This is a genomic window from Pseudidiomarina gelatinasegens (genome assembly GCF_004025325.1).
Classification (GTDB): domain Bacteria; phylum Pseudomonadota; class Gammaproteobacteria; order Enterobacterales; family Alteromonadaceae; genus Pseudidiomarina; species Pseudidiomarina gelatinasegens.
This window is the reverse complement of the sequence record NZ_RSFE01000003.1, coordinates 287,336-378,411: the sequence shown is the minus strand read 5'-3', so window position 1 is coordinate 378,411 and position 91,076 is coordinate 287,336. Positions and strand designations below refer to the sequence as shown.

The window sequence follows — 91,076 nt, the reverse complement described above, 5'->3', positions numbered from 1 at the left end:
TTTTGCCTGGCGGCCATAGCGAAGTGGAACCACCTGATCCATTCCGAACTCAGTAGTGAAACGCTTCAGCGCCGATGGTAGTGTGGGGCTTCCCCATGTGAGAGTAGGACACCGCCAGGCTTTAAATCGAGAACCCCGAGCTAACGCTCGGGGTTTTTTTATGTCTGAAAAACAAAAGCGTTATTGGTTATTCGTTATTGGTTACTCGAAAAAAGAAAGACCACTTCCAGCAACGATTAACCAATAACGATTAACGAATAACTACCAACGCTCTCGCCTTTCCATATTCATCGCCGTATAATTGCGCAATGAACGACGTAATCGAATCAACTAACCTATCTTGCTTGCACAGCTTTCGCCTGCCCTCAGAAGCGGCGCGAATTATTGTGCTTGACGATCTATCTCAGCTTAGCGGCATACCGAGTAACGCATATATATTAGGTGCGGGTTCTAATACTCTGTTTCTTGAAGATATTGAATTTCCAATTTTACACGTGCGGTTGATGGGTATCGAAATCCATGAAAGTTTGGATTTTTGGCAGGTGCATGTTGCAGCGGGCGAGAACTGGCATGAACTTGTTTGCAAACTTCACGCGCAAGGAATTTTCGGCTTCGAAAATCTTGCTTTGATCCCAGGTACTGTTGGTGCTGCTCCGGTACAAAATATTGGAGCATATGGCCGTGAAGTGAGCGAGTTTATTGAGAGCGTCGAAGTATGGGATCGTCAGTCGCAATCCCGTTATATGCTAGCGAACGATGCGTGCCACTTTGCCTACCGCGATAGCATTTTTAAGCAAAATCCTGCGCGTTGGTTAATAACAAGTGTGCGGTTTAAGATTCCCAAGAACTGGCAAGCGGAAGTCAGTTATGGAGAACTAAAAAGTTTAAGCTTGCCGGTTACACCGGCAGACATATTTGAAAAAGTTATCGCGATTCGAACAGCCAAACTTCCTGATCCTAAGCGGATTCCAAATGCTGGAAGTTTCTTTAAAAACCCATTAGTTGAGCCTTCTCAACTCAAAGAATTAATTTCCCGTTATCCTGAGATGCCATATTTTACGAGCCCCTCAGGTAAGATTAAGTTAGCTGCGGGCTGGATGATTGATTATCTGCGATTGAAGGGGTATTCAATAGGCGGTGCGGCGGTGCATGATAAACAAGCACTGGTACTAATTAATATCGGTTCGGCGACTGGGGAAGATGTATTGAATCTCGCACGGTATATTCAGGAAAAAGTTAACCTTGAGTTCGGTGTTAACCTTGAAGCTGAAGTTCGTCTGATAGGTGGGCAAGGAATGATGTCACTATGAAACCACAGCGATGCGACAGAGTAGTTCAGGTAATAGAGCGACTAAGTGATGGTCATTTTCATTCAGGTGAAGCTCTTGGCGCTCTGTTGGGCGTTAGTCGTACAGCCGTAAGCCAGTATATTAAGGACATCCAAGCTCTTGGCGTGGATGTATTTCGTATCACAGGTAAAGGTTATCGGCTGGCAGCGCCGCTAGCGCTCATTAATATGGAGCAAATTCATGCTCATATTGAAGCTGAAGGGGAGCGCGTTGATAATATCTATCTTGAGCGTATTTTAGCTTCAACAAATGATTATATTAAGCAGCAAATTAGTCTCGGAATTGATCCGGGTCTTACGGTCTTTTCAGAAGCTCAAACACAAGGGCGTGGTCGCCGCGGTAAGCGCTGGGTATCACCCTTTGGCAGCAACTTATACATGAGTATGTACTGGCGGCTTGATCAAGGCATGAGCGCCGCTATGGGGCTTAGTATTGCCTTGGGCACGGTCATAGCCGAGCTGCTATCTGAGCTGGGCGTGTTTGATGTGGAAGTGAAATGGCCGAACGATGTCCTAGTTAACGGAAAGAAAGTTGCAGGTATATTAATTGAACTCGAGGGACAAGCGCTTGGTGTTGCTCATTCGATTATTGGCATTGGATTGAACTTAACAATGCCGCCTTGGATGGCCGATCAGATTGACCAACCCTGGACTGATCTTTCTACCCTATTAAACGGTAAGTTTAATCGCAATGAAGTAGCGGCAGCGCTGGTCATAAAATGCCGCAAAGCGTTGCAGGCTTATAATGAGTCCGGACTAAATCATTTTCTCCCCAGCTGGCAAAAATACGATCGGTTAGCCAAGCAGCCAGTTCGTATTTTGATGGGTGATAAAGAACTGCATGGTATTGCCGAAGGTATAGACGAAACCGGCGCGTTGCTTGTAAAACGTGAAGGAAATTTAGAACGATTCCACGCTGGAGAGGTAAGTTTACGATATGGCGCATAAATTACTAATAGATGCAGGTAATACCCGGGTAAAAGCTGCATTAATGGATGCAGAAGGGCATCTCGAGCCATGGTTGAATGTTGCGTACGATGAACTGCATGAACACACGATTTCATCAGACGTTGAAAGTGTGTGGCTTGCTGCTGTCAGCAGCCAAAATCGCAAAGATTCCGTTGCTGCCTGGCTTAGCCAAGCGCCTTCTCTTAAGGTGAATTCTGTGAATTCTGAAGCGGCGGCTTTCGGCGTTAAAAACTCTTATTCTGAGCCGAATAACTTAGGTGTTGATCGCTGGTTGGCGATGCTTGGTGCGTTTGATGAGCAGCCGAAAGCCACAGTGATTATTGATGCGGGCACAGCGATAACCGTTGATTGGATTGATGAACATGGACAACATCTGGGTGGCTGGATAGCGCCAGGCGTTAACCTGATGAAAACGTCTGTATTGAATCGCGCTCCAAACGTATTTACGGAAGCGGAAAGTGAAGAACATTGGGGAAAAGCGCAGCAACTTGGACAAAGTACCCCAGATTGCTTATTGAATGGTTGTGTGAACACCTTTGTTGGCCTAGTGCGGCAAGCTATTTCAGTTTCCGAAACCGAGCTCGATTGGTTTGATTACCGTATTTTATATAGCGGGGGATCAATCCCGTTATTACCAGCGGATATTAAACGCAGGGGCGAGGTTCGTACTGAACTAGTCTTACAAGGTTTGGCTTGTTACGCGCGTCAGGAAAAATGACGATATAACTGCGATATAAAGAAGGTTCATATAAAAAAGCACAGCCTTGGCTGTGCTTTTTTGTTTCGCTCGTACCGTTCACGACAAGCGGTCGCGGAAATCTTCGTAAGTGAACTTACGAATGAGTTCGAAGCGACCATCGCGTCTCAATATGCCGATGCCTGGGTGTTCAACGCCGTTAAAAAACGATGTCTTCACCATGGTATAATGCATCATATCTTCAAAGATTATCCGATCACCTCGTTGCAGAGGATGTTCGAAACTATAGAGCCCAATAACATCTCCCGCCAAACACGAATTACCACCGAGCTTGTACGTATGCGGCAGCACACCCGGCTCTCGTGCATTGGTAATGGTTGGTCTATATGGCATCTCCAAAACATCAGGCATATGCGCAGTGGCAGAAATATCGAGCAGTGCAATTTGCCCATCGTTCTCAATAATATCGACAACTTCAGCAATAAGCGGGCCTGTTTGCCAAGCAACTGCTGAGCCTGGCTCAAGAATAACTTGAAGATTATAAGTTTTTTTCAAGCGTTTTAATTGGCTGATGAGATGGTCAACGTCGTAACCTTGTCGAGTCATAAGATGACCGCCACCTAAATTCAGCCATTTCATCTGGTGCAAGATATCGCCAAATTTTTCTTCGACTGCTTCTAGCGTACGCTCAAGTGCGAGCGAGTCACACTCACATAGATTATGTACATGTAACCCCTCAATACCGGTGAGGTCTGCACCCTCTAAATCTCGCAAGCGAATCCCTAAACGCGAACCAGGTGCACTTGGGTCGTAGAGTTCAGTTTCCGCCTCTTGATGCTCTGGGTTAATTCGCAAACCAGCTGAAACACCAGCGGCGAGCACTTGTTCACGATAGGTGTGCCATTGCGACATACTGTTAAATGAAATGTGATGCACCAAGGGTAGCAAGGCATCAATGTCAGCTTGCTTGTATGCCGGCGCGTACGCATGAACTTCGCGACCGAACTCTTCGGCAGCGAGTCGAGCTTCCCACACAGAGCTTGCCGTGCAGCCTTTTAGGTATTCACGCACTAGCGGGAACGTGCTCCACATCGAGAAGCCTTTAAGCGCAAGAATAATATGCGCTTCGCTTTCTTGTTGCACACGCTGCATCAATTTTAGGTTTTGCTCTAACGCCGCCTCATCACAGACGTAACAAGGCGACGGGATGTCCGAATTTAAGAACGGATTGGTCATAGTTATTAGCGCTTAAATGGAGATTCAGTTTCTACCACCTTCCATGGAAGGCCGTATTGGTTTAGACGGTTCATGAACTCATCTGGATCGAACTGTTCCATGTTCCATACGCCCGGTTTCATCCAATGGCCTTGCAGCATCATTGAGGCGGCAATCATTGCAGGAACACCAGTTGTGTACGAAACAGCCTGAGCACCGACTTCTGCATTACAAACTGCATGGTCACAGTTGTTGTAAATGAAGATTGTCTTCTCTTTACCGTCTTTGATACCCGTTACATAAGTACCAATGCAGGTCATGCCAGTATAACCTTCCGCTAATGATCCAGGGTTAGGTAACACGGCCTTTAAGAATTCAAGCGGTACGATTTTCTGACCCTGGAATTCGACAGGTTGAATTGACGTCATGCCTACGTTTTCTAAAACGCGTAGGTGGGTCAAATATTGCTCGCCAAATGTCATCCAGAAGCGCGCACGCTTAATGGTCGGGAAATGCTTAACAAGCGATTCTAATTCTTCATGGAATAGCAAATACGATGCACGAACGCCAACGCCTGGGTAGTCCAAGTCTTCACGAACGCTGATTGGATCAGTTTCATGCCACTCGCCATTTTCCCAGTACTTACCACGTTGAGTAATTTCGCGGATATTAATTTCTGGATTAAAGTTGGTCGCAAAAGCTTGACCATGATCACCACCGTTACAGTCGACGATGTCTAAATAATGTACTTCATCGAAGTAGTGCTTGGCTGCATACGCAGTGAACACATTGGTCACGCCCGGGTCAAAACCAGCTCCCAATAGCGCCATAATACCTTTTTCTTTGAACTTATCCTGATAAGCCCACTGCCAAGAGTATTCGAACTTAGCTTCGTCTTTTGGCTCATAATTGGCGGTATCTAAATAATGTACGCCAGTCTCGAGACAAGCATCCATGATTGGTAAATCTTGATAAGGTAAAGCAACATTAATCACCAGGCTAGGCTGCACTTTACGAATTAAATCAGCCACTTCGCTGGCATTGTCAGCATCGACGGTATACACACCGACAACACGGTCTTTACCCACTTCTTCTTGAAGCTTTTCGCACTTGGATACAGTGCGGCTAGCAAGGTGAATTTCAGAGAAGTATTCTGGCAACATTGCACACTTCTTTACCACTACGCCGGCTACTCCGCCAGCACCAATAATTAATACTCGAGACATGAAATATAACCCTTTTGTTGCGGGTGAATACAAAGGCTAAAAGATAGCATAATTTTATTAAATCAGCATATTTAGATGACTATTTTAACAGTCTTTACCGAGTGAGTTCGAGGTATTCGCGGGCTATTTGGCGCAATTGATTTTGCATGGTTTGTTGGCTGCTGTACCCGTAGCGTTGCGTCAGGCGAGCAAGGTCATCGGTGGTATTAAGAATTTGCCCGGGTAGCGTGAGTCCGGTCGCTTTAATAGGCAGCTTCATGTCGCAAACTGTCCATGCGAACTGCGCTTCAGTAAAAGGGAGGTTGCCATGTGCAAACCCACCGAGTACCTGTCTGGCAACTTGATGTGTGGCTGTTGAGATATTCACGGGCGTATGCGCTTTCCAATCAAGCTCGGCATTGCAATAGTCATGCAAAACACGAACCAGTTCTTGGCTACGGCTGGATAGACCGCTAGCTACTATGGCATTGGGGTAACCACTAGCCATGTTTAGTTTGCGCCCCATACGAATTACCTGGAAAGACGTTTGCGTCCAGAATTCTAAGACGTCGGGGCTGGCACCGAAGCTTGAGCCAAGTGCATCGATGTTAGCACGTTCAGCGAGCTTGGTAAGATGGGCCAGTAATTGCAGCCCAACGCCTTGACGCCGCACATCGTCATGTACCGCTATTCGCGTAACGCGCCACCATTGCCAGTTCAGAACGTCTTGTTGCTGTAGATAAAAGGCGATAGCTTGCGGCAAAATATTGCCATTTAAACGGCGCTTTCCTTCTTTAATAGGCGTGTGCAATGCTTCAGGAAGAGGCCCTTCGTGGCCGTACCAAATAACACCTATAAGCAGTCGGTTACGGCGGGCTAGTACTAATCGCTGTTCATTATCGTCGAGCAATAGACGTAAATCATTCGGGCTACTCTGATAGTGCGCTTCCAGCAGCAATATAATCACTTCGGTTAAGTCAGCTTCACTCAATTCGCTAGCGTGAGTATCCTGAAACTCTAGCGGAGCTTTTGAAGCAAGCGCCTCAGTTGTCATTTGCGTGTGCTGCACTTGCATGAGCAGAGCCTGGTTGAGCCATGGCTCACAGGTGTCAAATTCAGACCAACGAATCGGTCGTTCAAGTGCATGAACCTTACAGACCCGCTGCTGTTGAATCCATTCTAAAAAGCGCACCGCAAAGCCTCTGCCGCAGCCTTCATAGCCATCGACGGTGGTTGCGATGGCCCATACTGTGAATCGTTGCGCGAGTTGCTGTAACACATGCATAGGGATGGCAGCAGCCTCATCAATAATCAAACGAACGCTTTGTGCAGGATAGTCGGATAGCAGCTTATCCCAAGCAACAAAACGCACTGATTGTGCGGCATGTTCCAGTAAAGTTGATACCGCTGAGGGACGAGGGCCAGTTACGACCAATTCACGGCCGCGATAATTACGTATCCATGCCTGACATGCCAACCCTAGTGTTGTACTTTTTCCGCGTCCGCGGTCAGCCATCAGAATATGGCAGGTTCCTGGTAAATCGATCATGCAGTCGACGATTTGTTTTTGATCAGCGTTTGGCAGCGTCGGCTCGTCGACCTCAGGTAGCTGTTCAGTACAAAGCTTTTCAGTAAGTAGCTTCAGATCTGCATTGGGGCGAATGAGCTCGATACGTTCGAAGCGCTCAGCACTTTGTATCAATCGTTTTTTGAAAGGGGAGTCAGTAGCAGGTAAGAAGACATAAAGTATGCCGCCACCGTTGACAGTTCCGGCCAGCGCAGCAAGCGCATCGGCATGAATGACCTGATTAAACTCTAATAAAACGGCGTTGTTATTGGTGCCAAGATAATCGCGGTATCGATGCACTGCGACTTCTGAGGTGTCGCTATCAGATAAGTGCAAAACAGCATCATGCTGCCTAAAAATGGCTTGTTTATGGAACGTAAGCCAGTCGGGCGGACCGTCAAATAAAAAGACTGCTCGAACCCGAGCAGTCTTTAAATGTTTGGCGATACGTTGAAGACTCATAATTTACAGGAACGAGTACCCAAAGAACTTAGTCAGTACTGTATTTAAGAAAATCACCGCTAAGATAACTGGAATAAAGGTGCCGATTGAGAAGCTTACGTATTTTTCCAGCCACGACGTCGCATACGCTTGGTTGCCTTCGCTTAACTCAGCAGTGAGTTGAGCGCGCTTCCAACGGAAACGAACGAATAAGCAGATCAATAAACCGTTCAACGGTAAAATTGTGTCATAAAAAACATCGTAAATAACATCAAACACCGATTTATCGGCACCGGCATAGCTGGTAAATGTGGTGAACCACGGTACCAAGCCAAATGAAGTAGCGGCAACCAGTGTCAGAATCGTTGTGGCAATACCCATCATCAACAATGCGCGTTTACGCGAAATATCACGCTTCTCCATTAATGATGATGTAGGTACCTCAATAATCGAAACGAGCGACGTTATCGCGGCCACGAAAGCCAACAAGAAGAACACTGTTGCTGCAACGCTGGCGGCTAAATAACCCACTGAATCCGACAGGGCTAAGAAGATGTTCGGAAAGAATGAGAAAATCATGCTTACCGATGAATCACTCAAAGTTTCTGGATTCGTTTCTGGATAGATAGCGAAAATAGCCGGTAAGGTCATTAAGCCTGCAATAAAGGCTACCGCTGTATCTGTTAGCGCAACCAACTTACCGGAGGTAACAATGTCATCACTGCGGCGGAAATATGAGCCGTAGGTTATAAGGATACCCATCCCCAATGAAAGCGAGAAGAAGGCTTGGGCAAGTGCGCCATTAATTACGGAGCCATCAATTTGGCTAAAATCAGGCACCAAGTAAAATTGAACACCGGCCCATGCGTTATCGAGAGTAAGCACAAACGCCACTAAAAGTATCAGCATCAGGAATAATGTCGGCATCAGAATTTTTGATGCACGCTCAATACCCTTACGAACACCACCAACCAAAATGAAGTTAATGATGATAGTTACAGCTGCTAAATACCAAATGAAGTCATAATCATTAACGAACTTCCCAAAATACCCCTCGGACGCGAGCGCATCGAGGTTACCCGTCAATGATTGAACCAAATAACCGAATATCCATACCGTAATCACCATGTAAAACACCGCAATCATAAACGGCGTGATGGTGGCGAGTAGGCCAGCAATTCGCCAGCGCTTTAAACCTTGGCCAAGCTCTGAATAGGCGCGGTAAGGACTATGCTGTGAGCGGCGTCCAAGACCCATTTCTGCCAACATGACCGGCAAGCAAATGAAAGCGACAAACAATGCATAAATAAGTAGAAAAGCACCCCCACCGTTTTTGGTGGCGGCTACAGGAAAGCCGACCAAGTTGCCGATACCTACGGCTGAACCTGCTGCGGCTAGTATAAATCCGATTTTTGAGCTGAAATGCTCACGCGCTGCGCTCATAGAGAGAACCCTTGTTCATCGTTATTATAATGGATTGCAAACTGGCCAATCCTAGCGCATGCAGGGTGCTCCGGCAAGCAGACCAGACCAATAGCAGGAAATTTGCGCCTGAACAGCTGAACTGGCCAGCTAGTACAACATGCTGTAGAGCTTGCGTCGGTAGCTTGCTGCCAATGGGTCACCTTTTGGTAAAGCATTTAACATATCCAATGCCTGCTGTTTGGCCTGACCAAAGTTCAGGTCTTGTCGCAACACAGCAAAAATATGTTCCAGTGCTTCTTCAGCGCGATGGGCAGCATAGAGTTTGGCTGCTAACTCCAGTCGCAGTTCGTGATTGTCAGGTGCGCTGGTAAGCTGCTCTGCAAGCTGCCGTAGTTCTGGTGAGTCGGCAGCTTGCTTGGCTACATTCAACTTACTCATCACGTGCTGAAAATATTGATCTTGGTCAACCATGCGAATTGACGAGAGTAACTGTTCGGCTTGTTCCAAGCGACCTAGTTCGCAAGCCGCGTCAGCAAGCACTATCTGAGCTTGACTGCTATCAGGATTAATATCGACGGCCTGCTTGGCCAAGGTATAACCTTGTTCGTACTCGCCAGTTTCTACACACTTTAATGCTTGTGTGACGAGTTCATCGTCTACCGTGGGTAAATATTTTTCGATACGAGCACGAATAGTAGACTCTCGCTCAACACCGGCGAAGCCGTCAACTGGTTGTCCGTCTTTAAAGAAGATAACCGTTGGTAGGCTACGAATATTAAATTGAGTCGCCAATTGCTGCTGTTCATCACAGTTAACTTTAGCCAGAACCACTTGAGTGGGAAATGCGGCTGCCAACTTTTCCAATGTCGGCATCAGTTGCTTGCAGGATTCACACCAGTCCGCCCAAAAGTCGATAATGACTAACTTATCTTGCGAGCCTTCAATAATAACGCGTTGAGCGTTTTCTAAATTTATATCAATTACCACAGCTTGAGTCACAGAAACCTCTTATCTAAGAAAACCAGCGCATTAATTTTTGCTTAAAGGACGTGTAAGGAGGATACCGAAAACTCGGATCGATTTTAAAGGGTCTTGTCATCACTGATTTTAAGTGGCTAAAGGTATCAAAGCCAAACTTACCGTGATAACGGCCCATACCGCTTGCACCAACGCCGCCAAAAGGCAATTTGGGGTTTAACATAAACATCAGTGTGTCGTTATTGCACTGGTTGCCCGCATGGGTGTGCTCAGTTAAGTGCGTCAGTTGACGCTGTGAACGGCTGAATCCATATAGGGCTAAGGGTTTGTCACGTTCACGAATAAACTCAATGGCTTCAGCGAGGTTCTTGATTTTAACAACGGGCAAAATAGGGCCGAAGATTTCCTCTTGCATAACGTTACTTGAAGGCGACACATTGGTTAATACGGTTGGCTGCAAGTACCGCTCTTGGGCATCGGAATCGCCACCAAAAGCCACTTGACCATCACTGAGGTAGGCACGTAAGCGTTCAAAGTGTGCCTTGTTTACAATACGACCATAGTCATCAGCCAGTTCCGGCTCGTTGCTAAAAAACTCTTCCGTCGCCCGTTTTAACTCAGTGATTAAGTCATCATGAACGGTTTCATCAACCAAAACATAATCAGGAGCAATGCAGGTTTGCCCAGCGTTAAGCCACTTTCCCCACGCTAAGCGGCGGGCGGTAACTTTAATATCCGCATCAGCGAGTACCACGGCAGGACTTTTCCCACCAAGTTCTAGTGTGACTGGCGTCAGAAACTCAGCTGCTGCTTTCATCACAATACGACCAACCCGTCCGCCGCCGGTGTACATAATGTGGTCAAATTTATGGGCTAGTAGTTCGGTCGCTACGTCCGCGCCACCAGTTACCACGTGCACGGCTTCTGGTGCCAGGTAATCGGGTAGCAAACGCTCGATAAGGTCTGCCGTGCGTGGGGCGAGTTCGGAGGGTTTCACAATAGCGCAATTTCCGGCTGCAAGAGCTGCAACCAGCGGGCTAAGCAATAACTGTAATGGATAATTCCATGCTCCGATAATTAGCACCACACCGAGCGGCTCCGGGTATAAATGGCTACGGCCCGGCCAAGCTAAAAGTGGTTGTGAAACGCGAGTGGGGCGCATCCATTTTTTTAAATGCTTCGCGGTGTGCCGAATGTCGCTGCGCAAATAACCCAACTCAGTGAGCCAGCCCTCGGCATTGGACTTGCCTAAATCTGCATTCAGCGCCTGCAACAGCTCGCGTTCGTGTGTTTCGAACATACTTTCTAACTGTTTCAGTTGTTGTAAGCGCCATGCAAGTGGTCGCGTTAATCCGCTATCATAGCTGGCGCGTAACCGCTGTAACTGCGTTGTTATTGAGGAGCTCATGCAAGACCGCCTAATGTGATGTTTTTAGTTTCTTGATATTCCGCTAAACCATAGCGCGAACCTTCGCGACCAATGCCTGACTCTTTGACCCCGCCAAATGCATTGTAAGCATGCGAGATAGAACCGGTATTGATACCTAACATACCGCATTCAAGTTGTTCGCTTACGCGTTGAATACGCGCGTAGTCTTGCGCACAAAAATAGCCAGCTAAACCAAACGGTGTATCATTCGCAAGCTGCACACCCTGCGCTTCATCGGTAAAGGTTTGCACGGCAATGACAGGACCAAAAATTTCTTCTTGAGCGATGCGCATGGTGTGTTTCACCTTTGTGACTAACGTGGGGGAATAAAAAAGCTCACCCAACTCACTTAATACCCGCCCGCCAGTTTTAATTTGTGCACCTGCTGCCGTTGCGTCTTCAATTAATTCTGTGACCTTGCTAATGGCGTCTGCATCTATCAACGGACCGTAGTCAACATCTTCAGCGTCACCGGGCGCCACTTTTATGCCATTTAATGCACTTTCTAACTTTTCAATAAAGGCATCGTGAATACTTTCTTGCACCAGCACACGATTCGCACTGATGCAGGTTTGGCCGGCATTGCGGAATTTACATGCAATAAGCTCTTTAACAGCGACATCTATATCAGCGTCGTCAAACACTATAAAGGGGGCATTGCCGCCCAATTCCAACGATACTTTTTTCATCGTGCCAGCGCATTGTTCCATAAGTTTTTTACCGACAGCGGTAGAGCCAGTAAAGGTAAACTTGCGTACCCGCGGGTGCTGTGTAAACACTTCACCCACTTCGCGCGAGTGGGTGGTGGGCACGAAATTAATAACCCCATCCGGAATACCAACCTCACTTGCCAATTGAGCCAGAGCCAAAGCTGATAATGGCGTTAGCTGTGGTGGCTTAACCACGATTGTGCAACCTGCGGCAAGCGCAGGCGCTACTTTGCGGGTAATCATTGCGTTAGGAAAGTTCCACGGCGTAATAGCCGCACAAACACCAACCGGTTGCTTGATAATCCAGCTGCGCTTATCTGCTGAGCTTACTGGCAATATGTCGCCATAATTGCGCTCAGCTTCGCCCGCGAACCAATCGACAAAACTCGCACCGTACTCCACTTCACCAATAGCCTCTGCAATTGGTTTACCTTGCTCGGCACTCATCAGTTCGCCAAGGGCTTGTTTATTGTCCATCATGCTTTGATACCAACGGCGAAGGAGATCAGCACGTTGTTTAGCGGTTTTCGCGCGCCATAACGGAAGTGCTTTATGAGCGGCCTCAACCGCGCGCTCAGCTAACGCCGCATCGCCATTCGCAACGTCAGCCAAGGTATCGCCGTTCGCCGGGTTGGTAACGGGAAAGCGGTCATCTGTAGGTATCCAATGTCCATCAATAAACGCGTTCGTTTGAATCAGTGATCGCATAGTGTGGGTTGGCATAAGCATTCCTAATTTATTTGATTGTATAACAGAGTATTAGGCTTATACGTCATAAGTTCAATGCTAGTTTAACTTGTGTTCCCCTAACATTTAGCGTATAGTTCGCGGCCTCAGGGTCATTACCGCTATTGATGGGAGCGGACTTACCCCTGAATTTGCTGGGGTAACAGCGCCTATTTCCTGCCAGAGTGTTCATCGTGTTCTGTAGCGTGGCGTATATCAACCCCCTTTATATACGCAATACAGAAACATGTGAGAAAAATATGTCTGAAGTAATGACTGGCCAATCGTTCGCCGATTTGGGCCTGCCCGCTGTTGTGCTTAAACAGCTAGAAAAAATGAATTTCACCCAACCAACGCCAATCCAATTGCAGGCCATTCCTGCACTTATGGAAGGCAAAAACGTGCTCGGCGAAGCGCAAACCGGTACCGGTAAAACCGCTGCTTTTGGTTTGCCTGGCTTGAGCATGCTTGATGCTAACGAGCGTAGCACCCAATTATTGGTTGTTGCGCCAACGCGTGAACTTGCGATGCAGGTTGCGGAAGCTATCAACGAATTTGCTAATCAAATACGTGGCCTCGAAGTCACCACAGTATATGGCGGCGCTGCATTTGGTCCACAAATCAAAGCATTACGCGGTGGCGCTCAAGTGGTTGTTGGTACCCCTGGTCGTTTGCTCGACTTGCTTAAAAAGGGTGTATTGAACTTAAGCGCGCTGCGTTTTGCTGTGCTTGATGAAGCCGATGAAATGTTGAATATGGGCTTTATTGACGATATTGAAACAATCATGAAAGCTGTTCCAAAAACTGCTCAACGTGCATTGTTTTCAGCAACCATGCCTCCGGTTATTCGTAAGCTCGCTAAAACTTTCTTGGTTAACGAAGCGGGTGAGCAACCATTGAATATTCAAATCGCGGCTCAAACCAAAGCACAGGCGACAATTCGCCAGCGCGCATGGTTGGTTCGCGGTTTAAGTAAGATGCAGGCATTAACCCGTTTGCTAGAAACCCTTGAGTATCAACGTGTACTGATTTTCGTACGTACACGTTCAGACACCATGGATGTTACTGAGCAGCTACAAGCCTCAGGTTTCAAGGCATCACCATTGAGTGGCGATTTGAACCAATCTCAACGCGAGCAAACAGTAGCGCAATTGCGCAGCGGTCGTATTGAGATTTTGGTTGCAACTGACGTTGTTGCACGTGGTCTTGACGTACCAGAAATTACCCACGTGGTGAACTATGATTTGCCGGGTGACAGTGAATCCTATGTGCATCGCATCGGTCGTACTGGCCGTGCTGGTCGCAGTGGTGAAGCAATCTTATTTTATCGTGGTAAAGAAAAACATTTACTACGTACCTATGAGCGTTTAACCAACGGCACCATCGAAAACTTCGAAGTACCGAATGCGAAAGAGCTCAGCGCGCATCGTCAGCAGAAATTGCAGCAGCAAATTGTTGATACTGTAGCGGGTGGTAATTTCACTGTATTGAGCGAGATCATCGCAAAAATGCAGGAAGAAACTGGTTTGAATTCAGACCAAATCGCAGCTGCATTGCTTGCGCAACAGAACCTTCAGCGTCCATTGATTGTTTCTGAAGATCCACCACCACGTAAATTCGAAGAGCGTTCACGTGACAAACGCGATGCGCGTGGCGATAGCCGTGACGGTCGTGAAAAACGCAGCCCGCGTGGTCGCGATGCCAATATTGAATTTGATACCTATCGCATTCAAGTAGGCCGTGAACACGGTGCGCGTCCACAAGATATCGTTGGTGCAATTGCAAACGAAGGTGATATCGATAGTCGCTTTATTGGTCAAATCCAGTTGTTTGACGCGCATAGCCTTGTCGAATTACCAAAAGGCATGCCGGTGGCTGTAGTTCGTGTATTGCAACGCGCTCGTGTGCGTCAGCAACAGATGGGCTTAGAGCTTGCTCCAACTGAGCAAATCACGCGTCGTCCGCGTCCTCCAGGTGGTGAACGCCCAGCATTTAAAGGCGCTCAACGTCGTAACGATCGCCCAGGCCGTAGCCAAGGCGAGCGTCGTAGCCGCCGTCCGCAGTAAGTATTAATGACTACCGGTCGGATGATTCACCCGAATCATCTGGCTGGTATCATATCCCCAACTCTCTGCTTGTTTTAGTACGCCTTCAATAACTTCTTCTGACACATCTGGTGAGCGAGAAAGTACCCAGAAATAATCATGGTTGTCACTCGTTACCACAGAAACCTGATAGTTTCCGCCGTCGTCTTCGTGCAGTTGGCTAATATAATAGCCGCCGTCAAATGGCCAAAAAAACGTAACACGGTACATTGCTAAGCCAATAGGTTCCGCATGTCCAATCGCTGTTTCCCATTGACCTTCGGCGACATTATAACCCCGGTTTGTGACTTCAATGGTGTTGTCTGCATTGAGGCGATATTCAGCAGTAACCTGTTCTAACCCTTCTTCAAAGCTGTGCGGTAGTCGTATTATTTCATACCATTTACCCAGGTAACGTTTGGCTTCAAAGTCCTTGATGATCGGTGCCACGGGTGTTGGTGCACTGCTGCAACCCATCAGTACCACACCAGCCAAAACTGCTGATAGAAAATGTTTCATATAAAGTCCCTATAGATTATTGATAGAGCCCAAGTAAAGTTTCGCTTGTTGCACTAATTCCTGCTGTTGTTCTGCAGTACGTTTTTGCCATTGATTCAAAATCAAAGCCATACGTGGATTGTTGCTAAGTTGGTGTTGATGTTGATGTATGAAATTCCAGTATAGGCTATTGAACGGGCATGCGTTATCTCCAGTACGTTGGTTCACATCGTAATGACAGTTGGCACAATAGTTCGACATTTTGTTAATGTACGAGCCGCTGGATACATAGGGTTTAGTCGCTAAAATACCGGCGTCGGCGAATTGACTCATGCCACGTGTGTTGGGTAGCTCGACCCACTCAATAGCATCGATGTATATTCCAAGATACCAATCATCCACCACATCTGGGGCGGCGCCAATCAATAACGCGAAGTTACCAGTTATCATAAGCCTTTGAATGTGATGGGCGTATGCATATTTAAGCGACTGTTTGATACTACTTGCAAGGCACTGCATGCGCGTGTCGCCCGTCCAGTAAAAGTCTGGTAGCGGCTGTTTGTTGTCAAAAAAGTTGAGCTTCTGGTAGCCAGGCATGTGATGCCAGTATATTGCGCGAATAAACTCTCGCCAGCCAATAATTTGCCTAACAAAGCCTTCAACTTGGGCAATGTTAATGGTGTCTGGGTGCTGTTGCCATTGGCGTATTGCACGCTCTACAACCTCGCGGGGGCTAATCATTTTTGTATTGAGCGCAAATGATAGTCTGGCGTGATAGAGCGACCAATGGTCTGTGTGCATGGCATCTTGATAGCGACCAAATTCTGGTAGTAGATTCTGTGCAAAGTGCTCTAAGAGTTGACGTGATTCGGCCCGAGTTATTGGCCAGATGAATTGGCGCGGATTGATCTCACCAATGGTCTTAACACCTGACTTCTTAATCATATCCACCAGAGCACTCACATCATGCGCAAAACATAACGTGTTGCTAACTTCATGCTTAGCTGGCAGCTTGTTGCGATTTTCTTTATCAAAATTCCATTTTCCCCCAATCGGCTTGCCGTTTTCCATCAGGTATCCCGTAAGCTTCCGTACTCGGCGATAAAAGCTTTCCATCAGAAAATTATGCTTAGCTGGAAACCATTCGCTTAGAACATTTCTTTCGCACAGAAAGTGCTCGGTATCATGCCAGGTTACGGTAAGCGATTGATGCTCGGCCCAAGCTTGTAAGTAGGCGTCAACGCGATATTCATCAGGCTGTTGGAGATCTATGTGTGTTAACTTCGGCGCGAGGGAAGTTAAATGGGTTAGGTTATTACATACGTTTTGCTGATTTACTGAGGCATCTAAAGTGAGATAAAGGACCTCATGACCCGCTTTTGTTAATGCGGCCGCAAATTTGCGCATTGCCGCAAAAAAGCCGACAACTTTTTGAATGTGGTGAGTGGCGTAGTCTGTTTCCTGGCGCACTTCCATAATGACAAACAGCCGTTGTGGATCAACTTCACGATACCAGCTGTGTGACGCGTTGAGCTGGTCGCCTAAAACCAATGCGATGCGCTCGAACGAACTTGAGGTAAGCACGCTTGGGTCGAGCAGGCAGCCATCAAGTTCTGAAGATAAACTAGTCATATGTTAAAACTGCGCTAAGTTATAAGGATATCATTAGATATTACGTGTTTTAGCATAGCGAGATCACTGAAAATTTGGCATTATACTCGCTATTAAACAAGGCAAACGTCAGGCAGGAAAATCATGCAGCCAGTTAACATCATTTGTATAAAGTGGGGTAAGAAATACGGGTCGGATTACGTCAATACATTGTATTCGATGGTTAGTCGCAATATTTCATTGCCGTTTCGATTCGTGTGCTTGACTGACGATGCTGAAGGCATTCGCGACGAAGTTGAGGTGAAGCCGATACCGGAAATTGGTTTTGAAGACTTTGATCAACGTAAACCATGGACGTTCGCGCATGGTTGGTTAAAGCTCACTTGTTTTGCCGACCCGCTGTATGACTTGCAAGGGCCAACCCTTTTTCTCGACCTTGATATAGTAATTGTTGGCAGTTTAGACGAGTTCTTTGAGCCTGAAGGCGACTTCTTGGTTATCAAAGAATGGGATAAATCTGATGCGACCGGCAATACGTCGGTATTTCGATTTAATATTGGCGCCCATGTGGATGCTCTCGAACATCTGAAGAATGATCCGGTAGGTTCACGTAAAGACGTTCGTAATGAACAAGAGTTCATTACGCAGTTTGTAGCACGCCAAGGCAAGTTGAAGTACTGGCCAGCTGAGTGGTGTCGTAGCTTTAAGCGCCACTGTTTGCGGCCATTCCCGCTTAGCTTTTTTCAACAACCGCGCATTCCTGCCGGCGCTAAAGTGATTATATTTCACGGGCGTCCACACCCTGATGACGCAGTGGCAGGGCGTAGTGGGAAGTGGTATAGAAAGGTTTTGCCAACCACTTGGATTAAAGAATACTGGCGTTAAGCGAAGATGACATTTGCTTATCGGCTGCTGATTCGCTGCATAACCCCATTGGTATTTATATATTTGTGGGTGCGTAGTAGAAAGGCTCCAGCATATCGGCAGCGTTGGCCTGAGCGGCTGGCGCTGCAAGATGTTCCGGTGCAGGCGCGCGATGGCATTATTATCCACTGCGTTTCAGTTGGTGAAACTGTCGCGGCTAAAGGCTTAATTGAACAGATCTTAAATGACTATCCTCACCTTGGGGTTACACTAACCTCGATGACTCCTACAGCGGCTGAACTGGCTGTTAAGCTATTTGGCGATCGCGTATTCCATGCTTACTTACCGATTGACACACCGGGCTCGATGCGTCGTTTTTTCGATAAGTTTGCGCCACGCTTGGTGGTGATCTTAGAAACTGAATTATGGCCTTGTATGTTACAGCAAGCGCAGCAACGCGCTGTTCCGGTGATGGTGGTTAATGCTCGGTTGTCGGAGCGCTCGGCTAAAAGCTATCGCAAGTACAGTTGGCTCGTTGGGCCAATCTGGCCTGCAGTGACGGCAATTGCGGCACAAACCCAAGCTACTCGAACGCGTTTTATCGAGTTGGGAATGTCGAGCGAACGGGTTGTGGTGAGAGGGAACTTAAAGCACGATTTTCAAGTTTCACATGAGATAAAAGCTGAAGCTGAACGCTTGCGGGAACAGCTAAATAGGCTAATTTTACTAGCGGCAAGCACACACGACGGCGAGGATGAACAAGTTCTAAGCGCGTTTCGAAAACTGCAAAAACATCACCCCTCCGCATTACTTATACTGGTGCCACGCCATCCAGAACGTTTCGAAGCTGGGGCTGAAGCTATTGCTAAAGCAGGTTTTACTTATGTTCGACGCAGCAGTGGCGAGGACATAGCTAGCCAAAGTCAGGTGTTTTTAGGGGACAGCATGGGCGAGCTATTGTTGTGGTACGCTCTCGCCGATGTTGCTTTTGTTGGCGGAAGCTTAATCGAGCGCGGCGGGCACAATCCGCTCGAGCCGGTTGCAACCCACACCCCAGTAATTTCTGGCTGTCACATATTTAACTTTCAGGACATTTACGATCGCTTGCAGCAAGCCAATGGCGTTATGATGGTTTCAAACGCCGATCAACTCGCCAATAGTTGGCATCAATTACTTGAGCAACCCGCACTTTGCAAGCAGTTAGCCGACAACGCAGCGCAGGAATTTGCCAATGACCAAGGCGCTACCAACGCAGTGTTTTCGGACATTCGTGCGACACTATCTGTGTTTACAGGTGCAGCGACTTCTAGGACAGTGTTTATGATGCAAACGGTAAAACCAACTCGCGATACGACCTTGTGGTTCGATCCTGAGGTTCTAAGCGATTGTACAAACGACTATTTTGATCCGGAATATTGGCGTGCTCACAACCAAATTAAAGGCTCTGCTACCGGACGCAGCACTGCGTGGTTCATTGATGCTGCAGAGCACGGTTTATTGCTCCGTCATTATTATCGGGGCGGATTAGTGGGCAAAGTGAATACGGACCGTTTCAAACGCGAGCCTGTTGCCAGTAGCCGAGCAATGGCTGAGTTTTCATTGCTGCTTAAACTACGAGAAGCTGGACTGCCGGTGCCTCGCCCAGTAGCAGCTCGGTACGTTAAGGCCCCAATATGGGGGTATCGCGCAGACATTTTGGTCGAAGTTATACCGAATGCTCAGGACACTTTTAAACTGCTCCAACAACGGCAGTTAGAAAGCCATGAATGGGAAAGTCTTGGGCAGGTGATAAAGCAATTACACAACCATCAGGTTTATCATTCTGATTTAAATTGTCATAACTTGATGCTTGATAACGCAGGTAAGGCTTGGATAGTTGATTTTGATAAATGTGAAATAAGAGCAGAAGGCGATTGGCGCGAGAAAAATATACAGCGTTTGCTGCGTTCGTTCAGAAAAGAATTAACAAAAGCGACAGAGGCCAATCAAGTATTTCATTGGGATGAAACACGTGATTGGCCCAAACTTATTGCCGGCTATTCGCGAATTTGACCGTCACCGGTAACCACGAATTTTTCAGTTGTTAACGCTTGTAAACCCATCGGGCCATAAGCGTGCAACTTGCTGGTTGAAATACCTATTTCTGCACCTAAACCAAGTTGGCCACCATCACTGAATCGTGAAGAGGTGTTTGCCATGGTTACAGCCGAATCAATTTCACGGATGAAACGATCTGCAGCGGCTTGATTCTCAGTCACAATTACTTCCGTGTGACCACTGCCGAAGGTGTGGATGTGATCCAGTGCTGCATCAAAATCAGGAACTGTACGAACAGCGATTTCCAGCGCGAGATACTCTTCACCGTACGCGTCGTCGGCGATCACATCGGCATCTTCAAAATATTCAGCTGAAGCTGCGTCAGCGTGAATAATTACATTCTTTTCAGCTAATGCCGCAGCGGCTTTGGGTAGAAAGCTTGTCGCAATTTCTTGATGTACGACCAATCCTTCCAAAGCGTTGCAGACGCCAGTGCGTTGTGTTTTACCGTTCAGCAAAATGTTCAGAGCCTTCTCTTGGTCGGCATCTTTGTCGACGTACAAGTGGCATACGCCCTTGTAATGCTGAATGACAGGAATCTTGCTGTTATCGCTGACAAAGTGGATAAGGCCTTCACCGCCGCGTGGAATGACCAAATCAATGTATTTGTCTTGTTTTAGCAGTTCGGTCATAAGTTCACGATCTGGGCTTGGCACGACAGTGATAACATCTTCCGGCAATTCACTATCACGTAGCGCCTTATGTAATGCTTTGGCAATAGCTTTGCTGGTTTCAATCGCTTCACGACCACAACGCAGGATAACTGCGTTGCCTGATTTGAAACATAACGCACCGGCATCGGCTGTTACATTTGGGCGCGCTTCGTAAATCATACAAATTACACCAAGTGGAATTCTCATTTTGTCCACTTGAATACCATTTGGGCGTGTCACAAATGGCGTACGTTCGCCAACCGGGTCGGCCAGTTCGATAATTTCTTCAATCGCTGTCGCCATGCCTTCAATGCGTTCAGCATTTAGTTGCAGGCGGTCGAGCATTGCATCAGAGAGGCCTTTCTCACGGCCTGCAGCCATGTCTTTTTCGTTAACTTCTAATATGTCACTTTGCATGTCGCGGATGGCATCAGCCATGCGTTGTAGTACCTGATTCTTTTTTGCTTCAGATAAATTGGCGACTGCGCGTGCCGCAACGGCGGCGCGTTGTGAAATTTGTTCTGCTAACTGGTTACTCATTCGTCCTCCAGAATCATTAAATCGTTGCTCTCAATCACTTCCGAGATAGGGCTGTAGCCATAAGCTTCAGCGATGTCGCTGACTTCTTGCCCTTTTATATGCATCAACTCGTGTGAACTGTATTGGCAAATGCCTTTACCAATAGCCTCAGCGTTACTTGCACTGCGAATTACAACTGCATCGCCACGGTTAAAGTCGCCTTGAACATCTATAATGCCGCTAATTGTTAGCGACTCGCCGCGATTCAGTGCCTCGGCTGAAACATCATCGATGACTAACTCACCTTGAGAAATTAATGTGTGACGAAGCCAATGTTTCTTATTACTCATTGGATCTTGCTGACGCTTAAATAATGTGCCTGGGTTGTTGCCGCGTAGCAAATGCTCAAACGTGGCACCCTTGCGACCATTCACTATATAGGTGTCGATACCATGAGAGGTTGCTTTCTCGGCTGCCTCAATCTTGGTGCGCATGCCGCCGGTTGCTATTTTATTTGTTGTTCCACCAGCGAGTGCGAAAATTTCTTCAGTAATCTCATCGACGACCGGTATTTTTTTAGCGTCAGGTTTAACCCGAGGGTCGGCATCGAAAAGACCGTCAATATCGGAGCAGATAATTAGCGCGTCAGCATCAACTAGGGTTGCGACCATGGCTGCCAAATTATCGTTATCACCAACTTTCATTTCGTCGGTGGCAAGTGCGTCATTTTCATTTACGATAGGTAATACATTGTGTTCTAACAATGTGCGTAATGTGTTTCGAACACTTACGTAGCGAGCGCGGTCACGCAGGTCGCCGTGTGTTAACAACACTTGAGCACATGAGAAGTCAAAAAACCGCGACCAATTTGCCATCATGTCGGTTTGTCCGACAGCGGCCATTGCCTTTTTTATGGTAACTGGCAGCTTATCACCGTCATAGCTGATATGCTTCCGGCCTGCAGCAGCACTGCCTGATGAGACAAGAACTATCTCTTGACCACGTTCATGACACTCGATAATAAATCGAGCTATGGCTAATAAATATTTACTACTCGTTCCTGCGTCGTCTGGCGCGATTAATGCACTGCCTACTTTAAGTACAGCGCGTCGCCAGGAAGGCATCTCCATAACTACTCCCTCTTGAAAAAATTCATATGTAGTCTAACAGATTTGAGGGAGTTTCTCTAGCTTGAGGCGATAAACCACAACTATGCCCGCTATAAAGCTCATAAAACGAGAGAATGAGGCTAGAACAAGGCTTAAACTTTACGAGTTTTGAATAGCAAAAAGCCCCGATTTGCGGGGCTTTCTAGGGGATTTATTGGCTTGGTGGGGTATAGCCTTCAATGTCAACGTCTTTGCCTTCAAACAAGAAGGCTTGCATTTGCTCTTCTAAAAAGCTGCGTGCATTTGGGTCCATTAAATTTAACCGCTTTTCGTTGATGAGCATGGTTTGTTTCTTCTGCCACTCAGCCCATGCTTGCTTTGATATGCTCTGAAAAATCTTTTCGCCAAGTTCACCCGGGTAAAGCTGAAAATCCAGGCCTTCAGCTTCTTTTTTTAGGTATTCGCAATATACAGTACGGCTCATGACAACCTCATGTCGGTTTAAGTTGTCGTCATTTTACGTTGCATAAACACGCCATTGCAAACCTTCTCAGTATCCACGAGTTTAATTTTCTAAAACATGTGTATGGATATATTTGCGGATTGGCGCTGGCAGTCCATATTGCGCTAAAGCTTCAAGAGGGATACGTGTTGTAGCATGCGAAGGGGTGCAATTGATTACTGTAGCGTTTAAGCGGTAGTGAGAAAACACATGTTTAAAACTTCCATGCACTTGCGCGCGTGGCGGCAGCTCAGAAAGCTCAGGAAGGCACCATAGCCGCGGCCATATTCCGTTCGCAGAACGCTGCACTAAAATGACACCGTTGGCATTGACGTCCAGGGCAAAGTAGCCATCTTTTGTAGGTAAGGTACGCTTAGCTCGTTTTTGCGGTAGCAGGTTGACTCGATCGGTTGCTAGGGCATTACAGGATTGTTGTAGTGGACACAGTTCACACTTCGGGTTGCGCGGAGTACAAATGGTTGCGCCGAGGTCCAACAGCGCTTGCGCGTATTGTCGGCTGTTGCTGTGCGGTTTGTATTCTTCAGCTTTTGTCCATATCTGGCGGTTTATCGCACTGCTGTTAGGGTCGCCATTGATGCCAAAATAGCGACAAAAGAGGCGTTTTACATTGCCATCGACAATGGCTGCAGGCTTATCAAAAGCAAATGCGGTTATTGCACCCGCCGTATAGGGCCCAACCCCGGGAACTTCGCGCAAAGACTCCGGCGTGGCAGGTAACTGTCCGTTGAGTTCTGTCATGACGTAACCGGCTGCCTTGTGCAGGTTTCTTGCTCGCGAGTAATAACCTAGCCCTTGCCACTGAGCCAAAACTTGATCTTCGGAAGCTTGTGCCAGCGTGGCCAGATCGGGAAAAACCTTAATCCAGCGTTCAAAATACGGAATGACTGTGCTTACTTGCGTTTGTTGTAACATCAGCTCGCTTACTAACACATGGTAGGGCGAAGCCTCTCGCTGCCATGGCAAGGTATTGCGACCATGCTGGTGTTGCCAAGTAATAATGGTGTGTGCAAATTCCTTTGGCAGTAGCGGAGTGATCGCGTCTTGGGAAGTCTTATTAATCATGAAATTTACGTAAACGCCATGTTAAAAAAATAGAAAATAAATCGTAAAGTTGTGTCATTACAGGCATTTTTTTCCATTTTACCCTATAATAAACCCAACAATTTGAAATTGACCTATGAGAACATAAAAGGAGCATCTCATGAAACGGTTATCAATAGTATCTGCAGCAGTACTTTCGGCGATTGTTGCGGCGCCAGCAATGGCTTTCTCGGGTGATGAGGCAGGTAGCATCTATATTGGGCCAAGAATTGGCTTATTCGGAACAGACTCAGACCGTCGCGTCATTGAAAACAACCAAGTTCAATCGTTTGGTGGTGGCTTTGACAGTTTCTTTGGCGGCATTGAAGGTGGTTACCAGTTCACTCCTGAATGGGGTTACCGAGTTTACTACGATTATTTACGTGGTGACTTAGAAACCTCGAACGATAGTTCAAGTGGCGCTGCCTTTGGTATGGATATCATTTACAACTTTTCACCCAATGTATTTGGCTCGATTGGTATCAACTCAACAGAATTTAGTGATACCAGCAACCAATTTGTGCGTGTAGGTGCTGGTTATAAGCAGTATATAAACGATAATTGGGCGCTTACCTTAGAAGGTGCTGTGCAGCAGAATGATGGTGATTTGACTGAATTTATGTTCATGACCGGGCTGCGCTATTATTTTGGTGGTAGCCAAGAACCGACTTACACCAAGCCTGAGCCAGCACCTGCTCCAGAGCCACAACCTGCAGCCCCAGTAGCGAAAGACTCTGACGGCGATGGTGTGATGGACGATAAAGACAAGTGTCCAAACACTCAGGCCGGCTTCAAGGTTGATGCAGATGGTTGTGTTATGTATGAAAATGAAACGGTAACCCGTGAATTAACAGTTACCTTTGCATTGAACTCAGCCGAGATTTCTTCTGCACAAACGTCAGACATTCGTGATACTGCAGAATTCTTAAAAGAATATCCGCAACTTGACGTGGTTATTGAAGGGCACACCGATGATAGCGGTGCGGCAACCTATAACCAGCAATTGTCCGATCGTCGTGCTAATGCTGTCGGCGACAGCTTAATCAACGATTTCGGTATTGCAGCTGCTCGTGTAACCACCGTTGGTTACGGCGAAAGCCGTCCGAAGTACCCGAATGACTCAGCTGAAAACCGTGCGAAGAACCGTCGGATCGAAGCTGTTATGTCAGTTACTAAACAGGTTCCAGTTCAAGACTAACCTGCCAGTAGCTAGAATATAAAAGGCGTGCCAAACTTGCGTTTGGTGCGCCTTTTTGCATAATGAGCGCGGCAAAAATTTAAATTGTATAACTAACCTAAGTCGCGTAACCAAATAGAGGCCGCATGAGCTCCGATAATCTTGAAAAAGCCCAAGCTGAGGGTAAATACATACGCAAAGTGCGTAGCTTTGTTAAGCGCGAAGGGCGGTTAACCAAGGGCCAAGCTGCAGCGCTAGAACGAAGCTGGCCAACGATGGGGCTGACCCACAGTCAAGGTTTACTGAACTTGACCGAGGTATTTGGTCGTGAGGCACCCACCGTATTGGAAATCGGCTTCGGTATGGGGCGTTCGTTGGTTGCCATGGCTAAGGCCGCACCCGAGAAAAACTTTATCGGTATTGAGGTTCATCGGCCGGGTGTCGGTGCTTGTTTGCTAGAAGCCGAAGAGGCAGAGGTCAGCAACTTACGGGTTTACGAGCATGATGCCGTTGAGGTTCTGGCAGACTGTATTGCGGACGGAAGCTTGGCCACGGTGCAAGTGTTTTTCCCAGATCCATGGCATAAAAAACGTCATCATAAGCGCCGCTTGATACAGCCCGAGTTCGTTGACTTATTGCGAAAAAAACTGGCTATCGGTGGTGTGTTGCACTTAGCAACAGACTGGCAAAATTATGCCGAGCATATGCTTGAGGTGATGCAGGCTGCACCAAAATGGCGCAACCTCGCAGCGGACAATACCTACGTGCCTCGTCCAGAAGAACGCCCGCTAACCAAATTCGAACAACGAGGCGAGCGGCTTGGACATGGCGTATGGGACCTGAAGTTCGAGCGTATCGCCTAACTGGTGCTAGATAAGCATATCCAATACGGAGTTCAGGTAACGGCGACCTAGGCTTGTGGTTTCCCAGGCATCGCCGTTATCGAGAACTAAGTTCTTTTCAATTGCTTGTTGCAGCAGGCGGTCAGCCTCAGATTTGGGCAGGCCGGTTCGAGCTTCAAATTCCAATTTAGAAACAGGTTCATAAAGCCTAAAATAGTTCATAAAGAACTCAAAGGTTAACTCTTCCGTAGCCACATCCCACTGCCGATAGCGAAGTGGTTTAGTCAGATCTAAATAGCCTTGAGGATGCTTTATCTTCTCACATCGAATGATTTTATTTTCTGCGGGCAGGGTGATTTTACTGTGAGCCCCACAGCCTATTCCTAAATAGTCGCCAAAGGTCCAATAATTTCGGTTGTGCTGACTTTGATGCTGAGGTTTTGCGTAAGCACTCACTTCGTATTGCTGGTAGCCAGCTGCAGCTAATTTCGCGTGGCCGAGTTCTTGAATGTCCCACAAAATATCATCTTCGGGTAACTTCGGGGGCCGACTAGCGAAAGCCGTATTCGGCTCAATGGTTAATTGATACCAAGAAATATGGGGTGGGGCCAGAGCTATAATCCCGTCTAAATCAGCCATAGCTTGCTCAATTGTTTGCCCGGGTAATCCGTGCATTAAATCAAGGTTAAAGCTTTTCAATGGCAGTTTGGCTGCGTGTGCAGCAGCTTGCTGAGCTTGCTCGGGGCCATGTATACGCCCCAAAGCCTTCAGCTGCTCGTTTTGCAGGCTTTGTACGCCAATGGAAAGACGTGTCACACCAGCATCAACAAACCCAGAAAAGCGCTCGGTTTCAAAGGCGCCCGGATTGGCCTCAAGCGTGATTTCACAATTAGGACTAAGCGGGATAAGTTTGCCTATACCATCCAGCAGTTTGGCAATGCTTGCGGCTGAAAATAGGCTCGGAGTACCGCCGCCGATAAATATACTCGTTAATTTTCGGTTTTGAACCCAGCTCAAGTCGGCGCGAAGATCATCGAGCAAACGGCCGACATATTCCGTTTCAGGAATGTCGTGCTTGAGAGCATGCGAATTAAAATCGCAGTATGGGCATTTTTGAATACACCAAGGCACATGAACGTATAAGGAAAGTGGTGGAAGTTGTAATTGACTCATTGGCTAGCCTGTTGAAGCATTTCCACCAACTGCTTGAGCGCCTGTCCACGGTGACTTAACGCTTGTTTTTGTTCACGCGACAACTGCGCGGCACTGCAATGCTCGCTTGGAACCCAGAAAACTGGGTCGTAGCCGAAGCCCTGATTCCCCTGTGGCGCTTGCGCAATATAGCCGTCCCAGCGACCATGGCAGATAATAGGGGTTGGGTCATTCGGCTCACGCAGGTAGGCCAGAACACAATGAAAACTTGCCTGGCGCTGCGCATCGGGAATTCCGGCCATGGCAGTAAGCAGTTTTTCGACGTTATCCGCATCACTGCAGCCGGAGCCGGCATAGCGCGCTGAGTAAATTCCAGGTGCGCCGTTCAAAGCATTAACAGCAAGGCCAGAGTCATCAGCCAAAGCGGGTAAGCCGGTGTGTGCGGCAGCGTGACGAGCTTTTAGAATCGCATTCTCAACGAAGGTTAACCCCGTTTCTTCTGCTTCTTCAAACGACCACTCAGACTGTGGACGCACATGCCACCCCAGCGGGGTAAGTAACCCTTCTAACTCAGAAACTTTACCTTTGTTGCCGGTCGCTAAGACTAATTCGTGCATGAAGTTTTCACCCGTTTTTGATATTTGCCTGTTATTATACGGGGCATTGGCTATGTCACCAAGGAGAGATGTTTTTGACCAGCATTACTGGAATCATGCTTTTAATGGGCTCGCTGTTGCTTATCAGCATTTTAGCCGCTGTTGTGTCGAATCGACTTGGCGCACCGCTGCTACTAACCTTCTTGATCGTCGGTATGTTAGCGGGCGAAGAGGGCTTGCTTGGCATTGAGTTTAGTAATCCAGAATTGGCATTTTTCATTGGCTCATTAGCACTCGTTATTATTCTTTTTGATGGCGGTATGCGCACGCACAAAGAGCGCTTTCGCGTTGCACTATTGCCCGCAATTAGCTTAGCAACCGTTGGGGTCGCGCTTACCTGCGCAATAACTGCAGCAGGTGTTGTGTGGTTGTTCGATTTGCCGTGGCCAACGGCGTTATTAATTGGCGCAATTCTGAGTTCAACCGATGCGGCCGCGGTTTTCAGTATCTTCCAATCTCAAAATTTAAAAATAAAACAACGGGTAGCCTCAACATTAGAAATTGAGTCAGGCACCAACGACCCCATGGCCATTATTCTCACCATGACGCTAACCTCGATGATTGCGGCTACTGAGAGTTTTTCTTGGGGCTGGATGACGGTTGATATTCTCCAGCAACTTGCGCTGGGCTATCTTGCTGGTTGGGTTGGCGGCCGCTTTTTTGTCTGGATGGCACAAAAAATATCGGTGCAATTTTCGTTCTTTCCATTATTGGCCGCTGCGACGGCGGTCGTTATTTTCTCTATCACCAGTGGAATAGGTGGAAGTGGCTATCTCGCGGTGTATTTGATGGGGTATAAAATCGGTAATTCTCGCTTGCCGCAGTTACCCCACATTTTGCAGGTACAAGATGGTTTAGCGTGGCTAAGCCAGATTATGATGTTCCTGATACTCGGATTGCTGGTTACCCCATCGCACTTAGTTGAACACTGGGCATTGTCACTCTCGGTTGCCGTACTGATGATTTTCGTTGCGCGGCCGCTGGCGGTTATTACCAGTTTGATTCCTTTTTCCTTTCCGTGGCGTGAGCAAGTATTTATTAGCTGGGTAGGGTTGCGCGGTGCTGTGCCTATTATCTTAGCTCTGTACCCTTGGCTAACGGGTGTTCCGAACGAAGAATTGTATTTTGATATCGCGTTTATGGTGGTTATGGTGTCCCTTATTGTACAAGGATGGTCTTTAGCCCCGATGGCGCGTTGGTTAGGCCTGGAAGTGCCGGCACCAGCTGAACCTGACAGGCGTATGCCATTAGATAGGGTTGGCAGTAACGATCCTATGGAGCTTTGGGCTTATCAGGTTACAGAACGCTCGCCGGCCTGCGATCATTACTGGAATGAATTACGTTGGGACGTTGCAGTTGAATTTGTTGGTGTAATTCGCCGGGGCGAGTGGCTGTTACCGATGAGCAAGCCGCGCCTCTGTGAAGGTGACACGGTATTGGTTGTCGCCAAGCTGGAGCATGTTGACGCTATTAGCCGAGTCCTGGCAGCCGGCGGTAAGCAAACCGAACTGCAAACCAGTCAGTTCTTTGGTGACTTTAGTCTACGTGGTGATTTGCTAATACAAGAGGTGGCAGGTTTCTATCCCGTTGGAGAATTGGATTCGGGGATTATGAATATGTCCTTGCACGCTTATTTCACCCAGAAGTTTCACCGACGCGTGGTGGTCGGTGATCATCTTCAATTGGGCTCGGTGCGGCTCACAGTGCGCGAAGTGACCGATGAAGGGTACATCCGTCAAGTGGGTGTAAAGCTGCTCGAAGAAAAGAGCAGCCGTTAGTTGACCCAAAACTCCTTATGAAAACGCAATTCGTGCGTTTCATCGCCTTGCTTAATTGTAATGAAAAAACGCAAGGTTTCTAAATTGGAAAAGCGCGTCTGCGCTAAATAATAAACGGCGTCACCTTCAATTACCTCACGAAACTCGAGCCGCTGCTGTTGGCTTAGTGGATTCATTACATAGCCACTTAAGGTAACTTGCTGAGCTGGCTTGCCAGCGGTTGCTGCATCCAGCACTGAAATATTGACGGTGGCTAAAGTTTCGCTGCGCGACAACTGGTATTGCTGAGCCATTTCTGGCCGCAACAAGGTTGAGTTGAAGGCATTGTAGTGCACTTCCCACGGGCCGAGGCGCTTACTTTGCTCGGCTAACGCAGTGCCCGGCATAAGAAGCATGCTGATAATGGTTAAAGCCCCAACAAGTGCGTGTTTCATAGCCCCATACCTAAACTAAGTAGATTATTGAGTAAAATCCGAGCGAATTGAATCGCTACAATAAGAACTAGCACAGAAAGGTCAAGCCCACCAATCGGCGGAATAATTCGCCTTATTGGCGCTAAAAAGGGTTCGGTTAACTGGCCTAAAATAGCCATCATCGGATGATACCCGCGATTAAACCAGCTCATGATGGCCATAATAATGGTCAGCCAGAACAGCAGCGACAAAAACTGAAATAACACCACGGCCAAGCCCATCATCAGGGTATCTGTGACCATCGGCGTCATGCCAGCACTCATGCTGGATAGCACGAGTATTTTGCCGATGCCGACAAGGTAAGCGAGTAAGAGCGTTGCGATGTCCCAGTTGCCTACCATCGGCAATAGGCGCCGCATTGGTTGCACTAAAGGGTTGGTCATTTTAACCACAAACTGGCTCATTGGATTAAAAAAGTCAGCACGCGCTGCTTGCATCCACACACGCAACAAGACAACGATTAAAAACAGGTCGAATACAATTTCAACCAAAAACCGAAAAGCATCCATAGTGGCTCTCTAAATAGTTAATTAAAAACAGTCAGTTAAAACAGTTCCGCCATTTCTTGATTGCGTTTCACGGCAGCTTTCACTGCTCTCGCAGAGATATCGTCAATGTCTGCGCCTTGATAGACTTCAACACCTTTGGCCGTTGATCCGCCTTTACTGGTCACTTGTTTACGTAAGTCTTCCAGCTCCAATTCGCTTGCTATAGCCATTTCAGCTGCGCCCAACGCAGTTTGTTGTACCATAAGACGGGCTTTCTCTCGGTCAAAGCCTAGCGCGGTAGCAGCTTTTTGCAAGCTGGCCATAAATTCAAAGAAATATGCAGGACCACTGCCCGCTACGGCACCTAGAATATCAAGCTCATCTTCATTTGCGACCCATAAAGTTGCGCCAACGCCATCAAATGCTTCAGTAATATAGGCTTTGTCATCGTCATTAACCCTGTCATCAGCGACTAATCCAGACATTCCTTTACCGACAAGTGACGGTGTATTTGGCATAACGCGAATCATACGAATTGAATTGCCAAGATATTGACGGTACTTTTCAATGCGAATACCTGCAGCGATAGTCACAATGAGTTTTTCACTTAAGTTGGCAACCTGCTCGGTTAGGGCAGCGCAAACATCGGCCATTAACTGTGGTTTTACGGAAAGCACAATAACGTCAGCAGCGTTAGCTACTTCAGCATTATCTTGGCTGGTGTGTACATGCAACGTATCGCGCATCTTCTCTAATTTTGCTGGGCTTGGGTTGCTCACGTAAATGAGATCGCTGGGGTAGCCACTTTTGACCATGCCGCCAACAATGCTTTGCGTCATATTTCCCGCACCGATAAATGCTATTTTACGAGGCGATGTCGTCATGTAAGGTCTCCTGTTTGTTCATTTTTGGGCAGCCGAGCGCCGAATAACGACGTGCCAATACGAATCATGGTCGCGCCTTGCGCAACAGCGTACGGCCAGTCGGCACTCATCCCCATTGATAATGTATCTACTTGTTGATATTGGGCTTTTAACTCAGAAAACAACCGCTGCATGGCGGCAAAACTTTCAGAAGTGGCAGACGGATCAGTTTGAGCAGTAGGTATCGTCATCAGCCCACGTAAACGCAGCTGCGGTAATTCTGAGATAACAGCCGCGAGCTCAAGCATTTGTGCTGGCGCTACGCCCGCTTTTGACGTTTCATCGTCGATATTAATTTGAATTAATACGTTAAGCGGGGCAAGTTCATCGGAACGTTGCTGCGCCAGTCGGCGTGCTATTTTTTCTCGATCGATGCTGTGCACCCAATCAAAATGTTGTGCGATATCACGGGTCTTGTTCGATTGAATGGGACCAATAAAGTGCCACGTAATGGGGTAATCAGACAATTGCACAATTTTTGCAATAGCTTCTTGGACATAGTTTTCGCCGAAGTCTCGTTGTCCAGCATTGTAGGCTGCGACAATGTCTGCCGCGGGTTTTGTTTTGCTCACCGCGATTAATTGCACGCTATGAGCACTGCGCTTATGGGCGCTACACACCTGAGCAATTTCATTACGGACTTCTTTTATGCGTTCAGCTATGCTATTCATCAATGGCTAAAACTCACTTACAAGAGGCTGTTATATGGATATCACTGAGCTACTCAGTTTCTCTGTTAAACATAAATCGTCCGACTTACATTTATCCGCAGATTCGCCTCCTATGATACGGGTAGACGGTGACGTTCGTAAAATAAATATCCCAGCACTGAGTCACAAAGAGGTGCAGGAACTGGTCTATGACATTATGAATGACCGCCAGCGCAAGGAATATGAACAAAACCTTGAGTGCGATTTTTCATTTGAAGTTCCTGATTTAGCACGCTTTCGTGTTAACGCATTTGTGCAAAACCGAGGTGCTGGTGCGGTTTTTCGTACCATTCCTAGCGATGTTTTGACACTTGAACAGTTAGGTGCCCCTGAGATATTCAAAAATATTTCTGATAATCCCCGTGGGCTCGTTTTGGTAACCGGCCCGACAGGTTCTGGTAAATCGACCACCTTGGCGGCAATGATTGATTATGTGAATGAAAATAAGTATCACCACATTCTCACCATTGAAGACCCAATAGAATTCGTGCACAAAAACAAACGCAGCCTGATTAACCAACGTGAGGTTCATCGCGACACGCATAGTTTTAGTAATGCGTTACGTTCGGCGTTACGTGAAGACCCTGATGTTATTCTGGTAGGTGAGATGCGTGACTTAGAAACCATCCGCCTTGCAATGACGGCCGCGGAAACTGGCCATTTAGTATTTGGTACGTTGCACACAACCTCGGCACCGAAAACCATCGACCGTATTGTTGATGTGTTCCCTGGCGATGAAAAGCCGATGATTCGTTCTATGTTGTCTGAATCTCTACGTGCTGTTATTTCACAAACACTCTTGAAGAAGGTGGGTGGTGGCCGTGTCGCAGCGCATGAAATCATGATTGCAACGTCGGCAATCAAGAACCTGATTCGCGAAGATAAAATCGCGCAGATGTATTCTTCAATACAAACCGGCGCAGCGCACGGTATGCAAACACTTGATCAGTGCTTGCAGAACTTGTTGAATCAAGGGCTGGTGTCACGCGCTGATGCTAAGGCGAAATCGGCCAATAAGGATAGTTTCTAATTATGGTTTTAGACAAACTGTTGAAAATAATGGTCGAGCGTAACAGCTCTGACTTGTTTATCTCAGCGGGCTTACCACCAAGCGCCAAAATAAATGGTGAATTGCTACCGCTTAGTGAGCAAAAGCTTAGCGATAATGCAGCTTTAGGCATTGTAAAAGAAGCGCTTGGCGAAAAACATCTTAAAGAATTTATGGAAGATAAAGAATCTAACTTCGCTATCTTTCGTGAAGGCATCGGTCGCTTTCGGGTGAGTGCATTTTGGCAGCGCCAGCGTGCAGGTATGGTTGTTCGCCGTATTGTTACCGACATTCCGACCGTTGAAGAATTAAAATTACCGGAAGTACTGACCAAGTTAATCATGAATAAACGTGGTTTGATGTTGGTTGTTGGTGGAACGGGCACGGGTAAGTCAACAACGCTCGCGGCTTTAATCGGCTACCGTAACCACCACTCGAAAGGACACATTCTAACCATTGAAGACCCGGTAGAATTCGTTCATGACCACGGCAAGTCAATGGTCACGCAGCGCGAAGTGGGCGCTGATACTGAATCATTTGAGGCTGCGCTGAAGAGTTCACTGCGTCAGGCTCCAGATGTAATTTTGGTCGGTGAAATTCGCTCACAGGAAACCATGGAGTATGCACTTACTTTTGCTGAAACGGGTCACTTGTGTGTTGCAACCTTACACGCCAATAACGCGAACCAAGCCATCGAACGGATCATGCATATGGTGCCGAAGGAAAAAATTGGCAAATTAATGTTTGATTTGTCATTAAACCTTCGTGGAATTGTCGCACAACAGTTAGTTCCGACCATTGATGGTGGGCGCGTGGCAGCCATTGAGATTCTACTAAATAGCCCAATTGTTGCGGAAAAAATAGCAACCAATGACATGGGTGAAATAAAGGAAATTATGGCTAAATCGCGCGAGCTTGGTATGCAAACTTTTGACCAAGCCCTATTTGATTTGTACAAAGCTGGGCGTATCAGTTACGAAGAAACGTTACGTCATGCCGATGCGCCGAATGACCTGCGCTTGCGGATTAAACTTAGTGGCGACAGTAACGCCAGTGACGATGACAGCGCGTTACAGGGTGCAACAGTCGATCTTGACTGACTTCGCAGGAAATTTGGGTTAAACTGTGCGCCGTTTTTTAACCTGAATTTCGAGGGCTTTCATGCGTGTGCTAGGAATAGAAACATCCTGTGATGAAACGGGCATCGCTATTTACGATACCGAGCACGGATTGCTGGCACACCAGCTATACTCCCAAGTGAAGTTGCACGCTGATTACGGCGGTGTTGTCCCAGAATTGGCGTCACGTGATCACGTTCGTAAAACCTTGCCTTTAATTCAAGCAGCACTGACTCAGGCCAATCTGAAATCCTCCGATATAGACGGCGTTGCCTATACCGCTGGGCCAGGACTCGTTGGTGCTTTGCTGGTTGGTTCTTGCATTGGCCGCAGTTTAGCCTTGGGTTGGAATGTTCCAGCCATAGCGGTGCATCATATGGAAGGTCATTTATTGGCACCAATGCTGGAAGACCAACCACCGCAATTCCCGTTTGTGGCGTTGTTAGTGTCTGGTGGGCATACTCAACTGGTGCAAGTTGACGGAATCGGTCAATACACCTTGTTGGGTGAGTCGGTCGATGATGCTGCCGGTGAGGCATTTGATAAAACCGCGAAACTCATGGGGCTGGACTACCCAGGAGGGCCGCGCTTGGCAGCCATGGCGGAACATGGTGAGAATGGCGTTTATCGTTTTCCTCGACCAATGACCGACCGTCCCGGTTTGGACTTTTCCTTTAGTGGGCTTAAAACCTTTGCTGCCAATACTATAGCCAGTACGGATGGCTCCGAACAAGCGCTCGCCAATGTTGCACGGGCATTTCAGGATGCCGTAGTGGATACCTTAGTGATTAAATGCCGACGGGCATTAGAGCAAACTGGTTTAAAGCGTTTGGTAGTAGCGGGTGGAGTGAGTGCAAACCAACATTTACGCCAGCAATTGCATGACTTTACCCAAAGTATCGGTGGCAAGGTTTACTTTCCAAGAACTGAATTTTGTACCGACAATGGTGCCATGATTGCATATGCTGGTGCGCAGCGCTTGGTTGCTGGTGAACGCTCAGACATTCACATTAAAACCTATCCGCGTTGGCCACTTGAGCAGCTTACTGCGCCAGGTTAAATGGCTTTAGTCTTCGCGTCGCGTCGTACGCTTTTCTTGCCCAGTACGTAAGCGCACAATATTAGATTGATGGCGCCACATAATCAGTACCGAAATCATAATAACGGGCACGGTGTATTGGGGTTTGATCCAGTAGGCAAAGAAAGGTGCCAGACTCACCGTAACAATTGCTGCCAATGACGATACACGGCTAATTCGAAATACCAGTAGCCAGGTAGCAATCAGCAATAGAGCCATTTCCCATGCCACGGGGAACATAGCACCGAGCGCGGTCGCAACGGCCTTGCCCCCGCGGAAATGGAAATAAAGTGGAAATATATGGCCCAAGCAGGCTGCTACGGCAATTAGGCCAAGGTAAAATGGTTCAATGCCAAGGAAGTACGATATCCAAACCGGAACCATCCCTTTGAGTACATCGAACCAGAGTGTTAACAACGCTGGAATTTTGCCGCCTAAGCGGTAGACATTGGTGGCTCCAGGATTATTTGAGCCGGAGGTGCGGGGATCGGGCAGCCCGAATAAGCGGCAAATTAGCACAGCGCTGCTAATAGAGCCGAATAGATAGGCTGAAATAATCGCAAGTAAAATTAATGCACCCATAGGTCACTTAAACCGGCATACAAGCCGTTTGCTTCTGGTCCACTTTCCGTTACTATTCAAAACCCATAGCATAAGCGCTTTAGCGCCGAAATTCTATTAATACGGTACGACGCATGGATAAAGTTTTTATCGAAAGCTTGGTTGTTGACGCCTACATTGGTGTGTACGACTGGGAACATGAGCAAACTCAGCCATTGGTGCTTGATCTCGAAATGGATTGGGATAACCAGGCAGCAGCACGCTCCGAGAAATTAAGCGATGCGCTTGATTATGATGCATTGAGTAAGGCTGTGACCGCGCTCATCCAGTCACGGCCTCGTGCTTTAATCGAAACTGTAGCCGAAGAAGTTGCTGCGCTGGTGTTAACTGAATTCAAATGCCCACGCGTGCGAGTTAAAGTCGGTAAGCCGCAAGCGGTAGCGAACGCGCGCCAAACCGCGGTTGAGATTGTGAGGGCTGCTGTGTGAGCACGGTTTGGTTTGGCATTGGCAGTAACCGAGATCGTGAGCGTTTCGTCCGTGCTGGTATCAGTGCATTACATGATGCGTTTGCGACATCAGACCAACCAATGTACGTGTCACGAGTATTTGAAAGTGACGCCGTTGGCTTTTCCGGGAACCGTTTCTTTAATCTCGTTGCCAGTGTTACAACTGATTTAGGCGTTGAGTCGGTCAGTGCTATTTGTAAGGACATCGAGCGCCAACACGGGCATGTCGATGGCGCAACGCGATTTAGTCCGAGAACTTTAGATATCGATATTCTGCTTTATGACGACCTGATCAGTGAGAGTCCGGTGCAACTGCCACGCGCCGAAATATTGACCAACGCTTTTGTGTTATGGCCATTAGCAGAAATTAGTCCCAATAACCGGCATCCGCAAACAGGTAAAAGCTTTGCAGAACACTGGCAAAACTATCGTGGCGAACAAGTGCTGGAGCCGTTATCTTTCGAGTTTGATGCACTACCACACCTTAAACTTATTCAACCATCTACAAGGAAGTCATTATCGTGAGCACATTGGAAGCTATAATTCTCGCGTTAATTCAAGGTTTTACTGAGTTTCTGCCGATATCGAGTTCGGCCCATTTAATTTTACCGTCGCAGTTGTTTGGGTGGGAAGATCAAGGTTTAGCATTTGATGTCGCAGTTCACGTTGGCACCTTGTTGGCTGTCGTTTTATATTTTCGACAGGAAGTCGGCGAGCTACTGGTGAACTGGGTCGCTAGCTTACGCGGTCGGCACAATGCGCACAGCCGCTTGGCGTGGCTAATTATTTGGGGCACTATTCCGGCCGGTTTAGCAGGGCTACTCGGCAGTGATTTAGTCGAAAATTTTGGGCGCTCAGCGTTGGTCATCGCAACCAGTACCATTGTTTTTGGCTTATTGCTCTGGTTTGCGGATGCTCGGGCATCTCAGCAACAACAGCTAGAACAATTAACATTTAAACAAGTGATGATAATTGGCGCAATGCAAGCATTAGCCCTGATTCCTGGCACATCGCGTTCAGGAATAACAATGACTGCAGGCATGTTACTTGGGCTGACTAAAACGGATGCGGCGCGGTTCAGCTTTTTACTATCGATACCGATAATTATTATGGCCGGTGGCTATCAAGGGCTCAAATTAGTGCAGCAAGCTGAACCTGTGGCTTGGTTGCCGGTAATCATTGGCGTGCTCACATCCTTTGTTGCCGCTTATGTGTGTATTCACGTATTTCTGCAGGTTATCAGCCGTATGGGTATGCTGCCGTTTGTCATTTATCGGCTCGCGCTCGGTACATTTTTATTTATCTTATTTATCTAGTTTCATGGCTGCCATGCATTCAGCATGGCAGTGCGCTGCGCTTCTCTTACCGCCACCCCAATTTCAGGGCCATTTAATGGCTCACCGTTTTGGGCCGCTATGGCGATAACGTCTTTGGCTTTCACCGACTGTGCTTGTTCAAATGCCAAGCGTAGTTGTTGTGCTTCTTTCGCTGGCAGGCCAAGCGCTTTCCATAATGTCACTAAACGCGCAAGCTTTTCAGGGCGACGCCATCCATCAGCCTGGCAAATAGCCTGAAAGGCCCAGTCTGCATCAATAGCGTGATGGGGTTGATAGTTTATTTTTAATGCTGCCCCGGTTAAGTCTTGGTAGTCATTGGGCACCCGTAAGCGCTGTTGCAAGCTGGTTAGTTGCATATGGTTAAGCCGCTGGCATGTTAATGCCCAGGCAATCGTGGTGTCCGCCTCGCTCTTAATACGTTCAAGTTGGCTTGCCATATCACTTGTATTGAGTGTGTCTGTGAGTTCCGCAAACCACGGTGTCAGTGCGTTTGCTGCAATTAAAACTTGCCAATAGACATGTGGCGATGAACTGGTCAGTGCCTTTTCGGTTTCCCGCCACACACGTTCTGCGGCAAGCGTACTCAGTTCACCTTGAGCGCTCATAGCCTGCATTAATGCAAGCGTTTCGGGGGCAACGGTAAATCCATCTTCAGCAAAACGCGCGGCAAAACGCGCTACGCGTAATACCCGTAATGGATCTTCAGCAAAGGCGGGCGAGACATGGCGTAAACTTTTTTGCTTAATATCGTCTAAGCCATGGTAGGGGTCGATGAGCTGACCGGCATCATCTTGTGCAATCGCATTGATGGTGAGGTCGCGTCGCAAAAGGTCGTCTTCTAGCGTCACTGTCTTATCTGCACTCACGGCAAAGCCAGTATAGCCTTGTCCATCTTTACGTTCAGTGCGAGCGAGCGCGTATTCTTCGCCCGTTTTGGGATGCAGGAACACTGGGAAATCCTTACCTACTTGACGAAAACCGCGCGCCAGCATGTCTTCAGCGCTAGCACCGACCACCACGTAGTCACGCTCATGCACTGGTTTACCCAGCAATTGGTCACGAACAGCACCGCCAACTAAATATATTTTCACGCTCACTCCTTGTCATTTCATAAGATGATCGCGAATCACTGGCTCTGTTGCAAGCGAGTCGTTACACTGATGGCTAAAATAGCTACTATCTCAGTGAAGTTACTATGTATCTCAATTATTTTGGATTGCACACCGAGCCGTTTTCGATAGCGCCTGACCCGCAGTTTCTTTACCTTAGTGAACGGCATCAGGAAGCGCTGGCGCATTTGAGTTATGGGTTACAAGGCAGTGGCGGTTTTATCTTGCTAACCGGCGAGGTTGGTACGGGTAAGACAACGGTTTCTCGTGCGCTCTTAGAACAGCTACCCGAGCAAACTCAAACCGCATTCATCCTGAATCCGATGCTTAACTCTGATGAGTTACTGGCAACGTTGTGTGATGAATTCGGTATCCGTTACAACAAACGACAAGTTACATCCAAACAACTCACTGACAAGCTCAGCCATTTTCTATTGCAAGCGCATGCTAATAACGCACAGTGTGTTGTTCTTATTGATGAAGCTCAGCACTTGCAGCCACAAGTTCTTGAACAACTGCGATTATTAACCAACCTGGAAACCAACCAGCAAAAACTGCTGCGGGTGATTCTTATCGGCCAGCCTGAGCTGCAAGATCTGTTGCGTCGGCGCGAATTGCGACAGCTTGCACAGCGCATCACGGCCCGCTATCACTTGTTACCTCTGCAGTTAGCTGACTCAGAACGCTATATTAATTACCGATTGCAGGTTGCTGGCGCGCAACGTGGCCTATTTGACAGGGCAGCGATCAAGAAAGTGCATATTGCCAGTGAGGGGATACCACGGCGCTTGAATCTGCTTTGTGATAGAGCTCTGCTGGCGGCGTACAATGATCAGCAATCTGTTGTGTCGGTTAAGCACATTCAACTTGCAGTGCGTGAGCTTGATGGTGGCGTAACAAAGAGTCAGCATTCAAATGGTTTCCGATTTACTCGCATACTTGCCGCCAGCGCATTGGTGGCGGTGTTGAGTGCAACAACCGCTTGGTATGTTGGGCATCTTGAAAAGAAGAGCACACCAGCGAATGGTGCGGAGCAAGTAGGTTCTGGCGAATCACCAATTGCATCATTAGCTGCTGCCTGGCAATTACCAAAGCCTCCACAGGAGTCTGAATTCTGTGATTGGGTACGCACCTTTGAGTTGTTATGTGTGCGTGGTAGCGCACGGTTTGATCAAATATTAATCCCTCAATTACCGGTCTTACTTGATTTAGGTGGTGGCGAGTTGCAATTTGTTGACAGTGTGGACACGCAACCAAAATCAAACTGGACTGGGGAGTTTATTGCGTTATTGCCACAACCACCGGGTTACTCTGCGGCCGACGCGCAAACTGCAGAATCGGTTTATCAACGCTGGTTAGCACAGCAGCTTACGGCTTCAGGCAGCTCACCGGAGGCGACCTTCTCGGAGCAATTACAACAGCTGCAGCAACAGGCAGGGTTGCGAGTAACTGGGCACCTTGATGCATTAACCTTGTCGTGGTTGACCGCTCAAAGCACGCCGAGTGGACCAAGGTTGCAAGGCAGTGTTCAGCAGGAGAATAACTGATGTCGTCGGTACTTAAAGCACTCAGAAATCAACAGTCGCCGCTGTTAAAGGCTCATTCTCAAGTGGCGTTGGAATCGGCGGGTAAGCCTGCCTCGGCGATAGGGCTTATCGTTACCCTGTTAGTTAGCCTCGTTGTTGCTGCTGGCATTGGCTGGCTAGGCGTTCAATATTGGCTGTCAAACAACGCCGTAGAGGTTGCAGAGCCAATACCGCAGGCATCGTATCAACTGGGAACAATCGCAGCTGTAATCGAGCCGCAGTGGCCAGAATCAGAGCCAGCAACGGCAGAGCAAATTATTGCCATGGAGCCCAGTGACACTATAACTAGCTCGGCGCAGCGTCAGGCTGAAAATTCGGTTATTGATGACGATCAAACCATTGACTTAAATCAAGTTTCCCCCGAATTATTGAGCGCTTTTGAGAGTGCTCTTAATGAGAGTGGTGAAGGGCGAAGCGTTGTGCCTACCTTGGCTAACTTGAGTCAGGACTTCCAGCGTACCGTACCTTCGTTTAGCTATGACGGGCATCAATACTCATCCCGTGCGCAAGCGCGCTGGGTTGAGTTAGCTGGTGTCAGATTATTTGAGGGAGAGCGTTGGCAGGGGTTAACTGTACTAACAATAGCTCCGGCCCATGTTGTGCTGTCACGAAATAATCAAGCATTTCAACAACCCGCTTTGGAAGACTGGACAAAGCCCTAGTTAATCTGTTATTAAAACACCTGTTTAAATCCACTGTTTGATTTCGTAGTGAAGTCAGCGTTATTTAAGAGGTGTTGTCATGGCGGACTATCGCGTTCCTCGTGAAGATATGCAGTTTGTGCTGCAAGATGTTTTTAAAGTTGAGCAAGATTGGGCACAATTCGCGGAGTTGTCTGAGTTAGATATGGACACCGCTGTCGCGATTATTGATGAAGGTGCCAAATTAGCTGAAACTCTTATTGCACCGAATGCTCGTGCCGCTGACGAAGAGGGTGTGAAGTTCGAAAACGGCACCGTGACAACGCCAAAAGGTTACAAAGAGAACTTTAAACAGCTTGCTGAGGGCGGTTGGGTTGGCGTTACCGCCAATCCGGAATTCGGAGGCATGGGTCTTCCGAAAAGTATTTCTGCTCAATACGAAGAAATGTTATGTGCCGCCGATATTTCCTTCTCACTCTATTCGGGCTTAACAGCTGGCGCGATCATGACCATTGATCAGCACGCTGACGACAATTTGAAAGCAACCTACCTTGAAAAAATGATCAGTGGCCAGTGGACCGGCTCAATGTGTCTCACTGAACCGCATGCTGGAACGGACCTCGGTATTATCCGATCCAAGGCTGAGCCTAACGAAGACGGCAGTTTTGCAATTACTGGTACAAAAATATTCATTACCGGTGGTGAACACGATTTAGTCGACAATATTGTGCATTTGGTACTTGCAAAACTACCTGATGCACCGGCGGGTAGCAAAGGCATTAGCTTGTTCCTCGTACCGAAATTCTTAGTGCAACAAGACGGCTCGTTGGGCGAACGTAATGGCGTTCATTGCGGCTCTATTGAACATAAGATGGGTATTCATGCCTCAGCAACGTGCGTCTTGAACTTTGACGGTGCCAAGGGCTGGCTAGTTGGTGAGCCTCATCGTGGTTTGCCAGCAATGTTCACTATGATGAATTATGAGCGTTTAGGCGTTGGTATTCAGGGCCTTGGTGCCGCCGCGCGTTCATATCAGAATGCTTTGGACTATGCACAAGACCGACTGCAAGGTCGTGGCGCTAAAGCAACCAGTGAGATGGAAAAAGAAGCTGACCCACTGATTGTGCACGGTGATGTGCGTCGCATGCTGTTGACCATGAAAGCCTTTGTTGAAGGTGGGCGAGGGTTTTCTACCTACGTTGGCCAACAACTTGATATTGCAAAATATGCACAAGATCCGCAGCAAAAGGCACGCGCAGAAGCATTGGTTCAGCTGTTAACGCCGGTTGCCAAGGCATTTCTTACGGACACGGGTTTTGAAGTAACTGTAATTGGTCAGCAAGTATTCGGCGGTCATGGCTTTATTCGCGAGTGGGGACAAGAACAGCTTGTTCGTGACGCGCGTATTGCACAGATTTATGAAGGCACCAACGGCATTCAAGCACTTGATTTACTTGGACGTAAAATTGCAGGTTCGCGTGGTGAGTTACTGCAACCCCTGCTGCAAGACATTCAAGATTTGCTCGATCAGCCACTTGCTGGTTTAGAGGTTGAGTTTAAGCAGCTTGCTGAAGCAACAGAACTGTTGCGCACTATCACGGGTGAAGTGCTTAACCGCGTTGGTGATGATGAAAACATTATCAACAGTGTTGCCGTTGAATACCTCTATTTGGTGGGATATGTCGCATTTGCCTATATTTGGTTGCGCATGGCCGTTGTCGCCGACCCGTTGGTGGCTGAACGTCCTTATTTGGCAAGTAAGGTGAAAACAGCGAAGTTCTACATGGCCCGCATTTTACCGCGGATTCATGGTTTAGTTGGGGCTATTCGAGACGGCAGTGAAAGTTTGTATCGGCATGAAGTGGGCGAGTTTTAATCGCCCACTTTGCAATAGCTAAGACAGAACAATGCTGTTGGCGTTAGTCACCTAACGACAACAGCGTTGCGTTACCACCAACAGCAGTGATGTTATTGGTGCGCGTTTTTTCCGTCACAAAACGTGCTAAGTAGTGCGGACCACCAGCTTTCGGGCCAGTACCAGACATACCACGGCCTCCAAATGGCTGCACACCTACAACGGCACCAATCTGATTACGGTTAATGTAAACGTTACCGACGTCCATGCGGCGGGCTACGTCTGCAGCGAAGGTCTCGTTGCGGCTGTGAATGCCGAAGGTTAAACCGAAGCCGGTGCCGTTGATGCTGTTAATCACATCATCAAGCTCGTTGGTCTTCCAGCGAATCACGTGCAGGATAGGGCCAAAGTTCTCTTTGACTAACTGATTGATGCTATCGATTTCAATCGCTGTCGGGGCCACGAAAGTGCCGCCGTCGGTATATTCTGGCATTGGCGCGCGGGCGATAAGACGTCCAGCTTGAGATATATCATTGATGTGTTGTTCCAGGTTACTTTTCGCAACACCATCAATAACTGGGCCGACATCGGTTTCATGGAAAATTGGGTCACCAACTTTCAATTCGGCCATGGCACCTTTGAGCAGGTCAATAATGCGGTCGGCAATGTCATCTTGCACAAACAATACGCGCAGTGCAGAACAACGTTGGCCAGCACTCTTAAATGCACTGGCAACAATGTCAGTTACTGCTTGCTCAGGTAATGCGGTTGAGTCGATCAGCATGGTGTTCTGGCCACCGGTTTCAGCAATAAACGGCACGATGGCACCAGTACGAGCTGCTAAAGCGCGGTTTATCGCTTGTGCTGTGTAGGTTGAGCCGGTGAAGCAAACCCCGCCGATGTCTTCTTGCGACACCAAAAAGTTACCGACTTCTGCGCCGCTACCGGGCATAAAGTGCAATACGTCGCCAGGAATACCAGCTTCAAGTGCTAACTGAACTGCCCGGAATGCAATCAGACCGGTTTGTTCCGCAGGTTTGGCAATAACGCAGTTACCAGCAACCAATGCTGCCGCAACTTGACCGATAAATATTGCCAACGGGAAGTTCCAAGGGCTAATACAAATGAATGTACCGCGGCCTTGTAGCAATAGTTCGTTGGTTTCGCCGGTTGGGCCTGGCAGCGTGGTGTCTTCACCCATAAGCTCGCGCGCTTGCTGCGCGTAATAGCGACAGAAGTCCACAGCTTCGCGGACTTCGTCAATGCCATCTTGCAAGCTTTTACCTGCTTCTACGCTACACAAGGCGATCAGTTCGTTACGGTTGGCTTCCATCAAGTCAGCGAGTTTCTCAAGGGACTTAGCACGAACCTCCACGTCAGTGTCACGCCAGCGGCGGTAAGCGGCATTAGCACTTGTTAAGGCTTGTTCCGCTAACGCTTTGTCGCCCCAGCAGATGGTACCAACTTGGTGATCAGTTTTTTGCGGGCTGTGAATCGCCACGCGGTGATGTGCATCAACCACATCGCCATTTACAATTGGACCACCTTGCCATTGTTTGTCACTGTATTGGTGAACCGCGTTAATAAAGTCATCAGCTTGTGAGTGAATGTTCATATTCAATCCTAACGAGTTTTTCCGATCACTGAATATCTGCGTCGGTAATGGAATTTTGTTATTTGCAAAATGTTCATGTTTTAACATGATGCGTAGCGGGTGCTCAGTAAGCTCTGCCACAGGCGTTTGTGGGTCGACCAATTTATGCACGAACGAAGTATTAGCGCCGTTTTCTAACAGTCTGCGTACCAAGTAGGGTAGGAGATCTTTATGGGCGCCAACAGGTGCATAAATTCGGACCGTGATATTGGAGTCTTGTTCCAGTAACGTGTCGTATAAGTCATCACCCATACCATGCAAGCGCTGAAACTCAATACGGCGCTGGTAGGCTTTGTTAAGGTCGTTAATGGCAACCACAGTCTGTGCGTTGTGCGTCGCAAACTGAGGATAAATTGCGCCATCAGTGGCTTCACTGAGCAAGTAATGCGCACATGCCAAATAAGATACGTCGGTGTTGGCCTTGCGCGTAAATACGGGATAGCCCCGCAGGCCGTTGACCTGGCAAAGTTTGATTTCAGTATCCCAATATGCACCTTTTACCAGGCGTACTGGAATTTCATCACCGCATTCGCGTGCTAATGCAGTAACCCAGCATAGGGTAGGTAATGCACGCTTAGAATAAGCTTGTACCACCAGACCAAAACGCGGCCAGCCTTTACAAACACCGCTGCGGTAGACCTTCTCGAACAATTCGAGCGACAACTCCAATCGATCAGCCTCTTCGGCATCAATCGTAACGCCGACATCTGCTTCTTTTGCTAGCTTAACCAGCTCGGTAAGGCTCGCTGCAAGTTCGGTCAGTACCCGCTCATGATTAGCTGCTTCATAGCGTGGGTGCAGCGCTGACAGTTTTATCGAAATAGTCGGGCGCGGCGCATTGGGGTTATTGAAATTTTCTTTACCAACCACCTTAATCGAGTTCACGTAGTCAGCATGATAGCGACGCGCGTCTGCGGTGGTTAATGCTGCTTCGCCCAACATGTCATAGGAATGCGTGTAGCCTTTATCGCGGTTATTTCTGCTGTTCTTCAAGGCTTCTTGAATGGTGCGGCCCAACACAAATTGAGTCCCCATAATTCGCATTGCCGCATAAGTGGCTTTACGAACGATAGGTGAACTAAGGCGGCGAACCATGCGGCGAAATACGCCACGAGGCGTTTCCATGGGCTGCCCGGTTGGATTGATGATGTTATTGGTTAACGCCAAGCCCCAGGTGCCGCTGTTCACCAACCACGACGCACTTTGCCCCATGTGCTGGTGCCAGTCACCACCCGATAACCGGTCTTGTATTAACGCGTCAGCTGTTGTCGCATCAGGAATACGCAGAAGAGCCTCTGCAAGGCACATGAGAATGATGCCTTCTTTGGTATCTAAACTGTATTCTTGAAGAAAGGCATCGACACCGCCACCGTCGGCACGGTCGCGTACTTTATTCACTAAATCGGCAGCCGCCTGAGTAACCGTATCAAGATTGTTCTCATCCTGAGGTAAAAGGGGCAACAGCTCACGCAAGTAAGCATCTTCATCGACAATATAATTGTCGGTGATCGCTTGTTGGAGTCGACCAAGGTCGGCGCCGGTATACTGAGCCGCAAGTACTTCACTTGCTTTGAACATAGCATCTCCTGTTAGACTCAGCCCAAGGCTGGCGGTGACATATTTTGGGCGCCAGTATATGACTTTTTTGGCGCAGGTAAAGCTAGTCTGATCAGATTTTTTTTAATCGACAGAATCGCGCCCACGGTGCAATTTTTAGGCAGTGCTGTCAAGCCCATTTCAGTTGACCCGTAAAGATACTGCGAGTACCGTATGAACGAAGCAAAATCAACGCGTAAGAGAGTACTTGTGAGCCAGGAAACAGAAATAAAATTACTGGTAGAACCAGCACAACGAGAAGCAGTCTTGGCATTATGCCAACAATTGGCAAAAGACGCCGAGCGTTCTACCTTGGAGTTAACTAACACCTATTTTGATACCCCTGATCTGCAATTGCGACAGCATGACATGGGGTTGCGTATTCGGCGCCGTGGTGATGAGCGTGAGCAAACAATTAAATTAGCCGGTAATGTTTTGGGCGGATTACACTCAAGGCCTGAATACAACGCGATAATTACTCAAGATTCGCCTGATTTAACATTGTTTGAAGAAGACATCTGGCCAGATGAATTTCCGTTGTTTGACATTCAACGTGAACTCACTCAATTGTTTCGTACAGACTTCACACGTCATCGTTGGCATATACCAAGCGGCGAGGGTGTTATCGAATTGGTATTTGATGAAGGCCAGATTGTCGCTGATGAGCAGTCACGGCCATTGTGCGAAATAGAGCTTGAAGTGCAGGGCGGCAACACGTCAGACGCCTATAAATTAGCACGTCGTTTTATTACTCGAGTAAATGCCCGGGTAGGTAGTTTAAGCAAAGCTGCGCGCGGCTATTTGCTGGCGCAAAAATCAGTACTTGAGCCATTTACGCATGCGCATTTCGTGCATCAACAACCAACCGACGATGTCGGTACTGGTTTGTATCGGGCACTCTCTTACGCATTGCAATATTGGCAGCATAATGACGCTTGCCTTACTGAGCAGCCTAGTGTGCGGGCTGTTGCCGGAATTACTGACGGTATTCGTCTTTGCAAAGTTGTTCTGCAGCAATTGGCGTTATTTGAGTTGGATGTGACCGATCATATTGCTCGATTGGAACAAATGCTTGGGCATTTGGGCTGGTTAAGCCGGTATGACGGCTTAAATGAGTTGACCGCAGATGATGGTGCGTATCATCGCGCTTTAAAACAGAATCAAAAGTTATTTGATTTCATCGTGGAGCAGCAAGAGCATGCGGTGCAGCTTGAGTTAGTGATTAATTTGAGCAAGCGTGATGACTACCAGCTGACACTGTTTGAGCTCGGTGAATTGTGTGCGGAACAACCGCGACATGAGCAGCTGATGCAGATACCACTCAAGCAATGGGCATCACAGCGCCTTCGTGATGATTGGCAGCAGGTGGTTGAAGCATTTACTAAGAATGACGAGTTACGCGCTGATCAATATTTGAAATTACTCCCGCAGCTGCAGAGCTCTTTGCAACTTGGTTATTGTGTAGGGTATTTATTTGATGCGGATGATCGGGAAAGCTTCCGAGCTCCATGGCAAGACATGATGCGTGGTATTCGGGAAATCATGGCGCTAAAACTATTACGTGAAGCAATCAAAGATACTGATGATATCAATACCGAGAAGCTACTAAGTTGGCAAGAGATACAACTCGAGACATTGCTATACGCGCTTGAGCGTTCGCGGCGCTCCGCATTAAAACAAGAACCGTATTGGATGCTTTAATCATGGAAGCTGCGGCGCGCGTTACAGCAATAAGTGAGTTTATTGCACGGACCGTCGATCAGCAGCCAGATGCAATTAACTGGCAGGGTGATCAGGTTCAGCTACTTAAGCTGTCCGACTACCGTGAAACCCTTATTCAAGGGCTTCGTGAGTGTCACGATGAAGCAGAAGCGCACCGTTTGGTAAGGCGTTTAAGACAGCAATGGTATGCCAGCTTAGCTGCCGCTGATTTACTGGAACAAATTGAATTAAAAGATATGTTGGCGCACATCAGTGCGACAGCTGATGCGTTTATAGAACAGTCATTGGCTTGGCTATATCCGCGATTTTGTGAGCGCTTCGGTACGCCGCGTGACTCGGAACATAACGCACTGCCCTTGCTGGTCATTGGCATGGGCAAGTTGGGCGGTGGTGAACTTAATTTTTCATCCGACATAGACCTTATTTTTTGCTACCCAGAACAAGGTGAAACGGACCACGCCCGCAAGCCAATTGAAAATAGTGTGTTTTTCACGCGGTTGGCACAGGCGTTAGTTACAATGCTGGACCAAACAACCAGTGAGGGGCGCGTGTTTCGGGTTGATCTTCGTTTGCGCCCATTTGGTCAATCTGGGCCTGTCGTTGCGAGTTTGTCAGCACTTGAATATTACTACCAAGAGCAAGGGCGTGATTGGGAGCGCTATGCCATGGTTAAAGCGCGTATTATTGGTGCCGGTGACGATTACCAACAGCAATTATCAGCCTTATTAAGGCCCTTTGTTTACCGCCGTTACATCGATTTTTCTGCTATCGACGCGCTGCGTAAAATGAAAAGCTTGATTACTCAGGAAGCGCGCCGAAAGGGCGTTGAACGAAATATTAAGCTCGGCGCTGGCGGTATTCGGGAAATCGAGTTCATCGCGCAAGCATTTCAGCTGATTCGTGGTGGCCAACAGCGCCAACTGCAGACCCAGTCCATTTACGGTGCGTACGCAGCAATAGCAGAGCTCGGCATTCTCACGCAACAAACCGTTGATGAATTACTTGATTGTTATGCGAAGTTGCGCCGTATGGAACATGTCTTGCAGCAGCTCAATGATGAACAAACTCAAACTTTACCGGACGATGAACAGCGCCAACAGCGCATCAGCCTTGCGTATCAGCAACCCTGGTCAGATATCGAGAACATGATTCGAACTACCATGAACCTTGTGCATGGCCACTTCAAGCAAGTTATTGGAGACCCCGACGCCGAAGACGAAGAAGCAGGAGAGCTGCAATTATTGTGGCAGGACATGATTGATGACGATACCGCCGTTGACGTGTTGATCGATGTGGGGTTGGGTAAAGCCACAGCGCAGCTTGTGTGGCAACAAGTAAACCAGCTGCGCAAAGATGTCCGCAAACGTGGCTCTGGACCGCGTGGGCGCAAAGCAATGGCGAGGTTGGTGCCACTATTGCTCGAGCGCATTGTTCAATTTGCTGATTCTGATTCAGTACTTGAACGGGTATTGCACGTTCTACGCAAAATTATGACCCGCACGGCCTATGTCGAACTCTTGGTTGAGAACAGCGGCGCCCGTGAACAATTAATTAAACTGTGCCGAGCAAGTTCATGGTTAACCCAGCAAATTGCACTGTATCCATTGTTGTTGGATGAGTTGATTGATCCGCAGCACCTTTATCAATTACCCCAACTCACCGAATACCCCCAATTACTCGATGAGTTTATGTTGCGCTTACCTGAGCAGGAAATTGATCTCGAAGCGCAGATGGATGCTCTGCGCCAAGCGCGACAAGTACTTCAGCTAAAGGTAGCTGCTGCTGATATTAGCGGCGCGTTGCCGCTAATGAAAGTCAGCGACCATTTAAGTTACCTGGCGGAGGCCATCATCGCCAAAGTAGTGCGTCTTGCATGGTTCCAATTGGTTGAGAAGCATGGTGCTCCGCCGCAGCGCGATGCCGACGATATGGGGTTTGCTGTATTCGCATACGGTAAGCTCGGTGGACTGGAGCTTGGTTATGGTTCGGATCTTGATTTAGTGTTTATTGCCGATTCAGATTATGAAGGCGAAACGAGTGGCCGCAAACCGATTGAGGTACAGCAGTTTTATCTGCGCTTAGCCCAACGCATTTTGCATTTATTCACCACACGCACAGTTGTTGGTACTTTGTATGAGGTTGATATGCGTTTGCGCCCTTCGGGTAAAGCCGGTTTGTTGGTTACGCGATTCGATACGTTTGCCAGTTATTTAGCGGAAGACGCATGGACCTGGGAACTGCAAGCTTTGGTGCGGGCACGCCCCGTTTTTGGATCACCAGAACTATGCCAAAAGTTGGTGGATCTTCGTCGTCAACGGCTGGGGGCTCGCCGCGATAGCGATGTGTTGAAACAGCAGGTGATTGAGATGCGTGAAAAAATGCGCGATCACCTCGAGGCTCGAGTTGAAGCGCAAGAGTTTGATGTCAAGCAGGGCGCTGGTGGTATAACGGATTTGGAGTTTCTGGTTCAATATTTAGTGCTTAGATTTGCGCCAGAATATCCGGACTTAACAGTTTATACGGATAACATTCGAATTATTGAACAGGCTGGTCACTTAGGTTTGCTCACCGATTTACAAACCGAACAGCTCATATCAGCATATATCGCTGAGCGACAGGTTATTCATCAGCTGGCACTTGATGACAGGGGGAATGTGACCCGGCAAAATCTAGCCAAGCACCGCCACGCAGTTATCTCAGCGTGGCAGGCGTGGCTTGGTGATTAGCCGTCGTAAAGACTGGGGTCGTCGGCGTTCGGACGTGTTTTGAAACGACGATGTATCCACATGTATTGTTCCGGACGTTGCTGAATAGCAAATTCAATCATACGATTGACACGGGTTACATCGGCTACGTTGTCGCCAGTTGGAAAGTTTTCAAACTCAGGATAATAGGTCATGTCATAGCCGGTTCCATCGTCGCGACGGAAACATGTGACAGGCAACACTGCGCAATTGGCGTTAGCGGCAAATAGCAACGTGCCCGTTGTGGTGCTCGCTTGTTTAACCTCAAATAATGGTGCAAATACAGTGCGCTTACGGCCGTAATCCTGATCAGGCAGGTATCCGGCAATTTCGCCTTGATTGAGCGCTTGTAGCATACTTTTGACATCGGTTCGTGGAATCATGTACTTGTTTGACCGCCCACGGCCTAATGTTTGTAAGTACTCCATAACGGCATTGTTATGCGGGCGATACAGACCTACCGCTGGCTTCACGAAACCATGCAGCCGTGCATGAACTTCTAAACTTAGAAAGTGGAAGAGTAGCAGCAGTACGCCTTTACCATCTTTTTGGGCTGCCTGAAGATGTTCAACACCGTGCACATGCAACTTACGGCGAATACGCCAATCAGGCCACCACCATGCCATACCGGTTTCAAAAAAAGCGATGCCTGTATTCTGCATGTTTTTGCGTACAAGTTGCTCAATGTCAGCAGCTGACATGTGCGGGAAACACAATTCAAGATTTCTGCGTGCTATTTTTGCGCGGCGTGGGAGAAAACGATAGAGCAACCGCCCTAAACCTCTGCCCATCCCGAGTTGCCAGCGATAGGGCAACCACGAGATGGTGTAGAGTAAGCCGACGCTAAGCCACGTTAACCAATATTTAGGTAAAAGAAAACGTGGCTCAAAGCTGGGTTTCTCAATTATTTTCATTAAGTAAGCTTGCGTTGATGGCAACTAAATCTTGTTCACTAATCTGGCCTGAAGCTTGTTTCAGGGTTAACGACTGGCGAATGTAACCATAACGTGCGCTTGATAGGTTGCGACGTGCATTGTACAAGTTGCGCGTGCTGTTCAGTACGTCAACAATAGTACGTGTACCCACTTCAAAGCCTGTTTGTGTTGCTTTTAACGCACTTTCTGCAGAAACCACTGCTTGTTCAAAAGCGCGAATTGTCGCCATTGAGGCAACAACATCGTAGTAAGCGCTACGAACTTGACGCTCAACATTACGACGCACACCTTCAAGTTCTTGGCTTGAAGCAACAAAGTTCTCACGCGCCTGATCCACTTCTGATGAAGTGCGGAAGCCGCTGAATAATGGCACGTTCAGTGACAACCCAATCGAGTTCGAATCCATGCGTGGCATATCAGTTTCCATGCCACCAGCAGTTGTCGTGGTGTCATTGGTCGAATAGTCGGCAGACAATGAAACGGTTGGCAGGTGGCCGTTGCGGGCTAGGTCGATTTGCTGTTCGCTGATTTCGACAGCGACACGCTGAACTAACAGCTGCAAGTTTTTATCTTCTGCAATTTTTACCCACTGCTGCGCATCTTGTGGCATTGGAGATTCTGGCGAGAAAGAGTCAGTATTCAACTCAGCTAAATCTTGATGATAACGCCCGGTAATTTCACGCAGTGATTCTTGCGCAATTTCTACCGCATTTTTTGCCTGGATTTCGGAAGCGACTGAGGTGTCATATTGAGCTTGCGCTTCATGCACGTCAGTGATGGCCGTTAAACCAACTGAAAAACGTTGTTTGGTTTGTTCTAGCTGGCGCTCAATTGCTTTTTTCTCGGCAGTTGCAAATTCGAGGTCATCTAAACGTTCCAATACGGTAAAGTATGAGTTCACTACACGAATCATTAACTCTTGGCGTACGCTTAAATAATTCACTTCGGCTTGATACGCTTGTTTCTCACTCAGCGCTGCACGGTCCCAAACATTCATGTCAAAAACTGTTTGCGATAAATTCACACCGGCATTCCAGCCGCGACTTTCTGAGTCGACAGTAACAAATTGTTGTGAGGTTGGGTCAAACTGCGGACGTTTAGATTCAGAACGTGAGTAACCCGCAGCAAAACTCACTTGCGGCCAAAAGGCTGACTTACTGATATCGATGCCTTTTTGCGCAGCGCGACGTTGCGCATCAACTTGTTGTAAGGTTGGATCGTTTTGCAGGGCGAGTTGGAAAACTTGTGCAAGGTCGTCGGCATAGGCAACACTTGATGTTGCGCTGATGGTTAAGCCAACTAAAACTGATAATACGTGCTTTTTCATGGGCTAGGGTGTCCTAATTATCTGAAAGCATTGTCTTGTCAAAAACTTGGCCAAAAACTGGCTGCTATTTTACATACACACGTGAATGTTTACTAGTTTACTTTTAATCACGCTTAATTGCATTGCGCCAGTTGCAACAGAATGGGTTCAAGTGTAACTAATTATGTGCCAAAGCGGGCTTTTTTTACAATTGTTATGAATCAAATTAGCGCTAAGTCGAGTACATAAGACGTTAAACAACAGCAAAAGGTTGAATGTGCAAAAATATAATCAAAGTGATGTGAAAATTATAAAGAAGCAACCGCTTCGTGAAGGGTTTCTTAACGTGTTCAAGTTAACCTTGCAGCACCGGCTGTTTGACGGTGATTGGTCTGCTGTATTTGAGCGCGAAGTAATGGACCGCGGGCACGCTGTAGTGGTATTGCCTTACGACCCGAAACGCGATGCCTTGGTGGTACTCGAGCAATTTCGCGTAGGTGCACTTGATACAGACCAATCGCCTTGGTTGCTTGAATTTGTGGCCGGGATGTTTGACAGCGATGATGAGTCGCCAGAACAGGTTGCTCATAGGGAGTTAGCAGAAGAATCGGGGTTAACTACCGAAAGTTTGCATTATGCGCTGACCTACCTTTCAACACCGGGCGGATGTACCGAACAAATTTCAATTTATATTGCGTTAGTCGATAGTAGCAAAGCATTACGACACGCTGGTTTGGAGACCGAAAACGAAGACATCAGAGTTCACGTACTGCCATTTTCTGACGTTGTGCAGTTGTTAGAGCAAGGAAAAATTAACAATGCTGCGAGTGTGATTGGGCTACAATGGTTGCAACTACACAAACGTCAGTTTGAGGATGTATGACTACAGACGTTAAGCTCCGACGCTACAAGTTTGATTTGGCCGCTTTGCAACGCTTAGCGGCAATGAATTATGCTGCTTTGAGGCCACTTGTTGAAAGTGTCCGACAGTCGGGTTCCCTGGTAATCAAAGTGGGGCATCAGCTGCGCTTTGCATTAACTGTGTTAGAGGCGGCGCCTTATACCACGGAAGTTCGCATTGAACAGCAAGCTTTAGTGCAACAACTGCCAGGATTAAAAGAAACGCAATTGGATGTTCGGTTATACCATGATGCGCAATTGGCGGAGGTTATCCGCAGTCAGGGCGTGGCGCGACTCCAGGCCAGCTACGATGTGCCTAACCCGAAAATGCATCATGCCGACGAAAAACACCAAGTGAACTATTTTTTACAGGAGTGGATACAGCTGATTCGAGAGCGTGGCCACCTGCAGGAGATTTAACCGTTGCTGCTTTACTTATATGGATTTGAGAGTTCACCACAAAGTTTAAAAATCATTCAAACACAACAGTATTTAGCTGCACGAGGCGTGGATGAGCGAATACTTGTTGCGCCGCAACAGCCGGTGAAGATGGCGGCAATACGTGACTATCTTGATCAGGTGATTGCTCACCAGCCATTAACTGCGGTCATGGGAAGCTCCTTAGGTGGTTTTTGGACGCATTACGTTGTGAGCCAAATTTGGCGCGTTCAGCAACAGAAAGTTCGGGGTGTGCTTATCAACCCAGCGGTAAGGCCATACAACTGGATGCCTGAAGAGGCCATCGAACGGCAGCATCCTTATACACAAGAAATCTATCACCTTGATATGAGTGACCGTGAGGTATTGATGGATGCCGAGCGTCAATTTGATGAACAGGCTGATTTATTGGTTTTATTGCAAGCAGGTGATGAACGTCTCGATTATCGTCAAGCCCGTGATTACTATCAGAATCAACGCATGATCGTGGAGCAAAGTGGGGATCATAGTTTTGTTGATTTTCCTCGCTACCTACCCGCGGCGCTTGAGTTTCTAAACGTCCTGTAACAGTATATGGGCATTCCTATAATAACGATTCCGTGCAACACGAGATAAATAAGCGCATGTCAGATTACAAAGCCGATGCGATAGAGGTCCTCAACGGCCTCGAACCGGTCCGTCGCAGGCCGGGAATGTACACCGATACCACGCGCCCCAACCATCTTGGTCAAGAAGTTATCGATAACAGTGTCGATGAAGCTCTTGCTGGGCATGCACGTGAGATGATTGTGATCTTGTACCCCGATCAGTCCTTAGAAGTTCAGGATGACGGCCGTGGTATGCCAGTTGATATTCACCCCGAGGAAGGTGTTCCCGGGGTAGAGTTGATCATGACCAAACTGCATGCCGGGGGGAAATTTTCAAACAAAAGCTATAAATTCTCTGGTGGTTTGCACGGGGTAGGTATTTCAGTGGTTAACGCGTTATCAACGCGTGTTGATGTGACGGTGAAGCGCGATGGCCAAGTTTATGAGATGGCTTTCGAAAACGGCGACAAAGTTACCGATTTAACGGTGACCGGTACCGTTGGTAAACGCAATACAGGAACCAGCCTACATTTTTGGCCAGACCCGAAGTATTTTGATTCATCGAAATTTTCAGTACTTAAACTTACGCATCTTTTACGCGCCAAAGCGGTACTGTGCCCAGGTTTGAAAATTACCTTCCGTAATTTAGTTGACGACGAAGAACAAACTTGGCTGTACGAAGATGGTCTGCGTGACTATTTGGTTGAGTCTGTTCAAGAGTTACCTACATTACCCGAAGAGCCGTTCATTGGCGCTTTCGCTGGCAATGAAGAGGCAGTTGACTGGGCGGTGACTTGGTTGCCTGAGGGTGGCGAAAGCGTCACTGAGAGTTATGTGAACCTTATTCCAACGCCACAAGGTGGCACGCACGCCAATGGTTTACGCCAGGGATTGTTAGACGCGATGCGTGACTTTTGTGAGTTTCGTAATTTATTACCGCGCGGCGTACGCTTAACCCCAGAAGATATCTGGGATCGCTGTGCATATATCTTGTCGGTGAAGATGCAAGACCCACAATTTGCGGGGCAAACCAAAGAACGTTTATCGTCACGACAATGTGCTGCGTTCGTTTCTGGTGTGGTGAAAGACGCGTTTAGCTTATGGTTGAATGAACATACCGAGCAAGCTGAACTGCTCGCTGATTTATGTATCAACAACGCGCAGCGCCGGATGCGCGCGAGCAAAAAAGTGGTGCGTAAAAAAGTTACCCAAGGGCCAGCGTTACCGGGAAAATTAACCGATTGTGCAACGCAGGACCCGGCTCGTGGCGAATTATTTTTGGTTGAGGGTGACTCTGCTGGCGGATCAGCCAAACAAGCACGCGACCGCGATTTTCAGGCGGTAATGCCGCTGCGCGGAAAGATACTGAACACTTGGGAAGTTGAATCCGATCAAATTTTAGGCTCGCAGGAAATTCACGATATCTCCGTCGCGTTAGGCGTAGACCCAGACTCTGACGATTTAGAACAGCTGCGCTATGGCAAAATATGCATTCTTGCTGACGCCGACTCCGATGGCTTGCATATCGCCACCTTATTGTGTGCATTATTCGTTAAGCATTTCAGACCGCTTGTGGATCATGGCCATATCTATGTGGCGATGCCGCCATTGTACCGCGTTGACGTGGGCAAAGAGGTTTTTTACGCGCTAGATGAAGGTGAAAAACAGGGCATTTTGGACCGTATCGAAGCTGAGAAGAAAAAGGGCAAAGTTAACGTACAGCGCTTCAAAGGTTTGGGTGAAATGAACCCACTGCAGTTACGTGAAACCACAATGGACCCGAATACGCGTCGTTTGGTGCAACTGACCGTTGATGAACCCGAAGCGACTGAAGAGTTAATGGATATGTTATTGGCTAAAAAGCGTTCGGGCGACCGTCGAGAATGGCTAGAAAGTAAAGGTAACTTAGTCGACTTGGCTGAGCTATAAGGAGAAGCACACGCATGTCTATGGATGCTTTAGAACAAATACCACTGCGCCGATTTACCGAAGACGCTTATTTAAATTACTCCATGTACGTGATCATGGACCGTGCGCTTCCACATATTGGTGACGGCCTCAAGCCGGTGCAACGCCGCATAATCTATGCGATGTCAGAGCTTGGACTTTCCGCTTTAGCGAAATACAAAAAGTCAGCGCGTACCGTGGGTGATGTGTTAGGTAAATTCCACCCGCACGGCGACAGCGCCTGTTATGAAGCCATGGTATTGATGGCCCAGCCGTTTTCATACCGCTATCCGTTGGTTGACGGACAGGGGAACTGGGGTTCACCGGATGACCCGAAATCATTTGCTGCGATGCGATATACCGAAGCGCGGTTGTCTCGCTTTAGCGAAGTATTGCTGAGCGAACTCGGCCAGGGAACCGTTGACTGGACACCTAACTTCGACGGCACGATGAAAGAGCCGCGAATGTTGCCGGCGCGCTTACCTCATATTTTGTTGAATGGTGTAACCGGTATTGCGGTTGGTATGGCGACAGATATTCCACCCCACAACGCGCGCGAAGTTGCGCAAGCCTGTGCAATGTTGTTGGAAAAGCCGACGGCTGATCTTGCTGATGTTATGGAACACATGCACGGGCCGGATTATCCAACTGACGCTGAAGTGATTACGCCACACCACGAAATCGTAAAAATCTATGAATCCGGCCGCGGTACGATTCGCATGCGGGCGAAGTATCACATGGAAGATGGTGAAGTGGTGATAACCGCGCTGCCTCATCAAGCTTCAGGCGCCAAAGTACTTGAGCAAATTGCCGGACAGATGCAAGCGAAAAAGTTACCGATGGTAACCGATTTACGTGATGAGTCAGACCATGAGAATCCGACCCGCTTAGTTATTATTCCGCGTTCTAATCGCGTGGATATTGAACAGATGATGCAACATTTGTTTGCGACCACCGATTTAGAAAAAAGTTACCGCGTTAATCTGAATATGCTTGGCCTTGATGGCCGGCCGCAAGTTAAATCGATTTTAACGGTACTTAAAGAATGGCTGCAGTTCCGCCAGCATACGGTAACGCGCAGGCTTCAACATCGGCTAGATAAGATATTAGCGCGCCTGCATATCTTAGAAGGTTTGTTGATTGCCTATCTTAATATTGATGAAGTAATCGCAATTATTCGTCATGAAGATGAACCTAAACAAGAGTTGATGAGCCGCTTTGGGCTTACCGATACGCAAGCTGAAGCCATTCTTGAATTGAAATTACGCCATTTAGCGAAACTTGAAGAGTTCAAGCTAAAGGGTGAGCAAGATGAGCTTGAAAAGGAACGTCAGCAACTTGAATTGTTGCTGGGCTCTGATCGCCGTATGAAGACGCTGATTCGCAAAGAGATTTTAGCGGATGCAGAAAAGTATGGCGACGATCGCCGTTCGCCATTGGTTGAGCGTCAAGAAGCCAAGGCGTTAAGTGAGCGCGACCTTACTCCAGCCGAGCAAGTTACTGTTGTGTTGTCGAAAAAAGGCTGGGTACGCGCGGCCAAGGGCCATGATGTTGACGGAACCAACTTAGCGTATAAATCGGGCGATAGCTTTTTGGCGCACGCGCAAGGCAAGAGCAACCAACAGGTTGTCTTCATTGACAGTTCTGGGCGAAGTTTCTCTTGTGAAGCGCATTTATTACCATCAGCCAGAACCCAAGGTGAGCCATTAACGGGGCGTTTTAGCATGGTTGCGGGTGAAACCGTCGATCAAGTGTTGATGGCTAAAGACGAGCAACGTTACCTATTAGCATCCGATGCTGGCTACGGCTTTATTTGTAAATTTGGTGATTTAGTCAGTCGCAATAAAAACGGTAAGGCCGTATTGAATTTACCAACAGGCGCAAAAATATTGCCGCCTAGCACGGTGAATGATGTTGAATCTGATCTGCTTGCAGTGGTTTCTAACGAAGGCAGAATGTTGCTGTTCCCAGTTAAAGATTTACCTGAATTATCTAAAGGTAAAGGGAATAAGATGATAAGTATTCCGACATTACGTGCCCAATCACGTGAGGAATATGTTGTTGCCGCAGCTGTAGTTCCAGCTGATATGCCGATTACTTTATTGGCAGGCAAACGTAAATTGACGTTAAAACCGTCTGATCTCGAGCATTACCGCGGTGAACGTGGGCGTCGCGGCAATAAATTACCGCGTGGATTGCAGCGCGTTGACGCAATTACTGCCGAAAATCAAGACTGATCGGACGTTTTTCAGCGCCTAACAGGTTATACTAGCGGGCACTAGTGATTAAGGAGAATTCATGCTCGCTGTTTTACGTATGGCCCTATTAGGCGCTTTCATCGTTGTTGGTAGCACACTGTTACTTTTATTCTGTATTTTTCGGCCATTTCACCGTAACAATACAGCCTTTGCGGCGCATTGTTACGGCAGCATGCACCGCCTGCTTGGGGTGAAGCTGGAAATACGGGTTCCGGATGAAGTTAAACAGGGTGGGCCGTTCGTCTACATAGCGAACCATCAGAACAGCTATGACATTTTTACGTTGAGCCGCGCTATGCCGCAAAGCACCGTAAGCGTTGGCAAAAAAAGTCTAAAATGGATACCTTTCTTTGGTCAAATGTACTGGCTAGCTGGTAATATTTTGATTGATCGTAAGAACAAGGGTCGAGCGCACGGTACCATTGAGCAGGCTGCATCGGCAATTCGAAAACGAAAACTTTCTATCTTGTTATTTCCAGAAGGTACGCGCAGTTACGGCCGTGGTTTGTTGCCATTCAAAACTGGTGCGTTTCGCACGGCAATGCAAGCTGGTGTTGATATTGTGCCTATCTGCGTATCTAATTTACACGGCCGCATTAAGTTAAACCGTTGGAATAATGGCACCGTAATTATTGAAATGTTAAAGCCGGTTAAGATTTCGGATTATAGTTCTGATTCTATTCGAGCTTTAACTGCGCATTGTCATCAGTTGATGCAGTCAAAAATTGGTGAACTTGATCACGAACTTGCACAAGGATAACTCAGGCATGGCGAATGACTTAAGTGAATTAATCGCGCAAAGCAACGAAACCGTGGCAGCCTTAATCGATGATGGTGCAGACACGTCTGAAATGTTTACCATTGAACATCACTTGGTTAGTTCCGACTTCACTAAGCTAGAGAAAGCGGCTGTTGAGTTGGTGAAAGTTGGCTACCATGTCGACGACGCAGATGAGTTTGAACTCGATGATGGGTCGCGGCAGTTCGCGTTTGTTGCGGTTAGTGAAGTAAAGCTTGACCCTCAAATTTTAGAATTACAAACCAAAGAAGTCGCAAAAATAGCAGATCTTGCCGGCGTTGATTACGACGGTTGGGGCACGTATTTCGGTGACGACGAAGAAGAGTAGTCACCGAGCCCCCTAATAACAATAATAGGGGCACAAAACTCATGATTGCAGATTTAGGGCTTGTGGTGGGGCTGGTTTTACTCATAGTACTAGCCTTGCGTGGTGTAAATATTTTATTGGCCGTTCTGGTCTCTGTTCTTGTTATTGGTGTTGCCAATAACATTCCCATTCAAGATATTTTCTTAAAGCATTTTCCTTTTGGCCCCTCTGGCGCATTCAGTTTCGCCGGGAATTTTCTTCTATTGTTTTTATGCGGTGGTCTATTTGGGCGCATTATGGCAACGAGCCATGCAGCTCAAGGTGTTGCCGTGGGAATTATCGAACGGCTTGGGCAAAAACGTGCTTTGCTGATTGCGATGTTAGTATGCGCGCTGCTTACTTATGGCGGTGTAGTGGTATTTGTCGTGATGTTTACCATGTATCCAATAGGCGTGACCTTGATGCGCACAGCCAACATACCGAGACGCTTATATGCAGCTGCAATAGCGCTGGGCGCAGGAACATTTACGATGACGGCACTTCCTGGCACACCGTCAATTCATAACGTTATTGCTGCACGTAGTCTGTCGACCGATTTATTTGCTGGTGGCTGGTACGGTGTATTCGCAGGCGCGGTGATGGCGGTGTTAGGTATGTGGTATTTGCAGTGGCAATGGCAACGCGCCCGACAACGTGGTGAAAACTATGTTGCGAATGAAAAAGACCACCAAATGGCAGCATTAGCGCCTCGCCCTGATCAAAGCATGCCAAGTTTATGGATGTCATTACTGCCAATTTTCGTAGTGCTGGGTACTATCGTACTGCCGCGAGTATTGGAAATGTCAGGTGTACAGTCAGTGTGGCAAGACTTTGCAAACCAACAACCGGTACTTTGGGCAAGCTTTGCGCTGATAGTTGGCAGTTTGCTTTGCTTTATTCTATTTCGGCCGGTCAGAAAGCAATTTGTGACGGCAGCAGGAAAGGGCGTTGATGATGCGTTGCTGCCACTTATAAACACTGCTGCGGTTATTGGTTTCGGTGGTGTTGTGATTCAAACAGAAGGTTTCCATGCTTTTGCCGCATGGTTACTCGCGCTAGAGATACCTACGTTAATGTCAGTGTTTGTTTCTGCTAATTTAATTTCTGGCGTAACGGCATCAGCTTCAGGTGGGTTGCAGATATTTATGTCGAGCTTAGCGCCGGCTTATTTAGAGTCTGGCATTGCACCTGAACTTTTACACCGTATCGCTAATTTAGCAGCTGGTGGATTAGATTCGCTGCCGCACTCTGGTGCCGTTATCGCGTTATTGACGTTGATGGGGTTGACCCATAAAGAAGCCTACCGAGATATCTTTGTGGTTACGGTGTTGATTCCTATGATTGCTGCTCTGTTGGCGGTTATTACCGCACTCATCCTCGTTTAGAGTATGCGTGCGGTAAGTACCTAAGAGCAGGCTCGCCGCGATTAAAGCGCGGCGATTTTGCTGCGTTGCTGCTGCAATTGTTGCAGAGTTTCTATGGCTTCAGCCTGTTTAGCGCGCTCTTTATCAATGACTTCAGCCGGAGCTTTGCTAACAAAATTCTCATTGCTTAGCTTACGGCTAAATAAATCGACTTCCTTCTGCGCTTTTTCAATAGCTTTATCTAACCGCGCCAACTCGGCAGCAGTATCGATCAAACCTGCAATAGGAATGTGAATCTCCATACGTCCAACGAGCGCTGTTGCGCTGGCAGGCGCTTCTTCGCTGGCCGTTAAGAAGGTCACTGATTCAAGTTTTGCTAATGCGCTTAAGAAGCTGGCATTGCTCTCAAGACGTTGCTGTGCCGTTGCATCCGCATTTTTGAAAAGCACCGGCAGTGGTTTGCTAGGCGATAAATTCATTTCGCCACGAATATTACGTACCGCGACAATAACTTGTTTTAACCATTCCATGTCATCGCGGGCGGTTGCAAAGCGTTCCGCCTGCACTTGCGGATAGGCTTGCAACATGATGGTTTCGCCGGTTACGCCAGCAAGTGGTGCAACCCGTTGCCAAATCTCTTCAGTGATAAATGGCAATAATGGGTGCAGTAGCCGCAATAGCTGTTCAAGCACGGTAATAAGTGTATGACGGGTGCCACGTAGTTGAGCCTCAGAGCCATTGAACAGAATTGGCTTAGTCAGTTCCAAGTACCAGTCACAGAACTGGTTCCATGTGAACTCATAGGCGATACCGGCGGCCTGATCAAAACGGTAGTTGTCTAAGGCGCTACGGAATTGCTTCACGGTGTCGTTAAACTGCTCAATGATCCACTGGTCAGCCAATGATAATTCCATTTCACCGCCAGCTTGGCCACAGTCTTGCTCTTCCGTGTTCATCAACACATAACGGCTCGCATTCCATAATTTATTACAGAAATTACGATAGCCTTCGAGTCGCTTCATGTCCCAGTTAATATCGCGCCCCGTTGAAGCCAATGCTGCCAGCGTAAAGCGCAGTGCATCAGTACCATGCGCAGATATGCCTTCAGGGAATTGTTTTTGCGTACGTTTTTTGATTTTTGCCTCTAACTGAGGTTGCATCATATTTGCCGTACGTTTGGTCACTAAGGTGTCAAGGTCGATACCGTCAATCATGTCTAACGGGTCGAGCACATTACCTTTTGATTTCGACATTTTTTGGCCTTCTTCATCGCGAATAAGGCCGGTTACGTAAACGGTTTTAAACGGAACTTGAGGTTTACCATTTTCATCTTTTAAGAAGTGCATGGTCATCATAATCATGCGTGCAACCCAGAAGAAAATAATATCGAATCCAGTTACTAAAACGTCGGTTGGGTGAAAAGTTTTTAAGTCGTCGGTTTGCTTAGGCCAACCAAGAGTTGAGAAAGTCCAAAGCGCAGACGAGAACCAGGTATCGAGCACGTCTTCATCTTGACTTAGCTTGATGTCGCCGAGGTTATGTTTGGTACGCACTTCTTGTTCATCGCGCCCTACATACACGTTTCCATCAGCGTCGTACCATGCTGGAATGCGATGCCCCCACCACAGCTGACGTGAGATACACCAGTCCTGAATGTCACGCATCCAAGAGAAGTACATGTTCTCATATTGTTTTGGTACAAATTGAATCTCGCCATCTTCAACAGCTTTCGTGGCAACTTCAGCCATGGGGGCAACGCGCACGTACCACTGGTCGGTCAAATGGGGTTCAATAGGCACACCACCGCGATCGCCGTAAGGCACTTTATTGGTGTGTTGTTCGGTTTTGTCCAGTAACCCTAAGGCATCGAAATCCGCGACAATTTTTTTACGCGCGTCAAACCGGTCCAGCCCTTGATACGCTTCTGGGAGTGTGCCATCAAACGCGTCGATATTATCAAGGCTTTCACCAGTAGGCGTGTAAAGACCAGCTACCGCACGAACGTGGGCATGATCATCAAGCACGGCAATCATGGGCAAGTTATTGCGCTTGCCAATTTCATAGTCGTTGAAATCATGGGCCGGGGTAATCTTCACACAGCCAGTACCGAATTCTTTATCGACATAGCTGTCAGCGATGATTGGTACTTTGCGACCAACAAGTGGCAATTCAACGAACTTGCCAACCAGGCTTTGATAACGCTCGTCATCCGGGTGCACAGCAATGCAAACGTCACCCAGCATGGTTTCAGGTCGCGTGGTTGCTACGACTAAATAGTTTTTACCATCCGCGGTGCTGGCACCGTCAGCAAGCGGGTAGCGCAAGTGCCAAATGTGGCCCTGTTGCTCTTTGTTCTCAACTTCAAGATCTGAAATTGCTGTTTGCAGTTTCGGGTCCCAGTTCACCAATCGCTTGCCACGATAAATTAGGTTTTCTTCATGCAAACGCACGAACACTTCCTGCACTGCCTCTGACAAACCATCGTCCATGGTGAAGCGTTCACGATCCCAGTCTACGGAATCGCCTAAACGACGCATTTGCGAAGTAATGGTTCCACCTGATTGTGCTTTCCAATCCCAAATCTTATCAATAAATGCATCACGACCAAGTGCTTGGCGCGTTTGGCCTTGTGCCGCAAGTTGTCTCTCAACGACCATCTGCGTGGCAATGCCAGCATGATCGCTACCAACCTGCCAAAGCGTGTTATACCCGTCCATGCGTTTATAGCGCGTGAGCGTATCCATGATGGTGTGCTGGAACGCATGGCCCATGTGCAAGCTGCCAGTGACATTTGGTGGCGGGATCATAATGCAATAGGCATCGCCTTGGCCTGACGGCTTAAAGTAGCCACGCTCTTCCCAAGTTTTATAAAGAGCTTGCTCGATCGCTTGCGGGGAATACGTTTTATCCATAGAAACCTTCACTTCGTTCTATTTGGTTGATGAATTCATCTGTTCAGATGCTTTGATAGTTTGCAGTTCTACATGCTGACCACGATAGGTTTTGTAGCGTTCACGCGCTTGTTGCCGCGCACTTTCGTCGCTTGGTACGCGTTCAATAATCATTCGAGCACCTTGCCAATCGGGTATTTCGGACATTAAGTTCACTACTGCAGCAGTGCGGCGCTTCGGCACATTGGCCTGGGGCCAGCAGAGCTCTACAGGCGCTCCTTGAGCTGGGCCTTCACCAACTAAGTTGTGTGGCACAAACGCATCTCCAGGAGCCTGCCAGAGCGCTTCATCCAGTTGCTCGGCGGCAGCTTGGTCAGCACACCAGACTCGCACACTGCGGTATTCGCGCCAAGCACTCGCGATACGTTCGCAAAAAAACTGCAGCTGTTGCTGGTCGTCTAAGCCATCGAGTACGTAGAAAATACCTTGTGCCATGAGCTGCCCGAATTAGTCCTGATCACCAGATGCGGTGCGATTTATAATAAACTGCGTTAATAGCGGTACGGGGCGTCCTGTAGCGCCTTTTTTAGCGCCACTACGCCACGCAGTTCCAGCTATATCTAGGTGTGCCCAATGATATTTTTTGGTGAATCGCGACAAGAAGCAGGCTGCAGTAATTGTACCTGCATCGCGTCCACCCAAGTTCGCCATATCAGCAAAGGGGCTATCCAGCGCGTCTTGATACTCGTCCCATAATGGCAGGCGCCAAGCTCTGTCACCACTTTGTTCAGATGCTGATAGCAATTCATGAGCAAGTGGGTTATGAGTGCTCATCAGGCCGCTTGCATGATGACCCAGAGCTATAATACAAGCACCTGTCAAGGTTGCGATATCAACGACCGCTTCGGGCTCAAAGCGCTCAACATAGCTTAACGTGTCGCATAAAACTAAACGACCTTCGGCGTCTGTGTTCAGCACCTCAACGGTTTGACCACTCATAGTGGTTAACACGTCACCCGGACGATAGGCGCGACCATCAGGCATATTTTCACAGCCTGCGATGGCGCCGATAACGTTAATAGGAAGCTGCAGCTCAGCAATGGATTGCATTGCACCCAAAACCGCTGCTGCACCGCCCATATCATATTTCATTTCATCCATATTGGCGGCTGGCTTGATTGAGATGCCACCAGCGTCGAAGGTTAACCCTTTGCCAACGATCACAATAGGAGCCTGTTCGCTGCTGGCTCCTTGATAATGCAGTAAGCTTAATACCGACTCATTTTCAGACCCGCGGCCTACAGCCAAATAGGCATTCATACCTAATTCAGCCATTTCCTGTTCGGTAACCGCAGTGAAAGACAGCTTCTCGTAATTACTTGCGAGCTCTTCTGAGCGTTCAGCTAAATAGCGCGGGGTGCAAATATTCGGTGGCATATTCGCGACGTCACGACACAGTGACATTCCTTTCGCTATCGCCAAACCATGCGCGATAGCTTTTTCGCTAAGCGGTAACTCGCGGCGCGTTGGCACGTTAAACACTAATTTTCTTAACGGGCGTCGTGGTTCTTCTTTGCGGGTCTTTAACTGGTTAAAGGTGTAGAGGCCACTTTGAGCTGCTTCAACGGCTTGACGCACCTTCCAATAGGTGTCACGACCCTTAACGTGCAGTTCACTCAGAAAGCAAACCGCTTCCATTGAACCGGTTTCGTTTAAAGTATGGATGGTTTTTTCAATAATTTGTTTATACTGACGTTCATCGAGTTCGCGTTCTTTGCCGCAACCAACGAGAAGAACACGCTCGCTAAAAATATTAGGAACGTTGTGTAGCAGCAGCATTTGCCCGGATTTACCTTCAAGGTCACCGCGGCGCAGTAGGTTACTTAGGTATCCGCCGCTAACTTTATCAAGTTGTTCTGCTACACCGGATAGGCGACGTGGTTCGTATACACCGACCACGACACAGGCAGATCTTTGTTTCTCAGGACTGCCGCTTTTTACGCTGAACTCCATATGTGCTCCCGTTTGCTGCGGTTGACAGTAGATAGCTGTCATAGAATAATTCTTGTGAAAACGACAAGTTTACTTAAAATTCGCAGCATTTCCAGTAAAAAGCAATGTTAAGAGTGGGTCTCAGTGCGTATATTTCGCTATTTAATACGTGAAACATTTAAGTCTCAGATCGCCGTATTAACGGTGCTCATGACCATTTTCGTGAGCCAGAAGTTCGTTCGGGTTCTAGCGGACGCTTCTGCGGGCGAAATACCTAGTAACATTGTAATTCAGTTACTTGGGTTAAATCTTCCTGCATTAGCTGCACTTATTCTCCCTTTGAGTCTATTCCTCGGTATTTTGCTGGCTCATGGTCGTATATATGCGGATAACGAAATGACGGTATTGCATGCCTGCGGTGTCAGTGAGTGGTATGTAACCCGCGTTACGTTGGTATTGTCTTTGGTTCTTGCCGTGGGCACTGCTGCGCTAACTTTGTATTTGGTGCCATGGTCGCTTGAACAAGAACGCGTGGTTGAGGAAAAAGCACGCAGCGAAACTGGGTTGAGTGTGATCATGCCTGGACGTTTCCAGCAAGCGAGTAACCAAAAAGCTGTTATTTATGTGCAAGGCTTGAACGATAACGGCGATCTTGATGAAGTATTTGTGGCCCAGTCGCTACGTGACGAAGATAACAAAGTTATTGGCGGCAGCGTAGTCATGGCCGACCGAGGTAGCGTTATCGCTGCTGAAACTGGGGCGCAAACCTTAGTACTTTCCAATGGCATGCGTTATGCCCAAAGCTTTGTTGAAGGTGAATTTCAAATCATGCAATTTGATGACTATCAATTGCAGATTAAAGAACAAGAAGGCTCTGAGTACATTCGTAAACTTGAAGCCTACAGCACGCTCGAGTTGATGAACGAGACCAACCCTGAAGCGCAGGCTGAGTTGCAATGGCGTATCGCAATCCCGCTGGCGATGCCATTACTTACCCTTATTGCCGTACCGTTAAGCCGGGTGAATCCGCGGCAAGGTAAATTTGGGCGAATGGCGCCTGCTTTGCTCATTTATTTAGGATATTTCTTAATTCTAATGGCCGCGCGCTCAGCCGTTGCTGACGGGGCGATTAACCCCACCATAGGCCTATGGTGGATACACGTTTTACTATTGGTATGTGGCATTCTATTAATTGGAAAGGGGCGCCCGTGGGGGTTGAGAATAATGGCTAAACTGAAGAGGTCAAACTGATGTTTTCCATTCTTGATCGCTACATCGCGCGCTCTGTATTGGTCACCTCGCTATTGAGCTTGGCGGTTTTAAGTGGGCTCTCGAGTCTGATCCGTTTTGTCGAACAACTAAAGTCGGTCGGCAAGGGGACATATTCGGTTGCGGATGCGGGACTTTTCGTACTGTACAGCTTACCTCGCGACATTGAGGTTTTCTTTCCGATGGCGGCATTACTCGGCGGCTTGATTGGCATGGGCATGCTAGCTAGTAATTCAGAGCTGGTGGTGATGTTGGCCGCTGGCCGTTCGCGTTTAAATATCGTTGCGTCGGTTATGAAAGCGGCGGTTATCATGATGCTAGCTGTTATGGCTATGGGCGAATGGGTTGCGCCGGAATTAGAATCGCATGGGCGTGAACTTCGTGCCCGCGCTATTTCGGGAGGCAGCTTAATATCTGCCCAACAAGGTATTTGGGCCCGCGATGGGCTGAGCTTTGTGAATATTGGTGAAGTTGAAAATACCGGTCGTTTACGTGACGTAACGATTTACAACTTTGATGATCAAAATGAACTTGAGTCGATAACGCAGGGTGAATCAGCATCGTTTACGGCAGGCAAATGGCGCCTGTCGAAGGTTACTCAGACCGAGTACACCATCGATCGTATTATCCAGAACACGCAAGATTCATTTATGTGGGAATCATCATTAACCCCTGACAAGTTGGGGGTTGTGACAGTTAAACCTGAATCTTTGTCAATTCGCGGGTTGGTTGATTATTTGGAATACTTGAAGACAAATAAGCAAGCTGCAGAACGTTATGAACTGGCTTTATGGCGCAAATTGCTCGCCCCAGTGACTGTGGCGGTGATGCTGTTGGTTGCGCTGTCATTTATTTTCGGGCCGTTACGCTCAACGACTATGGGCGCTCGTATATTGCTTGGTGTGATTACCGGCTTCGGCTTCCATGTCAGTAATGAAATATTTGGCCCGATGGCACAAGTTTATCAATTGCCGCCAGTGTTTGGCGCGCTGTTGCCTAGCTTGCTGTTTGCTGGCTGGGCACTCTGGATGATGGGGCGCCGGGGCAGTTAACGGCGCCGTGTTAAATACGTAGATGGTTGTTACAGCTCTTTCCAATAATACAGTTGGTTAGCTTCTTTTGATAAGGTCACCAACTCGGTATTTGCTGCATAATCATGCCATGCACGCCGGTTTTTAAAATCGACGAGCACCCACAAGTTACCCAGCCCAAAGGCACACGTAAGCACACGTATCACGGCTTGTTTTTTGGTAAGTCGTGAACCGTCGCGCTGCTGAACTTTTAAACGCCATGCTCGCATGCCGACGGTTTGCCCGCTGCGCCACCAAAACCAGCAGAAGAATGCCGCCAAAATACTCAATAGATAAATACCAAACAACGGCGTTTGGTTGAGCCAATCAGCTGCACTGAAATCTTCCGAAAGTTGTATCACATCCATGTGGTTCAGCACCGCGGGTAGGATAAGAGCAAGGCCTGTGGCCAACATTAAAATGGCAACAGCAACCAATAAATCGTAAACCATGGCAGCTAAGCGGCGAAGAAAGCTGGCGCTGGGGAAGCTTGCGTGAATCTGCGCGGTTGAGCGTGGTGGCGTATCGTCGAGTGCAGTTGGTTCAGTCATGATTATCTCAAATTAAAATTAACTGGCGGTATCTTAACTAAAAATGTGTGTGGAGCATAAATTTTTGCAGTTGGTTGGTTAGGAAATAGTCGAATGGTGAATTGTTCACGAAAATATCTTGATCGACTTCAACTGTTCAGTATAATGCGCACCATACTTCAGCTAGCCAAGCTAGCGCAAAGTCCCCAGTGCCTGGGTGGCGAAATTGGTAGACGCAGCGGATTCAAAATCCGCCGTTGGAAACAACGTGTCGGTTCGAGTCCGACCCTAGGCACCACTTCTTTGAATATCCCCCGTGTTTGATTTAACCAATATTGTTTTTGTCTGTTATGCTTAGGGTATTCTTGTCAATGCAACATGGCGTTGACCCATTATCGAGGAATTATGACCCAAAAAGACAACAACTCAGCTGCAGACGCACCTGAATACGAAGTCGAGATCCCGTCGCGCGAGCAATTGCTTGACGCTGTTGAAGCACGCTTAAAGCCGATCAGCTTCGAAGAACTAGTTGAAAAATTTAATCTTACTGATGAGCGTCAGCACATCGGTATGAAACGTCGATTGCGCGCAATGGAGCGTGATGGCCAACTTATCTATACCAAAGCCAACGCCTATGGGCTACCAGAACGGATGAGCTTAATTAAAGGCCGCATTATCGGTCACCGTGATGGCTTTGGTTTTTGCCGCCCTGATGAAGGTGGCAGTGACCTGTTTATCCCGCATCACCAAATGTATAACGTACTGCATGGCGATAAAGTACTGGTTCAGCAACAGGGCACCGACAGTAAAGGCCGTATTGAAGGCCGTGTAGTGCGTGTGATTGAGCCACGCCAAGGTGATATTGTCGGGCGCTATTTTGTTGAGCATAACATTGCAACAGTGGTGCCAGATGATAGCCGAATATGCCAGGATATTCTCATTCCAGAAGAGCAGTCTGCCGGCGCGCGCCATGGACAAATTGTGGTTGTCGAAGTAACCAAACGACCGTCGCGACGCAGCAGCCCTATCGGTACAGTGACCAAGGTGCTCGGTGAGCATATGGCTCCTGGTATGGAAATCGAAATTGCTATTCGTGAGCATGATATTCCGAACCAATGGTCGCCAGCTGTAGAGAAAGAACTTGCGCGTTTTGGGGAAACCGTGCCACCGGAAGCCTACGAAGGGCGCACCGATCTTCGCGAGTTACCGCTAATCACCATCGATGGTGACGATTCTCGAGACTTTGATGATGCAGTTTGCGCCCAGCCGCAAGGTGATGGTTGGCGCCTATGGGTCGCCATTGCTGACGTAAGTTATTATGTGCGCCCCAATACAGCGCTGGATAAAGATGCGCTGGAACGCGGTAATTCCGTCTATTTTCCAAACTTCGTGGTACCGATGTTGCCAGAGAAGCTGTCGAATGGTCTGTGTTCGTTGAATCCGGATGTCGATAGGTTGTGTATGGTTGCTGAGATGGATATCAGTGCTAAGGGCAAGCTTACGCACTCGAAGTTTTACCCTGCTGTCATGAAGTCTCATGCGAGGCTGACGTATACCAAGGTTGCCGCTATTTTGGAGGGCGACCCGAAGTTACGCAAAGATTACGATCATGTCATGGGGAATATTGAGCATCTGCACGGCTTGTTCAAAATACTCAAAAAGGCGCGTCAACAACGTGCTGCAATAGAGTTTGAAACGCTGGAAACGCGTTTTATATTTAATGCTCAGCGAAAAATTGAATCCATTGAACCGGTACGCCGCAACGTGGCCCATACCATCATTGAAGAATGTATGATTATGGCGAACGTTTCGACCGCACGTTTAATTGAAGCACACGAACAGGCTGGTGCTCTATTTCGTATCCACGAGCCACCGGCAGCCGAGCGCCTTAGCGCATTCCGAAGCTTCTTAGGTGAACTTGGTATTACCATGACCGGTGGCGATGATCCAAGCCCGCACGACTATTCAGAAGTTCTGAAGCAAGTGGCGGAGCGGCCTGACGCTGAATTGATTCAAACCATGTTGCTGCGTTCCATGCAACAAGCGGTATACAGCCCGGACAATGCTGGGCATTTTGGTTTAGCGCTTGATGAATACGCGCATTTCACCTCACCAATTCGGCGTTATCCAGATTTGGTTTTGCATCGTGCGATTAAAGCATTGTTGAAAAAGCAACAGGGGCCTTCACCGGCACTTGAAGGTGCATGGATGTATCCAGACGAGCAACTCGATGAGTTGGGTGCGCATTGCTCGATGACTGAGCGGCGTGCCGATGATGCGACGCGGCAAGTGGATGAATGGCTCAAATGCGAATATATGCGCGACCATGTCGGCTCTGAGTTCACCGGCGTTATTGCGGCAGTAACCAATTTTGGTTTATTTGTTCGCATTGACAACATGCAAATTGATGGTCTGGTTCACATCAGCAATCTGGATAACGATTACTATCAGTTTGACGGCGCGCGTCAGTTACTTATCGGCGAGAATAGTCGACGTGTTTATCGCTTGGGCGATAAAGTACGTATCCGTGTGAAGTCGGTTAACCTTGATGAGCGGAAAATTGACTTAGAGTTGCTTTCGGCAGAAAGCCCAACAGGAAAAGACCGGATGCCGGCGAGCAAACGAGATAAAGAGAAACCGGTAAAAGAACCGAGCAAGAAGCACAAGAAAAATGTGACGAAAGCTCGGATCAAATCCAAGCGAAAAGCCAAAGAGGCTGCGCGAAAAGGCCGAAAACCAAAAGCAAAAAACAATTCATAAATTATGTATCGTGAGCCGTTAAAAAATGAGTAAAAAAGTTACAATTTTTGGAATGCACTCAGTGCGTTCATTGTTAGAACAGCATCCTGAACGCTTGGTTGAAGTTTTCGCCACCCGCGAGCGGCAAGATAAATCACTACAAGAATTAGTGAGTTTAACCCAACGCCTAGGTATTCGGGTGCAATTTGTGCCCAAGGCAACGTTGGATAAAAAGGCCGAAGGTGGCAATCACCAAGGGATAGCAATTACTGCATTGGAAGCGCCACAGCTGAATGAAAACGACCTTGATGGGTTAATTGATAAGTTTGGCAACAAAGCTTTATTTTTGGTGTTAGATGGCGTTACCGACCCGCATAACCTTGGTGCATGTATGCGCACAGCCGATGCAGCTGGCGTTACCGCAGTAATAGTACCTAAAGACAAATCTGCATCGATTAATCCAACCGTACGTAAAGTTGCAAGCGGAGCGGTTGAGGCAATCCCATTTGTGCAAGTGACCAACCTGGCTCGTACTCTGCGTCAGTTGCAAGACAAGCAGGTATGGGTTGTGGGTACAGCTGGCGAAGCGAGTAAAACCTTGTACGAAGTTGATTACACCGGGCCCGTAGCAATTGTTATGGGTGCAGAAGGTGATGGCATGCGTCGCCTCACCCGAGAAACTTGTGATGAGCTCATCAAGATTCCATTGCTCGGTACTGTGAGTAGCTTGAACGTTTCGGTTGCGACTGGTGTGTGTTTGTACGAAGTGGTGAGACAACGCCATGGCGTTTAAACGCAGTTGGTTGCCGCTGTTTATAGCGGCGTTGGTGGTGGTCATGTTGGCTTTGGCTTGGCTGCCTATGGGTGATTTAACACCAGAGCAACGCTCGAATAAACCTTTTCTGTATGTCAGTTATGAAATTCAAGGCGATGTGAATGTGCAGCACCTTGAAGATGTTGCCTTTGATGTGCAACAGCGGATTGAGCAGCGCCATGAATGGCGCCTGGTCGATCAGCCTGAACCTCGCGCTTGGGAGTTAACCGTGACGGTTAATTCAGCGCAGTTATTAGTGTTAGCCGGGAACTTAGAGGCACCATCTTCCAGCGAGCTGAGCCAATCGGTGCAGCGGTTCAAAGTGCAAGGGCCAACTGATAGTTATGCAGCGTTGCCAGAGCAATTTGTGAAAATACTCATTCAACTTGTTGAAAATGGCCACAACGCGCAATCAGACTTGTGATTGTGCGCAATATCGGCTACACTCCCGCGGCTTAAATCAGTCTGAAGTATTAAATTTCAATTAAAAAGCGTTCCTTGCTGCTGAGGGTGCGACTGAGCCAGTTAGTAGCTATGAACCATAAGGAGCAGAAATGCGTCATTATGAAATCGTATTCATGGTCCATCCAGACCAGAGCGAGCAAGTCCCTGGTATGATCGAGCGTTACAGCGAGACCATCAAACAGGGTAACGGTACCATTCATCGTCTAGAAGACTGGGGCCGTCGTCAGTTGGCATACCCAATCAACAAGTTGCACAAAGCACACTATGTGTTGATGAACATCGAAGCGACATCAGAAGTTGTTGATGAGCTGGAAACAGCTTTCCGCTACAACGACGCAGTATTACGCAACATGATCATGCGCAAAAAAGAAGCTGAAACTGAAGCTTCTCATATGAGCAAGAAAGAAGAACCGCGTAAATCTGATAGCCGTAACGAAGAGCAAGACGACAACGAAGCGGCGTAAGCCAAACCGTTGAGTCTACCATTGTGGAGCCTGTGCAAAATAACTATCAACTGAGCGGCGAAATTATTAAACCGCCACAGTTAACGCACAGCCCGGCTGGCATTAGCCATTTGAGATTTGTACTGGAACATCAGTCGGAACAAATCGAAGCCGGACTCCCTCGCCGCAGTTATGTTCGCATTACCGTGGTTATGAGTGGCGATTTAGCGCCACAATGGGCAAAAGAATTAAACGTTGGAAATGCAGTACAGGTCACCGGTTTTTTGAATCGCATTGAGGATAGAAACGGGATTGGCAAATTGGTACTACATGCCCAGCAACTTGTGAAGATTTGAGGAGACCATCATGGCTCGTTTTTTCCGTCGCCGTAAATTCTGCCGCTTTAAGGCTGAAGGCGTTAAAGAAATTGATTATAAAGATATCGCTACTCTGAAAAACTATATTACTGAGAGTGGCAAAATCGTTCCTAGCCGCATCACTGGAACTTCTGCGAAGTACCAGCGTCAGTTGGCGCGTGCAATCAAACGTGCACGTTACTTATCGTTGCTGCCTTATACTGATTCACATCAGTAAGCCGCATCGCGAACGATCTCAGAGACTCAGAGGTAGCGTACAATGGAAATCATTCTATTAGACAAAATTGCCAACTTAGGTAGCTTGGGTGACCAAGTTTCAGTTAAGTCTGGTTATGCACGTAACTTTTTGTTCCCACAAGGTAAAGCAGTTCCTGCTACCGAAGCGAACATTAAAGTATTTGAAGGCCGTCGTGCTGAACTTGAAGCAAAACTTGCTGAAGAGTTAGCCGCTGCGCAAGCACGTGCAGAGAAAATCAATGCACTTGAGCCTGTTGTAATCAGCTCTAAAGCTGGTGACGAAGGTAAATTGTTTGGTTCAATCGGTACTCGCGACATCGCTGATGCAGTAACTGCAGCTGGCGCTGAAGTGGTTAAAGCCGAAGTATTGATGCCAAACGGCACCTTGCGTGAAGTTGGCGAATACGACATCGAGTTGCACTTGCACTCAGACGTATTTGCTACTGTTAAATTGCAAGTTGTTGCTGCTGACTAAACAATCAGTCAAAGCAAAAAAATAGAAAAGCTGTCCATTTGGGCAGCTTTTTTTTTGTTTTTTTTTGAAGCGATATAAACCTTTGGGTAAAGGTGGGCGACTAACCTTATGACTGAAGGTATTAATGAATGCATCTGACCGACTAAAAGGAACTACTGTGACAGCTCAGGTGGTAACACATACACATTTCGATGATCCCGATAAGGCGCTGGTAAAGCGCGCTGCTGAGGGCGATTTGATTGCATTTAGACAGCTCTATGATCGGCATCATCGGCGGGTGTATGGACTGGTGATGCGCTTGGCTGGGAATTTGGATACCGCAAACGATTTAACTCAGGAAGTTTTTATTCAGGTTTGGAAGTATTTGGCTAATTTTCGTGGTGACAGCAAATTTAGTACTTGGCTGCACACCGTCGCAACTCGGGTTGCGATATCCGAGCTGAGACAGCAATCTCGCAGATCGAATCATTTACAGTTTGTCGGTGACGATCAGCATGAGATTGAGCAAGGGCTAACGCATGAAGACAGCGCAGATTTAGCGGAGTTAGATCGGCTAATCCAAAGGCTGCCACCGCAAACGCGCTGGGCCTTTGTTTTGCACTGTATTGAAGGGATGCGGCATGAAGATGTGGCAAGTGAGTTAGGCATTGCAGTTGGTACCAGTAAAGCACAAGTGCATAGGGCACGTACGTTGTTGGAGGAGTGGTTGAGCCATGACAGTATCTAAGAGTTCATCATCTAAGCTCGATGAGCTAATTTCTGACGTTGCAGACAAGCATGCAGAGATTACCCCCAATAAAGATTTGTGGCGCGGTATTGAGGCGAGTATTAGCCGTTCACAAGTTAAGGTGCCGATAGGGCGCAACCGTTGGTTGGGTTGGCTATCTGCAACCGCAGCAACCGTGCTGGTTATGACTGGCGTAATGTTGAGTGCTATGCACCAGAACAATACCCCCATCCCCAACCATCAGGGTATCGACTTGTTAACCATGCTAACGGAACAACACCAGCAGCAACGCCAAGTGTTGTTAACAAGCTTTAATAATGCCGGATATCAGCAGTCTGTAAACGAACTAGAGAACGAATTGCAGCAATTGCGTGACGCTGCAACCAAAATTACGGCGCAGTTACGGTTAGAGCCGGACAACGCAGAATTATGGCAATTTTTGCAATGGATTCATCAACAGGAGTTGGATCTATTGCGCACGATGTATCAACAACCGCGCACCATGCAACGGGCGTAATAGGAGTTAGAAATGAAACGATTAATGTTCTGGGTTATGAGTGGCGTTGTACTGACGCTATCAGCAAATGTTCACGCCGAACGAAAAACTGTCGACGAGGAAATGACGATTCCGAGTAACGCGCGCGTGGTTGTCGAAACGATGCGTGGCGATGTCATGATTAAGGGCACGAATCAGAACGTTGCTCATGTAAAAGGCAAGCTGGATGAACATGCCGAGCGTTTTATATTCGAACTTAATGGCGATACTTTAACGATTAAAGTGGAAATGCCTAAGCGTGGACGTTACAACGATAATGATGGCAATGAACTCACTATTTCGCTGCCTTCATCTGCTCGTGTTGAGGCGAAAGGGGTGTCCGTCGATTTTTCGGCATCACAATTTACTGCGCAAAGCATGTTGAAAACCGTCAGTGGCGACATTAAAGCGAATGCATTAACCGGTGGTGTGAAGCTTGAGTCGGTTAGTGGTGATATTAGTGCACGAAACTTAGCCGGTGAAATTGCGTTAAGCAGCGTCAGTGGTGACGTTAGCGATAGCGATAGTGATAGCCGACGGGCGACTTATGCCAGTGTAAGCGGTGACGTTAGAGTTAGCACGAATGCTGCTGTGGTGCGCGCAGAGTCAGTATCTGGTGATGTGGAATTAGCATTGCAAACGGTTGAATCCTTGCAGGTGAATAGTGTTAGTGGCGACGTAACCATGAAGCTAACAGCCGGCCCGGAAGCACGAATTAATGTCGAGAGTGTGAGTGGGGATGTTGATGCGAAGTTTAATGGTAGCATCAATGCCGATATTACCATTGAGACAAGTGCCGGCGGTTCAATTCACAATAAGCTCAGTAATGCAAAACCACAGAAGTCGCCATTTGGAATTGGTGAACAGCTGGAGCTTGAGCTGGGTGAGCGGAGTGGTTCAATGCGGTTTGGCACCGTGAGTGGCAATGTCACGCTATCTAACTGATATGATTAATAAATACCTGTAATCAGTAAGCGAGTCAGCAAAAAATAAAAGCTGATTCGCTTCCTTCGTTCTGCATCATTTTGTATAGTCTCGCATGACAATCTAATTAAGGTTACTGAGATATCCATGGCAGAGAAGCGCAACGATAAGCAAACACGGAAAGATGCGAAGCTTGATGCGATAAAAACACCCCCGCACTCAATTGAAGCTGAACAGTCAGTGCTCGGCGGGCTCATGCTTGATAACCAAGCTTGGGACACCATCGCTGGCGAGTTAATTTCCGATGATTTCTATCACCGTGGCCATCGGTTAATTTACCGCGCCATGCATCATCTGTCCGAACGTAACCAACCGATTGACTTAGTCACTGTATCTGAAGTTCTCGAAACATCGGCTGAATTGCAAGATGTTGGCGGTTTTGCATACCTTGGCGAAATTGCCAAGAACACACCCAGTGCAGCCAATATTCGCGCCTATGCGCAGATTGTTCGTGAGCGCGCTGTATTACGAGAAATGATTGCCGTCGCCAATGAAATTGCGGAGTCAGGTTTTGATACCCAAAACCGTACCTCCAGCGAACTCCTGGATTTGGCAGAAAGTAAGGTGTTTCAAATCGCTGAAAAGCGTACCAATGAAAACGAAGGGCCTCAGCCCATTTCGCCGATACTGCAAAAAACTATCGACCGCATCGACTTCTTAAGCCGCAATAAAAATCACAACGGTATAACGGGCGCATCAACAGGGTTCTATGATCTCGATCAGATGACCGCTGGTTTGCAGCCTTCAGATTTAATTATTGTTGCAGCGCGCCCATCAATGGGTAAAACCACCTTCGCAATGAACTTGTGTGAAAACATAGCCATGCGTGCCGATAAACCGGTGCTGGTTTTTAGTTTAGAGATGCCATCTGAACAAATCATGATGCGTATGCTGGCGTCACTCAGCCATGTTGATCAGACGCGAATTCGAACCGGCCGCTTGGAAGAAGACGAGTGGTCTCGTATTGCGTCAACCATTAATATTTTAAAAGATAAAAGCAATATCTTTATCGACGATTCCTCAGGCCTTACCCCAACAGAAGTTCGTTCACGTGCCCGACGGGTATACCGTGAAAGTGGTGGCCTCTCGATGATTATGGTCGATTACTTGCAGTTGATGACGGTACCGGGAATATCCGAGAACCGTACCTTAGAAATTGCCGAAATTTCTCGCTCATTGAAATCCTTGGCGAAGGAACTCGAAGTACCGGTGGTGGCACTATCACAGTTGAACCGAAGCTTGGAGCAACGTACGAATAAGCGACCAGTGAACTCAGATTTGCGGGAATCAGGATCAATCGAGCAGGATGCCGACGTCATTATGTTTATCTATCGCGACGAAGTTTATCACCCGGAAAGCGAAGAGCGTGGCGTTGCTGAGGTTATTATTGGAAAGCAGCGTAACGGCCCAATTGGTAGTGTAAAACTCAAATTCCAGGGGCATTACTCGCGATTTGATAATCTTGCCAAGATGGATATGCCTGACGGGCCTGGTTATTAAGGCCCGTTCTTTTTCTACATACAGGCTTTACAAAGGCCATGTGCTTCGATGGATTGTGAAGCCACTTTAAAGCCTTGACCTTCCGCTTGCTTACGCAACGCGTCATAGACGCCGTCCGATTGAATTTCTTGCACCGAGCCGCATTGCTCACAAATCAGCATTTGTACGGGATGTTGGTGGTCAAAATGGGTGCATAGTACGTAACTATTGGACGATGTGATTTTGTGGACGAAACCCTGCTCTTGCAAAAAGTCCAAAGCACGATAAATTGTCGGTGGCTTCGCGTTCGGAACAGCAGCTTTCAGCTTGTCCAACAAATCATAAGCACCGATAGCTCCGGCTTGACCGGCTAATATTTCAAACACTTCGCGACGCGCTGGCGTTAAGCGTGCACCGCGTTGTTCGCAAAGTTTTTCAGCCTTATTAATCAGGCGTTGGGTTTCTTGTGTGTTCATACAGCGCAGTTTACCATCGGAATCATAAGGCGCAAAGCTCCATCTATTGGCTTATTAAAGGAAACAACAATGAAAATTATAAAAAAACTGGGATTGTTGGTTTGTCTGTATGTGTTCAGTATTGTGGCAATTGCCGCAGACGGCGCTTCAATTGACGCGTTACAGCAACAATTTAAACGGGGCGAATTAACCAGTGTTGCACTGGTTGAGCGTTATTTAACCCAGATTGAGAAACACAATACTGACGGTGCCAATCTACGCGCGGTTATCTCACTACAACAACGCGAAAAATTACTGGACGTTGCTGCAAAGCTTGACGCCGAACGCCAAGCAGGTAAATACCGTGGGCCAATGCACGGGATACCCGTATTGCTGAAAGACAACATTGATACAGCTGATGGGCTAGCGAATACTGCAGGTTCCTATCTACTGCGCGATCATATGCCGCCTGATGATGCTTTTATTGTGCAGCAGTTGCGCGATGCTGGCGCGATTATTCTTGGTAAAGCCAACCTAAGCGAATGGGCAAATTTTCGTTCAACCAATTCTTCTTCGGGCTGGAGTAGCTTGGGTGGTTTAGTAAAGAACCCTTATGACACGACACGCACAGCCTGTGGTTCAAGTTCAGGATCTGCTGTTGCAGTAAGCGCTAACTTTGTAACCGTGGCAGTAGGTACCGAAACCGATGGTAGCTTGGTTTGCCCATCAGCGATTAGCGGTGTGGTTACGATTAAGCCAACGGTGGGTTTGCTGAGTCGTGACGGCATTATTCCTATTTCACACAGCCAAGATACCGCTGGACCAATTGCTCGCAGTGTTGCAGATGCGGTGCACCTGTTGATGGCGATGCGCGGCGTCGATGAGAGCGATTCAGCGAGCTTTGCCTCAGACATTGATTATAAGCAAAGCTTACGTCGTGACGGCCTTGCAGGTAAGCGCATTGGTGTAATGCGCGATTTAGCGGGATACAACACTCAGCTGGACCAAGTGTTCAATGCACAACTGGACGTATTGAAGGCCGCAGGTGCAATTATCGTTGACGACTTGGAGTTCCCGAATGGACGCAATTGGGGGGGCGATGAGTACTCGGTATTGCTGTATGAATTTGGCGAAGGGCTGCGCACTTACTTTGCCCAAAGTCCACACCCTGAGTTCAGCACTCTTGAAGATTTGATTGCTGCGAACAAGGCGGCATCGAGTGTCACCATGAAGTGGTTCGGTCAGGAACTGTTTGAAATGGCGCTGGCGCGCCAAAGCGATCGTGAAGGCTATGAAAAAGCGCTTACGGATGCGCGTCGTAAAGCGCGGGAGGAGGGCATCGATGCCGTGCTGTCAGCGAACGACCTTGATGTACTGATTGCCCCTACAGTTTCCCCAGCATGGAAAATCGACTTTATTAACGGCGATCATTTCACGGGTTCTGCGAGCAGTGCTGCTGCGGTTGCTGGCTACCCACACATCACAGTGCCGATGGGCTTTGTGCACCACATGCCAGTAGGATTGAGCTTTTTTGGCACCGCAAATAGCGAAGCAACCTTGATTGAAGCCGCATACGGTTATGAAGTAAGAACGCAAGCGCGTCGTGCACCGGTGTTGGCTAGCCCTTACTAAGCAAGAGTGGTAGAATCGCGCGCCGTTTTATATTTGAACTGATGAACTAACGTTAAATTGAGAACCGATGACTATAAACTACGCTGACAAATTGATATCGATTGCGCCCATGCTCGATTGGACGGACCGTCACTGTCGGTATTTTCATCGGTTATTAACTCATAAATCAGTGCTTTACACTGAAATGGTCACTACCGGCGCGATTATTCACGGCAAGATGGACTTCTTGCAATTCAACGCTGCGGAGCAACCCGTGGTGTTGCAGCTTGGTGGCAGTGATCCTGCAGCAATGGCCGATTGCACCGTGCGGGCCGCAGATCGTGGCTACCGAGAAGTGAACATTAATGTTGGCTGCCCTTCGGATCGTGTTCAGAATGGCAGCTTTGGTGCTTGCCTAATGGCGCAACCTGAAACGGTCGCTGCTTGTGTGAAAGCTATGAAGGCCGCGTCGCCTAACACTGTGGTGTCAGTGAAAACGCGATTAGGAATAGACGAACACGATAGCGACGAATATCTGCAAGCATTCCTTGAGCCGGTGATTGATGCCGGCTGCGAGCATTTTACCTTGCACGCGCGCAATGCTTGGTTGAAAGGGTTAAGCCCGAAACAAAACCGAGATATTCCGCCGCTGCGTTATGATCGCGTGTATCGTATGAAGCAACGGTACCCGGAGCTACACATTTCAATTAATGGTGGTATTAAGACAGTCGACGAAATTAAGCATCATTTGGAGTACGTAGATGGTGTCATGATCGGGCGAGAAGCTTATCAAAACCCATTGCTACTAACCCAATTTGACGGTTTGTTCGGTGAACAACATGAATTGAACATCGAACATGTTTTAGAAGAAATGATTAGCTACACCGATGCCCATGTATTAACTGGGGGGCGTCCTTGGCACGTACTGCGCCATATGATTGGGCTTTTTCAAGGCGGGCCTGGTGCCAAAAAGTGGCGTCAAGTATTAAGCCAGCAAGGGCCAACAGCAGTGGATGCGCGTAGCGTCATAGAGGCTGCATATGGTGAAGTTATTCAAGCACGTTTACATTTTGCCGAAAAAGTAGCCGATTTCGCTAACGAGGCTGATGTTAGTTAACATTCCTTGTGTTCCCCACCATACCAAAGAGCCGTACACATGTACGGCTTTTTCATTTCTAACGCACTGAAAATATGTGGTTAATCCTAGATCCATAATAAAATTTAGAAGTTGGCACAACCTTTGCATTATTCCTGTCGACTAAATAAATAGTCACTTTATTTACAGGAGATAACCCATGAAAACCACTATCGCAACAGTCATTTTATTATCTAGCGTATTTGCAGGTTCTGCCTTTGCTAACGAATCACAACCGCGCGACGTGCTTGAGTCTTCTTTGCAACGTAGCATTCAGCAGGAAGTTGAAGTAACTCGCAGCCAAGTTAAAGCAGAAAATCAATTAGAGCTGGTGCAATACTTTGCTGAATTCAAATTTGCATTAAATCCAAGCCGTGTTGCCTCAACCGTGGCAGAAGCCGCAGCTGATTACCTAGCTGGCAACGAGGAATAACCGATGTGGATGCAATCTAGCTTGTTGGTTGTGATGATGGCCGCCCCTGTATTGGGTACAGTGGTTGCAGGTGCGGTCGTTATCGTTTCCACTGCGGTGAGCGTCGACAAATCCAAGTGAATGCGTAGTAAACATGTGGTAGGCTGAACTTCACTTTTAACTATTATAAAGAGGAAGTTGCAGCGTGAATAAGCCGCTTGTTTTGGGGTTGGTCGGCGCCCTAAGCCTGACAACTGCAGCCGCAGCTCAGCAGTACACCGCGAGTGAGCGTGCGCATGAAATTGCACAAAAAAACCTGATCATTGATACCCATATCGATGTGCCATATCGTCTGAATAAAGACTGGGAAGACGTAACGCGCGCGACAGCGCGTGGTGATTTTGATTACCCACGTGCAAAACAGGGCGGATTGAACGTCCCATTCATGTCGATTTATATTCCTGCTCAATTAGAACAAACCAAAGGTGCTAGCTATCAATTGGCGCATCAGCTTATAGATAGTATGGAAGCACTTGCCTGGCGCGCGCCGCACAAATTTGCGATGGCTTATAGCGTTGACCAAGCAATGCAACAACAAGAACGCGGTGTAATTTCTATCGCACTTGGCATGGAAAATGGTTCACCGATTGAAGGCGACATGAATAATTTATACGAATTCTACAATCGTGGTATTCGTTATATTACATTGGCGCATAGCCAGTCGAACCATATCTCAGATTCATCTTATGATATTCGACGTCAATGGAATGGCTTGAGCCCATTCGGTAAAGAGCTGGTCAAAGAAATGAATAAAGTTGGTGTGATGGTTGATATTTCACACGTATCGGACGAAGCGTTTTGGCAGGCCGTGGAAATATCAGAAGTGCCGGTTATTGCATCGCACTCATCGCTGCGCACCTACACTCCTGGATTTGAACGCAACATGAGTGACGAGATGATCAAGGGCCTCGCCAAAAATGGCGGTGTTATTATGATCAACTTCGGTTCATCGTTTGTGACGCAACAGGCGAATCGTTACGGTGACATTGTACGCAAGCAAATTGCGGCTATTAATGAACAGTTTGGTGAAGGTTCTGATGAGGCTGAAAAGCGTATTGCAGAAGTTCGCGCGAAAAACCCGTTCCCATATGCCACACTTGAAGAAGTTCTTGACCACATTGACCACGTGAAAAACTTAGTGGGTATCGATTATATCGGTATTGGTTCTGACTACGACGGCGTAGGCGACTCATTACCGGTTGGCTTAAAAGATGTAACAACCTACCCAAATCTGGTGCAAGGCCTGCTGGACCGTGGTTACAGCGAAGCTGACATCGAGAAAATCTTATATAAAAACTTTGTTCGTGTATGGCGCGAAGCCGAAGACTACGCAGCGAAACACTAAGAACTAAAAAATAAGAGCGTTATTGGTTATTGGTTATTCGTTATTCGTTATTCGTATGTTCGCTTCGCTCACTGTTCGTGCGTGCTTCGCACTATTCGAAACACAAACTACCGAAGAGCGAAGCGGACGAACAGCGAAGCGCACGAAACACGAATAACGAATCACGAACATCGATGTTGCTTTTTCCCTTTAAAAGCGTATAATTCGCGGCCACAGTGTTGATCCCCATTAAGGATTTCAACACTGGTAGTTGGTTGCCACAGCAGTCCCGATAGGGGATTGAATGGATTTTTCGTTGAAAATGCCACGCCCGGTATGCTGCCAGGGTGTCGGTTTTTTTCTGTGCTCTTTTTTAAATGCTCTTTATTAATTGAGGCTTTGATTTTTATGGCTAATCAAAGAATTCGGATTCGCTTGAAAGCGTTCGATCATCGTCTGATTGACCAGTCGACTGCAGAAATCGTTGAGACTGCAAAACGCACTGGTGCTCAGGTACGTGGCCCAATCCCACTGCCAACGCGCAAAGAACGTTTCACTGTGTTGATTTCACCACACGTGAACAAAGATGCGCGTGACCAGTACGAAATCCGTACCCACAAGCGTTTGATCGACATCATGGACCCAACTGACAAGACTGTAGACGCGCTAATGCGTTTGGATCTTGCGGCGGGCGTTGATGTTCAGATCAGCCTGGGTTAAGCGGACAGTAATAGGATTACACACGAGAGGTTTTAACAATGGCTATTGGTCTAGTCGGTCGTAAAGTAGGAATGACTCGCGTCTTCCAAGAAGACGGCGCTTCTGTACCTGTTACTGTGATCGAAGTGACAGCAAACCGTGTGACTCAGGTGAAAACTGAGGAAACTGACGGTTACCGCGCGCTTCAAGTGACTGCAGGTACAAAAAAAGCAAACCGCGTTACTAAACCACTTGCTGGTCACTTCGCGAAAGCGGGTGTCGAAGCAGGTCGCGGTCTCTGGGAATTCCGCCTAGAGAACGGTGAAGGTGATGATTATGCAGTGGGTTCAGAAATCACTGTAGAAATTTTTGCGGACACCAAAAAAGTAGACGTTACCGGTACCTCTAAAGGTAAAGGTTTCCAAGGTGCTGTTAAGCGCTGGAATTTCCGTACTCAAGACGCTACCCATGGTAACTCGTTGTCGCATCGTGCGCCGGGTTCTATCGGTCAGAACCAGTCTCCGGGTCGGGTATTCAAGGGCAAAAAGATGGCAGGTCAGATGGGTAACAAGCAAATTACCGTACAAACGCTTGACGTAGTACGCGTAGACGCAGAGCGTGGCTTGTTGCTGATTCGTGGTGCTGTCCCTGGTGCTATTGGCGGCGATGTAATCGTTAAGCCAGCAGTCAAGGCAAAGGCGTAACGTCTGAGGAGAATGGTGATGGAATTAACATTAAAAGACGCAAAAGGCGCTCTTGAAGTTTCCGAAGCTACCTTTGGACGTGAGTTCAACGAAGCTCTGATTCATCAGGTAGTCGTTGCTTATGCTGCAGGCGCTCGTCAGGGCACCAAGGCACAAAAGACGCGTTCTGAAGTATCTGGCGGTGGCAAAAAGCCATGGCGTCAGAAGGGTACTGGCCGTGCTCGCGCAGGTACTATCCGCAGCCCAATTTGGCGCTCTGGTGGTACGACGTTTGCAGCGAAACCACGCAGCCACGACCAAAAAGTAAATAAGAAAATGTACCGCGGTGCAATGAAAAGCATCTTGTCTGAACTTGTTCGTCAAGATCGTTTAATCGTGGTAGAGAAATTTGGTGTTGATTCACCAAAAACTAAAGCATTAGCAGCTCAGCTGAAGTCAATGGATTTGAACGACGTTCTTATCGTGACTAAAGAAGTGGAAGAGAATTTGTTCTTAGCCGCACGCAACTTGCATAAAGTTGATGTTCGCGATGTTCAAGGTCTTGACCCAGTAAGCCTGATTGCTTTTGAAAAAGTTTTGATGACTGCTGACGCAGTGAAGCAAATCGAGGAGGTATTATCATGATGCGCGAAGAACGTTTGCTGACTGTAATTCTTGCTCCTCACGTTTCTGAAAAGTCTACTACGACTGCAGAAACAGCTAACACTGTCGTGTTCAAAGTAGCGAAAGACGCAACTAAACCTCAAATCAAAGCAGCGGTAGAAAAGTTGTTTGAAGTTGAAGTTGAAGGCGTTCGCACTGTGAACGTAAAAGGCAAAACCAAACGTACCGGCGCTCGCTTCGGTAAGCGCAGCGACTGGAAAAAAGCGTATGTCACACTGAAAGAAGGTGCGGACATCGACTTCGTCGGCGGCGCTGAGTAACAGGAGGAATTCACATGGCATTAGTTAAGTGTAAGCCTACGTCTCCAGGTCGTCGCCACGTCGTTAAAGTGGTTAACGAAGACCTGTACAAAGGTAAGCCTTACGCCCCATTGTTGGATAAAAACAACAAAAAAGGTGGTCGTAATAACAATGGTCGCATTACAGTTCGTCATATTGGCGGTGGTCACAAGCATCACTACCGTATGGTCGACTTTAAACGCGATAAAGACGGTATCCCAGCGAAAGTTGAGCGTTTGGAATATGATCCAAACCGTTCAGCGAACATCGCTTTGATTCTGTATGCAGATGGCGAACGTCGCTACATTCTTGCTCCAAAAGGCATGAAGGCTGGTGATAAAGTAGCTTCTGGTTCAGATGCACCGATCAAAAGCGGTAACACACTGCCACTGCGTAACATTCCAGTGGGTTCAGTAATACACGCTATCGAAATGAAGCCTGGTAAAGGTGCTCAGCTGGCTCGTTCAGCTGGTGCGTCAGTACAGCTTCTAGCTCGTGACGGCGCGTACGTTACTGTACGTCTGCGTTCTGGCGAAATGCGCCGAATTCAGTCGGACTGCCGTGCAACCATCGGCGAAGTAGGCAACGCAGAACACATGCTGCGTCAATTGGGTAAAGCTGGTGCAACGCGCTGGCGTGGTGTTCGTCCTACCGTTCGCGGTGTGGCAATGAACCCAGTTGATCACCCACACGGTGGTGGTGAAGGTCGTACTTCAGGTGGTCGTCATCCGGTTACCCCATGGGGTACTCCGACTAAGGGTTATAAGACCCGTAAGAACAAGCGTACAGATAAGTTCATCGTACGTCGTCGCAACAAATAAGAGTTGAGGATCTAACATGCCACGTTCTCTTAAAAAAGGTCCATTTATAGACCTTCACCTACTTAACAAGGTGGAGAAAGCGTTGGAAGCCGGGGACAAAAAGCCAATTAAAACTTGGTCCCGTCGTTCAATGATTATCCCTGATATGATCGGCCTAACAATCGCTGTTCATAACGGTCGCCAGCACGTACCAGTTTTCGTTTCTGACGAAATGATTGGTCACAAGCTTGGCGAATTCGCACCAACACGCACTTATCGTGGCCACGCCGCTGATAAGAAAGCGAAGAAACGCTAAGGGAGACATGAGATGGAAGCTATTGCTATTCACAAGTTTGCCAAGCTTTCTGCGCAAAAAGGGCGTTTGGTAGCGGATCAGATTCGCGGTTTACCAGTAGCGAAAGCGCTGGACGTTTTGAACTACAGCCCTAAAGATGCAGCATTGCTGCTGAAAAAGGTGTTGGAGTCAGCGATTGCGAATGCTGAACACAACGAAGGTGCCGACATCGACGAGTTAAAAGTTGCTAAAATCATGGTAGACGAAGGTCCAACCATGAAACGCATCAAGCCTCGTGCGAAAGGTCGTGCTGATCGTATCTTAAAGCGTACCAGCCACATTACTGTGGTTGTATCAGATAGCTAGGAGATAAAATTATGGGTCAGAAAGTACATCCTAATGGTATTCGCCTAGGTATCACCAAACCATGGAATTCAACCTGGTTCGCGAATACGAAAGATTTTGCTGATAACCTGCACAGTGATCATTTGGTTCGTAAGATGTTGAACGAAAAATTGGCCAGCGCGTCAGTTTCTCGTATCGTCATCGAGCGTCCTGCCAAGAGCATCCGCGTGACTATCCACACAGCCCGTCCAGGCGTTGTGATTGGTAAGAAAGGCGAAGACGTTGAGAAATTGCGTCAAGCAGTTTCAAAACTGACTGGTGTTCCTGCGCAAATCAACATCTCAGAAGTGCGCAAGCCTGAGCTTGACTCACAACTGGTTGCTGAAAATATCGCTGGCCAGCTAGTGCGCCGTGTAATGTTCCGTCGTGCTATGAAGCGCGCGGTTCAGAACGCAATGCGTCTTGGCGCCAAAGGTATCAAAGTAGAAGTTAGCGGCCGTTTAGGCGGCGCGGAAATCGCACGTACCGAATGGTACCGCGAAGGTCGAGTTCCATTGCACACATTGCGTGCAGACATCGATTATTCAACCGCTGAAGCTAACACCACTTACGGTATCATTGGTATCAAAGTATGGATCTTCAAAGGCGAAGTTCTTGGCGGTATGCCTGTTGCTGAGGAAAAACCAGCAGCTCCAGCAAAACGCCCTAAAGGCCGTAAGTAAGGAGATACGATATGTTACAACCAAAGCGTACTAAATTCCGTAAGGTACACAAGGGCCGTAACCGCGGCCTGGCGCAAGCAGGTAACAAAGTCAGCTTCGGTACTTTCGGTTTAAAATCGGTTGAGCGTGGTCGTATGACAGCTCGCCAAATCGAAGCGGCTCGTCGTGCCATGACGCGTCACGTGAAACGTCAAGGTAAGATCTGGATCCGCGTGTTCCCTGATAAGCCAATTACTCAAAAGCCTCTTGAAGTGCGTATGGGTAAAGGTAAAGGTAGCGTGGAATACTGGGTAGCTCAAATTCAGCCAGGTCGTGTCCTGTATGAAATGGACGGTGTTTCGGAAGAGTTGGCGCGTGAAGCGTTTGACCTTGCGGCACGTAAGCTGCCATTCAAAACCACCTTTGTAACTCGGACGGTGATGTAATGAAAGCTAGCGAACTGAAAGAAAAAACCGTTGAGCAGCTGCAAGAAGAATTGCTGGGTTTGCGTCGTGAGCAGTTCAATCTGCGCATGCAAGCAGCAACTGGTCAGCTGAATCAAACCCACATGTTGAAGCAAGTGCGTCGTGATATTGCACGTGTGAAGACTATTCTGACTGAGAAGGCAGGTGCGTAATGGCTGAAGAAAAACGTGTTCGTACTCTGCAAGGTCGTGTAACCAGCGATAAGATGGACAAGTCCATTACTGTTGCGGTAACTCGCCGTGTTAAACACCCGGTATATGGTAAGTACATTACCCGTACCACGAAATTGCACGCACACGACGAAAACAATGAGTGTAAAACTGGCGATACCGTGATTGTTCGCGAAACGCGTCCAGTATCCAAGACTAAGACTTGGGCACTTGTTGAAATTGTAGAGCGCGCATTAGTAATCTAATCGATTACCAATAAACGTGTAATATAAACGGCTTCCTTCGGGAGGCCGTTTTTTTTTGCTGGCAGGAAAAAACTTTAAAGTATGGTTATACTGGGTAGAAGTTTTTCAATTCAGCCAAGGAGATACGATGACCGACATCCGAGAGCCGGCCCGTTTAAATCCCCCAGTATTCTTCAGTGCAGCAGGTCTTATTGTTGCAATTCTATTGTTCGCTGCAATTGCTCCAGAAACAGCAGATTCTTGGTTTCAGACTATTCAGTCAGCCATAATTGAGAACGGCAGTTGGTTTTACGTACTTGCGGTCGCAATAATTCTCCTTAGTGTCTTGTATCTCGGTTTTTCCCGTATGGGTACAATTAAGCTTGGTCCTGACCATTCTGAGCCTGATTATTCAAATTTATCTTGGTTTTCTATGCTGTTTTCCGCGGGCATGGGAATTGGGTTGATGTTCTTCGGTGTTGCTGAGCCAGTTATGCATTTTTTGGCGCCTCCAGTTGGAGACCCAGGCTCGGTTGAGGCAGCTCGGGAAGCGATGAAAATAACCTTCTTTCACTGGGGACTTCATGCGTGGGCAATTTATGCAATTGTGGCGCTAATTCTCGCTTTTTTTGCCTACCGTCATGGGTTGCCATTAACCCTGCGTTCAGCACTTTATCCCATGATCGGCGACCGAATTTACGGGCCTATCGGTCATGTTGTGGATGTTTTTGCGGTTATAGGAACAGTATTTGGAGTGGCCACGTCGCTTGGCTATGGTGTTACCCAAATCAATGCCGGTATTAATTACCTATTCGATGTACCTGTATCAGACACGGTTCAGGTCTTACTCATTGTTGGCGTCACTTTGCTGGCAGTTATCTCGGTAACAACCGGGCTGGATAAAGGTATCCGCCGCTTGTCAGAGCTGAACATGATACTCGCAATTGTACTGCTTGTTATCGTATTAGTATTGGGGCCAACTGTGTTCTTACTGCAGGCCTTCGTGCAGAACACAGGCTCCTACGTTTCCGAGCTAGTCAATAATACGTTTAACTTGTTTGCCTACGAGAAAACCGACTGGATCGGGGGTTGGACTGTCTTCTATTGGGGCTGGTGGTTAAGTTGGGCACCATTTGTTGGCTTGTTTATTGCACGCGTTTCACGCGGCCGCACCATTCGAGAGTTTGTGCTCGGCGTGCTACTTGTGCCTACTGGCTTCACACTTATGTGGATGACCTTTTTCGGTAATTCAGCCATCGATATGATCCTCAATAAAGGGGTAACGTCACTTGGCGAAATGGTTCAGAACGATGTGTCCATCGCGTTATTTGCGTTCCTGGAGCAATTTCCGTGGAGCGGCGCGCTTAGTGTGATCGCAACGCTTATGGTCATCGTTTTCTTTGTTACCTCGTCGGATTCGGGTTCCATGGTTGTTGATATGCTTTGTTCTAATGGTCGCGATGACACGCCCGCGTGGCAACGAATCTTCTGGGCAAGCGGTGAAGGTATCGTTGCGATTGTTCTGCTGCTCGCAGGCGGATTAGGTGCGCTGCAGACCATGACAATAGCGAGCGCGCTGCCATTTACTGTGATTCTACTTATTGCAACTTATGGTTTGATACGTGCCTTACGCGTTGATGTTCATAAAAAAGATACCTTACAAAATAACTATCTGACAGCGTCGGCATCGAGCAATAAGAATTGGCGCGAGCGATTACACAATATCATCGACTTTCCGAGTCAATCGGTTGGCCAGCGCTTTTTATTGCAGGTTGTAGAGCCTGCATTTGCAGAAGTTGCTAAGGAAATGGAGGCTAGCGGTTTAACCGTTCAACTGCAATGCGAAGATAAGAATATTAAAATATTCCGCGTTATCCATGGTGATGAAATCGACTTTATTTACCATGTTCAGTTGTCTTCTCATATTCAGCCAGCGTTTGTGTACGCGGATGCTGATGCGGACCCAACAGACGCGCCGGAAGAACAAAAATACTATCGGGCAGAGGTTCATTTACGCGAAGGTGGTCAAGACTATGACATTCTCGGTTGGTCACGCGACGCTGTGATTGGCGACATTATCGATCACTATCATAAGCACATGCACTTTTTGCATGTATTACGCTAAGGAGTTGACTATGAAGCGCACAATCATAGCTGTTTCGGTTGCGGCCGCATTAACATTACCTACTGCGCTAGCGCAAACCAATGAGCGCAGTAGTGCCGAAGAGTTGCAGCAACTGCTCAACCAAATCGAACAACTTAAACAACGTGTTCTTGACCTTGAGCAACGCGTTGCGCAAGAAG

Annotated in this window: 87 protein-coding genes, 1 tRNA gene and 1 rRNA gene (1 of these 89 cut by a window edge); 60 read left to right on the top strand and 29 right to left on the bottom strand. The window is 47.7% G+C overall.

Annotated elements, in window-relative coordinates; all coding sequences use genetic code 11:
* Positions 1 to 5 precede the first annotated feature (5 nt).
* The 4 genes from rrf to EGC76_RS05985 all read left to right on the top strand — a co-directional run bounded on the left by rrf (position 6) and on the right by EGC76_RS05985 (position 3,035).
* Positions 6 to 120: ribosomal RNA gene (gene rrf, locus EGC76_RS06000) — 5S ribosomal RNA — on the top strand.
* A gap of 188 nt (positions 121 to 308) precedes the next feature.
* Positions 309 to 1,310, top strand: a complete 1,002-nt coding sequence (gene murB, locus EGC76_RS05995) for a UDP-N-acetylmuramate dehydrogenase (RefSeq protein ID WP_128352090.1) — start codon at positions 309 to 311, stop codon at positions 1,308 to 1,310.
* Positions 1,307 to 2,296, top strand: coding sequence for a bifunctional biotin--[acetyl-CoA-carboxylase] ligase/biotin operon repressor BirA (gene birA / locus EGC76_RS05990; protein ID WP_128352089.1), 990 nt, complete (start codon positions 1,307 to 1,309; stop codon positions 2,294 to 2,296). Before murB ends, birA begins: the two co-directional genes overlap by 4 nt.
* Positions 2,286 to 3,035 (top strand): type III pantothenate kinase, encoded by a 750-nt coding sequence (locus EGC76_RS05985; RefSeq protein WP_128352088.1) that lies wholly within the window; start codon positions 2,286 to 2,288, stop codon positions 3,033 to 3,035. The genes birA and EGC76_RS05985 overlap by 11 nt, the downstream gene beginning before the upstream one ends.
* A 78-nt stretch (positions 3,036 to 3,113) precedes the next feature.
* Here EGC76_RS05985 and nspC read toward each other — a convergent pair whose 3' ends face one another.
* The 7 genes from nspC to EGC76_RS05950 all read right to left on the bottom strand — a co-directional run bounded on the left by nspC (position 3,114) and on the right by EGC76_RS05950 (position 12,707).
* Positions 3,114 to 4,250 carry a carboxynorspermidine decarboxylase gene (gene nspC / locus EGC76_RS05980; protein WP_128352087.1) on the bottom strand — a complete coding sequence of 379 codons (1,137 nt, stop codon included), beginning with the start codon at positions 4,248 to 4,250 and terminating at the stop codon, positions 3,114 to 3,116.
* Between the two features lie 5 nt (positions 4,251 to 4,255).
* Complete coding sequence (locus EGC76_RS05975; protein ID WP_128352086.1) at positions 4,256 to 5,455, bottom strand: saccharopine dehydrogenase family protein; 1,200 nt, start codon at positions 5,453 to 5,455, stop codon at positions 4,256 to 4,258.
* A gap of 94 nt (positions 5,456 to 5,549) precedes the next feature.
* Positions 5,550 to 7,463: a tRNA(Met) cytidine acetyltransferase TmcA domain-containing protein gene (locus tag EGC76_RS05970; protein ID WP_128352085.1), complete on the bottom strand. Its 1,914-nt coding sequence runs from the start codon at positions 7,461 to 7,463 to the stop codon at positions 5,550 to 5,552.
* A gap of 3 nt (positions 7,464 to 7,466) precedes the next feature.
* Positions 7,467 to 8,885: a sodium-dependent transporter gene (locus tag EGC76_RS05965; protein WP_128352084.1), complete on the bottom strand. Its 1,419-nt coding sequence runs from the start codon at positions 8,883 to 8,885 to the stop codon at positions 7,467 to 7,469.
* Positions 8,886 to 9,014: 129 nt separating this feature from the next.
* A complete protein-coding gene (trxA, locus tag EGC76_RS05960; RefSeq protein ID WP_128352083.1) occupies positions 9,015 to 9,866 on the bottom strand; it encodes a thioredoxin in 852 nt (283 codons plus the stop codon).
* Between the two features lie 13 nt (positions 9,867 to 9,879).
* Complete coding sequence (locus tag EGC76_RS05955; RefSeq protein ID WP_128352082.1) at positions 9,880 to 11,253, bottom strand: aldehyde dehydrogenase family protein; 1,374 nt, start codon at positions 11,251 to 11,253, stop codon at positions 9,880 to 9,882.
* Entirely contained in the window at positions 11,250 to 12,707 is a 1,458-nt protein-coding gene (locus tag EGC76_RS05950; RefSeq protein WP_246013912.1) for an NAD-dependent succinate-semialdehyde dehydrogenase, read from the bottom strand. Before EGC76_RS05950 ends, EGC76_RS05955 begins: the two co-directional genes overlap by 4 nt.
* Positions 12,708 to 12,970: 263 nt before the next feature.
* Between EGC76_RS05950 and EGC76_RS05945 the strand changes: the two genes are divergently transcribed.
* Positions 12,971 to 14,776 (top strand): DEAD/DEAH box helicase, encoded by a 1,806-nt coding sequence (locus tag EGC76_RS05945; RefSeq protein WP_128352081.1) that lies wholly within the window; start codon positions 12,971 to 12,973, stop codon positions 14,774 to 14,776.
* A gap of 3 nt (positions 14,777 to 14,779) precedes the next feature.
* Here EGC76_RS05945 and EGC76_RS05940 read toward each other — a convergent pair whose 3' ends face one another.
* Together EGC76_RS05940 and EGC76_RS05935 are read right to left on the bottom strand one after the other, a co-directional pair.
* Positions 14,780 to 15,313, bottom strand: coding sequence for a lipocalin family protein (locus EGC76_RS05940; RefSeq protein ID WP_128352080.1), 534 nt, complete (start codon positions 15,311 to 15,313; stop codon positions 14,780 to 14,782).
* 9 nt (positions 15,314 to 15,322) lie between these two features.
* Positions 15,323 to 16,924, bottom strand: a complete 1,602-nt coding sequence (locus EGC76_RS05935) for a cryptochrome/photolyase family protein (RefSeq protein ID WP_128352079.1) — start codon at positions 16,922 to 16,924, stop codon at positions 15,323 to 15,325.
* 123 nt (positions 16,925 to 17,047) lie between these two features.
* On the opposite strand from EGC76_RS05935, the gene EGC76_RS05930 reads away from it, so the two are divergent.
* Positions 17,048 to 17,788, top strand: a complete 741-nt coding sequence (locus EGC76_RS05930; RefSeq protein ID WP_128352078.1) for a glycosyltransferase — start codon at positions 17,048 to 17,050, stop codon at positions 17,786 to 17,788.
* A 6-nt stretch (positions 17,789 to 17,794) separates the two neighbouring features.
* Complete coding sequence (waaA, locus tag EGC76_RS05925; RefSeq protein ID WP_128352077.1) at positions 17,795 to 19,819, top strand: lipid IV(A) 3-deoxy-D-manno-octulosonic acid transferase; 2,025 nt, start codon at positions 17,795 to 17,797, stop codon at positions 19,817 to 19,819.
* Here the strand turns inward: waaA and EGC76_RS05920 are convergent.
* The 4 genes from EGC76_RS05920 to mutY all read right to left on the bottom strand — a co-directional run bounded on the left by EGC76_RS05920 (position 19,804) and on the right by mutY (position 23,730).
* Positions 19,804 to 21,057 (bottom strand): glutamate-5-semialdehyde dehydrogenase, encoded by a 1,254-nt coding sequence (locus EGC76_RS05920; RefSeq protein WP_128352076.1) that lies wholly within the window; start codon positions 21,055 to 21,057, stop codon positions 19,804 to 19,806. The two genes, waaA and EGC76_RS05920, sit on opposite strands and share 16 nt — an antisense overlap.
* Complete coding sequence (proB, locus tag EGC76_RS05915) at positions 21,054 to 22,166, bottom strand: glutamate 5-kinase (protein WP_128352075.1); 1,113 nt, start codon at positions 22,164 to 22,166, stop codon at positions 21,054 to 21,056. Before proB ends, EGC76_RS05920 begins: the two co-directional genes overlap by 4 nt.
* A 190-nt stretch (positions 22,167 to 22,356) precedes the next feature.
* The gene (locus tag EGC76_RS05910; RefSeq protein ID WP_128352074.1) at positions 22,357 to 22,629 is read right to left on the bottom strand and encodes an oxidative damage protection protein; all 273 of its coding nucleotides are present in this window, start codon (positions 22,627 to 22,629) and stop codon (positions 22,357 to 22,359) included.
* A gap of 81 nt (positions 22,630 to 22,710) precedes the next feature.
* The gene (mutY, locus tag EGC76_RS05905) at positions 22,711 to 23,730 is read right to left on the bottom strand and encodes an A/G-specific adenine glycosylase (protein ID WP_128352073.1); all 1,020 of its coding nucleotides are present in this window, start codon (positions 23,728 to 23,730) and stop codon (positions 22,711 to 22,713) included.
* 139 nt (positions 23,731 to 23,869) lie between these two features.
* Between mutY and EGC76_RS05900 the strand changes: the two genes are divergently transcribed.
* Both EGC76_RS05900 and trmB read left to right on the top strand, forming a co-directional pair.
* Positions 23,870 to 24,946: an OmpA family protein gene (locus EGC76_RS05900; RefSeq protein ID WP_128352072.1), complete on the top strand. Its 1,077-nt coding sequence runs from the start codon at positions 23,870 to 23,872 to the stop codon at positions 24,944 to 24,946.
* A gap of 125 nt (positions 24,947 to 25,071) precedes the next feature.
* Complete coding sequence (gene trmB / locus EGC76_RS05895) at positions 25,072 to 25,788, top strand: tRNA (guanosine(46)-N7)-methyltransferase TrmB (protein WP_128352071.1); 717 nt, start codon at positions 25,072 to 25,074, stop codon at positions 25,786 to 25,788.
* A gap of 6 nt (positions 25,789 to 25,794) precedes the next feature.
* Here trmB and hemW read toward each other — a convergent pair whose 3' ends face one another.
* The gene (hemW, locus tag EGC76_RS05890) at positions 25,795 to 26,940 is read right to left on the bottom strand and encodes a radical SAM family heme chaperone HemW (protein WP_128352070.1); all 1,146 of its coding nucleotides are present in this window, start codon (positions 26,938 to 26,940) and stop codon (positions 25,795 to 25,797) included.
* A complete protein-coding gene (rdgB, locus tag EGC76_RS05885; protein ID WP_128352069.1) occupies positions 26,937 to 27,536 on the bottom strand; it encodes an RdgB/HAM1 family non-canonical purine NTP pyrophosphatase in 600 nt (199 codons plus the stop codon). The genes hemW and rdgB overlap by 4 nt, the downstream gene beginning before the upstream one ends.
* A gap of 68 nt (positions 27,537 to 27,604) precedes the next feature.
* On the opposite strand from rdgB, the gene EGC76_RS05880 reads away from it, so the two are divergent.
* A complete protein-coding gene (locus EGC76_RS05880; protein ID WP_128352068.1) occupies positions 27,605 to 29,353 on the top strand; it encodes a potassium/proton antiporter in 1,749 nt (582 codons plus the stop codon).
* Here EGC76_RS05880 and EGC76_RS05875 read toward each other — a convergent pair.
* From EGC76_RS05875 to EGC76_RS05860, 4 genes are read right to left on the bottom strand one after another with little or no spacing between them, the layout of a single operon-like run.
* Positions 29,350 to 29,787 (bottom strand): DUF4426 domain-containing protein, encoded by a 438-nt coding sequence (locus tag EGC76_RS05875; RefSeq protein ID WP_128352067.1) that lies wholly within the window; start codon positions 29,785 to 29,787, stop codon positions 29,350 to 29,352. The two genes, EGC76_RS05880 and EGC76_RS05875, sit on opposite strands and share 4 nt — an antisense overlap.
* On the bottom strand, positions 29,784 to 30,335 hold the full coding sequence (locus EGC76_RS05870) for a YggT family protein (RefSeq protein WP_128352066.1): 552 nt from the start codon (positions 30,333 to 30,335) through the stop codon (positions 29,784 to 29,786). The genes EGC76_RS05875 and EGC76_RS05870 overlap by 4 nt, the downstream gene beginning before the upstream one ends.
* Before the next feature lie 35 nt (positions 30,336 to 30,370).
* Positions 30,371 to 31,198 carry a pyrroline-5-carboxylate reductase gene (proC, locus tag EGC76_RS05865; RefSeq protein WP_128352065.1) on the bottom strand — a complete coding sequence of 276 codons (828 nt, stop codon included), beginning with the start codon at positions 31,196 to 31,198 and terminating at the stop codon, positions 30,371 to 30,373.
* Complete coding sequence (locus EGC76_RS05860; protein ID WP_128352064.1) at positions 31,195 to 31,908, bottom strand: YggS family pyridoxal phosphate-dependent enzyme; 714 nt, start codon at positions 31,906 to 31,908, stop codon at positions 31,195 to 31,197. The genes proC and EGC76_RS05860 overlap by 4 nt, the downstream gene beginning before the upstream one ends.
* A gap of 34 nt (positions 31,909 to 31,942) precedes the next feature.
* Here EGC76_RS05860 and EGC76_RS05855 point away from each other — a divergent pair, with 34 nt between their 5' ends.
* The 3 genes from EGC76_RS05855 (at position 31,943) to tsaD (ending at position 35,173) form a co-directional block, all read left to right on the top strand.
* On the top strand, positions 31,943 to 32,977 hold the full coding sequence (locus tag EGC76_RS05855; protein ID WP_128352063.1) for a type IV pilus twitching motility protein PilT: 1,035 nt from the start codon (positions 31,943 to 31,945) through the stop codon (positions 32,975 to 32,977).
* A 2-nt stretch (positions 32,978 to 32,979) separates the two neighbouring features.
* The gene (locus tag EGC76_RS05850; protein ID WP_128352062.1) at positions 32,980 to 34,095 is read left to right on the top strand and encodes a PilT/PilU family type 4a pilus ATPase; all 1,116 of its coding nucleotides are present in this window, start codon (positions 32,980 to 32,982) and stop codon (positions 34,093 to 34,095) included.
* A 61-nt stretch (positions 34,096 to 34,156) separates the two neighbouring features.
* Complete coding sequence (tsaD, locus tag EGC76_RS05845; protein ID WP_128352061.1) at positions 34,157 to 35,173, top strand: tRNA (adenosine(37)-N6)-threonylcarbamoyltransferase complex transferase subunit TsaD; 1,017 nt, start codon at positions 34,157 to 34,159, stop codon at positions 35,171 to 35,173.
* Between the two features lie 6 nt (positions 35,174 to 35,179).
* Here tsaD and plsY read toward each other — a convergent pair whose 3' ends face one another.
* Positions 35,180 to 35,773 carry a glycerol-3-phosphate 1-O-acyltransferase PlsY gene (gene plsY, locus EGC76_RS05840; protein WP_128352060.1) on the bottom strand — a complete coding sequence of 198 codons (594 nt, stop codon included), beginning with the start codon at positions 35,771 to 35,773 and terminating at the stop codon, positions 35,180 to 35,182.
* A gap of 113 nt (positions 35,774 to 35,886) precedes the next feature.
* Between plsY and folB the strand changes: the two genes are divergently transcribed.
* The 3 genes from folB to EGC76_RS05825 are packed head-to-tail and all read left to right on the top strand — an operon-like array spanning position 35,887 to position 37,576.
* Positions 35,887 to 36,240: a dihydroneopterin aldolase gene (folB, locus tag EGC76_RS05835; RefSeq protein ID WP_128352059.1), complete on the top strand. Its 354-nt coding sequence runs from the start codon at positions 35,887 to 35,889 to the stop codon at positions 36,238 to 36,240.
* Complete coding sequence (gene folK, locus EGC76_RS05830; protein ID WP_128352058.1) at positions 36,237 to 36,785, top strand: 2-amino-4-hydroxy-6-hydroxymethyldihydropteridine diphosphokinase; 549 nt, start codon at positions 36,237 to 36,239, stop codon at positions 36,783 to 36,785. Before folB ends, folK begins: the two co-directional genes overlap by 4 nt.
* A complete protein-coding gene (locus tag EGC76_RS05825; protein WP_128352057.1) occupies positions 36,782 to 37,576 on the top strand; it encodes an undecaprenyl-diphosphate phosphatase in 795 nt (264 codons plus the stop codon). The genes folK and EGC76_RS05825 overlap by 4 nt, the downstream gene beginning before the upstream one ends.
* A 2-nt stretch (positions 37,577 to 37,578) precedes the next feature.
* Here EGC76_RS05825 and EGC76_RS12040 read toward each other — a convergent pair whose 3' ends face one another.
* Positions 37,579 to 38,688, bottom strand: a complete 1,110-nt coding sequence (locus tag EGC76_RS12040; RefSeq protein ID WP_128352056.1) for a tRNA nucleotidyltransferase/poly(A) polymerase-related protein — start codon at positions 38,686 to 38,688, stop codon at positions 37,579 to 37,581.
* Positions 38,689 to 38,792: 104 nt separating this feature from the next.
* On the opposite strand from EGC76_RS12040, the gene EGC76_RS05815 reads away from it, so the two are divergent.
* The 3 genes from EGC76_RS05815 to EGC76_RS05805 all read left to right on the top strand — a co-directional run bounded on the left by EGC76_RS05815 (position 38,793) and on the right by EGC76_RS05805 (position 42,809).
* On the top strand, positions 38,793 to 40,253 hold the full coding sequence (locus EGC76_RS05815) for an ExeA family protein (protein ID WP_128352055.1): 1,461 nt from the start codon (positions 38,793 to 38,795) through the stop codon (positions 40,251 to 40,253).
* Positions 40,253 to 40,954: a general secretion pathway protein GspB gene (locus EGC76_RS05810; RefSeq protein WP_128352054.1), complete on the top strand. Its 702-nt coding sequence runs from the start codon at positions 40,253 to 40,255 to the stop codon at positions 40,952 to 40,954. Before EGC76_RS05815 ends, EGC76_RS05810 begins: the two co-directional genes overlap by 1 nt.
* 79 nt (positions 40,955 to 41,033) lie before the next feature.
* Positions 41,034 to 42,809, top strand: coding sequence for an acyl-CoA dehydrogenase C-terminal domain-containing protein (locus tag EGC76_RS05805; RefSeq protein ID WP_128352053.1), 1,776 nt, complete (start codon positions 41,034 to 41,036; stop codon positions 42,807 to 42,809).
* A gap of 43 nt (positions 42,810 to 42,852) precedes the next feature.
* Here EGC76_RS05805 and putA read toward each other — a convergent pair whose 3' ends face one another.
* Positions 42,853 to 46,020: a bifunctional proline dehydrogenase/L-glutamate gamma-semialdehyde dehydrogenase PutA gene (gene putA / locus EGC76_RS05800; RefSeq protein WP_128352052.1), complete on the bottom strand. Its 3,168-nt coding sequence runs from the start codon at positions 46,018 to 46,020 to the stop codon at positions 42,853 to 42,855.
* Between the two features lie 228 nt (positions 46,021 to 46,248).
* On the opposite strand from putA, the gene EGC76_RS05795 reads away from it, so the two are divergent.
* Positions 46,249 to 47,739, top strand: a complete 1,491-nt coding sequence (locus EGC76_RS05795) for a CYTH domain-containing protein (RefSeq protein WP_128352106.1) — start codon at positions 46,249 to 46,251, stop codon at positions 47,737 to 47,739.
* A 2-nt stretch (positions 47,740 to 47,741) separates the two neighbouring features.
* On the top strand, positions 47,742 to 50,486 hold the full coding sequence (gene glnE, locus EGC76_RS05790; RefSeq protein ID WP_128352051.1) for a bifunctional [glutamate--ammonia ligase]-adenylyl-L-tyrosine phosphorylase/[glutamate--ammonia-ligase] adenylyltransferase: 2,745 nt from the start codon (positions 47,742 to 47,744) through the stop codon (positions 50,484 to 50,486).
* Here glnE and lpxL read toward each other — a convergent pair.
* Both lpxL and tolC read right to left on the bottom strand, forming a co-directional pair.
* Positions 50,483 to 51,412 carry an LpxL/LpxP family Kdo(2)-lipid IV(A) lauroyl/palmitoleoyl acyltransferase gene (lpxL, locus tag EGC76_RS05785; protein WP_128352105.1) on the bottom strand — a complete coding sequence of 310 codons (930 nt, stop codon included), beginning with the start codon at positions 51,410 to 51,412 and terminating at the stop codon, positions 50,483 to 50,485. The two genes, glnE and lpxL, sit on opposite strands and share 4 nt — an antisense overlap.
* Positions 51,405 to 52,766, bottom strand: a complete 1,362-nt coding sequence (gene tolC, locus EGC76_RS05780; protein ID WP_128352050.1) for an outer membrane channel protein TolC — start codon at positions 52,764 to 52,766, stop codon at positions 51,405 to 51,407. The genes lpxL and tolC overlap by 8 nt, the downstream gene beginning before the upstream one ends.
* 256 nt (positions 52,767 to 53,022) lie before the next feature.
* On the opposite strand from tolC, the gene EGC76_RS05775 reads away from it, so the two are divergent.
* The 8 genes from EGC76_RS05775 to EGC76_RS05740 all read left to right on the top strand — a co-directional run bounded on the left by EGC76_RS05775 (position 53,023) and on the right by EGC76_RS05740 (position 61,405).
* A complete protein-coding gene (locus tag EGC76_RS05775; RefSeq protein WP_128352049.1) occupies positions 53,023 to 53,628 on the top strand; it encodes an NUDIX domain-containing protein in 606 nt (201 codons plus the stop codon).
* Positions 53,625 to 54,065, top strand: a complete 441-nt coding sequence (locus EGC76_RS05770) for a DUF1249 domain-containing protein (RefSeq protein ID WP_128352048.1) — start codon at positions 53,625 to 53,627, stop codon at positions 54,063 to 54,065. Before EGC76_RS05775 ends, EGC76_RS05770 begins: the two co-directional genes overlap by 4 nt.
* A gap of 3 nt (positions 54,066 to 54,068) precedes the next feature.
* Entirely contained in the window at positions 54,069 to 54,650 is a 582-nt protein-coding gene (locus tag EGC76_RS05765; RefSeq protein ID WP_128352047.1) for a YqiA/YcfP family alpha/beta fold hydrolase, read from the top strand.
* A gap of 56 nt (positions 54,651 to 54,706) precedes the next feature.
* Positions 54,707 to 56,599 carry a DNA topoisomerase IV subunit B gene (gene parE / locus EGC76_RS05760; RefSeq protein ID WP_128352046.1) on the top strand — a complete coding sequence of 631 codons (1,893 nt, stop codon included), beginning with the start codon at positions 54,707 to 54,709 and terminating at the stop codon, positions 56,597 to 56,599.
* A gap of 14 nt (positions 56,600 to 56,613) precedes the next feature.
* A complete protein-coding gene (parC, locus tag EGC76_RS05755; RefSeq protein ID WP_128352045.1) occupies positions 56,614 to 58,854 on the top strand; it encodes a DNA topoisomerase IV subunit A in 2,241 nt (746 codons plus the stop codon).
* Positions 58,855 to 58,915: 61 nt separating this feature from the next.
* Positions 58,916 to 59,635 carry a 1-acylglycerol-3-phosphate O-acyltransferase gene (locus tag EGC76_RS05750; RefSeq protein ID WP_128352044.1) on the top strand — a complete coding sequence of 240 codons (720 nt, stop codon included), beginning with the start codon at positions 58,916 to 58,918 and terminating at the stop codon, positions 59,633 to 59,635.
* Between the two features lie 7 nt (positions 59,636 to 59,642).
* Positions 59,643 to 60,002, top strand: coding sequence for a ribonuclease E inhibitor RraB (gene rraB / locus EGC76_RS05745; RefSeq protein ID WP_128352043.1), 360 nt, complete (start codon positions 59,643 to 59,645; stop codon positions 60,000 to 60,002).
* Positions 60,003 to 60,043: 41 nt separating this feature from the next.
* The gene (locus EGC76_RS05740; RefSeq protein ID WP_128352042.1) at positions 60,044 to 61,405 is read left to right on the top strand and encodes a GntP family permease; all 1,362 of its coding nucleotides are present in this window, start codon (positions 60,044 to 60,046) and stop codon (positions 61,403 to 61,405) included.
* A gap of 41 nt (positions 61,406 to 61,446) precedes the next feature.
* Here EGC76_RS05740 and EGC76_RS05735 read toward each other — a convergent pair whose 3' ends face one another.
* The 3 genes from EGC76_RS05735 to pepA are packed head-to-tail and all read right to left on the bottom strand — an operon-like array spanning position 61,447 to position 66,288.
* Positions 61,447 to 64,296: a valine--tRNA ligase gene (locus EGC76_RS05735; RefSeq protein WP_128352041.1), complete on the bottom strand. Its 2,850-nt coding sequence runs from the start codon at positions 64,294 to 64,296 to the stop codon at positions 61,447 to 61,449.
* Positions 64,297 to 64,314: 18 nt separating this feature from the next.
* Positions 64,315 to 64,770: a DNA polymerase III subunit chi gene (locus tag EGC76_RS05730; RefSeq protein ID WP_128352040.1), complete on the bottom strand. Its 456-nt coding sequence runs from the start codon at positions 64,768 to 64,770 to the stop codon at positions 64,315 to 64,317.
* 12 nt (positions 64,771 to 64,782) lie between these two features.
* Positions 64,783 to 66,288 (bottom strand): leucyl aminopeptidase, encoded by a 1,506-nt coding sequence (gene pepA, locus EGC76_RS05725; protein WP_128352104.1) that lies wholly within the window; start codon positions 66,286 to 66,288, stop codon positions 64,783 to 64,785.
* A 123-nt stretch (positions 66,289 to 66,411) separates the two neighbouring features.
* Between pepA and lptF the strand changes: the two genes are divergently transcribed.
* Together lptF and lptG are read left to right on the top strand one after the other, a co-directional pair.
* Positions 66,412 to 67,518, top strand: coding sequence for an LPS export ABC transporter permease LptF (lptF, locus tag EGC76_RS05720; protein WP_128352039.1), 1,107 nt, complete (start codon positions 66,412 to 66,414; stop codon positions 67,516 to 67,518).
* The gene (gene lptG / locus EGC76_RS05715) at positions 67,518 to 68,588 is read left to right on the top strand and encodes an LPS export ABC transporter permease LptG (protein ID WP_128352038.1); all 1,071 of its coding nucleotides are present in this window, start codon (positions 67,518 to 67,520) and stop codon (positions 68,586 to 68,588) included. Before lptF ends, lptG begins: the two co-directional genes overlap by 1 nt.
* Positions 68,589 to 68,617: 29 nt before the next feature.
* Here lptG and EGC76_RS05710 read toward each other — a convergent pair whose 3' ends face one another.
* Positions 68,618 to 69,157: an RDD family protein gene (locus tag EGC76_RS05710; protein WP_128352037.1), complete on the bottom strand. Its 540-nt coding sequence runs from the start codon at positions 69,155 to 69,157 to the stop codon at positions 68,618 to 68,620.
* A gap of 190 nt (positions 69,158 to 69,347) precedes the next feature.
* On the opposite strand from EGC76_RS05710, the gene EGC76_RS05705 reads away from it, so the two are divergent.
* The 12 genes from EGC76_RS05705 to dnaB all read left to right on the top strand — a co-directional run bounded on the left by EGC76_RS05705 (position 69,348) and on the right by dnaB (position 78,432).
* A tRNA-Leu gene (locus EGC76_RS05705) sits at positions 69,348 to 69,434 on the top strand.
* A 107-nt stretch (positions 69,435 to 69,541) separates the two neighbouring features.
* Complete coding sequence (rnr, locus tag EGC76_RS05700) at positions 69,542 to 71,896, top strand: ribonuclease R (protein ID WP_128352036.1); 2,355 nt, start codon at positions 69,542 to 69,544, stop codon at positions 71,894 to 71,896.
* Between the two features lie 25 nt (positions 71,897 to 71,921).
* Complete coding sequence (rlmB, locus tag EGC76_RS05695) at positions 71,922 to 72,668, top strand: 23S rRNA (guanosine(2251)-2'-O)-methyltransferase RlmB (RefSeq protein WP_128352035.1); 747 nt, start codon at positions 71,922 to 71,924, stop codon at positions 72,666 to 72,668.
* Positions 72,658 to 73,113, top strand: coding sequence for a hypothetical protein (locus EGC76_RS05690; RefSeq protein WP_128352034.1), 456 nt, complete (start codon positions 72,658 to 72,660; stop codon positions 73,111 to 73,113). Before rlmB ends, EGC76_RS05690 begins: the two co-directional genes overlap by 11 nt.
* Positions 73,114 to 73,243: 130 nt before the next feature.
* On the top strand, positions 73,244 to 73,618 hold the full coding sequence (gene rpsF / locus EGC76_RS05685; protein WP_128352033.1) for a 30S ribosomal protein S6: 375 nt from the start codon (positions 73,244 to 73,246) through the stop codon (positions 73,616 to 73,618).
* A 32-nt stretch (positions 73,619 to 73,650) separates the two neighbouring features.
* Entirely contained in the window at positions 73,651 to 73,953 is a 303-nt protein-coding gene (gene priB, locus EGC76_RS05680) for a primosomal replication protein N (protein ID WP_246013911.1), read from the top strand.
* 10 nt (positions 73,954 to 73,963) lie between these two features.
* Positions 73,964 to 74,191: a 30S ribosomal protein S18 gene (rpsR, locus tag EGC76_RS05675; RefSeq protein WP_006956988.1), complete on the top strand. Its 228-nt coding sequence runs from the start codon at positions 73,964 to 73,966 to the stop codon at positions 74,189 to 74,191.
* 42 nt (positions 74,192 to 74,233) lie between these two features.
* Positions 74,234 to 74,686, top strand: a complete 453-nt coding sequence (gene rplI / locus EGC76_RS05670) for a 50S ribosomal protein L9 (protein WP_128352031.1) — start codon at positions 74,234 to 74,236, stop codon at positions 74,684 to 74,686.
* A 157-nt stretch (positions 74,687 to 74,843) separates the two neighbouring features.
* Positions 74,844 to 75,413 (top strand): RNA polymerase sigma factor, encoded by a 570-nt coding sequence (locus tag EGC76_RS05665; RefSeq protein ID WP_246013910.1) that lies wholly within the window; start codon positions 74,844 to 74,846, stop codon positions 75,411 to 75,413.
* Positions 75,400 to 75,930, top strand: coding sequence for a hypothetical protein (locus EGC76_RS05660; RefSeq protein ID WP_128352029.1), 531 nt, complete (start codon positions 75,400 to 75,402; stop codon positions 75,928 to 75,930). Before EGC76_RS05665 ends, EGC76_RS05660 begins: the two co-directional genes overlap by 14 nt.
* A 12-nt stretch (positions 75,931 to 75,942) precedes the next feature.
* Complete coding sequence (locus EGC76_RS05655) at positions 75,943 to 76,893, top strand: DUF4097 family beta strand repeat-containing protein (RefSeq protein WP_128352028.1); 951 nt, start codon at positions 75,943 to 75,945, stop codon at positions 76,891 to 76,893.
* 126 nt (positions 76,894 to 77,019) lie between these two features.
* Positions 77,020 to 78,432, top strand: coding sequence for a replicative DNA helicase (gene dnaB, locus EGC76_RS05650; protein ID WP_128352027.1), 1,413 nt, complete (start codon positions 77,020 to 77,022; stop codon positions 78,430 to 78,432).
* A 14-nt stretch (positions 78,433 to 78,446) separates the two neighbouring features.
* Here dnaB and zur read toward each other — a convergent pair whose 3' ends face one another.
* Positions 78,447 to 78,887, bottom strand: coding sequence for a zinc uptake transcriptional repressor Zur (gene zur, locus EGC76_RS05645; RefSeq protein ID WP_128352026.1), 441 nt, complete (start codon positions 78,885 to 78,887; stop codon positions 78,447 to 78,449).
* A 69-nt stretch (positions 78,888 to 78,956) separates the two neighbouring features.
* Here zur and EGC76_RS05640 point away from each other — a divergent pair, with 69 nt between their 5' ends.
* From EGC76_RS05640 to EGC76_RS05560, 17 genes are all read left to right on the top strand, one after another.
* Positions 78,957 to 80,498 (top strand): amidase, encoded by a 1,542-nt coding sequence (locus EGC76_RS05640; RefSeq protein WP_128352025.1) that lies wholly within the window; start codon positions 78,957 to 78,959, stop codon positions 80,496 to 80,498.
* 67 nt (positions 80,499 to 80,565) lie between these two features.
* Complete coding sequence (gene dusA, locus EGC76_RS05635) at positions 80,566 to 81,594, top strand: tRNA dihydrouridine(20/20a) synthase DusA (protein ID WP_128352024.1); 1,029 nt, start codon at positions 80,566 to 80,568, stop codon at positions 81,592 to 81,594.
* 178 nt (positions 81,595 to 81,772) lie between these two features.
* A complete protein-coding gene (locus EGC76_RS05630) occupies positions 81,773 to 82,045 on the top strand; it encodes a hypothetical protein (protein ID WP_128352023.1) in 273 nt (90 codons plus the stop codon).
* 184 nt (positions 82,046 to 82,229) lie between these two features.
* Entirely contained in the window at positions 82,230 to 83,429 is a 1,200-nt protein-coding gene (locus EGC76_RS05625; RefSeq protein WP_128352022.1) for a dipeptidase, read from the top strand.
* A 387-nt stretch (positions 83,430 to 83,816) separates the two neighbouring features.
* Positions 83,817 to 84,128: a 30S ribosomal protein S10 gene (gene rpsJ, locus EGC76_RS05620; RefSeq protein WP_008488677.1), complete on the top strand. Its 312-nt coding sequence runs from the start codon at positions 83,817 to 83,819 to the stop codon at positions 84,126 to 84,128.
* A gap of 38 nt (positions 84,129 to 84,166) precedes the next feature.
* Positions 84,167 to 84,811: a 50S ribosomal protein L3 gene (gene rplC / locus EGC76_RS05615; RefSeq protein ID WP_128352021.1), complete on the top strand. Its 645-nt coding sequence runs from the start codon at positions 84,167 to 84,169 to the stop codon at positions 84,809 to 84,811.
* An 18-nt stretch (positions 84,812 to 84,829) separates the two neighbouring features.
* Entirely contained in the window at positions 84,830 to 85,435 is a 606-nt protein-coding gene (gene rplD / locus EGC76_RS05610) for a 50S ribosomal protein L4 (RefSeq protein WP_128352020.1), read from the top strand.
* Positions 85,432 to 85,734, top strand: coding sequence for a 50S ribosomal protein L23 (gene rplW, locus EGC76_RS05605; protein WP_055438604.1), 303 nt, complete (start codon positions 85,432 to 85,434; stop codon positions 85,732 to 85,734). Before rplD ends, rplW begins: the two co-directional genes overlap by 4 nt.
* A 14-nt stretch (positions 85,735 to 85,748) precedes the next feature.
* Positions 85,749 to 86,573, top strand: a complete 825-nt coding sequence (gene rplB / locus EGC76_RS05600; RefSeq protein WP_128352019.1) for a 50S ribosomal protein L2 — start codon at positions 85,749 to 85,751, stop codon at positions 86,571 to 86,573.
* 16 nt (positions 86,574 to 86,589) lie between these two features.
* Positions 86,590 to 86,868 (top strand): 30S ribosomal protein S19, encoded by a 279-nt coding sequence (gene rpsS / locus EGC76_RS05595; RefSeq protein ID WP_026860408.1) that lies wholly within the window; start codon positions 86,590 to 86,592, stop codon positions 86,866 to 86,868.
* A 12-nt stretch (positions 86,869 to 86,880) separates the two neighbouring features.
* Positions 86,881 to 87,213, top strand: a complete 333-nt coding sequence (rplV, locus tag EGC76_RS05590) for a 50S ribosomal protein L22 (RefSeq protein ID WP_128352018.1) — start codon at positions 86,881 to 86,883, stop codon at positions 87,211 to 87,213.
* Positions 87,214 to 87,224: 11 nt separating this feature from the next.
* Positions 87,225 to 87,914 carry a 30S ribosomal protein S3 gene (gene rpsC, locus EGC76_RS05585; protein WP_128352017.1) on the top strand — a complete coding sequence of 230 codons (690 nt, stop codon included), beginning with the start codon at positions 87,225 to 87,227 and terminating at the stop codon, positions 87,912 to 87,914.
* Positions 87,915 to 87,925: 11 nt separating this feature from the next.
* Positions 87,926 to 88,339 (top strand): 50S ribosomal protein L16, encoded by a 414-nt coding sequence (gene rplP, locus EGC76_RS05580; protein WP_092854205.1) that lies wholly within the window; start codon positions 87,926 to 87,928, stop codon positions 88,337 to 88,339.
* Positions 88,339 to 88,530, top strand: coding sequence for a 50S ribosomal protein L29 (rpmC, locus tag EGC76_RS05575; RefSeq protein WP_128352016.1), 192 nt, complete (start codon positions 88,339 to 88,341; stop codon positions 88,528 to 88,530). Before rplP ends, rpmC begins: the two co-directional genes overlap by 1 nt.
* A complete protein-coding gene (gene rpsQ / locus EGC76_RS05570; RefSeq protein ID WP_128352015.1) occupies positions 88,530 to 88,793 on the top strand; it encodes a 30S ribosomal protein S17 in 264 nt (87 codons plus the stop codon). The genes rpmC and rpsQ overlap by 1 nt, the downstream gene beginning before the upstream one ends.
* Positions 88,794 to 88,920: 127 nt before the next feature.
* Positions 88,921 to 90,897 carry a BCCT family transporter gene (locus EGC76_RS05565; RefSeq protein WP_128352014.1) on the top strand — a complete coding sequence of 659 codons (1,977 nt, stop codon included), beginning with the start codon at positions 88,921 to 88,923 and terminating at the stop codon, positions 90,895 to 90,897.
* 10 nt (positions 90,898 to 90,907) lie between these two features.
* Positions 90,908 to 91,076, top strand: the beginning of a protein-coding gene (locus EGC76_RS05560) for a carbohydrate porin (protein ID WP_128352013.1). The gene runs 1,187 nt beyond the window's last position; the window shows 169 of its 1,356 coding nt (coding positions 1-169); it begins with the start codon at positions 90,908 to 90,910; its stop codon lies off the right edge, out of view.

What these genes read in the sequence shown, in the direction of transcription:
- murB (WP_128352090.1), top strand. Translation starts at nt 309, where the DNA reads ATGAACGACGTAATCGAATCAACTAACCTATCTTGCTTGCACAGCTTT.
- birA (WP_128352089.1), top strand. Translation starts at nt 1,307, where the DNA reads ATGAAACCACAGCGATGCGACAGAGTAGTTCAGGTAATAGAGCGACTA.
- EGC76_RS05985 (WP_128352088.1), top strand. Translation starts at nt 2,286, where the DNA reads ATGGCGCATAAATTACTAATAGATGCAGGTAATACCCGGGTAAAAGCT.
- nspC (WP_128352087.1), bottom strand. Translation starts at nt 4,250, where the DNA reads ATGACCAATCCGTTCTTAAATTCGGACATCCCGTCGCCTTGTTACGTC.
- EGC76_RS05975 (WP_128352086.1), bottom strand. Translation starts at nt 5,455, where the DNA reads ATGTCTCGAGTATTAATTATTGGTGCTGGCGGAGTAGCCGGCGTAGTG.
- EGC76_RS05970 (WP_128352085.1), bottom strand. Translation starts at nt 7,463, where the DNA reads ATGAGTCTTCAACGTATCGCCAAACATTTAAAGACTGCTCGGGTTCGA.
- EGC76_RS05965 (WP_128352084.1), bottom strand. Translation starts at nt 8,885, where the DNA reads ATGAGCGCAGCGCGTGAGCATTTCAGCTCAAAAATCGGATTTATACTA.
- EGC76_RS05955 (WP_128352082.1), bottom strand. Translation starts at nt 11,253, where the DNA reads ATGAGCTCCTCAATAACAACGCAGTTACAGCGGTTACGCGCCAGCTAT.
- EGC76_RS05950 (WP_246013912.1), bottom strand. Translation starts at nt 12,707, where the DNA reads ATGCCAACCCACACTATGCGATCACTGATTCAAACGAACGCGTTTATT.
- EGC76_RS05945 (WP_128352081.1), top strand. Translation starts at nt 12,971, where the DNA reads ATGTCTGAAGTAATGACTGGCCAATCGTTCGCCGATTTGGGCCTGCCC.
- EGC76_RS05940 (WP_128352080.1), bottom strand. Translation starts at nt 15,313, where the DNA reads ATGAAACATTTTCTATCAGCAGTTTTGGCTGGTGTGGTACTGATGGGT.
- EGC76_RS05935 (WP_128352079.1), bottom strand. Translation starts at nt 16,924, where the DNA reads ATGACTAGTTTATCTTCAGAACTTGATGGCTGCCTGCTCGACCCAAGC.
- EGC76_RS05930 (WP_128352078.1), top strand. Translation starts at nt 17,048, where the DNA reads ATGCAGCCAGTTAACATCATTTGTATAAAGTGGGGTAAGAAATACGGG.
- waaA (WP_128352077.1), top strand. Translation starts at nt 17,795, where the DNA reads ATGACATTTGCTTATCGGCTGCTGATTCGCTGCATAACCCCATTGGTA.
- EGC76_RS05920 (WP_128352076.1), bottom strand. Translation starts at nt 21,057, where the DNA reads ATGAGTAACCAGTTAGCAGAACAAATTTCACAACGCGCCGCCGTTGCG.
- proB (WP_128352075.1), bottom strand. Translation starts at nt 22,166, where the DNA reads ATGGAGATGCCTTCCTGGCGACGCGCTGTACTTAAAGTAGGCAGTGCA.
- EGC76_RS05910 (WP_128352074.1), bottom strand. Translation starts at nt 22,629, where the DNA reads ATGAGCCGTACTGTATATTGCGAATACCTAAAAAAAGAAGCTGAAGGC.
- mutY (WP_128352073.1), bottom strand. Translation starts at nt 23,730, where the DNA reads ATGATTAATAAGACTTCCCAAGACGCGATCACTCCGCTACTGCCAAAG.
- EGC76_RS05900 (WP_128352072.1), top strand. Translation starts at nt 23,870, where the DNA reads ATGAAACGGTTATCAATAGTATCTGCAGCAGTACTTTCGGCGATTGTT.
- trmB (WP_128352071.1), top strand. Translation starts at nt 25,072, where the DNA reads ATGAGCTCCGATAATCTTGAAAAAGCCCAAGCTGAGGGTAAATACATA.
- hemW (WP_128352070.1), bottom strand. Translation starts at nt 26,940, where the DNA reads ATGAGTCAATTACAACTTCCACCACTTTCCTTATACGTTCATGTGCCT.
- rdgB (WP_128352069.1), bottom strand. Translation starts at nt 27,536, where the DNA reads ATGCACGAATTAGTCTTAGCGACCGGCAACAAAGGTAAAGTTTCTGAG.
- EGC76_RS05880 (WP_128352068.1), top strand. Translation starts at nt 27,605, where the DNA reads ATGTTTTTGACCAGCATTACTGGAATCATGCTTTTAATGGGCTCGCTG.
- EGC76_RS05875 (WP_128352067.1), bottom strand. Translation starts at nt 29,787, where the DNA reads ATGAAACACGCACTTGTTGGGGCTTTAACCATTATCAGCATGCTTCTT.
- EGC76_RS05870 (WP_128352066.1), bottom strand. Translation starts at nt 30,335, where the DNA reads ATGGATGCTTTTCGGTTTTTGGTTGAAATTGTATTCGACCTGTTTTTA.
- proC (WP_128352065.1), bottom strand. Translation starts at nt 31,198, where the DNA reads ATGACGACATCGCCTCGTAAAATAGCATTTATCGGTGCGGGAAATATG.
- EGC76_RS05860 (WP_128352064.1), bottom strand. Translation starts at nt 31,908, where the DNA reads ATGAATAGCATAGCTGAACGCATAAAAGAAGTCCGTAATGAAATTGCT.
- EGC76_RS05855 (WP_128352063.1), top strand. Translation starts at nt 31,943, where the DNA reads ATGGATATCACTGAGCTACTCAGTTTCTCTGTTAAACATAAATCGTCC.
- EGC76_RS05850 (WP_128352062.1), top strand. Translation starts at nt 32,980, where the DNA reads ATGGTTTTAGACAAACTGTTGAAAATAATGGTCGAGCGTAACAGCTCT.
- tsaD (WP_128352061.1), top strand. Translation starts at nt 34,157, where the DNA reads ATGCGTGTGCTAGGAATAGAAACATCCTGTGATGAAACGGGCATCGCT.
- plsY (WP_128352060.1), bottom strand. Translation starts at nt 35,773, where the DNA reads ATGGGTGCATTAATTTTACTTGCGATTATTTCAGCCTATCTATTCGGC.
- folB (WP_128352059.1), top strand. Translation starts at nt 35,887, where the DNA reads ATGGATAAAGTTTTTATCGAAAGCTTGGTTGTTGACGCCTACATTGGT.
- EGC76_RS05815 (WP_128352055.1), top strand. Translation starts at nt 38,793, where the DNA reads ATGTATCTCAATTATTTTGGATTGCACACCGAGCCGTTTTCGATAGCG.
- EGC76_RS05810 (WP_128352054.1), top strand. Translation starts at nt 40,253, where the DNA reads ATGTCGTCGGTACTTAAAGCACTCAGAAATCAACAGTCGCCGCTGTTA.
- EGC76_RS05805 (WP_128352053.1), top strand. Translation starts at nt 41,034, where the DNA reads ATGGCGGACTATCGCGTTCCTCGTGAAGATATGCAGTTTGTGCTGCAA.
- putA (WP_128352052.1), bottom strand. Translation starts at nt 46,020, where the DNA reads ATGTTCAAAGCAAGTGAAGTACTTGCGGCTCAGTATACCGGCGCCGAC.
- glnE (WP_128352051.1), top strand. Translation starts at nt 47,742, where the DNA reads ATGGAAGCTGCGGCGCGCGTTACAGCAATAAGTGAGTTTATTGCACGG.
- tolC (WP_128352050.1), bottom strand. Translation starts at nt 52,766, where the DNA reads ATGAAAAAGCACGTATTATCAGTTTTAGTTGGCTTAACCATCAGCGCA.
- EGC76_RS05770 (WP_128352048.1), top strand. Translation starts at nt 53,625, where the DNA reads ATGACTACAGACGTTAAGCTCCGACGCTACAAGTTTGATTTGGCCGCT.
- parE (WP_128352046.1), top strand. Translation starts at nt 54,707, where the DNA reads ATGTCAGATTACAAAGCCGATGCGATAGAGGTCCTCAACGGCCTCGAA.
- parC (WP_128352045.1), top strand. Translation starts at nt 56,614, where the DNA reads ATGTCTATGGATGCTTTAGAACAAATACCACTGCGCCGATTTACCGAA.
- EGC76_RS05750 (WP_128352044.1), top strand. Translation starts at nt 58,916, where the DNA reads ATGCTCGCTGTTTTACGTATGGCCCTATTAGGCGCTTTCATCGTTGTT.
- rraB (WP_128352043.1), top strand. Translation starts at nt 59,643, where the DNA reads ATGGCGAATGACTTAAGTGAATTAATCGCGCAAAGCAACGAAACCGTG.
- EGC76_RS05740 (WP_128352042.1), top strand. Translation starts at nt 60,044, where the DNA reads ATGATTGCAGATTTAGGGCTTGTGGTGGGGCTGGTTTTACTCATAGTA.
- EGC76_RS05735 (WP_128352041.1), bottom strand. Translation starts at nt 64,296, where the DNA reads ATGGATAAAACGTATTCCCCGCAAGCGATCGAGCAAGCTCTTTATAAA.
- EGC76_RS05730 (WP_128352040.1), bottom strand. Translation starts at nt 64,770, where the DNA reads ATGGCACAAGGTATTTTCTACGTACTCGATGGCTTAGACGACCAGCAA.
- pepA (WP_128352104.1), bottom strand. Translation starts at nt 66,288, where the DNA reads ATGGAGTTCAGCGTAAAAAGCGGCAGTCCTGAGAAACAAAGATCTGCC.
- lptG (WP_128352038.1), top strand. Translation starts at nt 67,518, where the DNA reads ATGTTTTCCATTCTTGATCGCTACATCGCGCGCTCTGTATTGGTCACC.
- EGC76_RS05710 (WP_128352037.1), bottom strand. Translation starts at nt 69,157, where the DNA reads ATGACTGAACCAACTGCACTCGACGATACGCCACCACGCTCAACCGCG.
- rnr (WP_128352036.1), top strand. Translation starts at nt 69,542, where the DNA reads ATGACCCAAAAAGACAACAACTCAGCTGCAGACGCACCTGAATACGAA.
- rlmB (WP_128352035.1), top strand. Translation starts at nt 71,922, where the DNA reads ATGAGTAAAAAAGTTACAATTTTTGGAATGCACTCAGTGCGTTCATTG.
- EGC76_RS05690 (WP_128352034.1), top strand. Translation starts at nt 72,658, where the DNA reads ATGGCGTTTAAACGCAGTTGGTTGCCGCTGTTTATAGCGGCGTTGGTG.
- rpsF (WP_128352033.1), top strand. Translation starts at nt 73,244, where the DNA reads ATGCGTCATTATGAAATCGTATTCATGGTCCATCCAGACCAGAGCGAG.
- rpsR (WP_006956988.1), top strand. Translation starts at nt 73,964, where the DNA reads ATGGCTCGTTTTTTCCGTCGCCGTAAATTCTGCCGCTTTAAGGCTGAA.
- rplI (WP_128352031.1), top strand. Translation starts at nt 74,234, where the DNA reads ATGGAAATCATTCTATTAGACAAAATTGCCAACTTAGGTAGCTTGGGT.
- EGC76_RS05660 (WP_128352029.1), top strand. Translation starts at nt 75,400, where the DNA reads ATGACAGTATCTAAGAGTTCATCATCTAAGCTCGATGAGCTAATTTCT.
- EGC76_RS05655 (WP_128352028.1), top strand. Translation starts at nt 75,943, where the DNA reads ATGAAACGATTAATGTTCTGGGTTATGAGTGGCGTTGTACTGACGCTA.
- dnaB (WP_128352027.1), top strand. Translation starts at nt 77,020, where the DNA reads ATGGCAGAGAAGCGCAACGATAAGCAAACACGGAAAGATGCGAAGCTT.
- zur (WP_128352026.1), bottom strand. Translation starts at nt 78,887, where the DNA reads ATGAACACACAAGAAACCCAACGCCTGATTAATAAGGCTGAAAAACTT.
- EGC76_RS05640 (WP_128352025.1), top strand. Translation starts at nt 78,957, where the DNA reads ATGAAAATTATAAAAAAACTGGGATTGTTGGTTTGTCTGTATGTGTTC.
- dusA (WP_128352024.1), top strand. Translation starts at nt 80,566, where the DNA reads ATGACTATAAACTACGCTGACAAATTGATATCGATTGCGCCCATGCTC.
- EGC76_RS05630 (WP_128352023.1), top strand. Translation starts at nt 81,773, where the DNA reads ATGAAAACCACTATCGCAACAGTCATTTTATTATCTAGCGTATTTGCA.
- rpsJ (WP_008488677.1), top strand. Translation starts at nt 83,817, where the DNA reads ATGGCTAATCAAAGAATTCGGATTCGCTTGAAAGCGTTCGATCATCGT.
- rplC (WP_128352021.1), top strand. Translation starts at nt 84,167, where the DNA reads ATGGCTATTGGTCTAGTCGGTCGTAAAGTAGGAATGACTCGCGTCTTC.
- rplD (WP_128352020.1), top strand. Translation starts at nt 84,830, where the DNA reads ATGGAATTAACATTAAAAGACGCAAAAGGCGCTCTTGAAGTTTCCGAA.
- rplW (WP_055438604.1), top strand. Translation starts at nt 85,432, where the DNA reads ATGATGCGCGAAGAACGTTTGCTGACTGTAATTCTTGCTCCTCACGTT.
- rplB (WP_128352019.1), top strand. Translation starts at nt 85,749, where the DNA reads ATGGCATTAGTTAAGTGTAAGCCTACGTCTCCAGGTCGTCGCCACGTC.
- rpsS (WP_026860408.1), top strand. Translation starts at nt 86,590, where the DNA reads ATGCCACGTTCTCTTAAAAAAGGTCCATTTATAGACCTTCACCTACTT.
- rplV (WP_128352018.1), top strand. Translation starts at nt 86,881, where the DNA reads ATGGAAGCTATTGCTATTCACAAGTTTGCCAAGCTTTCTGCGCAAAAA.
- rpsC (WP_128352017.1), top strand. Translation starts at nt 87,225, where the DNA reads ATGGGTCAGAAAGTACATCCTAATGGTATTCGCCTAGGTATCACCAAA.
- rplP (WP_092854205.1), top strand. Translation starts at nt 87,926, where the DNA reads ATGTTACAACCAAAGCGTACTAAATTCCGTAAGGTACACAAGGGCCGT.
- rpmC (WP_128352016.1), top strand. Translation starts at nt 88,339, where the DNA reads ATGAAAGCTAGCGAACTGAAAGAAAAAACCGTTGAGCAGCTGCAAGAA.
- rpsQ (WP_128352015.1), top strand. Translation starts at nt 88,530, where the DNA reads ATGGCTGAAGAAAAACGTGTTCGTACTCTGCAAGGTCGTGTAACCAGC.
- EGC76_RS05565 (WP_128352014.1), top strand. Translation starts at nt 88,921, where the DNA reads ATGACCGACATCCGAGAGCCGGCCCGTTTAAATCCCCCAGTATTCTTC.